Source organism: Microbacterium sp. NPDC076895, from assembly GCF_040687115.1.
Classification (GTDB): Bacteria; Actinomycetota; Actinomycetes; order Actinomycetales; family Microbacteriaceae; genus Microbacterium.
Genome location: NZ_JBFBMQ010000013.1, coordinates 1 through 97,405 on the forward strand (window position 1 = coordinate 1; position 97,405 = coordinate 97,405).

The window sequence follows — 97,405 nt, forward strand, 5'->3', positions numbered from 1 at the left end:
AGCAGCAGTTGGCGCTACTGATCCTCGGGGACCTCGACCCCTACCCGCCGAACCTCACCCGGCGAGCCTCACCCCCACCGAATGTCCGAAGAGCCGGTTTCCACCTAACCCTGAGCACTGGACATCCACTCGCCTGAGAGGATTGGGGAATGACGTGGACGGATCGGCTGGGTGAATTCGGGATCTGGCGACGCAGCACCGAGATCAACGAAACACTGGCCGTGGAGATCGAGCGGCTCGGGTACGGCACGATCTGGCTCGGCGGCTCTCCCGCCGCCGATCTCATCGAAGCGGAGCGCCTGCTCGATGCCACCGAATCGGTCGTGCTGGCCACAGGCATCGTGAACATCTGGATGTCTGATGCCGCCGAGCTTGCCGAGTCGTACCGTCGGATCGCCGCGCGGCATCCCGGCCGGCTCCTGGTCGGTATCGGCTCAGGTCACCGGGAACGCCAGCACGAACGTGCCAGGCCGCTGGAAGCGATGAGCAGCTATCTCGACGTGCTGGATGCCGCGGGCGTGCCGCAGGAAGACCGATTGCTCTCCGCCCTCGGGCCGCGGATGCTCGAACTCGCCCGCGCCCGCAGCGCGGGGACGCATCCGTACCTCACGCTGCCAGCTCAGACGGCCGAAGCCCGCGAGACTCTGGGCGACGGGATTCTTGTCGCACCGGAGCAGACCGTCGTCCTCGACACCGACCCGGTGTCAGCACGGAAGGCTGCACGGGAATTCCTGACGCCGTACCTCCGCCTGAGCAACTACAGCAACACCATGAAGCGCGGCGGATTCAGTGACGATGACGTTCAGGGATCGGGATCCGACGACCTGGTGGATCGCATCGTGATCCACGGAGACGCCACGACCCTTCTCGAGGGGCTCCGCGCGCACCTGGCTGCCGGCGCCGACCACGTCTGCGTCCAGGCCGTGCCGAGCGTCTCAGCGCTCGAGGTGTACCGCGCTCTCGCACCGACGCGGCGGTCAGTCACGGACTCGTAAGCGGGTCGGCCGCATCGTCGCGAGCTGCGGCAGCAATCTCCGCGGGCTCGAAGGGGTGCTCGCGGCTCAACCCGCGGCCGTAGGCAGTGCCGAGCAGACCTGCGGCGACAAGGGTGCCGGCGGAGGTCCCGAGGCTTGCCAGACTGGCGATGAGCATCGCGGCGATCGCGAGACCCATCATCCAGCCTGTACCCGCAGGATGGGCGAGCAGAGCGATAAGCCCGAAGATCATACCCGCAACCACCACCGCCGCAGCCGGCCCGACGGCGAGATACCAGTAGTGGAGCGAGTCGACGCCGGGCGGTGTTGACGACACATAGTCACGCGAGGCGCGCCACGTCCATCCGAGCACCCACGCGACGCTCCCAACGGCGAGAAGAGCGAGCATGAGGCGAGCCAGAAGGTCCCGAACGACCACGTGGGCGATCACAGCGCCGACGACGGCGAACACGAAGGGACCACAGATTAGGACGATCCCGGGGATCAGGTAGCTGATGCCACCCGCACAGACCCACGACCCGTTCGCCTCGACCTGAGGCACGTCAGCCTCGAAGTAGATGCTGCACTGCATGTGCAACTGGTCTTTCAGCAGGAATAGCGAGCTGGCGCCGCCGATGGGAACGAGCATCGCTGCACCCAGGGGCCAGAGGGCAATGCCGCTCGGGATATGATCCCGCCGCGCCGGCTGAGGCAAGGTCGGAGCGCGCCTTTCGGCGGCAAGAGCCAGACCGAGCGCGACGATCGCCGCGGCGGCCCCCGCGATCGCGGCGATCCACAGGACCCCACGAAGAAACATCATCCAGAGCAGCACCAGCGAGAGTATCGCCGTCACGAGGGATGCTGTCAGCGTTGCGGCGGCGACGCGAGCGTGTGGTGACGGTGATGCATAAGCGTTCGTCCCCGCGAGCACCGCCAAGCTGAGCCCGGCAGCGATCGCGGCGACCGCCGTGCCGGCAACACCGAAGGTCATCGCGACACCCCATGGTGCGGCCGAGCCCACGTTGTGCACCGCCAGCAGACCAAGCGCCGTACCCACGACAGCACCGACGATGAGCGCTGGCCACATCGCGCGCGAGTACGCCGAACGCAGCCTCTCGGCAGAAACCGTAGCCATGGCATCCCACCCCTTCTGTAGCGCCGACTTCTGTCGACCGCAATCGAGCAGCTAAGCTACTATCGTTTTTCGATAGATTGCAACCGATAAACGATAGGAAGAAGCGGATGCAGAACGTGGTGATTGTGGCAACGAAAGCCCTGATCGTGGTCTTGTTCGCCGCGATCGTGTCCTGCCAGGCGGTGCTCATCCCGATCAACGCACGTGGCTTCGCCATCGCGGCGCCCGAGTACGCCGCGCTCGAAGCGCCGGGAGTCATCATGGTCGACGCTCTCCTGCTGTGCGGCCAGGTCGCCCTGATCTGTGTGTGGGCGCTGCTCTCGCGCGTCGGGCGGGAAGAGATCTTCGACACGACGGCACTGCGGTGGATTGACGCCATCATCGGCAGCATCGTTGTCGCGGGCCTGCTCGTGATTGGCGGACTCGTTGTTCTCGGCCTAGCGAATGCGGGGAGCCCCTTCATCGCACTCATGGGCCTGATCACGGTCATCTGCGCGGCCGGTCTTGCCCTCGTGGTCGTCGTGTTGCGCGGTCTGCTTCGCCAGGCCACGCAACTGCGCCAGGACCTGTCAGAGGTGGTGTGATGCCGATCGTGATCGATCTCGACGTCCAACTCGCGAAGAAGAAGATGAGCGTTTCGGAGCTCGCCGCCGCCATTGACATCACCCCCGTCAACGTGTCGGTCCTCAAGAACGGCCGAGCCAAGGCGGTGCGCTTCTCCACACTCGACGCGATCTGCCGCGTGCTGGAGTGCCAACCCGGCGACATCCTGCGGTGGGAACCCGACGAGGCCGGCGTCAGCGGCGGCGAGTGAGCGGGTGAGCACCACCTCGGGCGTCGCTACGCGGGCGATCAAAGCGCTCGCGATCCTTACTCTCGTCGTCGGCACAATTGTGCTGTGCGGAGCCACCGTTCTGTTCGTGATGCTGAGCGGCGACGTCGGCTACGACAAACCGGTGACAGCGGCCGGGTGGCTGGAAGAGATCGCCGAAGCCGCGTCAGCCAGGAGCTCAGCGTCAGCGATCCTCAGCGTCACCCTGATCGTGGTGTGCGCCATCATCGCCATCGCCGCGTGGAGACGATCCGTTGACTGGTTGGCAGCCGGCCTGGTGTGCGGTGTGCTCCTCTCGGGCTCGCTCGTGCTCGTCGCGTGGGGAGACGACAATGTCCACAGGCTCACCGAGATGGCCGCATCCGCGATCGGCAACACTGCCGCGATCCTGCCGCCGGGAGGCACGACGCCAGCACCGGATCCCCTGACTGTCACGCAGGCGCGAGACGAGATCACGCGGATGCTTCACGCCACGATCGAGGCGAGCACGCGGCCCCTTCGGACACCGGAGGACGTCCCCGTTACAGTCCACCAAACGCCTGTCTCGGCAGTTCCCTGCGGCGAGGTCGGATCTCGACTGACCGTTGACCTGGCGTTCCGCACGGGTGACAATGCCGCCTCGGCGACCCGCATCCTGGCAGCCTGGGACCGCGCTGGGTACATGCCCGATCGCGCGATGCAGGAGGACATTCGCTACAGCACTGAGCTGCCCATCGAGCGGATGAGCATCCGTGACAGCACGTCGGTCGACGGGATGCTTCACCTCAGGCTCGAGACCGCGTGCGCCGTCGAAGCTACGCGGTGAAGCTCTTGCCGGGCCAGTAGGCCCACTCGACGAAATGCTCGACTCGCCCGTCGGGCGTGAAGTCGAGCTCCCAGAGGTCGAGGTACTCCTGCTCAGGGTCGCGATACGTGACCCGCACGCGCACGACAGCGTGAGAGCCATCAACCGTCACCGACTGGATCTCCATCTCGAACGGTTGCGGATCGTTCCAGAAATCCTCGATCGCTTCGTGCCCGACGAGCGGTTTTTCGTATGGTGACGTGAGGTAATGCGCGTCCTCGGTGAAAAGATCGCGCACCGCTGGCGCGTCGCACTCGCGCCAGGCTCTCTTATATTCCGCGACCCAGCGCTCTATGGCATCCGCATCCATGGCTCTCACCTTTGCACGCGGTCCCGACAACGTCCTGGCAAGCCACCTCGCACGCGCGCCATCGCGTCTCCCGCTTCACACGACGAGGCTCGGCGCGCCCTCACTCAAGGAGATCGTCGAAGACATTGGACGTGCTCCGCGCACGGCGCCTCGATCCGTCGTTTCACCGTCGAGGGCGCGATTCCCAATTGCCGAGCGATCGCGGCCGCGCTGACCCTGGAGTTCTCACGTAGCGCCGACAGAATGACGGAACCCCAACCGAAGGGGCGACGGCGACCCGCACCGTAATGCAACCTGCCCTGCTTACTCACACAATCCGTGCGCCGTTCAGCTCTGCTCCGCGATATGAGACGACTGGCGAACGCTATCGCGTGCCCCGCGATTTCGCACGCGGCGCCGCCGAGCGCGGCGGGTTCTGCCGCATGTGCTCGCGCACCAGGCCCAGAATTCGCGCCAACGATTCGATGTCCGAGCGGTCCAGGGGAGCGAAGAACAGATCACCGAGTACCGCGATGTGCCCGAGAAAGACCGCGGCGAGCACTTCGCGACCCGCGTCGGTGAGAGCAACCTCGACGCTGCGCTCATCATCCGCCGACGGGGACCGCGTGACAAGGCCACGCTGCTCGAGCACCTGTGCCTGATACGTCAGCCCACTACGGCTGTACACCACACCGTCCGCAAGGTCGGTCATCCGCATCGACCCATCGCCGGCATCACCGAGCGTCGCGAGCAGCTGGAACTGCACATAACTCAGGTCACCGGCATCCTTGAGCTGCTGCTCCACCGCGTGCTTGAGCAGGCTGCTCGTCTCGATCAGCGAGAAGTAGGCCCCGAGTTCGATCGCATCGAGAGACTGCCGGTCGGATGTCATAACCCCACCCTAGCGATATTTCTGATTCGAAGCACTTGCTTCTAGTTCGAAGCAGTGTTATGTTCGTCGCAGTGCTTCGAATGCGAAGCAATATCGACAGGAGAATGTCATGAAAGCAGTACGGTTCCACGAAACGGGCAGCGCAGAGGTTCTGCGCTTCGAGGATGTCGACACGCCAGTTCCCGGCCCCGGTGAGGTGCGCATCCGTGTCGCCGCGTCGGCGTACAACCCCGCTGATGGTGGAATGCGAGGCGGGTTCCTGCCGATCCCGATCTCACTTCCCCACATTCCCGGGTATGACGTGTCCGGCACGATCGATGCGCTCGGCGCAGGAGTCGATCGATTCGCCGTCGGCGATCAGGTTGTCGGATTCCTCCCGATGACCGGCGACGGCGGGGCTGCCCAGTACGTCGTCTCCCCCGCGACCGCACTTGTCACGGCGCCCGAGAGCATCCCGCTGGCCGACGCGTCCGGCCTCCCCTCGGTGGGCCTGACCGCCTGGCAAGCCCTGTTCGAAGCAGGTCGGCTCCAGTCGGGCGACCGCGTACTCATCAACGGCGCCGGCGGGCCCGTCGGCGGATACGCCGTTCAGCTCGCCAAACGAGTGGGCGCTCATGTCATCGCGACGGCAAGCCCTCGCAGCGCTGACAATCTCGCCGCCAACGGCGCCGATCAGCTCGTCGATCACACAAAAACATCGGTGCTGGACGCGGTCACCGAGCCGGTTGACCTGCTGCTCAACCTCGCCCCTATCACTCCGGAGGGGTTCGCGGCGATGGCGGCGCTCGTACGGGACGGCGGCGTCGTGGTGTCAACGACCCCTCGCGTCGAGACGCCCAGCGACGAAAGTCGAGGGGTGCGCGCCGAGACGGTCTACGTCCATCAGGATGCCGATACTCTCGCCGAATTGGTGAGGCTCATCGACGCAGGGGAACTTCGTGTGGATATCGCCCACCGCGTGCCGCTGAGCGACCTCGCTACTCTGCACGCCGACGCGGACGCGGGGACGGTTCACGGAAAAGTCATCGTCATCCCGCCCGCGCTGTGACGTCCCATCCGGTCTCGAGGGGCCTTGTCGCTGAAGGCGACGCCCCCTCGGGATCGGCTGCACCACACGATTGGTGCGCCTAAGGGAGAGGCTTGGAAAGAATTCAGGGGCGGTGGAGGTGTTGTTCCGGGCGCTCCGTACCGGTGAAGTAGGGCGAGCACTTCTCGCGGAGATACGTGCTGAAGCACACGTCGCTGGTCGTGCACGACGTCTGGACGAACGAGAAGTTCAGGAACTTGTAGCTGCGTATCAAGCAGGTGCTTCGATCGCCTCGATCGCGCGGCAGTTCCAGCTGGCACACGGCACTGTGTCCTCGCATCTCCTAGCCGCCGGAGTCGTAATGCGAAACGACGTACAGACCTACGAGCGGCATCAGATGCTAGCCCTGGCGAGCGAAGGTCATTCGCTCAACGAGATCGGACGGCGCGTGGGACGAGACCCGAAAACGGTCAAGTCCGTGCTCGAAGCTGAGAACAACCGAACCTCCAGGGCAGGGCTGCTGGGCCCAAGGATTGACAACAGCGGGCCGACCGCGAGGAGCAGAAGCTAGGTATGTAGTGGCCCGCCAACCTCAGCGGTCGATCCTAGCGTTCGCTTCAAGTGAGAAGTTCACGACCGAGCCCGGCGCCCAGTTTGTGTTGCGACTAGGGATCCACCGACTCCCACGAACATCATGCCGAGTAGCGCGACCCACGGCGCCATGTCGCTTCCGCTCGCAGCGAGTGATGAGGCGGCGCTAACAGTCAGGGGGGTGGAGACGGTAACCGACTCCGCTCGAACCACGATGCTGTGCTGTCCGGGCGTAGTTGAGGCTGGCACCGTAACCTCAAGCACGAACGCCCCGCTTGCCGAGGTAACTGTCGTTCCCAAGAGTTTCGGAGTTGAGTGCAGTTCGACTCGCACGTCAGCCTGCGCAGGAAAGCCGGTGCCAGTGAGCTCGAGTGTCTCACCGGGCGAGACAGTTAGCGCTGACAATTGCAGGAACGCTTTCACTTCTCCAGTAGACGCGGGAGAGGGGGTGGGCTCGGGGGAGGGTGTATTCGTCGCTGTCGGCTCGGGTTGTTCATTTCCGTCACTGAGTTCGGTGAGTGTCGCGAGAACTGAACTCGCAGGAGGCTCGTCGTATAGAGCTGCGGCTGCGGCGTCAGCCGCGAGCCCGTCACGCACCTCACTATCGGTGAGGTCCAGCCCGGTCAGCACCGCAGTTGCGTCATCGATACCGTCGCCTAGCGCCTCCGAATCGAGACTAATCAACAGTTCCACCTCTCCAGCGGAGAGTGCGGATGCGTCGAACACGAGTGCGGTGTCCCGTGTCGAAGCAGCGTCAACGGTCACGTCGACGGAGGGGACGCGGAGCCCGGCAACAGACCCATTGACGGTGTATGTCTGCCTAGAGGAGCCAGGGTTGATTACACGTACATTCACGACCTGCCCGGCCCTGCCTGCACCAAACACATTAGGGCCTAGGACTTCGATGGCGCCATCACCGTCGATCGCAGCGATGTCGAGCTCGTTCGCGATCTCGGGGGTGATCTCGATGTCATCTTCCGTTGCCAGGATCGGTGCAGTCTCGCCCAGATCCCCGATAGATCCGCCATCGAATCGAATGTTGGCCCAGTCATCGAAAGGGGCGCCACGAGAGTAGTCAAGCCGAGCCCCAGGCGTTAGTCCCACGAGTTGATACAGGTAGTTCATGACACTGCGGTAAGCCGAGTCATACTGATACGTGGTGTGGTCGACGCCGCCATGCTTCAGATCGAGATTGTGTCCAAGCTCATGCATGAGCGTGCCGCGCTCCTGTATTCGAGTGAACCCGCCGCTCCACGCGCCGTCGGCGACAACGAGATCGGCGCCGGGGATGCCGCGCGAGATGCCTGAACTGTCACCACCGCCGTATCGGTCGGCATATACCACGTAGTGGAAAACGTCGCTCCGAAGCGAAGCAAAGTTCGCTTCTTTGAGGGATTCGAATGCTGTCCAGTCGTAGACGCCACCAGCGGTAGACCCGAGGTTTCCAACCCAGGCGACGGGATTACCGCCGCCGAGGTTAGCACCGGGGGAATGGATACCTGCGTCCAGGTGAAGCGTGATTCCAGTGGATCCGTCCGGGTTGTCGTATGGTGCCGCCGCGAAGGCGTCTACCACGTCGCCGAGCGCGGCGCGGTCGGGCGAGAAGTTCTTGGCACCCCAGCAGAGGAAGAGCAGGCAGGTCGGTGGCTTCTCCATCCAATCGATCTCTAGAAAGATGTCAGCACGTTGGGAGTCGGCACCAAGGGCAGCCAGGTCCACTTCAACGTCGCCGTCTCCGTCGTAGTCGATGCCGTTCTCTTCCCAATCGTCCGGCAGCCCGTCGCCATCGGAGTCGGAGAGAGAAGCAACAGTTCGTTCGCAATTCTCGCCGTAGAGCCAGCGGAAATTATCCAGGAGAACGGCCGAATCATAGATCGAGTCGCCGATGTCCTGGATCGAGAAGATAGCCGTCACCCTGCCCGTGTTGATGTCTGTCTCGAGCGGGGTGACAGCTACCAAGGGGTCGGTCGTCCCGTCCATCGCCGTCCCGGTAGCGTCGTGAAAGCCGAGTACGGTGTTGATCGAAATGAAGTTGCCATCCGAGTCGTAGGCGAAATTGTTGCGCGCGATTACCTGCGAGCCCTCAAACTCGAAGTGACTCTCTCCAAGTTCAGCGGTGAAGATATCGTTGTACTCGCTCCCTACGTACTCCGGGTACTCCTCGGAAAGGAACTGGAAGTCGACGGCGAGACACGTCGCCTCGGCCGGGGGCGTCAGTTCGAGCAGCAACTGAGAGAGATCGTTTCCGTCCGCTCCGCTCGCTGCGCCCAACTCAGTCGAGAGAAACGTGTCGGGCGAGCCCCCCACGACGTCAGCCGCGTTGCCCGTAGACAAGACCACATAACTACCACCCGCACGAGGGAAGCTGGCGAAGGGCGCACTGGATACTGCGACCGCGTTGGCGGAACCTGCGGTCGTGACACTCCAGACATCACCCCCGGGTACATCCATCGCGTCGGAGAACCCGCTCGGTGCGGCGCTGGCACTCGCAGCCGGAACCATGAGGGCACCCAGAACGAGAACGGTGGATCCGACAAAAGACACGATTCTACGCACGCGACAATCCCCCCGGAAACGCGCCTGACGAACGAGTTAGCGAGACACTAGCAGAGTTCCGAGAGCCCTATTGCACACGCTATGTCTGCTAGGGAACGTCGAGGTCAACGGTCTCCAAATCGATGCCCTCCCCCAGGATCGCCCCATCGAGCCGAATGTCGACCTGCCGAGCGCGCAAGGAGCCAAAATCGATGGGCACAGCGAACTGGACCGAGCTATTCGCGGGAACAGCAACCGCATCGGATTCGAGTACGGTCTCAGCGGCTAGAAGAACGACTCTGTACACGTCGTCGACATTGCTCACGTTCTCAACCGTCAAGCGAAGCGCGCCGGCATCAATATCGGCGACCACATCACTGATTCGCCCGTCACCGCCCGCGACGGACACTCCACGTTGTTCTGCTTCTTCTTGGGTAATGCCGCCGTCTCGAGACTTCCTGGAAGTTTCGCCAGCGTCAGTATGACCGGCGCATCCCGCCAGCCCCCAGACGGCGGCGAGAAAGACGAGAACAAGCGCTGCGAGAACAAGCAAGCGAGTGCGATGATTTCGCCCGCCTGCCCGAAGCACAATTGGCTTATCAACGGAAGCTTGAGGCTCCGCATCAGTTTGCGTGTGCGCAGACGAAACGAAGTCGCTGTCACTCGCGACCTCTTTAGCCGGCGGTTCGGTCGGGCGGTTCGCTCGCATATCCGCGATTGACTATGACGTACGGTCCCCGATTATGCAACGGTTTCGGCGTTGTGGAATAGACAACAGCCGAAGTGACTTATCTACGCCAGAAGCTCCTCGTCCTGCACTCGGCAGCTCACGCGCGTCCATCATGGGTCAATCGGCATGGATGTCCCGCACACTCATGCGGATTGTCCGCGCGGATCAGGCTCCGAGAGCGTTGAAGAGCCCACGCGTGCTCCACAACCGCGTTCAGCGACACGTCCCGCCCGGCTACCCCTCATGTCTCAGCGGATACCCTGCAACGGCGGCTCAGAACCGTCCGCATCCGATGCCCATACGGAGCGCGTCATGACTAGGTTGCCACCCCAGAGCTTGAATCCATACTCTCCCGGGTGCGAATTCGATAGAAGCCAGCGCCCTTGCCCCGTGGTGGCGTCGCGAGCGAAAAGCTTCGCATCTCCGCCGTCAGCTATATACAGCGTGTTGGAAGATGCTCCGAGCGGCGCGCGCCAGGTGTCGCCCTCTGCCCGCACCGAGATGTCGTACAGGGCGGCGCCGTTCTCGGCGTCAAAGACGGTGAGATTCGCGTTGTCCTCTCCGACCGGTAGCAACAGGATCCCGGCCGCGGCTGAACCGAAGATCCCGTGCGGATCGGGCGCGATCACTCCGGTCGTCCACAGTTGGTTTCCGTCGGATGCGCGGAGCACCTGTGTCCAGCCGTTGGCCGCAGAAGATACCAAGAGCAGATCAAGATCGGGCACACCGCGAACCTCAACGTCCGCCGGAAACTCAAGGGTCCACGCCGATAGACCATCGTCCTCATTAATGAGGGAGACCTTCGACCACTCATCAACATCGACGCGACTCATCATGCGTCCGTTCAAGTCGAAGTATGTCGCCTCGGGAGACGGGAGCCAGCCGCCGCTTAGTCCGTCTTCCAGGCTCAAGACACGATCTGGAAGGAGCAGCGACGCACCTACGATCCGAGGTTGCTCGCCCTCAACAAAGCTAGTCTCCCATCGGGTCGCGCCATCATCGGGGTCGTAGCGCACCACGGTTCCGGCGGGATCGTAGAGGATAGCGTCCCCGTCAAGTGTCTCCGGCATGCCGAGAACATCCGGCCACTCGATTTCCCTCGCACTCCCGTCGGAGAGACTGACTAGGAACAATGACGAGATCGAATCCGCCATGGATGCACGCACCACGGCGTAGCGCGACCCAACGAACGTTGTGATCTGATCGATGCCGCTGATATCGGCGCCCACTTGAGTCGACCAACTCTCGTCGCCCGTTGTCGTATCAACCAGACTCAACCAGCTCGACTCGGCCCCTCCTGCGTCCCGAACCCGCCACGCAAGCAATACGCGATCCTGGGCAGTTGTCACTGAACGCTCAACCAACGCGTCCGCTCCGTCGTCGAGGACCGTAGGTCCGTCTACGGCCCAGACGCCGATGGACGGCGTCTCCGTGATGTCAGCGACGGCAATCCCGCTAGCGAAGAATCGCGGGACGATGAGAATCGCTGCGGCGGCAATCGCACCAGCCGCGAGCAGGAAGAAGAAGGTGTTGCGGGCGTAGTGGGTTTGACGTCGATCCCGAACGCGCGATGTCGGGGCTGAGTCCATGCCGGAAGGAGGCGCATCGGTAGATGTCGTCGGAGTGAATGGCACTCCGGTCGGGGGCGGCGGAGTGTCGAGCGACGCGATGCTCGGGGCACCGGGGGTAGGAGGAGGGGGAGGCGATGCCACGAGGCGGCGGGTAGCAGCAGATCGAGCTGATCGGTCACCGTGCGCGGCGATCCATTGCAGGAGTTCGGAGTACACCGCGGGGTGGGCAACAATCTCGCCGTGGAGATCCGGCTGCGAGATTGTTGCCTGCCAGAGCTCGTCCGCAGTCGCGTCCGGCCCAATGTTTGTGGTGGTGGGTTCCGTGTCGCTCACGTGACGTCTCCCCGGCTCTTTCAGGGTGCTCGAGTAGTGCGCGTACGACGGAACCTACGTGTACGTGCGGGCAAGTCGCGGCGTGGGTCGCCAATACGAGCGGGAGCTTAGCAGACGACCCGGACAAGCAAAGACCGTCCGCTGACATGCATCGCGAAGGGCCCAAAGGGCACCGCGAAGGGTACGGAAACCGCGCATGCGCCGCGTTTGTGTGGTGACGCGATGTCGTGGTAGGGATGTCTTGTTGTTGGTAATTGTGGGGATTCTCGATGGCCGGGGTTCCGCGCGAAACGTGCTCGGACATCTCGCAGGAGGGGATTCGTGTTGTTCCACTCGTGGTGACTATCGCCAGCGAGTTTGAGATCACGCTGGGGGCTCAGGTGACGGTTCACTCGTCAAGCGCGGACGATCTGTTCGGTCCCGCCACCGCTGGCCCTCGGCCTGCACCTCGTTCGGGGACAGGCGCGCCCACCGGAACATCGCTAGCCTCTCCGAGTTCGCCCCCACTGGGCGGATTCGATCTCGGGCCCGCCACCGACCCCGCATTTTCTATCGTCCATCCTCCTCTCGCCTTGCTCTACACCGCGACCCTCACTGCCGCAATCGCCATCGCACTCGTGCTAATAGCAGGCGGCACGGCGCCCGTCGCGGGCGTCGCGTGGCTTCTCGGGGGTCCAGTGACGATTGGTCTCACGGCAACATTCCAGCGAGTCGACACCAAGCGCCGCACCCAGCTCGGCTATTCGATGGGACGTGTACTACTCGCGCGCATCCTGTACGTTGGAGCGCTCACCCTCGGGATGATTGCCGTCATCGTTGCTGCGATCAATTTGGCACTCTGGGCCGGACGAGGGTTCTGATCTCATGCGCCGCCGAGGACTACGCCAGATGCCGAGCAGGCACAAGTATCGTCTGGCAGTCGCCACGTATGTCGCCGCATTCGGGATCAGCCTCGGCCTTCTCGCTGCCCCGACCGCAGCTGCCGTTGATGAAGGGAGTGCGGGTTCGCCAATCGATCGACTGGGAGGGTGTCTCGCAGGTGGTGGCTCAGGAGACGTGATACTGCTCATCGACGAGTCGTCGAGCGTGCGAGACACCGACCCGGAAGACGCGCGCGTCACAGCAGCGACGTATTTTGTGAATCAGCTCGGCACCTACTCGATCGACAACGGGGGCGAGATCAACATCCAGGTCGCCACGTTTGCGCAGAATTACACACCCGTGACCGGCTGGATCGCCCTCAACAACGAAGGTCTCGGTGAGGTACATAACGCGGTCGAGTCACTCGCCGAACGGGACGCCGGTTGGGAGACGGACTACTGGACCGCGCTCGCTGGCGCGCAATCGACCCTCTCCGATGCGGCCGCGGCCCGCGGGGAGGCCACATCATGCCAGACGATCGTGTGGTTCTCGGATGGGGAGATGTGGTTCAACCCATTCCCCCCGACACCTAACCCAAAGGGCTTCGCACCGGGACTAGCGATCGACAGTCAGGCCTCGGCAGACGACGCCTGGAATCTCGCCCACACCGACCTGTGCCGTTCGGGTGGACTTGCCGATCAGCTGCGCACTTCCGGGATCATCACTTTCGGGATCGGCCTCGACGGGGCGGACATCCCGCCCGGCGGCTTCGATCTGATGGAGTCGATTGTGACGGGATCCGCCGCCGGGGGGTCTACGAGTTGCGGCGACGCGACCGACCCCACGCCCGGTGACTTCTTCCTCGCCAGCGACATCGACAGCCTCCTCTTCGCTTTCGACCAGATGAGCACCCCGGGCCAGCGGCCCATCGTCCAACAGCGCGGGATTTGCCAGGTAACTGTGTGCACAGCGGAGGGCCACCGCATCGTTCTCGACGCCTCGACTCCGCTCGTCACGATTCTCGCTACTTCCGACCTCACGGGCGCAATAGTGTCGATGCAGGCACCCTCGGGTGAGATCGTCGAGATCCCGAGAGACTCGGGCACCACGACCGTGGGCGGAGCTGATATCTCTTACGAATGGAAATCCGACAGGTCCGTATCGATCGCGATGAATCAACGCGATGCGACCGTCTGGAGCGGCCTGTGGCAACTCGCATTCACCGATCCGAGCGGGTCCTCAGAGGGCAAGACCTCGCAATCGAACATCCGCGTGGAGGGCACACTTGTGCCGGTGTGGCCGGCCGCGGATGACACCGCCCTGCACACGGGAGAAGTTCTCGACGACATGACGGTCGGACTCCGCGCACGCGACGGCGCGCCCGCTGACCTGGATGTGATCGAGGGGTCACTGGAATATTCGGCCGTGTTCCGCGACAGCGAGGGTAACGCGGTCACCATCCTGCGGACGACGGACCCCGCCAGCCTCACTCAACCGCACCCGCTCGATTTGTCGGACGCGGCTCTCGGTGCGGCCACGATCACCCTGCAGAGCAAGATCACGACGGCACCGACGACCTTCGACGGAGAAGTTGTTCCGGGCACACCGCTAGAACCCGAGACGATCACATATCGCGTCGTCGTACTTCCCCCGCTCGAGTACCCGACCATCGGCACCTCGGTTGATTTCGGCCAAGCTGAGTCCGACGTCGTCAAGCTGTCGGCAGTCCTGCCTGTTACAGGGGAAGGGTGCGTCCGTCTCGGAGGTGAAGTTAGCGTCGCAGCTGGCCCCGCCGATATCGGAACCGTGTCGATCCGCACGAGCCACGACGGGTGCGTGCCCGGAGGTCTGGAGGGTCTCCCCCTCGAGTTGACGACCGAGAACCCAGGCAACGGCACGCTCAACGGAAGCTTCCCGGTGCTCCTAGAGCCGGCCGGTGGCGGGGATACACTCACCGCCCAGGTCACGTTCACGGCGAACCTCTTGCGTCCCATCGCTCCTCTCAACTTCTGGCTCACGCTCGTCCTCGCCCTTTTGCTTGGCCCCGGCATCCCGCTCGGCATCCTGTATCTGACGAAGTGGGCCATCTCCACGATTCCGCCCCGCCTCCTCTACGGATTCGTCGTCGACGTCGAGATCAACGAAACCGGGGTGCGGCGTGACAGCGAACCGTTCTCAATCCGCCCGACCGACACCGCGAGCCTTGTCCGCATCCCGCCGCGCGCGAGGCGGATCGAGATCGATGGGATCGCCCTTCGCACCCGGCTGGGCTGGTCGCCGTTTGGGCGTGGATGGGTGGCTGTCGACGCGGGCGAGATGAACAGTATCTCGAGCGCAACTCCCAACACCGATGTCTCGGGACTACACGCGCGGTTGCCGCTCGATATTCACAACCATTGGGTGCTCCTACGCGCACCAGGTGCGCCCACGGGTCGGGCACAGCTACTGGTTCTTCTCGGCGGCAATGACGCGAGGACGATCGCTGCCTTCGCGCAGACACTCAACGATCGTGCGCCACGAAGACTGTCGGAACTGACCGCTCGCGAAGCGGCAGCGGGTATCCCCGTGACAAGCCACGTCTCGGACCCGTTCGGCCCAAGCGCCGAAATCGCACCTACACCGAGTCCGTTCGCGGCGGCACCGGGGTCCGATGGTACCGCGGTGTCACCGACCCCGTCGACGAGCAACTGGTGGCAGTCCGTTGGAGAGGCGGATTCTTCGATCGAGAGTCCAGATGCTTTGCCCCGCGCTATCGACGCACACAATGACGAACCACCAGCCGATCAAGGGTGGACGCCATGGAAGTGACAGCGCACGGTACGCCACCCACTCGCCCGGCGCAGACCAGGAGGACGGAACGATGAGAAAAGTCTTGGTGGTCGGCTGCGGCGGCTCCGGCGGGGCAACCCTCGGATTCATGATGGACCAGCTCCGCGCGGAACTCGCCCCATACGGGATCGCCGAGCTTCCGGCGGGCTGGCAGTTCGTGCACATCGACGTTCCGAAATCCGGCGACGGCGGGAACCTAATCGCTACGGTCGCCCAGCAAGGAGGCACGTATATCTCGACCGCTCCGGCATCGGGCGCCAGCTATGCCGACGTGGATGCGAGCCTCAGCACCAAGATCGCGGGGCGCCGCGAACTCGATCAACTCGGCACGTGGCTTCCACGTGACCCCGAGGACATCCGGGTCCCGGTGACCGTCGGTGCGGGCCAGCTGCGGGCGGTAGGACGGGTACTGACCCTCGCCCAAGCGCCGACCGTCTTCGAGGGACTCAAGGCCGCCTGGGAGCGCCTCTCCTCCGGTGAAGCAGAGATGCGACGCGTGAGCGACCTTGCCGCAGACCGATTCGGCAGTTACAACCAGGCCGACGATCCGATCATCTTCGTGGTGTCGTCAATGGCGGGTGGTGCTGGCGCATCGATGGCGCTCGACGTTTGCCGCATCCTCACCGGAATTTCACGGCTCGACCCGAGGCTCATGGGCGTCTTCATGTTCAGCCCCGACACCTTCAACGAACTCGCGCCCTCGGCCCGCGGTGGAGTCCGCGCGAACGGCCTCGCGATGCTTGGCGAGATCGTCGCTAGCCAGACGGGTTCCGCCAGTGCGCACGACGCCGCCGTGCTCTCGGGCCTCGGAGTTTCAACCGACAACGCGGCAATCCCATTCGCGCGAGTCTTCCCCGTCGGCCGCACCATGGGTGTGACCGAGACCGTCTTTGGCGACGGCACAATGAAAGGCCTCTACCGCGGACTTGGACGGGGACTCGCGGGCCTGATCTCCAGCGACGCCGCGCTCAACGCCTATGTTCAGTACGATCTCGGCAACTCCAATCCGACTGATACTGATCGATCCATCTTCGGCTGGGGGGAGAGTTCCCGGGACCTGCAATGGGGTTCGTTCGGATTCGCAAGTCTCAACATGGGGCGTGATCGGTACCGCCACTACGCGGCCCAGCGCCTCGCTCGAGCATCTGTTGACCGGCTCGTCACGGGCCACAAAGAGTCGGGTGAGTCGCGGTCGGACGAGACTATTCTCAACGCACTCGTCGACACCCACTGGACCCAGATCATCGCCCGCCTACAACTCCCTGACGACGCGAACCATCAGACGACAGCGAGTTGGCTCACGACAAGTGGGCTGCGCCCCGACCGGCTGCGCACCGAGATCGCCTCGATCGTCGACCGCATCGTCCGGGTCGGGCTCCCTCCCGCAGCAGGTGCCGACGCGCAACAGTGGTTGCGTGCTGTGTCTGAGCACTTCCCCGCCCGGCGCACGGAGATCACCACCGCTGTTGGAGATGCTGTGTACCGCTGGGCGTTCGAGTGGTTCGAGGACTTGGAAACGCGCCTCGTCACGGAAATTACCCGTGCGATCGAACAGTACGGTCTGCCCTATGCGCGAGCTGTGCTCGGTCGAATTCAGGCCGTCGTTCAAAGCAGTCTCCTCCCGTCACTACAGGGGCTAGCCGGTCACCCCGTGGACGACCCGGCACGCCTGCCAGCTTCGGTCGCCACCCCGTTGTCAGGCATGAAGGGCTCGATCCTCAATCCTGACGGGGTCATCCAGTCACTATTTGAGGGCGTGGCTGCGCAGCTACGTCCCAGCATCTACGGACGCGCCGCCGACACCCTCGCTCGGGGACTGGCATCAATGGTCAGCGAGGTGTTCGAGCCGCTCCGCGCCGAGCTCAGTGAGGCGCTCAAGCTCCTGACAGGGGCCGTCGCGCAACCAGTAACCTCGGTGAAGCTTGCTGACGCCCATACGACGATCTACAGCGCGTGGCCGAGCGACGAGAATACTCGTGTGCCTGAACGTTTCGACGTGGCGCACAACGAGATCCTGCTCACCCCTGCGTCCGGATTTGCGAACCAGTACGCCGACGACGTGCGGAGTTCAGTCGGCCAAGGCCTCGGAACCGGGGTCGTCGCGTCCCAGGCCGCGCTCGTCCCATCTGTGATCTCGGGCGTATGGCCGGTCGGCGCTGGCGAAGAGCCTCCCGGCGGACTACTCGAACGGAAAGCGATCTGGCGCGCCTCCTACTTCAATACCGACCCCTTCACGGGTGAAGCGCTACGGCCGGCGCCGGCACGCTACACCCTTCACCTATCGACGGCAGAGATCCTGCACAGGGCCACGGCGTTCGTGTCGCGCCGTGGCGAACCGTTCGATCGATACTGCTCCGTGTCTCTACAGGAGTTCGCCCAGGGCGATCTGAACACGCCCGAGAGCGAAATCAGGGCACGCCACGACCTCATCGTGCAGAGATTCAGTGAGGCCCTCGGTGCAGCCCTCCCTCTGATCGGGGTGAGCGAGCAGGCAGTCCTCGCGGTTCACGCAGAGGGGGTCTCCTACCGCTTCAAGTTCTCGGAAGTCCCCCTCCGATCAGTGTCGGCGCTAATGGATCGCCTCATTGAGGTCGTGCGAACGTGGCCGAACATTGACCCGACGACCGTGCAGGATTTCGACCGTGCATTCACAGAGAACGCGCACGCCACCAAGGTCGATGTCTTCGGCTCATACAAGTGCTACTCCCCGATCGTGTTCAGCGGCCTCCTAGACCCCGTAAAGGAAGAGTGGGGAACTACGCCGAGCTTCGGTCGACACGCGTTCTGGGAGCACCGGCGCTCCCGGCCGCTGCGGGGATCCTTGCCCGCCGGTGATGCCGAGCGGCGCGCGATGATCGCGGGGTGGTATATCGGACGCGTGACGGGCCGGATCCTGGTCCCGGGCGAGCCGTACAGCGATCCCGTACAGATCTGGGATCCTGCGCGCAGTGTCTGGCTGGCGTTCGCCCATCCGATGCTCACTCCTCCGAGCCACTTCCGAGGCGGCGACTACGATTGGCTGCCCGCAGTACTCGAATCGCAGCTGCTCGCAATCGCCCACGCGAACAATCCGCCCGCGCTAAGTTCACTGCTGCCCTACCGGCGGCTCCGCGAACTGTACGACTCGTCGGATCAAGGCATGTCATCGACCGGCGTCGGCGCCCTCGCTAGTAGGCTGGCGGGTCGGGCGCACCTGGGCGAATGGCTTCGTGAAGGCGCTGTGCCTAATGGGGGCCGGAACGTCTTCGCAGGCACAACCCCGACCGAACGTGCCGAGGCAGCGTCCGCGTGGGCAAGTGCCCAGCGATCGGCAATCGCCTCGCTATTTACGTCCCCCATCACCAACCGCCAGGACGCCGCGAAAGTGCCCTTCTTCCGCGACATAGCCCCTGACGCCCAATGGGCGCTCGACGAGATCCTCCGGTTGATGCCCGATGCGCTGGACGACGCCCGCCACGGGGGCGATCCCGTCGACGACGAGATGGTAGTGCTGTGAGCACCCTCGCGCTCATCGTCGCTCCGCGCGACCTCAATGGGGTGAGGGAAGTCTTGCAGGACTGGTCAGCGATCAACCTCATCGACCCGTTCGTGTGGACCGACGGCGAGGAAGCGACGACAGTCCACACGGGCCGAGCACGCCGAGGCCTGCTCCGCAATATCCTCGGGCATGCAGACGACACGCGTGTCGTGCTGACCGTGCTCGCCACCGCGATCCCGGGTATCGAGGATGTGAGCGCTGCCACAGTGAGCAGGTGCGAGCGGCTCGTCGTCGATTCGCTGGGAAACGGTGTCGAATTGATGCGGGTACGTGCGACCATCTCCGTGAAGAGCGACTCCCCTGCGACCTCGACGATCGCGACCGCCGGCTGGCACAACGTCGTCCTCTCCGCGGAAGAGGGCGCTGTTCCCGAACGTGGACGTATCGTTCTCGACAGCACAACGTCGCCCTCCGAGTTTCACGCGCACATCGCTGCCTCCTTGGCAGGGGCACTCGGGCTATGGGCGGGCGTCCGGGCGACAATGTTCGACGGAACATCGGCTCCGCAGTCTGCATCGGCGAGCATCGCGCGCTCGTTCATGCGCAGTCTCGACTCCTCGCGGGTTGAGGCCGAACTTCGAACGGCAGTTCTCAGCACTCAAACCGGACTCCCGCTCCCCCGCATGTCAGCTGGTACGACATACATCGAGGACGTGCCCCTAGCGACCTCGACGATGGAGGAATCCTTCTGGCGGCACTTCCAGGGCATGCTGCAAGGCGGACGCGACCAACCAGCAGTGACCACGTCGGAAGGAATCAGCGCGCTCAGTGCGATCGCGATGTTCTTCAGCTTCTTGGGTGCAGCGCTGCGAAACGCCCCCACCGCGTGGGTCCGCGGCACAATCCGAAGGGTCAAAGGCGAGATCGCGAGCACCGTCCAGTCGGCAATCTTCGGCTCGTCACGCTCTGCCTACGTCGTGGTCGTGGGCGGAGTGCTCCCAGATGGTCGACCCGCTTCCTGGGGTGAGGTGGCGGAAGCGGTCGATGAGCTCACGGTAACGGCGTCAGGGACCGCGCACATAACTCACGAGGACCTCACTCTGCTATGGCAGGGATATGTAGCGGCGGCTCTCACGCTCTGCGACGCCGGCGAAAGGCACCCGGCGCTAGCGCCGGTGGAGATCGGGTCACGTCGCGGCGTGCTCCGGCGCCGCGAGGACGCCGTTCCCGCCGGGGATGCACGATTCGGCCCCGTGCCTCCGCACGTCGCGACGATCGTTGGTTCCGATCGCATCGCGCCGTACGACGTGCTGAAAGCAGATGAACTTGAGGCTCAGCTCTCCGCCCGAGCATCGCAGGCCAGTATCGGGATCTCGGCCAGCAATACACTTGACGACTTTCGACGCTGGCGCCGTCAGTTTTCATCGAGCTTTGCCGTTCGCGTCGGCCAACGCCTCGCCGAAGGCATCACGACCACGCGTAGTGAAATCGCCGCGATTCTCGAGCGCCTGAACTCCGCGGTCTCCGATGAAATCGACGACTCCATTTCGCGGGCACAGCGCAAGACTGCGCGGGCTCTATGGATCATCCTCGCGATCGCAGGCCTCCTCGCTGCCATTGTCGGCGTGCTTCTTGGTGTCGCCGTGATCGGCCTAGCAGCGGCTACCGCCGCCTTCGCGGGCGTGGCTCTTGGGTGGTTTGTGTCGTCTTTCGTCGCATTTTTCCGCGGCCAGGCGGTGCTCTTCCGAGTATTGAAGGAGTTGCGCGACCTCCAGAGCCAACGCGATGTCGATGAACGGAATCTGCAGCACGCACTGCGTGATGCGCGGCGCCTGCTGGATGCGTACACGCAATTCCTTAGGTGGTCGGAGTTGCTCGGCGCAATGCTCGCCGATCCACTCGGCGCAGACCGTACGGTCAACTTTGAGGAAGCTGACGACATCTCGGGGCTGCCTCCCTCGGTCATCGTAGGGAAAGCCCTCGCCGACGCAGCCGAGATCGAAGTCGTCGCGGCTGAGCTTCGCCGACTCGTTTACGAACCGGGGTGGCTCAACCCAGTCTTTGGCGCCCTTATCAAGAATGCACACCGCAGGCTCGGCGCAAGGGGGATCGAGTTCAGGGAAGCACCCGACCGCCTCTTTGCGCAGCTCGGCGATGGCGAGCACACGGCGCTCCCTGCGTTCAGCGCACACCTCGAAGCGCACGGCACAGATCCGGAAGCCGGCGACGCGCTCTGGGATCAGAGTCTCAGTCTCATCGTTGGCGAGGCCGGGCTGCGTGATCGCCTCCTCACTAGCGTCGAATTCAACGGGCGTGTCACGAGCTATGCAGATTTCCTGGGAGGAATTGATCGCCCTGACACCGCAGGCGATCAGCGTGTCGACGGTTCAGCGCTCCATTCCGAAGTACGCATCCAGGCAGGCAAGACGGCAGTGGCGATGAGCGAGCCTGTCACGGTTTCGCGGGGCCTTAGTCGACTGACGCTCTTGCGTCAGCGCACCGAGGAATTGCCAGCCTACGAATTCGCCGCGACCAAGGTCGCTATGACTCACGCAGAGTCTTCAGTCCCGCCCTGGCCGGGCGACACCGGCAGCCAGGTCCTTTGACACCATAGAGCCCTTCACCCGAAGAGAGAGCAGCGCATATGTCAGAGACCGCCGCTTACGGCGCCATGGACGATCCGGGCAGCCCACGTGGACGCAGATTCGGCGTGATGCGCGAACTCGCAGAGCAGCTCATAGCCGAAGAACACCCGCTAGGCGAGCTGTTTACCGTGCCCTCGCAACGCGCCGTCGCCATGTCAGACGATGTGACGGCCAAGCAGATCCGCGCGAACCCTCGTTTCGCGCCGACCGTGAAAGAACTCGCGGATGCGATCGAAGAGGCTTTTGCCGCTGCAGGGATCAGCGTCGCGTCAGAATCACCACCCGATACCATCGCCGATGCTGCAACTCCAGAGCAGGTCGTCACTCCACCATCGCCCACACCGGCGACTGGAGGCGGCGATCCTGTGGACTTAGCTGGCCTCCGCTTCGCCGTGTATGCGGGAACCGTCCCCCCGGGCGAGATTGCAGCGGTGTCGACATCGCTCACGCCCGATGGCACGCAGGTGCTCACGTGGCCCGCAGGGAACGGCGTTTACGTGGATCGGATCGTGCGCGGCGATCAGCACCCACCGTATAACCCCGACAGCGCGACCGTCGTCGCGGTTAGTGCGGGTGGCCCCGTCGAGGACCGCGAGCCGTTCCATCATGCCGTGCGGCATTATCAGGTATGGCGCCACTCGGGCCCCACACTCTCCGAGGCCGCACTACAACAACCCGTCCTCGTCGCAATGAGCGTGGTGGTCGCACCTCCGCGAGACGTTCTGATTGGCGTGGATTCAGGCGCGGTGGTCACTGCCACTTGGGACGCCGAGCCGGGCACTGCTGCCGTAGCGGTCTATCGCGTGCCTGCCGAAGAAGCTTTCACCGCCGGGCTCGGAAACCCCAGCTACCGGATCCAGGCGGACCGTCCGCTACGCGGCGGCTTCTCCGACGCCGACGCGACCCCCGGTCGACGCTACGTTTACCAGATCCTCGCCGAGGCGAACGTCAACGGTGAGACCCATACATCGACCCCGACCCTCCGCGAGGTCCATTACGAACCGCACGACCCAGTTACCGACCTCGCACTGACACTCTCAGAGGACGAAGACGGCGCATGGTTCGACCTCACGTGGACGACGCCGCCGAGCGGCCGCGTCACGATCTATCGCACGAGTAGGCCACCAGCCGCCGGCTACGACGTCAAACCCATCGCCGTCGGAGCACTAGTGACCGCGGGACTCCCCGATGAGGCGCGCCTAACGCACCCAGTGGACAGAGATCACGGCGCGTCGACAATGCACCGCGTGCCCTGGCCTCGCGAATGGTCGAAAGCCTTCTTCACGCCCGTCGTGGAGCTTAGCGACGAGGCCTATCTCGGCAACACAGTGACGGGCATCCGGGTTCCGCCCGTGCAGCGCGTGAAATTGATCGAAAGGGTAGAGCAGAAGCTTGTCACGTTCGATTTCCCCGAGGGCGCCAACGATGTACGCGTGTACGTCGGGCCTCGTGATATGCCCGTCCTCGAGGCCATCACCGGCCCGGCGGTGGCCTCGATATCCCGCAACGACTATGAAGCGCGCGGCAGCTTGCGCCTCACGCGACAGCAACTTCCCCAGCAATGCGCCCTCCATTTCGTGGCGTACTCGTCGCATGGCACAGAAACGGTCCGCAGCACCCCCGTGTCAATCGAATACACTCCCGTGCTCCTCGTGGACTACCAGCTGTCGTTCGGTCTCGGTCTGACGGCGTCCGCCCGTCGTCCAAAGATCACGATCCGGAGCGAGCGGGACCTGAGCCTCGATCCGGGTGTCGGATTCGTCCTGGCGTTCCATCCCGATCGTCTTCCGCTGACCGTAAGCGATGCCACCGCGCACATCGCTCTTGTCCGCGATGTCGAGGAGGCAGCGGACGCGGTGCAACGCATCGAGGTGGGCCGACTTTCGACGAACGGCCACGCCGAGCCGGGCTGGAAAGCCGAGCCGGCTGCATGGTCATCGGTGATCTCGGGATCGGGCTACGTGCGCCTCTTCCTCGACGATCCGCGCTACCAGCCGTACATCGCCCTGCTCGACCCACCCGTCGGTGATCTGCGCGTCGGAGGGCTCATCCGCCGATGAACGACAAAGATCGCGACCGCCCGCGGTGGGCTCAGCTGACATACGGCTCTCTTCCTGCGGACACCGCGACCGGCGCATCCGCAGGTTGGCGGGTCAAGGAGACGCGGGGTGCGCCGAACGAGGAAGAGATGCAAGAACTGATCTCCTTCGCCGTCACACGCTTCGAGAGTCACGTCCCGTTCCCAGGAGTCGGCCAACGCTCGGAAGTGTACGAGGCGCTACCTCGACGCTTCGGATACACCCACCTCAACCACGCCGGCGTCTACTGGCACGCCGCCCAGGTCGACGCGGACGGCGCGGGACGCGCCGGGAACGTCTTTTCTCACCTGATCCTTGACCGAGATCCGGACGTCGTGGCAGAGCGTCACCACCCCATCTCGCTGTGGCGCTCACCGGATCTATTGAGCCCGCACCAGTATGGGAATATCGCAGCCTCAACTCTCCCGGACGCACCTCCGGATCCCGGCGCTGAGGTCACACGACAGAACATCCTCGATTTCCTTTTCGACCCCGGGTACTGGCGCATAGGAACACTCGCAGTCCTCGTCGACGCCGCGTGCGCCGCGCTCGCGGGAGGCCCCCGCGTCGTGCTTCACCTCGATGACCAACGCGAAGTCGCCCTGTGGATCGGCGCCGTCTCTGCGCTGCTCTCGCTTGCGGACGCGCGACGACTCGGATTCAGTTTGTACGAACGGTCGGCAAGCGATCACGGCAACTCAGTGGAGCGTGCATTCGCGCGGGGAGTGCTCATCGCGGCTGTCCCCCGAAGTGATGCGGTGCAGCTGGAACGGGACGTGATCGTCCTCGACCCGCACACCGAGATCACCGTGGGCTCGCCCGGCGAGTCCCACGAGCTCCCGGGGGGATTTTCCATTCCCGCAGGTCCTGCATCGCAACTTGTCACGTTGAGCATGTTCACGAGAGATGACGCCGCCGTCCACATGGACGGGATCGACTCAATCGCGCGACGCACCGGTGACGCCACGATGCTCGATCCGATGTGGCCTCTCGCGATGAGCATCCTCCTGTTGCGCACCGATTACCCCGATGCGGCGGCGGTTGCGGAGAAGATCGTCGTGCGAGCGACGCCCGCGTCAGCGGGCGCAGATGCCGAGCTGCGGGACGCAGCAGAGGGTGCGACACAGCGGGCGCTGAGTACCGAGCCCTCCGCACTATGGCAACACCTTCGGCACACGCCGCCAGCGTCATACACATACCAGCTCATCGCAAGCACCTATCTCGCGCACTCGGTCACCAACCCCACCTGGCTCACCGCAGAAACAGTCGCACCGGTCCCCTTCCCCCCGCCCACCTCGATCGACGCCTTCCTCCCCGCAGCGCAATCAGCGTTGACCACCGCTCTGGAGCAGCCCCCCGACCTATCGCGGACTCTCGCGCGGCTGCGCCTCGTCGGCTTTGTAACCCGGGCGCTGGAGGGGCGCCCCACTGTCCCGGCTCTCGAGGAACGTCTCGCTGATCTCGCCGCACAGGAGGTCGAATTGCTCGCAAAGCTCGGCACCGGCGCCGTATCTGCCGCGGCCGCAGCGCAGCTCGATGACGCTACCCTCACGACCTATGTCATTCCCGCTCTCGACGCGCGCACGGTCATGAGCCCAGTCTCGGTCTATGCGACACCCCCCGCAGTGCTCCGTGCCCTCTTCGGCCGCTCGCCGCTGCTCCAGTTCTCCGGGGCGGCACCGCGAACACCCTTCGAGTGGGATGCTCTCGCCCTCGACGTCGAGTCGACCGGCGACCTTGCCCGTGCGCAGCTACTGACGACGCAATACCTTTCACGGTATGGAAAATGGGGAGCGGTGCCCGCGGACGGTGCTGCCGTGATGGCGATCGTCGCTTCGTCCTGGAGCGGGAGTGAACTGATCCGGGTCACAAGCGATGAACTGACAGGGGTTCCCGTCCAAGCGATCATCAATGGACTCATGCGGTCCACGTACGAGGAAGCCGCACGCATCAAGCGACTGCCGGGACTTCATCGAAACCTCGCGCATCTTGCATCCACGGTGCAGAACGCGAAGTCGATCGAGAACTTCCGTGCTCCAGTTGGCACCATCCAGCTATCTTCAACCCCAGCCACCGACGCGCACATGCTCGAAAGGCTCGTCGGGAGTCTTAGCATGGTGCTTCACGACGAGAGCCTGCCCGCGCCGACAAAAGACGCGGCGTTGCGTTCCTTGGCTCCTGCAGTCACCGCACTCACCATCGCGACGATGCAGTCCCCCGCGCTTAATGCGCCGCCCCGGCGTGACGCGCAGGTCATCCAGGCCGCCATTCGAACGGTGAAAGACAACCCCGACTTGGCGGCGCTGACACTCCCGTATCTCGACGCCCGCGCGCGGGAAGCATCGTTGCGTGCAATCACTTTTGTCAGCCTCGTAGCCGCTGTCGCCGCGAGTGCAGACGAGTTGTCGAAGCGTCCCGGCGACCCGTTGCGACCCGCGCTCACCCAGATCCTCCTGCCTGACGGCAGCAGGCTGCTCGACGTCATCGCCGAACGCGGTATCCACGGAAACGGCGATGCCGCCAAGCTGGACGCCATCGCGCTCGCGAAGCAGATCTCGTGGTACTTCCCAGACGACCGCGCGCTTCCCGAGAAGCTGGCGAAGAAGTGGATGAGGGAGCACGGACCCAAGGGCCCCGGCTTCGTCGAGAACATCGGAGGCTTCCTGCGACGCCAGAAAGGTGATGACTGATGCAGCGCACCGTCCTGAGGGAACGCGAGCAGCAGGCGAAGGTGCCCGCGACTCTTCTTGTCGTACGCGCCTACGCAACCCCCCCAACCGTGCCCGTGACGGTGAGAGCTATCGCCCGCGACGGCGCCGATGTTCCGCGTCCGCCCGTTCCGCCGCCGCCCGGCGCAATCATCGTAGGGCTGGATCACCTCGACGGCGTGACCCTTCGCGTAGACGCAGAACATGTCTTCCCACCAGCAACCACAGTTCGCCTCGTCGCCGAAGCGGGGACCACCGCAGTCGAGATCGGGCCGATTGCCACGGCCGGCCTAAGCTCCGAGGAAATCGCGACCCTACGCGTCGAGAACGGACAACTCATCGTTCGAGTCGCAGCTGGAGACGGCGAGATCGTTGCCCTCTCCGAGCTGGGTGAGCGCGCACGCGCGGAAGCGGTGGACATCATTGACGCATCCCGATTGGCTGCATCCGAACGTATCGAAACACACCTTGTCGTGGACGGATCGGCGTCCTTTCGCGCGCTCGGAAATGCTTCGGTGCGGAATATCGCCGACGTCATGGCAGGTATCTGCTCTGTCGTAGGTGACGGAGACGTGCGCGTCGTGATCTCGGGGCGCGATAACGCCCGCCCGTCGGTCTCACGCCCCGACGCTCTTTGCGAGACCGTCATTACCGCCCTCACAGCAACACCTCGATCCAGCGGCGCGGGGCTGTCCAACCGTGAACTGTACCCAGCCATCGCACGCTCAGGGGCTACGTCGTGGGTGGTCACTGATGACGTCCCTTCCGACCTCACGATGCTCGCGCAGCGGGCCAGCGGCGCCGGCCATAAGGCTCACCTCGTCATCTTCGGTGACATCTCCCTCGCCCCGGGCCCAGCGGTCGGGGGCATCCCCGCGACTTTCATTGACCTAGCGACTTGGGGAACCGAGGTGACTCCCCCCGACACAGCCGTGGCAGAGGTCGTCGCCTCCCTCCTGCGCGGCATCTCACCAGATACCGACACCCGGACCGGAAAGGCCCCCCGATGATCAAGTGCCCTCAGTGCTTCTCTACCCTGGGTGTCGAACAAAAGGCGTGGGTCTGCGATAACACATCGTGCGCGACAGACGACCAAGATCCGATTGCTACCCGCTTCCACGGAGCACACGTACCCGCGCGCCCTGTTTACCTCGACGATCGAGTAGCCCACATTCAGCGGGCGAAGCAGGCGGGTCGCCCCGCGGGAGCGTGGCCACCTCCGCAGCCGGCATGTCCTGCGTGCGCGCGTGCAATGGCAGATGCCTGTCCTGTGTGTCGGTTTGTTCTCCCCCCACAGTGGGGAGCCGCGAACGTAACATGCGTCGTCATGAGCGGCGCGCGCGCGACCGGCAAGAGCCTGTATGTCGCTATGGGAATCGACCGCCTATCGGATCTTCTTCTTACCCACGCCAACTCTCAGCTGCAGCCACTTTCTCCGGATATCGCGCGGACATTCCAGGTCAACTACCGTGACCCCCTGAACGCGAGGGGGACACTCGAGTCCACCCCACGCTCCGACCTGCAGGGCGCCTACCAGAGGAGTCCGCTCATCTTCGATCTAGGAAACGTCCGGGGCAAGCGCCAATTCCTCGTCCTGCGTGACGTCGCCGGGGAGGACATGCAGAACCTCCCAACCGAGCGCGAGCATTTCTCGTTTTTTGGCCGGGCGGATGCGGTGCTCTTTCTCTTCGATCCGTTCGCGGTGAAGGACGTGCAAGCGAACCTCGCCGGAGTGGTGCCACTTCCGCCCGAGATCGGCGATGATCCGGTGAAGGTAATGGGCAACGTGCTCACGCTCGTGAGGGAAGGGGCAACGTCGAGTACCCGACCGCCCGTAGGTGTGGTCATGTCCAAGTTCGATGCGCTCGAAGAGTTCCGCATGCTGACCGACCGCCCTCAATGGAGCGAGCTGATGGCACACCGAGGTGCCGCCTTCGCACGGGACCCCAGCGAGAACGGACTGGCCTATGACTCAGCCGACGGCGATCTCCTGAGCGCCGAGATCCGGAGTCTCATTCTCAAGCTCGGTGGGGCGGGAATCGTCGCAATGCTGGAGAATCCAGCAGACCGCAAGCCCATCGAGTGCCGATACTTCGCCGTATCCGTGCTCGGCCACGCGCCACGCGGCGAAATGCTCGATGGGCGTGGGATCACGCCGTTTCGCGCCGTCGATCCCCTCAAGTGGGCACTGAGTCTATCGGGTGCTCTCTAGGCAGACGATACAATGGGACCAGATGCTTGGGTCGCCCTATTCTGGCAGACAGCCGCTCTCGCTGTCGCGGTGTTGGTGGCCGCCGGTGCTCTTTTTGGCGGAGCAGTCGCCCGATGGGCTGGTTATCCGCTCTGGGCGGGCATCCTGCTTGGGATCTTCGCGCCGCTCTTGGGGCCAGTTGTCGCTGCACTCGTTGCCATCGGACGTAGGAGCCGCGATCCCCACCCGAAAAAGCGCCGCAGGCGGCGGCTGAGCGGACTCTGGCTTCTCGCCCCCCTATGCGCAATCGGCGCGTCCTACTTCTCACCATGGTTGTCAGCGCGGTTACCAGGGCTACCAGGAATCCAGGTCTTCGCCGCAGGGCACTTCATCGACGTTCTGCTCCTTACAACTTTTGTCATCGTCGCGGCCGCAACTGCACTCGTCACGAGTGGGGGGTATGTGCAGATGGGATCAATCCTGTTGCTCACGCCTATCGTCGCGTGGGTCGCCGTACTATGGCTCATCTCCGCCATGACCAACGTGGCCAACAGCGTGATCGGCGGCGTCAGCGCCGCCATGCCGACGACGAACGAACTATGGGGCTTGTTCGGAGTCGATCCAGGTTCCGCGCCCGCGAGTCTCCTTGAAGCAGGGCTGGGCAGCTACGACCTCTCGGAAGCCACGAAATCAGTATCAGTCGAACTCGGTCCAGGCTGGTTCTTCATGCTGGCCGCCGCCGCAGCTGCCGCAACTTGGGCTTGCTGGGCTGCGTTCGTGCCGCCCTCGTCCAGAAAAACAGTTGCTCAGCCTCGCCCCGATGATGGCGATGCGTCAGAGCGCGGCCCTCTTATCTCGGGAGCATGACTCACGAGGAGGAGGGTGGCGGGCTGGCACTACGCATGGCGCAAGACGCGATCACGCCGCAGCTCGCAGCGACTGATGAAGGAGCGCAGCCTATGAAGAGGTGCGGGAAAGGTCATGGACCCGCTCGAACTACGAAGTTCTGTGTCTGATCGCAGTCCAAACTGGCAGCGTCACTTGGACGCAACTCGGGAACTATCGCGAAGTTGATCGATCGTGATTTCACACAGTGAGTCGCGCCGCGGCTTCGCGATATCGAGCTAGACGAACTCAAGCAGCATCCCACTCCTTGTCTGCGCGCCGTGCCGCACCACGCGTATCACTGCGACGTTCCCTGGCCCTCGGTCGAGGATCTGGAACTGGCGACCCTCGGACGGGTGCACTGGCACAAGAAGCAGCGCCTCCGGGGCTACTTCGACGACGCCCCCACCCGCTGAGTTTGAAGAAGCGTTCTATCCAGTTCTCGTGCGCCGCCGACACCAGCGACGCAGGCGCTAGTAGGCAGATCCGGAACTACCCACCCTAAGCCTCCGCGAGCGGATGATGGCGCTCATCGAAATTCCCCAGAGTTGCTCATCGGAATTCCTCAGGTCGCGTGGTCAGGTTAGCGCAGGTTCGTGCCGGTCGTGACGCGGCGGAGTTCGTCTGCGGCGGTGGCGTGGTGGCGGAGCCGGTAAGAGGCTCCATCGAGGGTGATCACGACGGATCGGTGCAAGAGCCGGTCGAGCATGGCTGCGGCGACGGTGGTGTCGCCGAGGATCTCGCCCCAGGCTCCGACCGGCCGGTTCGTGGTGATCACGATGGAGGTCTTCAGGTAGCGCTGGTTGATGACCTGGAACAAGGCTGAGGCGGCCTCGCCGGGTAGTGGCAGGTAGCCAAGCTCGTCGATGATGAGCAGGGTCGGACCGGCGAAGAAACGCATCATCGTCGACCACTTGCCTTCGATCGCGGCGCGGTGGCAGCGGGCGGCGAGGTCGGCGGCGGAGGTGAAGTAGACGCGGTAGCCGGCGGTGACGGCGGCGTGGCCGAGGCCGGTGGCGATGTGGGTCTTCCCGACGCCGGGCGGGCCGATCAGGAGCACGTTGGTGGCGGTGTCGATGAACCGGCAGGTGCCGAGCTCGGCCAGCAGCGACCGGTCGATGCCGGATGCGGCGTCGTGATCGAAGTCGTCCAGGGTCTGCCCGGTGGGGAGGTTCGCGAAACGGAACCGGCCAGCCAAGCGGCGGGCGTCGGTGGCGGTGACCTCGACTCGCAGTAGGTGCTCGAGGGCCTGCGTCAGGGTCCATCCTTCGGCTTGCGCCTGGTCGAGGACGGCGGGGAGGGCGTCCGCGGCGTCGGCGAGTTTCAGGTCGGTGAGGTGGCCGCGCAGCTGTTGATAGACGCTCGCTGCCGTCGTGGTGGCTGTGGTTGTGGTCATCGGAGGGTGTTCCTGTTCTTCGCGGCCTGCTCGTAAGCGGCCAGGCTGATCACGGTCGAAGGCTGCGCTGCAGCGCTGGTGAGGGCTGCGGCAGCGCGCAGCGCGGCGCTGCCGGGTGGGATGCGTTCTTTGCGGCGGTGCGGGCGTCCTGGTGTCGCTGACGCCATCGCGATGGCCTCCAGTGCGGTGACATGGCCGCTGTCGCGGATCGTGACGCCGAGGCCGGGTTCGGCGACCTGGTGGCGGGCGACGACCGTCCCCGATGCGGTGGCGATGTCGATGATGTCCGCGCCGAGCCGCTGCCGGACCTCGACTTTCGCGGCGGCGAGTTCGGGCGGGACGGAGTAGCGATTCCCGCGCCAGTCGATCAGCGCTTGCCGGGTCGCGGTGCGCTCCTCTGTGATGATCAGCTGCTACGAGGCCTACCGACGAGCACCCGACGCGTTACGACGGGCCTACAACCAGGCGTTCTTTACACGCATCCTGATCTGCGAGGACGAAGACGCGAACGGAAAACTCACCGACCTCTTCGAACTCGTCTTCGGCGCAGCCTCAACGCCCGCGGAAGATCTCAAGGAATCAGAAGAGGCCGAAAACACAGGGTTTTCGGCCTCTCAGGGTTCTAAAGACGAACTTTTGGTGCCCCTGGAGGGACTCGAACCCCCAACCGTTTCCTTAGGACGGAACTGCTCTTCCATTGAGCTACAGAGGCTGGCGGCATCCATTCTAGGCGGCGCCGGGAGCGAGCGAGCCGCGCGGCATCTGAACATGGGAATCCCCTGGGTATGGCGCTTGTGAGGTTGCGACGGCCGCCAACTCTCGGAATCGTGGCTGGCCCAGAGACCGCAACGGAAGGAGAGCACCAATGCTCACCATGACCGACACCGCGGCTGAGGCCGTCAAGACGATCGTCGCCCGCGTGCCGCAGGCAGCTGACGGCGGTCTTCGCATTCGAGACGCTGGCGCAGAGACCGGCTTCGAGCTCAGCGTGGCACCAGCTCCCGAGCCCGACGACACCGTCGTTGTGACCGAGGGCGCACGCGTGTTCCTCGACACGGCGGCATCGCTCGCGCTCAACGATCGCGTCCTGGACGCACAGCTGGAGCAGGACGGCACCGTCCGCTTCGCGCTCGCCGCACAGGGCTGATCCCCCAGCGACAACGGCCCCCGATGACTTCGGTCGTCGGGGGCCGTTTTGGCGCGGTGGGGGCAGTCCAATCGGCGGATGCTGGCTCGCGGCACCACCACGAGACCTTGTGTTTTCGCGGATCCCGTCCCCGACCGGGCCACGCACGGCAGGGTGGCCGTGGGGTGCGGCATCCGTGACGGGGTGACATGGAGGCGGAAGGGAGCCACCGTGTCCGTCATCATCCTCGTTCTGTTCATCACGGCCATCGTCGCGAGCGCGATCGGCATCGCACGCGCCATCGCTCGCGACGGTTATGGGCGGCGCCCCGAGGTCAGTGTCTACGACTCTCGACGCCCGACTCTGTGACGATCAGTGGAAGTCTCGCGATCGGTGCTGCACCCCGACACGCAGGTCTTCGAAGCGGTCAGCGAGAACGTTCGTCACCCCCTCGGGCGAGCGTTCCAGCATCCCTCGCACGATGAGCGCAGGGGCATCGCGCGCGACGCGCCGATACCTGTTCCAGACCCCGACCGAGCAGATGACGTTGACGACGCCGTGCTCGTCCTCGAGGTTGAGAAAGGTGATGCCGGATGCCGTCGCGGGCCGCTGGCGATGCGTAACGAGTCCCGCGACCTCGATGCGGCGGCCGGTTTCGTGCGTGCGCAGTTCGCGCGAGGTCAGCACGCCGCGAGCATCGAGCGGCGCCCGGTAGTGCGTGAGCGGGTGATCGTCGGTCGAGACCCCCGTCGCCCAGAGGTCGGCGGCCAGGATGTCGTAACTCGTCGGGTCTGTGAACAGCGGCGGCTGGACCGACACGAGCGAATCGGGGAGATACTCGGCGCGATCCTGGGCCGCCGCGCCCGCGAGCCACACTCCCTCGCGGCGGGAGATCCCCAGCGACCCGAAAGCACCAGCGGTAGACAGAGCCTCGAGCTGCACCTCGGTCACTCCCGTCCGGCGGACCAGGTCACGCAGGTCGCGGAACGGCCCGTGCGAATCTCGCTCGGCGACGATGCGCTCGGCGGTCGGCTGCCCGATGCCCTTGACCCCCGCGAGACCCAACCGCACTGCGAAGTTTCCGTCGCGCCGGTGGGCCGCGGATTCGTCGGGGGCGTCACGATCGAACAGGCCCACCGGGGGCTGGGTGCGGTGCGTGCAGGCATCCATGCCCGTCGGCGTCGGCATCCGCGTGGGAGGGCATGGCGTTTCGGGAGGTTGTGACCATTCGGGAGGGTCAATATCCCCCGCAACATCCTCCCGAACGTCCTGCCCCTCCCGGATGAACGGAGGGACGGATGCCGCATCCGGCATCAACGGCTCGACCCCAGCCCACACTCCCGAGGCGTGCAGATCAGGACGGCGTACCTCCACGCCGTGGCGGCGGGCATCCGAGACGAGGGTCGCCGGCGAGTAGAACCCCATCGGCTGGGCCCGTAGCAACCCCGCCAGGAACGCGGCGGGATAGTGCAGTTTGATCCACGAGCTCGCGTAGACGAGCAGCCCGAACGACAGGGAGTGGGATTCAGCGAACCCGAAGTTCGCGAACGCCTGGATCTTCGCGTAGATCGCATCGGCGTCTTCGCCCACGAGGTTGTTGCGCGCCATCCCCTCATACAGCTTCTCGCGCAGCGACTCGATCCGCTCGAGCCCGCGTTTAGACCCCATCGCCCGGCGCAGCAGATCGGCATCCTCGGGGGTGCAGTCGCCGATCGCGACCGCCATCTGCATGAGCTGCTCCTGGAACACCGGCACACCGAGCGTTCGCTTGAGTACCGGTTCGAGCTTCGGATGCGGATAAGTGACCTTCTCGTCGCCGAGTTTGCGCCGCACGAACGGATGCACCGCACCGCCCTGGATCGGACCGGGACGGATGAGGGCGATCTCGATCACGAGGTCGTAGAACCGTCGCGGCTGCAGGCGCGGCAGCAGCCCCATCTGCGCGCGCGACTCGACCTGAAAGACCCCGATCGAATCAGCCCGGCACAGCATGTCGTACACGGCCGCTTCTTCCTTGGGTAGGGTCGACAACTCCCACTCCTCCCCCGTCGCCTCGCGGATCATGTCGAAGCAGTACTGCAGGGCCGCGAGCATCCCGAGCCCCAGCAGGTCGAACTTCACGAGGCCCATCCAGGCGGCGTCATCCTTGTCCCACTGGATGACGGTGCGGTTCTCCATGCGCGCGTGCTCGATCGGCACGACCTCGCCGACAGGCCGCTCAGTGAGCACCATCCCACCCGAATGGATGCCGAGATGCCGTGGCGCCTTCATCAGTTCCCCCGCATACGCGATGACCTGGTCGGGGATGTCGTGCTCGGGGCCGCTCTCCAGCGACGCCCCCCAACGCTCGACCTGCTTGGACCAGGCATCCTGTTGCCCCGGCGAATACCCGAGCGCCTTGGCCATGTCGCGCACCGCATTCTTGGGGCGGTACTGGATGACGTTCGCCACCTGCGCGGCGCGATCCCGCCCGTACGTGGCATAGACCCACTGGATGATCTCTTCGCGCCGGTCGGAGTCGAAATCGACGTCAATGTCGGGCTCTTCGTCACGCAAGCTCGAGAGGAACCGCTCGAATGGCAGGTCGTAGGCGATCGCGTCGACCGCGGTGATATCAAGCAGATAGCAGATGGCGCTGTTGGCCGCCGACCCGCGCCCCTGACACAGGATGCCTCGCCGCCGCGCCTCCTGCACGATGCCGTGCACGATAAGGAAGTACCCGGGGAAGTCCTTCATCTCGATGACGCCGAGTTCCCGTTCGATGCGGTCACGGTTCGCGGGCGAGAGATCCGGATACTTGCGGGGCACCGCCTCCCACACGAGATGTCGCAGCCACGTCATCGGGGTGTGCCCCTCGGGGACGGGGAGTTTCGGGAGCGCGGGTTTGGCCCGGCGCAGCGGAAAGGCCAGTTCGTCGGCAAGGGTCACGGTGTTGGCGACCGCGCCGGGATACCGGGCGAACCTCTCGGCCATCTCCGCCCCCGAGCGCAGGTGCGCGCCGGCATGGGAGGGAAGCCAGCCGTCGAGCTCGTCGAGCCCCCGGTTCGCGCGTACCGCTGCCACCGCCGCAGCAAGTTGCGCGCGCGTCGGGGCGGCATAGTGCACGTTGTTGGTCGCGAGCAGCGGCAGGCCCCTATCGGCGGCGAGCGCGGCGAGGATGTCGTTCTCACGCGTGTCTGACGGATTGCCGTGGTCAATGAGCTCGACATGCACGGCGTCCAGACCGAACAGGGCGACGAGCTCGTCGAGGGCGGCGGCTGCGGCATCCGGCCCTCCATCGGCGAGCGCACGACGGACAGCGCCCTTGCGGCATCCGGTGAGCACCGCCCATTCCGAGCGGCCGCGGGTTCCGGTGAGCCCGTCGAGGCGCTCCTCCCCTCGGGCGAAGGCCGCGAGCTGCTCGAGATCGTAGTGCGGACGCCCCTTCTCGGCGCCCTGCAGCTGGGCGCGCGTGAGCGCGGAGGCGAGACGGTGATATCCCTCCTCTCCCCGGGCGAGCACGAGCAGATGGGCGCCGACCGGGTCGGGTTCGCCGTTCTGCCGCTTCGGAAGCTCGAGGGAGAGCTCGGCGCCGAACACGGTCTGCAGGCTCAGCTGTTCGGCGGCTTCGGCAAACCTCACGATGCCGTAGAACCCGTCGTGATCGGTGATCGCTAGGGCGTGAAGCCCCAGCCGCTCGGCCTCTTCGGCGAGGTCCTCGGGTGAGGATGCTCCGTCGAGGAACGAGAACGAGGAGTGCGCGTGGAGCTCGGCGTACGGCACGGTCTGGGCGGGTCGCTCGATCGGCGGAGCGACGTATGGCCCACGCTTGTGCGACCACGCAGGGCTGTCGCCCCCGTCCCCGGGCGGCGGCTTCGGGCGGCGGCGGTCGCTGAGCAGCCGTTCCATCTCTGACCACGACACCGACGGGTTGTTGAATCCCATCAGTCGTACCGCCCCTCGGCATGCCACGCGCCCTGCTCGCACACCAGCAGCCAGGCTGTCTGGTCGGCATCCACGACCTGGAACCGGTGAGCCCGCCGCGCCCGTTTCGCATCCCAGGCGCGTTCGATCACCGGCCACGGCCCCGCCCACGCCGCCACCGCCCGCCGACGCCCGGTCTCGATCATGAGCGTCGGCGTGCCGGTGAGCTGCCCGCGTTCATCGACCGAGACGGTGACCCCGGATGCCGACACCACCTCGACCGCGACCGGATCAGCGAACACCGTGGCCGGGAGCGGATCGGGGAGGCTCCCGGGCCAAGGACGGGCGCGTTCGGCGGCGAGCGTGCGGTGGTCGCGAGGCAGCCGATCACCCCATGGCACCCACACCTGCCGCTCGGCGAGCCAGCGCCCACCACCGATAGCGGGAGTCACAACCGCCCGATGACCGAGCATCGCCTGCACCCGCGAGAGAGCGTGGTGCACCCGCTCTTCGGGACCGGAGCCGAAAATCGCTGGGGTGTGGTGGGATGCCGCATCCACCGCCTCGGGCGAGATCCGCACGAGTCCGACACCGGTCAGAAGGTCGGTTGCGTCTTCGGCGAGTTGCCAGCGCACCCGGTCCACGATCGCGGCAGCATCGAACGACCCCGGATGCAGCCACACCCGCTCGCTGCGCTCGCCGCGGTCGCCGACGAGCTCGATGCGCACCTCGGTGCACACCAGGTCGATCGCCCCGAGACCCGCGATGAAGGCATCCGCGCTCTGGCGCACCCCGAACGCGACCTGCTCGGCAAGCTCGAGCGGCGGTTCGAAAGCGATCTCACGCGCGAGCTCGGGCGGCGGCACACGGGGCTCGATCTGCCGCGAGTCGCTGCCTGCGGCCAGCGCCCGGAGTCTGACTCCTCGCTCACCCAGCCGCTCATGCACACGCTCTTCGGGCATCGCGGCGAACGCACCCAGGGTCTGGATGCCGAGGCGTGCGAGCAGGTCGACGATGCCGGGTCCCGGGTCTGCATCAGCGAGTGCGGCGACCGACAGCGGGGCGAGAAACGCGGATGCCGCTCCCTCCGGCACGACGCGGATGGGATCAGCTGCCGTGGTCGCACTGCGTGCAGCCTGCTCGGCGGTGAACGGACCGTCGGCAACCCCGATGCGTACATCGACGAGGCTGAGTTCCCGCATCCGTTCGAGGAGGACCCGCGCCGCGGCAGACTCACCACCGTAGTAGCGGGCGGGGCCGCGAGCGCGGATCGCGCACAGTCCCGGGCGAATGATCTGTACCCCCGGCGCGCGTTCTTCGAGCTGAGCGACGACGGGCGTGAATGCGCGATGATCGCGTACCGGGTCGGACGACACGATCGCAAGGGCCGGGCAGCGTGCCTGCGCATCACGCCGACGCAATCCCCGGCGTACCCCGTCACGCCGTGCCGCGGCAGAACAGGCGACAACGAGATTCTTCTCGATCACGGCGATCGGGTCGGCAGGGTCGAGCGGATGCGGTCCGTCTCGGGTCAGGGCGACGACCGGCCAGTCCGGCATCCAGACCACGAGGCTTCGCGTCGGAGCCCGCAGGGATGAGTCGGCAGGCATGTCACCCGGCTTCCCGGACAGATAGGGCTTCCCGAACTGACAAGACCTCCTGAACCGACAACGCCTCCCGCTCACTTGCGCCGCGCACTGCGGGAGAAGTCCCTCGGGCAGCGTCGACCACCCCTCCAGGAGCCGGGAGCAGCACGGGTCCTCGTCGGGGGGTCGACAGCCGCCGACTTGCCACTGTGACGGTGACCTCTCGCGCATCCAGATATCCGTGCCCGCGACCGAGCCCGCTCCAGCCCGGGTCGCTCACCGACAGCCACGCTTCGGCCTGCGGCCACGGGCCCTGCACGAGCAGCACACCATCGCGATCGCGCAGGCGTGCCGCGAATCGGGCGGCATCGGCATCCGACACCCGCCCCGGCGGGCGCACCGCAACCACGGGCAGAACCTCGGCGACCGTCGCCGCCACCGCGAGCCACCGCGAGCCCGGGTCGGGAATCATCACGAGCCGCGACAGATCCACCCCGAGCCGCTCGGCGGCCTCGGCGCCCAGGTGCGGCATCCCGACGACCCCGCACCAGGAGCCCGCCTGCGAAGGCGGCGCGAGCAGGGCGAGCAGGAGCGAGACGGATGCCGAACCCGGAGCAAGCGTGTACACCGACCCGGGTCGCAAGCCGCCACCGGGAAGGAGTCGCGACAGCGCCGGATAGGCCGGCAAGGCCGGAGCATCCAGGGATCGACCCTGCACCTGCTCGACCTTCGCGCGGAGGCGATGCACCTCGGCCAGCCGGTCACGGACGTCGGCGATGGCCTCCGCGCGCTGTGCTCCCATGATCGCCCTCACTCCCACAGGTTAGAACGCATGTTCTAATGCGTCAATGCGATGAGAGCACGATACGTGAGGCATCCGACATGGGGAGTGTCACTAGGTCACCCGACAGAACCAATAAGAATAGATACTTTGTTCGAGTAGAGGTTGAGGGTTTCCCGGCTCAGCCCGCGACGATCTCGGCGGTTGTGGCGATACGCGCAAAGCCGCCACTCTGCAGCACGAGCGCCGTGCCGGCCATGAGCTCAGCCGCCGACCGGCGCACGACACCGAGCCCCGGGATCTCTTCCTCCAGATCGAAGGTACGCGTCGCATCCAGCACGACAGTCACGTCATAGCCGAGGTTCCCACCCATTCGCGCCGTGGTCTCGACACACATGTTGGTCTGGATGCCGCACAGCACCAGCTCGCCGATCCCCCGCTCTTGCAGCCAGGCGTGGAGGTCGGGCTCGCCGTAGAACGCGGAGTTCACGTTCTTGGTCACCAGCACTGCGGCATCCACGTTCGCCACGACATCAACCAGCGCGTTGCCGGGGTTGGACGGATGCAGCGGAGATTCCGGATGCCGAGAGTCATGCCGCACGACCACGACCGACTCCCCCGCGAACGCCTCGACCAACCGGGCGACATTCGCCTCGCAGTCGGGATTTGCCGTCGGCCCCCAGAAGTCCAGGTCATCAAACCCCCGCTGCATATCGATCACCACGAGCGCGCGCGTCATGCCCCCATCCCACCACGCCGCGCCGACACGGGAGGCGGCGCATCCTGGACTGGCAGGAATCCGTCGACAACCGACACCCCCGTCTGCGCGTTCGGGAGGATCTGGTCACTCGGGAGGGTGGATGCCGCATCCACACCCTCCCAAGCATCCGTCCCCTCCCGAGGGGACGCAGCCCGCCGCGGCACGACCGCGCCCAGCACGATCCCGGTGAGCACGAGGCCAAGCCCCACAACCTGCGCGAGGCCAAACGGCTCCCCCGCGAGGAAGACACCCAGCACCACGCCGGTCACGGGGTTCAGCAGTCCGACAAGCCCGACGGTCGCGGCGGGCAGGCGCCGCAGCCCCGCGAACCAGACGGTGAACGCGAGCGCTGTCGACACGAGCGAGAGGTACGCGAAACCGAGGGCCGAGGTCGGCGTCAGCGCCGGCGGCGGACCGTCCACGATGAGGGCGACGGGCAGCAACATGAGGCCACCCATCGTCAGCTGCCACGAGGCCATCGTGAGCCCCGGGATCTCGTTGCCCCACCGCCCCGTGAGCACGAATCCGAGCGAGGACGAAAGCATCCCCGCGAACGCGGCGACGAGTCCCCATCCTTCGATGGGCTCGCCGCCGACACCGACCAGCAGCGCGACCCCGACGAGCCCGATCCCCGCGCCGATGGCCGCGAGCACGCGCGGGCGCTGACGGCGTAGCATCCAGGCCAGCAGCATCATGGCGGCAGCCGACGCCGACATCACTGTCGCCGCAACACTCGAGGGCAGGCGCTGGCCGGCGACGTAGACCAGCACGAAGAAGCCGCCGACGTTCAGGATGCCGAGCACGGCGGCACGCCACCACCACACCCCGTGCGGGAGGCGGCGCGAGATCAGCAGCAAGATGAGTCCCGCCGGCAGGGCACGAAACAGCGCACCCCACAGCGGAGCGTCGGCGGGCAGGAACTGCCGCGTCACGAAGTACGTGCTTCCCCAGGCGATCGGTGCGATCGCGGTCAGGAGGAGCCACCTCAGGGACTTGTCTTCCATGGAAACTAACAATGCCTTCCATGGAAGATTTATTCCGATACCGTGAAACCATGGATGCCGCCTCCGACCGCGTCACACAGATCCAGGCCGAATGGCATCGCGAGCGCCCCGACATCGACACGTTCCCACAGGGCATCATCGGGCGTCTGCATCGCATCGGGCTGCTCCTGGACCGTCGCCTCGACGAGGTCTACGCGAGCTTCGATCTGAGCTACGCCGAGTTCGACATCCTCGCGACCCTGCGCCGCGCCGGCGCCCCCTACCAACGTCGCGCGGGCGAGCTCGCCGACCACACGATGGTCACCAGCGGCGGCCTCACCAAACGCGTCGACCGTCTGATCGCGCGCGGACTCGTCGAACGCCGCCCCGAAGCATCCGACGCCCGCGGCAGGCTCGTCGGGCTCACGGATGCCGGACTCGCCCTCGTCGACGAAGCCTTCACCGCCCACATGGCCGGCGAGCACCGCATCATCGAGGAGCTGGGGACGGATGCCGAAACACTCGAGCCGATTCTGCGCCGCTGGCTCGGCATCCTGGAGCCGCCCGCGTAAGCGTCACGCGGCGAGCGCGAGATAGGGCTCCCACGACGGGTCGGTGCGATCAGTCCCCCGCACCGTCCACTGCGCTCCGCGCGGTGCTCCCGGCGTCAGGCGTAGTTCCCAACCCATTTCCTGCGGCGTGCGGTCGCTCTTGAGATTGTTGCACTTCAGACAGCACGCGACGAGGTTCTCCCACGAGTCAGCGCCACCCCGAGAGCGCGGCAAGATGTGGTCGATCGTGGATGCCGACCTGCCGCAGTATCCGCAGCGATGCGCATCACGGCGAAGCACTCCGCGACGAGTCACCGGGATCGTGCGTCCGCCGGGAACCCGAACGTAGCGGCTGAGCAGGATGACCGCGGGCCGATCGTGCGCGCCATCCGTACCCCAGACAGGATCCTCGGGGATGTGCTCGATGACGGTGGCTTTGTCATTCATGACGAGCACGAGCGCCCGCTTGAACGACACGACGGCCAGCGGTTCGTAGCCCGCATTCAACACCAGAGTGCGCATTGCTGTCCTCTCGAACGGCCCGAGACGGCTTCCCGGGATTCTTCGACGTTCGACGTGGTCAGAGCGCGCAAGGCATGAAAAAAGGCGCTGTCTCTACAGACAGCGCCCTGGAACCACAGCGAAGCTGCGGTGTCCGAGAACATGATGCCGAAGGACGAGGCGCCCCAGTGCAACCGTGGTTCGGCTGCGCGGTGTGCTGCCCATCGGACTCTCTCCCGTTCTCTTACACGTCGCGACCAGGCTAATGCACCTCACGACACCCGAAGGTCAACGAGGGTGAACGAAACGTGGCGTGTCGAGGAACGAAACCGGGCTCAGCCGGCGTTGGCCTGCAGCCATGCCATGGGGTCGACGAGAGCACCACCGACGCGCACCTCGAAGTGGAGGTGGGTGGTCGTGGCCGAGCCCGTCTGACCCATGAGTCCGATCATCTGTCCGGCAGATACGGTCTGGCCAGCCTCGACGGTGCGGCTTCCCCACATCATGTGCGCGTAGAGCGTCGTGACGACCTGGCCACCGATGACCGAGTCGATCACCACGGCGTTTCCGTAGCCGCCGAGGCCATCCTGCGCGGCGCGCACGACCCCATCCGCCGCCGCGAAGATCGGCGTTCCGCCCGAGTTGAGCATGTCGAGGCCGTTGTGGTTAGGACGCGTCGGGGTGCGGAATCCGTTGATCGCCCAGTCGCTGTGGAAGCTCGCGACCGGCCAGCGCACGGCACCCGAGCCCGGAGCCACCATGTTGATATTGACGGATGCCGAGCTGGAAGCAAGCGACGCTGCGGAACGAGCTGCGGCGGCCGCTGCTTCTTCGGCCTTCTTCTTCTCGATCTCTTCGGGAGTCGTCGCCGAGTAGCTCTCCCGGTTGAGGTCGGTCGTCGCAGCGTCGGATGCGATCACGATCGACTGCGCGTCGCCTTCAGCAACCTGCTGCAGGGTGACCGACTCGTCGGCCTGCTGAAAGGCGCCGTACGCCGGCAGGGCGACAGTGGCCACGAGACCACCGACGATCGCAAGGGTGACGATGTTACGCACCGGACCACGCGGGCTGGCCTTGGGGCCCTTTCGAACGGCGGGGCGGGCAACGGATGCTGCGGGTGCGGGCTTGGCTGCGGGCTTGTCCACCGAGCCGCGACGGATCCGAGCGAGACGCGAGGTTTTTCTGGTCGACGGGCCCGCGGCATCCACCGGGGTCGAATCGTTCTCTTCAGCCAACTAAGTCCTCCGGCGCCTCTGCGCCGGAGCGCCGGCTCGTCACGTTTCGGTGCGGAAGCTGCGCTCCGCTCGATCACGGGTTCACCGTTCGAATGACGAGCCGTGAGGCAATTCGATCGGGGTCCGAGGTCGTGCTGGACTCGCTCGGACTGTACGAGGCTACCCGAAGGTAACGAACATGTCACGCTGGCGGCCGGAGATAACCCGCGATTGCGCCGTGTGGAGGAACGGATGTCGTCCCTCGCGCCCCGCCGTTACGCGTGGTCGTCGACGAGGAAGATGTGACCGGCCACCTCGACGGGCAACTCAAGACCCTCGTCGGAACCGTCCATCTCAACCAGGACGTATCCCTCGTTATAGCGATAGCTCCCGTGTGCCCCGGGAAGCACACCGGCCCCCTTGAGCTGCTGGAGCAACTCGGGATCGACCTGGGCGGGTTCGGCGAGCCGACGGATCGTTCCCGTGATCGGCTCCCCCGCGGCGTCGAGCTTGCGAACGAGCCCCACCACGCCGGATTCGAACGTCAGCGCCGGGACGTCACCGAGCTGGTCGAGTCCGGGGATCGGGTTCCCGTAGGGCGACTCGGTGGGGTGATCCAGCAGCTCGACAAGCCGACGCTCGACCTGTTCGCTCATCACGTGCTCCCACCGGCAGGCCTCATCGTGGACGTACGCCCAGTCGAGTCCGATGACGTCGGAAAGCAGCCGCTCGGCGAGGCGGTGCTTTCGCATGACGTCAATGGCCTTCTGGCGCCCGAGATCGGTGAGCTCCAGGCTCCGATCCTCGGTGACGACGACCAGGCCGTCCCGCTCCATGCGTCCCACCGTCTGCGAAACCGTCGGGCCCGAGTGCCCCAGCCGCTCCGAGATCCGCGCCCGAAGCGGAGTGATGTTCTCTTCTTCGAGTTCGAGGATCGTGCGAAGGTACATCTCCGTCGTGTCGATGAGATCTGTCATGCGGGATCCTCGTGTCTGCATCCTCGTGGGGGTAAGACGAGCCTAGCCTTTTCCCCGGCCCCCGGTCCGGGCCTTCCCCGGCGCAACCATAGAATCGGGACATGGTCGAGTTGCCCCGAGAACTGCTTCCCGCTGACGGCCGATTCGGCTGCGGACCCTCGAAGGTCCGTGGCGCCCAGCTCGAGGCTCTCGTCACGCGGGGGGCCTCTCTGCTGGGAACATCGCACCGTCAGGCCCCGATCAAGAACCTCGTCGGGAGTACCCGCGAGGGGCTTGCCGAGCTGCTGCGCGCGCCCGAGGGGTACGAGATCATCCTCGGCAACGGCGGATCGACGGCATTCTGGGATGCCGCGGCGTTCGGCCTCATCGAGCGTCGCAGTCAGCACCTGGCATTCGGGGAGTTCGGTTCGAAGTTCGCCGCGGCCGCGAAAGCGCCGTGGCTCGAGGAACCGGATGTCCGCAAGACCGAGCCGGGCACCGGCGGTGTCTCCGAACCGGTCGAGGGTGTGGATGTCTACGCGTGGCCGCACAACGAGACCTCGACGGGCGTTTCTGCTCCCATCGCCCGCGTCACCGCGGACCCTGGTGCGCTGACGGTCATCGATGCCACGAGCGCCGCGGGTGGCATCGACTTCGACGCCGCCCAGGCCGACGTCTACTACTTCGCGCCGCAGAAGAACCTCGGCTCCGACGGTGGGCTCTGGTATGCCCTGGTCTCCCCGGCGGCAATCGAACGGATCGAGCGGATCGCGGCATCCGATCGGTACATCCCCGAGTTTTTGAGCCTGAAGAACGCGATCGACAACTCACGGCTGAACCAGACGCTCAACACCCCGGCGGTAGCGACCCTCCTCATGCTCGATGAGCAGGTGCGGTGGATCCTCGACAACGGCGGACTCGCCTGGGCCGGGGCCAAGACTGCAGCCACCTCGGCGACGCTGTACGCGTGGGCCGAGGCAACGGCGTACACGACGCCTTTCGTCACGAACCCCGCTGACCGCTCACCTGTCGTGGTCACGATCGACTTCGACGAGAGCGTGGATGCCGCGGCCATCGCCAAGAGCCTGCGCGAGAACGGCATCGTCGACACCGAGCCCTACCGCAAGCTCGGGCGCAATCAGTTGCGCATCGCGACGTTCGTCTCGATTGACGAGGATGACGTGCGCCGGCTCATCGGGGCGATCGAGTACACCGCCGAGCGGCTCTAGGGGCGGACTCGCGACGCGCGCGGCCCCGCCGGGCGTCCAGCAGCGCCCGATACACTGCCTCGTGCCCGAAACTCTGCTGAACCCTGGCCGCGATGCCGAGCAGTCGGCATCCATCGATCCGGTTGAACTCGAGATCGCACTGCGCGTCATCGACGCCGCTTCCTCGCTCGACCCCGAAGACCCGGCCTACATCGCCCTGCGCCGCCAGACCAGCAAGCTCTACAAGGACGTTAAGCGGCAATCGCGCAAGGAGAAGCGCAAGCGCATCGCCGAGGCCGACCGCGCGGTCGTCGCCGCCACCGCGACAGGCGCCCCCGACCGCATCGACGACGAGACGCGCGGCATCCCGCTCGCTGCCCGCACCTCGATGCCCTTCGCCGGCGAGCTGATCAAGGCACGCGCCTGCTACATCTGCAAGCAGGACTACACGCTCGTCGACGCCTTCTACCACCAGCTGTGCCCAGACTGCGCGTCGATGAGCCATGAGAAGCGCGATGCACGCACCGACCTCACCGGCAAACGAGCACTGCTCACCGGCGGCCGCGCCAAGATCGGGATGTACATCGCGCTGCGGTTGCTGCGCGATGGCGCCCACACCACGATCACGACGCGCTTCCCGCGCGACGCCGTGCGCCGCTTCTCGTCGCTGCCCGACAGCGCCGACTGGATCCACCGCCTCAAGATCGTCGGCATCGACCTGCGCGACCCCGCCCAGGTGATCGGCCTTGCCGACTCGGTGGCATCCGAGGGCCCACTCGAGATCCTCATCAACAACGCAGCCCAAACCGTGCGTCGCTCGCCGGGGGCCTACAGGCCCCTGGTGGAGGCCGAGCTTGCCCCGCTCCCCGATGGACCTCTGCCTGAGCTCGTCACCTTCGGGCACACCAACGACGCCCATCCCCTCGCGCTCGCGCAGTCGGTATCCTCACACCCGATCCTCGCTCCAGCCGCGCGCACGGCCGATGAACTCACCGCGGAGGCGATGGCGGCCGGCTCCGCGTCGATCGAACGCCTGAAAACCGGCACCGCGATCGACGCAGGCGGACTCATCCCCGACGAGGACCGCATCAACAGTTGGACCCAGCACGTCGACCAAGTCGAACCCCTCGAGATGCTTGAGGTGCAGCTGGCCAACATGACCGCGCCGTTCCTGCTCGTGAGCCGCCTGCGCTCGGCGATGGCTGCATCGAGCGCGAACCGGAAGTACATCGTCAACGTATCGGCGATGGAGGGCGTGTTCGGCCGCGGCTACAAGGGCCCCGGCCACCCGCACACCAACATGGCCAAGGCCGCGCTGAACATGCTCACCCGCACGAGCGCTCGCGAGATGTTCGAGACCGACGGCATCCTGATGACCGCGGTCGACACCGGCTGGATCACTGACGAGCGGCCGCACTTCACCAAGGTGCGCCTTGCCGAGGAGGGTTTCCATGCCCCGCTCGACCTCGTCGACGGGGCGGCGCGCGTGTATGACCCGATCGTGCGCGGCGAGGCCGGCGAAGACCTGTTCGGCATCTTCCTGAAGGACTACCGCAAGGGCTCCTGGTAGTCAGGCGGGCAGAAAGTACTCGCGGGCGAGAGGGGCAATCTCGATCCCGGATGCCGTGCCGGCGGTGACCCAGCGCAGCTCGGCGATCTCGGCAGCCGGTTCGGGCCGTTGATCGCCGATGTCGACGCGGAAAACGTCGGCGACGACCTCGAAGCCCGGTTCGTTGGCCGCACTCGCCGCGAAGCTGCCAAGCGCCTCCAGGGCGTCGGAGTCTACCCGGAGGCCGACCTCTTCGGCGAGCTCGCGCATGAGCGTCTCGGCCGGGGTCTCATTCGGCTCTGGCTTGCCACCGGGCTGCATGAACGCCGTCGTCCCGGCCTTTCGCACGAGCAGCAGCCGCCCTTCGGCGTCAGTGATCACCGCGGCCGAGACATGAATGCGGCGCGGGGCAATGGCATCCGAAGTCATCCCCGCAGGTTAGTCCTCGTCACCGTTGTCGAGGTCGCCGCTGTCGAGGTCGCCGCTGTCGAGATCGTCGTTCGAGTCGTCATCGAGCTCATCGATATCGACACCGTCGACGTCTCCGCTGTGCAGGAGCCGCGACCCGTCCTCGTCGAAGTCGTCGGCATCAAGATCATCGACATCATCGAGGTCGTCGTCCTCGTCGTCGGTGTCCTCGTCCTCGTCGGCCTCGTCGGAGTCGTCATCCTCATCACCGGATGCCGTCTCGGCAGCAAGCGCCGCCTGAGCAGCCTGGTAATCAGCCAGGCGCACCGCCCACGGCACCCATTCCGGTGCGAGCAGCGCCTCGTCGCCGGGCAGCAGCTCAGCCTCAAGAACGGTGGGTTCTTCTTCGTCGACCCGCGCGACGCTCACCGTCCAGAACCACCCCGGGTAGCCTCGCAGCGTCGTCTCGAACCGGAGCGATACGACGCCGTCGGGCTCGACGGTGTAGCCGGCTGCGGGGCCGACGGTGGCCGCCGGAGTGATCTCGTGCAGCGCCGCCAGGGCGAGGTCGTGTGCGGCAACCAGCGTCGGGTCAGGCGTCGAGCTCATCGGCCACCTTGCGCAGCACGGCGGCGACCTTCGCACCGTGTGCACCGCTCGGGTAGCGACCGCGTCGCAGGTCCCCGCCCACACCGTCGAGCAGCTTCACGAGATCCTCGATGATGATCGCCATGTCGTCGGCGGGCTTGCGGGAGCGCTTGGCGAGGCTGGCGGGCGCTTCGAGCACCCGCACTGACAGCGCCTGCGGGCCGCGCTTTCCGTCGGCGATACCGAATTCGAGGCGCGTGCCCGCCTTCACCGTCGCCCCAGCGGGCAGCGCGGTGGCATGAAGGAAGACATCCTGTCCTTCGTCGGAGGAGATGAAGCCGAAGCCCTTTTCCTCGTCATAGAACCTGACCTTGCCGGTGGGCATGGGAAACCTCGTTCTGAACGGCGCCGCAGCGGGGCGGCAGGAGTGACGCAGGGACCGATCGATCCCGCGGTTAAGCCTAGAGCACCGCGACGGAGTAGTCTGGGGCGGATGAGCACGCGTAGCCCTGGCAGCGACCTTCCGGTTCGCACGATCGACCGCGTGCTCGCGTCGATGTCTCTCGGACTGCTCGCGCTCTCGGTTCTGTCGTTCTTCGCGATTCTCATCGGCTCCGCGTCGCACGCCGATTTCAGCACCGGCCTGTGGCCCGCTGTCGGCATCATCGTCTACATCGCCCCGATCCTCGCGTTCGCGATGCTGCTGACGGTGCTGATCATGACGTTCGTGCGAAGGGCGCGGGCGAACCGGAGCGAATAGATGGCGGGCGACGAGCGAACCCTCGCCACCTGGCTGGCATCGCTCGATGACAACGCCCTCGCAGACCTGTTCACCCGGCGTGGCGTCTCACCCGCGGCATCCTGGCGCGACTTCTTCGATGCCGCCGAAGCGCTCCTCGATTCAGCGTCGATAGACCGGGCGCTGGCACGGCTCGATCGTCGCGAACTGGCCGCGCTCATTGCCGCCGGCGCCGGGGATGTCGCCACCGAGACCATCGTGGCCTGGGGACTGGCGCGCCCTGGCGGCGAGGTCTACTCTCCGGTGCAGGAACGAATCGCTACGCTCTCGAGCACCTCCGGTTTCGCGGATCCGCCCGCCGACGTTGCCGAGACCGCGAGCGGGTTCCCCGGGCCCGCCCCGGCTTCGGCAGCCGAGACCGCGAGCGCCGCAGAGCGGATCTTCACGGCATCGGCGTCGCTGGCCGACGTACTGTTGGCGGCCCTGCACGTTCCGCTGACCCTCACTGGCGCAGGCGCAGTCAGCGCCGCAGACCGCAAGCGCCTCACCGAGTCGGGCGCGATCGGCGCGCCCGAGGACCTCGACGATCTGATTGCCGCAGGCCTGGCAGCAGGGCTGCTCACGCCGATCGGGCGAGAGCTCGTGGTCACCGCCACGGGCGAGCAGTGGCTGGATGGCGGCACCGTCGCCCGGTGGACTGCAATCGCCGATGGCTATCGCCGCAGTCTCCCAGCAGGCCTTCGCACCGCGCAGGGTGGAGTCCTCGACCCTGCGGGCTGGGCGGGCATGTACCCGCTGAGCCCTGAATGGCCGGCGCGGGCGGCAGCGCTGCGGCAGACGGCGCGGCGGTGGGGCATTCTCACGCCAGACGGGGCGGTTCCACCGTGGTCGCGTGGCCTCGTCGAGGGCACAGCTCTCGACACTGATGCTTTGCGCGATGCCCTTCCGGCCGAAATCGACCGGATCTACCTGCAAGCGGATCTGACAGCTGTCGCTCCCGGCCCTCTTGCCCCGCGGCATGACCTGCGCCTACGCAGGATCGCGCGGCGCGAGTCCCGCGCGCAGGCATCGACATACCGCTTCACGGCGGAGTCGATCGGGGCTGGCCTCACCGACGGAGAGAGCGCCGAGTCGATCCGCAACTTTCTGCGCGAGCTGTCGCTCACGGGGATTCCCCAGCCGCTGGACTACGTCATCGAAACGACGGCAGCCCGACACGGATCGGTCACGGTCCGCTCGGATGCCGGGAGCCCCAACACGATCGTAGAAAGCAGCGACCCGCACCTCCTCGATCTCGTCGTCATCGACCAGGCCCTGCGCCCCGTCGGGCTGGTGCGGCACGGGGATGTGCTCGTGAGCCGGGTCGGTCGTGATCACCTGTTCTGGGCGCTGGCCGATGCCCGCTACCCCGTTGTCGCGCTCGACGAGCACGGAGCGCCCGAGTCACTCCGGCGCCGAACGGCTGCGCAGACTGCGTCAGCAGAACCGGCGGGCGATGTCTACGCGCGCCTGATCGGGTCGCTGCGCGCCTCGGGCGGCGACGGCGACGCGGCCTGGCTGGAGCGCGAACTCGAGCAGGCGGTGCGCACGAAGTCGATCATCGTGGTCACGGCACAGATCAGCGCCGCCGAGACCCGCACCTTCACGCTGGAGGCTACGGGGCTCGGCGGTGGCCGGCTCCGCGGCAGAGACCGGGGCGCGGATGTCGAGCGCACCCTCCCGATCTCGACCATCGTGAGCGTCTCCCCGGCCTGACAGCAGTCCGCACCGCTACCCCGCAGGTAGACTGGACCGCTATGGCTGACGGCCCCCTCATCGTTCAAAGCGACCGGACAGTGCTGCTGGAAGTGGCACATCCGGATGCCGAATCCGCGCGCCACGAACTCGCGATCTTCGCCGAACTCGAGCGCGCTCCCGAGCACATCCACACCTACCGCATCACACGGCTCGGCCTGTGGAACGCGCGGGCAGCCGGGCACACCGCCGAAGACATGCTGGGCACGCTCGACCGGTGGACACGCTTCCCGGTGCCACCGTCAGTCGCGATCGACATCCGCGAGACCGTCGGGCGCTACGGACGCCTTGTGATCGAGCGTGACACGGTCGCGGGATCCGACGAGCCCGCGCTTGTGCTCCGGTCGACGGATGCCGCGGTGCTGGCCGAGGTCACGAAGAACAAGCGCATCCAGCCACTGCTGGTTGGGCATCCCTCCCCCGACACGTACGTCATCGATGCCTGGGCGCGCGGGCAGATCAAGCAGGAGCTGCTGAAGATCGGCTGGCCCGCCGAAGACTTCGCGGGGTACACACCCGGCACGCCGCATCCGATCGACCTCGCCGAGCAGGACTGGCACCTGCGCCCGTACCAACGGCAGGCCGTCGACGCGTTCACCGACGGCGGCTCGGGAGTGGTCGTGCTCCCCTGTGGGGCCGGAAAGACGCTCGTGGGAGCCGGGGCGATGGCCGACACGAAGACGACGACGCTGATCCTGGTCACCAACACGGTCAGCGCACGGCAGTGGCGCGACGAGCTGCTCAAGCGCACGAGCCTCACTCCCGAAGAGATCGGCGAGTACTCGGGGCAGGCCAAAGAGGTCAAGCCCGTCACGATCGCGACCTACCAGATCCTCACGGCCAAGCGGAAGGGACAGTACGCGCATCTGGCGCTGCTCGATGCCCTGGACTGGGGTCTCATCGTCTACGACGAGGTGCATCTGCTGCCCGCCCCCGTGTTCAAGCTGACCGCCGACCTGCAGGCTCGTCGAAGACTGGGGCTCACGGCGACGCTCGTGCGCGAAGACGGCCGCGAGGGCGATGTGTTCAGCCTCATCGGCCCCAAGCGGTTCGACGCCCCGTGGAAGGAGATCGAGTCGCAGGGCTTCATCTCCCCCGCCGCCTGCTACGAAGTGCGCGTCGACCTGCCGGCCGGCGAGCGGCTCGAGTACGCGGCGGCGGCGGATGACGAACGCTACCGGCTCGCAGCCACCGCCCCCGCGAAGATCGGCGTGGTGAAGGATCTCGTAGCCCGGCACGCCGGCGAACAGACCCTCGTGATCGGACAGTACCTCGACCAGATCGACGAGATCGCGCGGGCGCTGGGCGCCCCGCAGATCACGGGTGCCACCCCCGTCGATGAGCGCGAGGAGCTTTACCGCGGCTTCCGGGAGGGGCAGATCCCCGTGCTGGTGGTGTCGAAGGTCGCGAACTTCTCGGTGGACCTGCCCGAGGCATCCGTCGCCATTCAGGTGTCGGGGTCGTTCGGGTCACGGCAGGAGGAGGCGCAGCGCCTCGGTCGGCTTCTCCGTCCGAAGCAGTCGGGGAACACTGCAAGCTTCTACACGCTCATCGCGCGCGACACGGTCGACCAGGATTTCGCGCAGAATCGGCAGCGGTTCCTCGCTGAACAGGGCTACAGCTACACGATCCTGGATGCCGACAAACTCGCCGCGTGACCCGGGGAAACCGCCGATCCGCGCGATATCCAGCATCCACACCAGCGGAATCACGATAATGGGGGCATGAGCGCACCCCGCATCCTCGTCGTCGACGACGAGCCGAACATCCGAGACCTGCTGATGACGAGCCTGAAGTTCGCCGGCTATCAGGTCAAGGCAGTCGCCAACGGCGCCTCGACGATCTCGGCAGTTCTCGAAGAGGAACCCGACCTCATCCTGCTCGACGTCATGCTCCCCGACATGAACGGCTTCAGCGTCACCAAGCGCCTGCGCGGCGCTGGGTACACCGCCCCGATCCTGTTCCTGACAGCCAAGGACGAGACCGAAGACAAGATCACGGGTCTGAACGCCGGCGGAGACGACTACGTCACCAAGCCCTTCAGTCTCGATGAAATCGTCGCACGCATCCAGGCCATCCTGCGTCGCACGATGCAGACCGACGAAGAGTCGGTCATCCGCGCCGGAGAGCTGACGATGGATCAGGACACGCACGATGTCTCGGTCGGGGATGTCTCGATCGACCTGAGTCCGACAGAGTTCAAGCTGCTGCGCTACCTGATGCTCAACCCGAACCGTGTGCTCTCGAAGTCGCAGATCCTCGACCACGTCTGGGAGTACGACTTCAACGGGGATGCCGGCATCGTCGAGAGCTACATCTCGTACCTGCGGCGCAAGATCGACCCGTACTCATCCGAGCCGCTCATCCAGACCAAACGTGGATTCGGCTACATGCTGAAGGCTGGCAAGTCGGCGTGAGGCACCCGTCAGAGTCGGTGTGAGCACTACGTCCGACAAGACCGACGCCGTCACCGGGTGGTGGCGCAGCCTCAGCCTGCGCGCGAAAGTGACAGGCGTTGCCGTGTCGATCCTGGCGCTCGGGCTGATCGCGACCGGCATCGGCACGACGGTGTTCCTGCGCAGCCAACTCTTGGCGAGCGTCGACACGCAGGTGTCGCAGCTCGCAGGCGCGGGCGTGAGTGCACTATTCGATATCGACCTTCTCGCTGATCCAGCCTTCGTTCCGAAGGCCGAGTCTGTTCCGACCGACTATTTCGTCGCCATCTACAACCAGGATGGCGACTTCATCGCGAGCGCCGGCGGCGGACGCCAGATCAATGAACCTGACTTTCCCGCGGAATACCTGCCGACCGAGACCTCGGTAACCCAGCAGCAGGAACCGTTCACGATCCCCGGCACGATCCCCGGCACAGAATTCCGCGCGGCATCCGCTCTCATCGAGGTCAAGGGCACCACGGTCTTCTACACGCAGATGATCGCGGTTCCGCTCACAACGGTGACTCAGACCCTCGCGACCTATCTCGGCATCTACAGCATCCTCTCCGTCATCACCGTCGTGCTCGGCGCCATCGCCATCCGGCTGCTCGTCACGCTCGCGTTCCGGAGCCTCACCCAGGTCGAGAACACGGCGATGGAGATCGCGGCCGGCGATTTCGGTCAGCGCATGACAGACATCGCCCCCGGCACCGAGGTCGGCAGACTCAAGACCGCGATCAACGCCATGCTCGGGCGCATCGACGCAGCGCTGGCCCAGCGAGATGCCACGGTGCGCCAGATGCGCCGGTTCGTCGGCGACGCGTCGCACGAGTTGCGGACGCCCCTGGTCACGGTTCGCGGCTACGCCGAGCTGTACCGGATGGGAGCCATCCGCACCGACCACGACGTCGCCCAGTCGATGGAGCGGATCGAGAAAGAGGCCATGCGCATGGGCCTGCTCGTGGAAGACCTCCTCGCCCTCGCCCGGCTCGATGAGCGCCGAGACATCGAGTTCGCCCCGGTCGACCTGCGACCGCTCGCGCGGGATGCCGCGCTCGATGTTCGCGCCGCCTCTCCCCAAAGACCTGTGGCTGTGATCGATACGACCATCGTCGAACCGACTGAGCCGCGTCCGCCGCAGACCGAAACCGACACCCTCGAGACACCCAAACGGCCACGGTCCGCCTTCAGCCGCGCGGGCTCCATCCTGCTGCGTCGCCGCCCGAGGGACGCGCGCGGCACGGCGCCGACCACCGAGCAGATCGTCATCGGACCCCTGGACCTCGGGCCATCGTCGTCGGCACCGGTTGCGCTCCCCCCGATCGTGCTCGGCGAAGAGAACCGCATCCGTCAGGTGATCACGAACCTCATCGGCAACGCTCGCCGGTTCACCGCTGAGGACTCCCCTATCGAGCTGCGCATCGGAGTGGATGCCGCGGCGCAGTCGGGCTGGATCGAGATCGTGGACCACGGTGAGGGAGTGCCGGATCAGATCAAGGACAAGATCTTCCAACGATTCTGGCGCGCCGATACGTCACGCACGCGAGAGACCGGCGGGTCCGGGCTCGGGTTGTCGATCGTCGCCTCGATCGTGGAATCGCTGCATGGCTCGGTACGGGTGATGGACACCCCCGGTGGCGGCGCGACCTTCCGTGTCGGATTCCCGCTCGCCAGACACCTCGACCCGGCCGATCACGCCTTCCTCGAAACGCAGCCGCTTGACCGCCTGCCGTCTGACCTGCGGAGCGACCCCCCGGCCTAAGCCCCGCCCACCTCGAAGGGCTCCTCCCCAGGACACGTACATCGGTGGCATGTACGAGTACGCGTGTTCCCCGGCGATTCAGTCCGAGCCGCGACCGTAGCGTGTCACCCACACTCACGACACCGGGAGGTTCTTGTGGCCGTCTATTCCGTCGACAGCGACGCGGTTTTCGCCGCAACGGCAGGTGTGCGGGCCACCGCAGACCGCGTTCGCGCCGAGACGCATACCATGCTCGCCCAGCTCACCGGCCTGCAATCACAGTGGACCGGCGCGGCATCGCTTGCCTTCGCCGGCGTCATCGACCAGTGGCGCGCAGCCAACGCACAGGTCGAAGAAGCCCTGGCCACGATCGGGGTCGCCCTTGAGACCGCAGGACACCAGTACGCGGATGCCGAACAGATGACCCTCGGCCTGTTCCGCTGATCGCACGAGAAACGACCGAAGGCCCCTCCGCATGGGAGGGGCCTTCGGCGTGAAATGCAGCAGGACTCAGAAGTCCATGCCGCCCGACGGGTCGGCGGGCATGGCCGGAGCCTTCTCGGGCTTGTCGGCGACGACGGCCTCGGTCGTGAGGAACAGCGCGGCAATCGACGCGGCGTTCTGCAGAGCCGAGCGGGTCACCTTGGCCGGGTCGATGATGCCCTGTGCGAACAGGTCACCGTACTCACCGGTCGCAGCGTTGAGGCCGAATCCGGGCTCGAGCTCGGAGACCTTGTTGGCCACAACACCGGGCTCCATGCCTGCGTTGAGGGCGATCTGCTTCAGCGGCGCCTCGATGGCAACGCGGACGATGTTCGCGCCCGTTGCCTCGTCACCGGTGAGCTCGAGAGTCTCGAACGCCTTCTTGCCGGCCTGGATGAGAGCGACGCCACCACCGGGGACGATGCCCTCCTCGACGGCTGCCTTCGCGTTGCGAACGGCGTCCTCGATGCGGTGCTTGCGCTCCTTGAGCTCGACCTCGGTAGCAGCTCCGGCCTTGATGACGGCAACGCCACCGGCGAGCTTCGCCAGGCGCTCCTGCAGCTTCTCGCGGTCGTAGTCGCTGTCGGTGTTGTCGATCTCACGACGGATCTGGGTCACGCGACCCTCGATGAGCGCGGCGTCGCCGGCACCCTCGACGATCGTGGTCTCGTCCTTCGTGATGATGACCTTGCGGGCGCGGCCGAGGAGGTCCAGCGTCGCGTTCTCGAGCTTGAGGCCCACCTCTTCGGTGATGACCTGGCCACCCGTGAGGATCGCGATGTCCTGCAGCTGAGCCTTGCGGCGGTCGCCGAAGCCGGGAGCCTTGACGGCAGCCGACTTGAAGATGCCGCGGATCTTGTTCAGCACGAGAGTCGCGAGAGCTTCGCCCTCGACGTCCTCAGCGATGATGAGGAGCTCCTTGCCGTCCTGGATCACCTTGTCGACGATCGGCAGCAGATCCTTGATGTTCGAGATCTTCTGGTTCGCGATCAGGATGTAGGGGTCTTCGAAGACCGCTTCCTGACGCTCGGGGTCGGTCACGAAGTAGGGGTTCAGGTAGCCCTTGTCGAAGCGCATACCCTCGGTCAGCTCGAGCTCGGTGCCGAACGTGTTCGACTCCTCGACCGTGACAACGCCTTCCTTGCCCACCTTGTCGATGGCCTCGGCGATCAGGGCGCCGATCTCGGGGTCAGCTGCAGAGATCGACGCGGTAGCGGCGATCTGCTCCTTGGACTCGACTTCCTTCGCACCAGCGAGCAGCTCATCGGTGACGGCCTTGACGGCCTTCTCGATGCCCTTCTTGAGCGAAATCGGGTCGGCGCCGGCCGCGACGTTGCGCAGGCCCTCGCGCACGAGCGCCTGAGCGAGCACGGTTGCGGTCGTGGTGCCGTCACCGGCGACGTCGTCGGTCTTCTTGGCGACTTCCTTGACGAGTTCCGCGCCGATCTTCTCGTACGGGTCGTCGAGCTCGATCTCCTTGGCGATCGAAACGCCGTCGTTCGTGATGGTGGGGGCTCCCCACTTCTTCTCGAGCACGACGTTGCGGCCGCGGGGGCCGAGCGTCACCTTGACGGCGTCGGCGAGGGTGTTCAGGCCGCGCTCGAGGCCGCGACGGGCCTCCTCGTCGAAAGCGATCATCTTTGCCATGTGTGTCGTCCCTCCCGGACGGGGCTAGGTCTTAGCACTCACCGATCTGGAGTGCTAACCCATTCTGGCACTCGCCCATGGGGAGTGCAAGCCGCGCGCGACGAAGACGACGAAGAGACGGATGCCGCGGCATCCGTCTCTTCGGAAACTCAGTCGACGCGGTCTCTAGACCACGCGGACCGACTCCGCCTGCGGGCCCTTCTGGCCCGTCCCGACGGTGAATTCGACCTTCTGTCCCTCTTCGAGAACACGGAAACCGGTCATGTCGATGTTCGAGTAATGGACGAACACGTCTTGACCGTCATCGACGGTGATGAAGCCGTATCCCTTCTCGGCGTTGAACCACTTCACGGTGCCTTGGGCCATGGGTACTCCTGATGCTGGTAGGACACCGTCATCGTATGCACCGGAATCGACCCGAAACGATCGCCGGGCGAAGTATTGACACGCGCGTCTTCACCTTGTTACGGCCCGGAAACACGCGGGCCGCGCCGGTCAGTTCGTCGGCTCGGGAGTGGGGACACCGGCCGCGGTTCGGTCGAGGCCGATGACGATCGTGAGTTGCTTCGTGGCGCCTTCGTCGGCCTCGGTCGCGGGGTCGTCGGTCGGCTGATAAATGGTGCTTTGCGCAACCGCGGCCCCGCCGATGACGTTCGCGAGCCCCAAGGCTGCCGCGTAGTCGGCGTCCGTCGCGTAGTAGACCGTCGTCTCGGGGAAGTCGTCGGTTCCGGCCTGCCCGGCCAGAACGGTCTCGGGGACCCACCCGGCTGCGATGAGCTGGTCTTTCAGCTGCGTGGCAAGCCCGGTCTCGGGCGTCGCGTTGAGAATCAGGATCGAATAGGACGTGTCGACGACGGGGTCCACCGTGACCGTCGGGGTCGGTTCGGGAGCGGGTTCAGGAAACAGCACGATGCGCCCCGAAACCACGAACATTGCGAAGATACCGACAGCGATCAGGATGACGGTGGCCAGCGCCGCCCAGAAGAAGACGACTCCGCCGCGCATGTGTGGCTGCTCCGCGCGGTGCGCACCGACCCGACCGACGTCCTCGGGCAGGTCGTCGAATCGATCGCGCGGGAACTCGGAGGTCGGCATCAGACGATCGTACCGATGCCGCCTACCGAAACCGTGCGTGTCCGCCCGGCAGAGTCCCCGCTCGCTGGACCGGAGCGCTTGCTTCCCCGGGCGCTCTCCCGGAGCCTGCGCAGTCGTCCCATGAGCAGCGGGTCGTATGCCTGCGCATCGACCGAATCCAGCATCCGCACCAGCAACTGGTAGTAGCGGGCCGGCGACATACCTAACGTCTGGCGGATCTGCTCTTCTTTTGCCCATCCGCGAAGCCGACACGACGACTCGAAGTCGAGGATCGCGCGCTCACGCTCGTTCAGGGGCACGGTGAGAGGTTATCGGCGAGCGCCGACATCCGGTGCGCGCCACTCCACCCACGCGCCGAGTGGGTCGACGACGGCGAGCGCGCGCTCGTCCATACCCAAGACGAAGCCGGGCCAACTCGCAGCATCCGCACCCCAGCGGTCGTGGAGCCCAGGCGGATCGATCGAGAGCCAGTGCGTGCCGGGGCGGGCGGAGCGAACTGCGTCTATGTGGTTGCAGAGCTGTATGCGTCCGGCCCGGGCGATGTGGGGCAGCACCCCGGGCGTGGTCACGACCAGCGCGGCGTCGCCGGGTGCTTCGGCTGCAAGCTCCGCGAGGATGCCGTCGGCGGTGGCGTCTCCTGACATGAGCGTCGGGGGTTCCCCACGCACGACGTCGAGCGCCGCGACGATCCGCTCGCGTCGCCCCTGCTCCCCCGGCCAGACGAGCGAGGTCAGAAACCGTCGGTCGATGTCGGATGCCGCGTCCAGTGGCGCCAGGTCGATACCGGCACGCCACACGACCTCCGGCAGACGCAGACGTGGCAGGCCCCGGGCGCCGCTACGAAGCACAACGGGCGATGGGCCACCGGCCGGGTCGAGGTCCTGTCCGTTCTCGTACCGGTACGAGTAGCGATCGGGGTAGAGACACAGGCCTGCGCTCGCACCGACCTCGAGGAGTGCGATCGGGCCGTCGATGAGGCTCAGCGCGGGCAGGAGAGCCGCGCATCGCAGCGGTTCGTTGGTCTGCAGCCCGCGCGCGACGCACTCGGCCGCGACCTCGTCGATGTTGGCCGCCAGCCACTGCGCCCACGCCGCGTAGCCGCCCTCCGCCGCTCCCAGCATCCTGGTCACCGCGAACACGAGCGGAGGCTGTCGCCGATCGGCGGGGATACGCGCGAGCAGCAGCTGCGTGTCAGTATCGGCCGCCACGCCTGAGGCCCATTCCTCATACAGATCAGAGCGGCCCGGCGCTTCCTCGGCCGCGAAACGGCGGTATCGCTCAGCGACGCGGCCGGCCTCGGCATCCGGGGATGACACCATGCCCCCATTCTGGAACAGGCCGCATCCGGTCGGTGCCGCATCCCGGGTCACCTCCCTCCTCCTATCCCTCGTCGCAACGGCGAACGACACGCACGACACGCCGGCAGCGGATGCCACGAGCCGGGGTGTCGCACGGATGCTGCGCCGTTGCGACCGAGGCTGGCGCGCCGGATTCACGGCCAATCTGCGACGTCGAGCGGAACAGTCCGTCACGACTTCGTGTTGACTTGGGTAAGGAGGAACAATGTCCTATCGCACCGAGAAGTCCGAGTCCGAGTGGCGCGCAGAGCTCAGCGCCGATCAGTACGCGGTGTTGCGCGAAGCAGCAACCGAGCGTCCCTGGACCGGTGAGCTGCTCGACGAGAGTCGCGCCGGCCTGTACGCCTGCGCCGCCTGCGGAAACGAGCTGTTCAAGAGTGGCACGAAGTTCGACTCGCACTGCGGGTGGCCGAGCTTCTACGAGTCGGTTCGCCCCGAAGCTGTCGAACTCATCGAAGACCGCACCCACGGCATGGTGCGCACCGAGGTGCGGTGTGCCCAGTGCGGCTCCCACCTCGGGCACGTCTTCCCCGACGGGTTCGGCACGCCCACGGGCGACCGCTACTGCATGAACTCGATTGCGCTGAGCTTCACACCCGAAGAGTCCTGACGGCCCGCCGGCCTCACGCTCGCGCCCCGGGCCGCGCGTGAGGCCACGGCACGACCACGATGGCAACCGATACGACGGCGACGAGAGCCACCAACACCTCGTGTCCCAGGCCGGGGCTCGCCGGCGCCGGCCAGATCGCATCCAGAACAAGAGCCGTCGCGAGCTGCCCGACCACCGAGCCGAGCACGAGCAACAGGACGCCCGTCCGGCGCACAAGAGCAGAAGATAGCAGGATGTAGCCGACTCCCAGCGCTCCGCCCGTGTAGGGCCACGGATCGCTCGGCCACCGCTCAGGCAACCCGACGACCGCAACGTGAACGGCAGCGATCAGCACGAGTGCGATCGTTCCGCCGACGAAGTTGACCGCCGTCGCAGCTATCGCTGAGCCGGTCGCGCCGCGAAGCCGACCGTTCGTGGCCTGCTGCCAGGCAACGCCGCCCCCGGCGAGGAACGGCAAGAGCAGCATCCACCAGGGAACGCCGGTGAGGTTTCCGCCGGTCACCGATATCCCCACGGCGAGAAGGGCGACGGCGCCGCCGACGACGCGCCGAATCGTGACCGGCACCACGCCGGACGGACCGTAACCGATGCGGTCGATCACGACGCCGAAGACGATCTGACCTGCCACGAATCCGACCGTGAACAGGGACACACCGATGATGCCCGCGGTGATGCTCTGGCTGGACACTGTGAAGGCTCCCGCAAGGCCGCCCGCCAGCATCCACCATCGGATGCCGCCACCGCGGATGCCATCACGCAGCGCGCCGAGCCCGCGGCGGCCCGCGGGCGTGAGTGCGGCGATGACGGCGATGAGCACGAGGCCGGAACCGAACGAGAACGCCGCTGCGAGAGTGCTGTCGTCAATGCGGTGACCGAGTTGCCCGTTCGCCCGAACCTGGAGCGCCGTGAGCGCACCGACGAGGGCAGTACCGAGGAGCCCGAGGGCCGTCGCTGCTCTGCCGGACGTCACCGGTTCATTCTGCCGGACGGGGCGGGTGTGGAGCCGACGACGGGACGTGAACCCGTAACCGCCCGATGACAACGTCGAGTCGGCATCCGATCGCGACGCCCGCTAGATGTCGAAGTGTGTGGAGCCGACGACGGGACTTGAACCCGTAACCGCCCGATTACAAGTCGGGTGCGCTACCAATTGCGCCACGTCGGCAGAGCGCCCAGTCTATCGGGGCGCCGAGGTGCTCCCCGTCTCAGGGGGTGGGCGTCGGTGTCGGCGACGGGGTCTGGTAGTACGCGTCGGAATCGATCGTCAGCACGAACTGGGCAAACTCTTTCGGGTTGTCGAGCGCACCCACGTAGACGGATCCGTTGACGAGCACGAGCGGTGTGCCGGTGAGCTGCACGCCGTCGGTGTCGGGGATCGCCTCGACCGCTCGTTCCGTTGCCTTCTTGGCCCACGAAAGGAAGTCGCCGTTTTCGATGCACGCCCGCACGACCTTAGGGCTTGAAACACCGGATGCCTGCGCAATGTCGGCAAGTTCGGTGTCGGAGTATCCGTCCGCGTCGACATCCGGCTGCTGCTCGAGCAACGCATTGTTGAACTTGAAGAACGCTTCGGGGGCGTGGGTGGCAACGCACGCGGACGCCGCCGCGGCGCGCAGTGAGTACTTCGTGCCGTTGGACTTCGCTGTGAGCATCGCCACCGGGTAGTAGGTCAGGCTGACCGCGCCCTCGTTGACCCACGTCGACAGCTGCGCCGCGTTGGCAAGCTGGAACTCGGCTGAGCCGGTCGAGAGGTAGTCGACGTAAACCCGGACCTCGATCTCGGGAGCCTCGGTGGCGACAGGTGTCGGTTCGGGCGTCGCACTGGTGGTCGCGCCGGCCTCCGTAGATGTGCTGTCATCGACGCCCTCCTGCGCGACGACCGCACCGCCGACGTCGGTCACCGCGAAACCGTCGGCCTTGGCCGCAGCGGGACTGAGCGCACTCGTCGAGGTGGTCGAGGTGACTGCCCACGTGACCGACACAGCAACGACGGCGACCACGGCGACGATTCCGACGCCGATGATGCCGGCACGGATGCGGCGCGCTCGCGTCTGCTTCGCGTGAACCATCTGCGCCTTCTCGCGGACCGCTTCGCGACGGTCGCGAGCCTCGGGCGCCGTGGGCTGTTCGCCGCTGGGCGTCTGATCGCTCGACATGAAACCTCTTCACACAACAAGGGGTCGGGCGTACCCGACAGGGGGCCGTGGCGTCGGCCGGGGGGTGTCGCTCAGGTGACGACCACCGCCCACGATGCTAGCCAGAGAGCCTGGGAAAAGCCCAGACATGGCAGCGCTTCGGGTGTGACTTCGCCTGGAGAACCAGCACCGCTCGAGGTGAATCTACTCGTCGGCTTCTTCCTGTTTGCCGCGCATCACCAGAAGGGGATCGGGAGTCCCCACGACGTCGAGATCCTTGTCGTCGTAGTCGAACTGCCCGAGGAAGAACTTCATCGCGTTGACCCGCGCGCGTTTCTTGTCGTTGGAACGGATGATCGTCCACGGCGCATACTTCTTGTCGGTGCGGCGGAACATCTCCTCCTTCGCGACCGTGTACTCGGTCCACTTGTTCAGCGAGGCGATGTCCATCGGCGAGAGCTTCCAGCGCCGCACCGGATCGAGCTGACGCAGCGCGAACCGCGTGCGCTGTTCGGTACGTGAGACCGAGAACCAGAACTTCGTCAGATGGATGCCGGACTCCACCAGCATCCGTTCGAACGACGGGGTCTGTTCCATGAAGGTCTCGTACTCGGCATCCGAGCAGAACCCCATCACCCGCTCGACGCCCGCTCGGTTGTACCAGGATCTGTCGAACATGACGATCTCGCCGGCGGTCGGGAAGTGCTGGATGTAACGCTGGTAGTACCACTGTCCGTGCTCGCGATCGCTGGGCTTTGCCAGCGCAACGACGCGCGCAGACCGCGGGTTGAGGTGTTCGGTGAACCGCTTGATCGTGCCGCCCTTACCCGCGGCATCCCGACCCTCGAACAGGATGATGGCCCGGCCACCGGTGTCTTCGAGCCAGTACTGGAACTTCAGCAGTTCGACCTGCAGACGATACTTCTCGAGTTCGTAGTCGTCCCGGGTCATCCGGTCCGCATACGGATACCCCTCCTGCCACGTGTAGACGGGGTTGCCCTGGGGGTCGATCAGGTCGGGGTCTGGGGTGTGCCCGTCGCGCACGGTGTAGCCGTTCTCGCGCAGGTACTCGATGTAGGCCCGCATATCGCCGGCGGGGACGTTCTCGAACATGGCAGCCTCCGACGGCGCGGTTCGCATCGTCCGCGCCGTGTTCGCATTCTCACCCACGAGAGGGCGAAGCACGAGCCGTGGCGCCACGTCGGGGTGAACATCAGGTGACGATCGCACCCGCCGCCCCGGCGACCTGCCGTGTAAGGCTGGGGTCATGAGAATCGTGGTGACCGGCTCGACCGGAAAGCTCGGAAGTGTCGTCGTTCGAGAACTGAGCGCGGCGGGGCACGAGGTGATCGGCTTCGACATCTCGGGCCGCCCCCAGCCGGGCTTCCTGCAGGTCGACCTCACCGATTACGGGCAGGTGATCGACGCCCTCGCGGGCCTCGGCGATCGCGACGAGCGGGGGCTGGATGCCGTCGTTCACCTCGCCGCTATCCCGGCACCCGGCATCCGTTCGGAGGTCGCGGTCTTCCACAACAACATGGCGGCGACGTTCAACGTCTTCTGGGCCAGCGTCAGGCTCGGCATCCGTCGCCTCGTCTACGCCTCCAGCGAGACCGTTCTGGGCCTGCCCTTCGACGTGCCGCCGCCGTACGTTCCGGTCGACGAGGAGTACGAGCCGCGCCCCGAGAGCGTGTATTCGCTCGTGAAGACCCTCGAAGAGCGGATGGCCCGGGAGCTCGTGCGGTGGCATCCGGATCTGTCGATCACGGCGCTGCGGTTCTCGAACGTTATGGTTCCGGAGGATTACGCCGCCTTCCCCGGCTTCGACGAAGACGCACGGGCCCGCAAATGGAATCTGTGGGGCTACATCGATGCGCGCGACGGGTCGCAGGCCATCGCGCGTGCACTCACGGTCGCACCCGTCGGGTTCGAGCAGTACATCATCGCCGCGGCCGACACCGTGATGTCGCGTCCGAACGCTGAGCTTCTGGCCGAGGTCTTCCCCGATGTGCCGGTCGCCCGCGAGGTCGGCCCGAACGAGACACTGCTGTCGATCGAGAAGGCCAGACGGATGCTGGGCTACGCGCCACAGCACTCCTGGCGCGACGGCCACTGACGGCGGGGCCCGCTCGGTGGCCGCTCCCAGGTGGGAGTGGCATACTGAGCGATGCGCCCGATGACGGGCGTGCGGGCCAAGCCCCCGCTCATCCTCACAACGGATCGTCCGGCACGTACCTGCCGGTGAAGGAGAAGAAGAAATGGCGTCAGTCACCTTTGACAACGCAACCCGCCTCTACCCTGGCGGAACCCGCCCGGCAGTCGACAAGCTCAACCTCGAAGTGGGCGACGGCGAGTTCCTCGTTCTGGTCGGCCCCTCGGGTTGCGGTAAGTCCACCTCGCTGCGCATGCTCGCCGGCCTCGAAGAGGTCAACTCGGGCCACATCCGCATCGGCGAGCGCGACGTCACCGACGTTCCGCCGAAGGACCGCGACATCGCGATGGTGTTCCAGAACTACGCGCTGTACCCCCACATGACGGTCGCCGAGAACATGGGCTTCGCCCTGAAGATCGCCGGCGTCAACAAGGATGAGCGCGCCTCGCGCGTTCTCGAGGCAGCCAAGCTCCTCGACCTCGAGCAGTACCTCGACCGTAAGCCCAAGGCGCTCTCGGGTGGTCAGCGTCAGCGTGTCGCCATGGGCCGCGCCATCGTGCGTCAGCCCCAGGTATTCCTCATGGACGAGCCGCTGTCGAACCTCGACGCGAAGCTGCGTGTGCAGACCCGTACGCAGATCGCGTCGCTGCAGCGACGCCTCGGCGTCACGACCGTCTACGTGACCCACGACCAGACCGAAGCCCTCACGATGGGTGACCGGATCGCGGTCCTCAAGGACGGCATCCTGCAGCAGGTCGGCAGCCCGCGTGACCTGTACGAGGCCCCGAAGAACGTGTTCGTCGCCGGCTTCATCGGCTCCCCCGCCATGAACCTCTTCCCGGTCGACGTCGTCGAGGGCGGTGTCAACTTCGGCACACACCTGGTCCCTGTCGAGCGCGATGTGCTCGCCAAGGCCACCGGTAAGGAGCTGACGATCGGCGTCCGCCCCGAGGACATCGACGTGTCCCCTGCCGATGGCAAGGGCCTCTCGGTGGTCGTGGACCTCGTGGAAGAGCTCGGCGCCGACGGCTACCTGTATGGCCACTCGGAGATCGACGGCAAGCGGACGGACATCGTCGCTCGCGTCGACGGCCGTAACCACCCGAACGCGGGCGAGACCGTCGTGTTGGCGCCGATTCTCGACCACGTTCACCTGTTCGACATCGAGTCGGGCGAGCGCTTGTCCGAGAAGGCCGTCGCCTCGGCCTGATCACCAGTACCTCGTGACGGCGCGGATGTCTCAGACGTCCGCGCCGTCACGCACGTAAGCCCCGGATGCGGAGAAACGGATGTCGTCCACGCAGCTCTCGATCACCGCGAGCACCGTCGACCCTGGCCTTCTGACCCTGCCGTGGTCGGTGCCGCTCGTGGAGTGGCCGTCCGAGACGATCGTGTCGCTCCCGAAGGGCATCTCACGACACACCGTGCGGTTTGCGAGTCTGTCGGGCCGTGTGGTGGCCATCAAGGAGACCACCGAGGAGATGGCGCGGCGTGAATATGACATGCTCGGCAACCTCGACCGGCTGGATGCGCCGTGCGTCGACCGTGTTGCCGTGATCGCCGGGCGCCGTGACGAGAACGGCGAACCGTTGCCGGCTGCCCTGGTGACCTCTCATCTGAAGTTCTCCCTCCCCTACCGGGCGCTGTTCACGCAGGTCCTGCGACCGACAACGGCAACCCGCCTCGTCGACGCCCTCGCGGTGCTCCTGGTCCGCCTCCACAATGTCGGATTCTTCTGGGGCGACGTGTCGCTGTCGAACACACTCTTCCGCCGCGATGCTGGAGCCTTCGCGGCGTACCTCGTTGATGCCGAGACCGGTGAGCTGCACGAGAGCGGGCTCACGGCAGGGCAGCGCGAGCATGACCTTGACGTGGCGCGCACCAACATCGCCGGCGAGATCATGGATCTGGAGGCCGGGGGGCGTCTTGAGGGCGGGGTGGATGCCGTTGAGATCGCCGACGGCATCATGAGCGCTTACCGGTCGCTGTGGCGCGAGCTCACCGAGATCGAGACGTTCGAAGCGCGCGAAGCCTGGCGCATCACCGAGCGCGTCGAACGACTCAACGAGCTCGGCTTCGATATCGGCGAGATGTCGATGCAGACGACAGCCGACGGTACCCGAGTGTCCATCCAGCCGAAGGTCGTGGATGCCGGACACCACCAGCGTCGCCTCATCCGTCTCACCGGGCTCGACGTCGAGGAGAACCAGGCTCGGCGACTGCTCAACGACCTCGACGAGTTCCAGGCGCGCGGCTCACGCGCGGGCGATGACGAAGAGATGGTCGCCCACGAGTGGCTCACCCGGGTCTTCGAGCCCGTCATCCGGGCAATCCCCTTCGACCTGCGCTCCAAGCTCGAACCGGCTGAGGTGTACCACCAGTTCCTCGAGCACCGGTGGTACATGTCGCAGGCCCGCGGGCAGTCGGTCCCCGTTGCCGAGGCCGTCACCAGCTACATCGACGATGTGCTGAGATTCCGCCGCGACGAAGCAACGGTGATGGGCCCGCCCACCGACACCCTCGCCATCCCGATCGTGACGGATGCCATCCCGATCAGTTCCAGCCCGTCAACCGGTCCGACCGACTGGCGCGACCTAGTTTGAGATGCGTCGGCTCAGTAGCCGACGGTGAAGCGGCCGCGCACGTGCTGCGGGTTCTCGATCTCATCGAGCACCGCGACGGCGAGGTCTGCTCCCGAGATGAAGGATTCGCCGTCGGCATCCGTGACGATGACGTCACCGCCGGTGCGGTAGGTCCCCGTGCGCTCCCCCGGGTTCCACGCGCCGAAGCCACCGGCCGGGTGGATGAAGAACCAGTCACGACCAGAGGTGTCGGCCTGCAGATCCTCCAGGATGTCGATGGCCTCCTGCGCTTCGGGTTTGAACTCTTCGGGGAAGCCGCTGTCGATCACACGCGGCCCACCGGGAGCGACGAGGCTCCCGCCGGCACCACCGATGATGCCGATGCGCACGTCGCCGGGGAGCACCGACAGCAACTGCTGGATCGCAGGGCGCACCTTGCCGAGCATGTCTCCGCGACCGGGGATCGCGTTGACGATGACATCGACGCCTGCGAGCTCCGCAACAAGACCCGGGATATCGAGCAGGGTCCCCTCGATGTACGTGGCACCGTGGACCCGCTCTGCCGGCGCGACCCGCGCGACGGAAACAACAGTGTGACCGCGATCAACCGCTTCCTTCACGATGTGTGATCCGGCGTAGCCGGTTCCTCCGAGTACTGCGATGCGGGCCATGGTGATCCTTCCGTCGATGGAGCGGCAGAGGGCCGCCCGGGGAACCAACCCCGGGCGCTGCTCGCCGTACTCCATCTTCGCGCGGATGCAAGTCCCGCGCGAAGCAGCACTCAGATGAGGATCGAGACCGGGTTCTCGATCCGGCGCTGGAAAGCGGCAAGCCATTGCGCCGCCAGAGCACCGTCGAGCACCCGGTGATCGGCCGAGAGCGTCACGGTCATCATCGTCGCGACCTCGATGGTGTCATCAGCACCCACGACCGGCCGTTTCTCCGCCACACCGACAGCGAGGATGCCTGCCTGGGGTGGGTTCAGGATCGCGGAGAACTCGCTGATCCCGTACATCCCGAGGTTCGACACCGAGAACGAGCCGCCCTCGAGTTCGTGCTGCTTGATCCGCCCGGCACGGGCACGGTCGGCGAGGTCACGGACCGTGGCGCTCAGTTCGCTCAGCGGCATCCGATCGACTCCGCGCACGACGGGTGTGAGAAGACCCCCGTCGACCGATACTGCTACCGCGATGTCCACCGAAGAGAACCGCCGCGTCGCATCGGGTGTCCAGATCGCGTTGGCTTCGGGGACCTCACGCAGGGCGGCGACAGCTTTCACGACCAGATCGTTGACCGACACCTTGCCGACGTCTGCCACGTTGATCTGGCGACGCAGCTCGAGCAGCGCGTCCACCCGGCAGTGCGCGACGAGGTAGAAGTGCGGCACCGTCGTCTTGCTTTCGGTCAGTCGACGCGCGATGGCGCGCCGCATACCGGTGTGTGGGATGTCGGTGAACGGCGCGTCTATGGACGCCACGACAGGTGCCGCGGCGGGCTCGGCTGCCACGGAGACGGCGGGTGCGCCGTCGAGGTCGCGCCGCACGATGCGCCCGTTGGGCCCCGTGCCCTCGATCGTGGCGAGGTCGATGTCTCGCTCGCGCGCGAGGCGCCGAACCAGGGGCGTTGCGAAGATCCGCGCTTGCGAGGATCGGGCACCGGCCGATCCATCGCCGGGCTCGAGGTCGACAGATGCGGCCACTCCCGTCTGCGTACCTGCCTGAGCAGCATCCGCGGAGCGTGTCTGCTGCGGCGGCGCGGCCTCGGGCGTCGTTTCGTCGGGCGCTCCGTCGACCGGCCGTGACCGCGCGTTCAAGGCTCCCGCGGCAGCGATCGCCTCATCTGCCGATTCACCGGGCGCCCCGAGAACCGCGATCGACGAACCAACACTCGTGGACTCGCCCTCGGCGATGAGAAGAGCGGCAACGACGCCGGCTTCCTCGGCCTCGTATTCGACGACGGCCTTCTCGGTCTCGATCTCGGCGATGGGCTGCCCCTTGGCTACCTCATCGCCGACGGCGACCAGCCACGTTTGCACGGCGGCGACTCCTGTACCGGTGGCGATCTCGGGCATGCGGATGATCGTCGCCATCATCGGCCTCCCCACGCGGCACGGACCCGGTCGAGCCCGGCGATGACCTCCTCGGTCCGCGCGATGGCGGCGCGCTCGAGCACCCGGGAGATGCTGGGGCTCGCTTCGCCTCCCGTCACTCGCTCGACGGGCTGGTCGAGCCAGTCGAACAAGCGGCGCTGGATCTCGTCGGCAAGCCACGCACCGTAGGAGGTGCCGCGAGCGCCCTGTTCGACGATGAGGACGGCGTTCGTCTTGCGCACACTCTCTTCGATGGTCGTCCAGTCCAGCGAGGCTCGGTCGAGCCATCGTAGGTCGATGACCTCCGCGTCGATGCCGGTCTGCTCGACGGCCTCGAGCGTGTGCCCGACCATCGAGAGGTAGCTGAGGATCGTGACGTCCGACCCTTCGCGGCGCACCGCAGCATGACCGGGGGGCAGAATGCCGTCGAGCTCACCCTCGGGCACGGCGGATGCTGTGTTGTACAGATCGACGTGTTCGATCACGAGCACCGGGTCATCCAGCGCGAGCGCCGCGTTCATGAGACCGACGTAGTCCGCCGCGGTCGAGGGCGCAACGATCCGCCATCCGGGTGCGGTCGCGAACAGACCAGCCGGATCCATCAGGTGTTGCGAGCCGTATCCCGACCCCATCGCGACCTTGGTTCGCAACACGAGCGGAACAGGGTTGTCCCCGCCGAACATGTGCCGCGCCTTGCCGACCTGATTGAAGACCTGGTCAGCCGCCACCCACATGAAGTCGGGATACATGAACTCCACGACCGGTCGGAACCGCCCGTCCAGCGCCAGTCCACCAGCGAGCCCGAAGAAGCCGTTCTCACTGATCGGTGTACCCACGACCCGATCCGGGAATCGATCCGCCAATCCCTTCGTCGCGCCGTTCGTCCCGCCCTTGAGTCGGTGGACATCCTCGCCGAGCACCACGATCCGCTCATCGGTTTCCATCCGTCGGGCCATGACCTCCGCAACGGCGTCGACGAACGTGATCTCGCGTGTCGCCGGCGCGTCGAGGATGGGCAGATCCGCCAACTCACTGGCATCCCCGCGGATGCCGACATCGACGAAGCTCGGATCCGGCCACAGCTCGGGACGGATGCGGCGCCGCCCCTCCCGCTCCGGGTCGGTCTCAACGAGCGCGGCCACTGCTGCTTCCATCGCCGCCTGCGATCGTGCGCGCAGCTGCGCCACGTCGTCGTCGGTGATCTGACCGAGCTTGTGCATCTCGGCAGCAACCCGGGTCAGCGGATCGCGATCACGCCACTGGGCTTCTTCCTGCTTGGTGCGGTAGCCGAACGCGCTTCCTGGGTAGGGGCCGTTCTGATGGAAGTAGCGATAGACCTCGGCCTCGATGATGGTGGCGCCCCCACCGGCGCGCATGCGCTCGGCAGCCTCGGCCATCGCGAGGTGGACAGCGAGCGGATCCATCCCGTCCACCCGCCAGCCGGGGATAGAGAAGCCCTGCCCCCGCACCGAGAGGCGCGTGTCAGCGGTGATCTCATCAACGTGGGTTGACACCGCGTACATGTTGTTCTCGATGAAGAAGCAAACCGGCAGCTTCCAGGCAGACCCGAGATTCATCGATTCCAGCACGGAGCCGATCTGGCTCGCTCCGTCACCGAAGTAGTTGACGGTCAGGTCAGTGGTGCCGGCGTGCTTTTGGGCCCACGCGTTACCCGTGGCCATCGGTGCGCCTCCTCCCACGATCGCGTTGGTACCGAGAGCTCCCGCTTCAAACCACTGCAGGTGCATCGATCCCCCGCGCCCACGGCAGTAGCCCTGCGCCAGACCCAGAATCTCGGCGAGTGTTCGCTGCAGAACCGTCTGAATCGCGGGCGTGACAGGATCGCGGGGGTCGATCCTGGCCCCCGTGACGTGCGTCAACGCTTTGGCGAGGAACTGGTGATGGCCTCGGTGTGATCCGTTCACAGCATCCGTCGAGCGCAGGCCGACGATCGAACCAACAGCCCCGCCCTCCTGACCGATGCTCGAGTGGGCAGGCCCGTGGACGAGACCCTCGGCCGCGAGCGCAAGGACCGTCTCTTCGAAGGCCCTGATGAGGTGCAGTTCCGCGAGCATCGTCCCGAGCAGAGCCGGGTCGACGGCCTTCCAGTCGGCGGCGGTCGTCGTCAGCTGAATCCAGTCGGTGCCGGTTTCCAGTCGTCTGCGTCGCGGCATTTCGCCCATCCTCGCGTCGTTGCGTGTTCAGACCGTTTGTCTGCTGAGACTGTACGGCTGATTGCATCCAATCTCAAGCCTGAGCGATATGAATCGGGCCCCTCATTGAGCATTCGCCGGGTATCTGGATACAATCGGGCGACGGCGCCTGTGAGCAAGGAGGTTCTCATGGCCCTCCCCGGAGTTCGCGGGCTCGACCACATCGGGTTCACCGTTCCCGACCTCGATGAGGCCCACGCCTTTCTCGTCGATGTCCTCGGCGCGATCCACGTGTACACCCTGGACGCCAAGCGGTCGGACGACGACTGGATGGCTGTCCACCTCGGCGTACACCCGCGCACCGAGATTCGCGAGATCCGCTTCTATCGCCTCGGTTTCGGAACCAACCTTGAGGTGTTCCAGTACGACAGCGCTGACGGACAGGCCCCGCAGCCGCGCAACAGCGACATCGGAGGTCACCACCTCGCGCTCTACGTCGACGACATGGATGCCGCGGTGAGCTACCTGCGCGAGCATGGCATCGAGATCATGGGCGATCCGGTCGCCAGCGCCGGAGCATCGGCCGGTCAACGGTGGGTGTACTTCCGCAGCCCCTGGGGCATGCAGTTCGAACTCGTGAGCTTCCCGACAGGCAAGGCCTACGAGGCCACGGCGGCGACCCTCCTGTGGCACCCGAAAGACCCCAGCCGATGACCACTGCCCCACCGACCCTCGACGGGCCACGCAGCCGCGACGGCGACGCTCACGCGCGCATCGCCGACGGCATCCGTCGCGGGATCATCGACGGCACGCGTCCTCCCGGCAGCCGCATCCTTCAGGAGGATCTGGCTGCACGATATGGTGCGAGTCGGGTGCCGGTGCGGGAGGCGATCCGGCAGCTCGAGTACGAAGGGTTGCTGACGGTGGTCCCTAACGCGGGAGCCTGGGTGTCGACGATGACCCTCGCCGAGTGTGAAGAGATCTATCGGATGCGGGAGCGCCTCGAGCCGCTGCTGTTGTCGTATAGCGCCCCTCGCCTCACCGACGACGAGATCGGCGCGCTTGCCGAACTCGCGGATCGGATCAGTGACACCGGTGACGACACCGACGCCTTCCTTGACCTCGACGCTGCGTTCCATCACGCCAGCTATGCCGCAGCCGAGACGACTCACCTCACCGACCTCGTGGTGCGCCTGTGGAATCTCACCGCACCGTATCGGCGCAGCTATGTCTCTTCGTGGACTCCCGACGCCCGCCGTATCGCTCACGAAGAGCATCACCTCATCGTCGCCGCCCTACGCGATCGTGACACCGAGGAAGCCGAACGAGTCCTCGGTGGACACATCCGCCGCACCCGCCGCCAGCTCGCCCGGACGCCGGAGATCTTCTCGCTCAGCGCCGGCTAGACCTCGCCGCGCCGCGACGAGTCGGCGGCAGCATTACTGATCGAGCGCTTCGCGCATCGTCGCCAGGTGCGACAGGTCTGGCGAGAGCTCCCCCGCCTCGATCCGATGCGCCAGCGCGACCACCTGGGCGTTGACGGGGGTACGGATGCCGTGAGCAGCCCCGCGCGCCACGACATGCCCATTGAGGTCATCAACCTCGCTCCGACGCCCCTTGCGCCAGTCCTGCAGCACCGTCGTGGTCGCTCCCGGCACGACGAAGCTCGCGAACAGCTTGTCTGTCATGATGTCGACGACCCGGTCTGGATCACGGATGTCATCCGCGGCCAGACCGAAGATAGGCAGAACAGGGTGGCCATCCGCCACGCCAACACGTAGCGCTTCGTTGCCTGCGGAGATCATGACGTCCCGGTAGCCCGGCGTTCGCAGCGCATCGAGCATCGGCAGCCCCAGGATCGCGGACGTGACCAACAGAGTGCTGTTGCTCACGAGCTTCATCCACTTCGCCGCGAGGATGTCGTCGAAGACCTCTACGGTGCCCGACAACCCGAGGATGCGGGCAAGTTCCGGGATGCGATGAGCTGGCCCTCGCTCATCAACGGTGCCGACGGCGAACCACGACCGGGAGGCGGGAGTGTGTCGATGCACGACGCCCGGGTCAGTCATCGTCGCGGAGCACTCGATGACGCAGCCGAGCGTGCGCTCGGCGCCAACAGCCTCGGCGATGACGCTGGCTGTCATCCCGTTCTGGACGCCGACCAGGACGCCGTCCTCGGCGAGGTATGGCTCGATGAGTCTGCTCACCCACGGCGCGTCGTAGGCCTTGACGAGCATCAGGACGACATCGAACCGACCACGAAGTTCGGCAACCTGGCAGAAGTGACGCACGTCAGGCTGGACATGAACCTCACACTCGGGGCTGATGATCTGCAAACCGTCGACCCGCATCTTCTCGACATGAGCGGGCCATTGCTCGATGAGCGTGACGTCCTCGCCCGCACGGATCAGGTCAGCACCGATCGATGACCCATTGGCGCCAGCGCCTACAACCGCGATTCTTGTCATCACTGACCTTCCCGTCACCCGCGCTGGAACACTCGCACGATACAGCAGCGGCGTACATATGCGCCCTGGAGGCCTCGAAGACGCCCCCATAGACTGCTAGTGTTCACTATTACTGGACACTATCAGCGTAGAGAGCGGACAGCATGATCCTCCACCTCGCATCCTTCCGGTGGGTCGACAGCGTCACCGACGACGATGTCGACCGGCTGACGGCGGCCCTGACCGCGATGGCGGCACAGATCCCCGAGCTTCGGTCGTATGTCGCAGGGCCGAATCTCCATCTGCGCCCCGGCGGAATGGACTATGCCGTCGCCGCGGTCGTGGATGACGAGGCGGGTCTGCATGCGTACCTCGACCATCCCGCTCATGCTCAGGTCTATGCCGACCTCATGGGCCACATGCTCGCCGACCGCGCGGCCGCGCAGCTTCCACTGACCGAGGGCAGCCTGGCATGAATGCCATGCGCGCTGCAGTCCTGCACGATGTGCATGATCTTCGCATCGACGATGTTGCCGTCCCCTCCCCGGGCCCCGGCGAGGTGCTCATCCGAGTTGGGGTGTGCGGTGTCTGCGGGTCGGATGCCACCGAGTTCGGTCGGGGACTCGTCCTCGCCCAGCCGCCGGTCACCCTCGGTCATGAGTTCGCCGGCACCATCGAGCAGGTCGGTCCGGGAGTATCCGAGCTGACGGTCGGCGCAACGGTCGTGTGCGGCGCCGGACTCTCGTGCGGCGAGTGCAAAATGTGTCGTGCGGGGCGCACGAACCTGTGCACGTCGTATACGACCTTGGGTTTCCACCACAACGGGGGCCTCGCCGGATACGTCGTCTGCCCCGCCGAGATCGTGTGGGATGCCTCAGCCAGCGGGCTGACGCTCGACACGCTCGGCCTCGCACAGCCGATGGCCATCGCGGTTCACGCGGTTCGGCGATCCGGCTTGCAACCGGGCCAGGATGCCGTTGTCGTCGGCGTGGGTGGCATCGGTGCCTTCATCACGCACGCTGCGGCGGCGACGGGCGCGCGGGTGCTGGTGACAGACCTCAACGCACCGCGACTAGAACTGGCGCGGGCACTCGGCGCTGCCGACACCGTACAGGCTGGCGACCAGAGCCTGCGCGACACCCTCAGCGAACGCGGGATCGTGCCCGATGTCTTCTTCGAGGTGTCCGGGTCTGCGCCGGGACTCGCGTCGGTCCTCGACGCTGCCAGCCCTGGCGCGACGATCGTCCCGGTCGGTATCCAGCGCGGTGAGCCTGCACTGCCGCTCGGCTCGTGGACCCTGCGGGAGTACACGATCGTCGGCACGGTGGCTCACGTGTACCGGGATGACATTCCCGAGGCCGTTCGGCTGCTGGCTGCGCGCGGCGATTGGTCGGATGTCGCCGCTGACGTCCTTCCGCTGGATGAGGTTGTCGACGGGGCTCTTCAGCCGTTGCTCAGCGGCGCGCCGGGCCAGGTCAAGACACTGATCGACCCATGGACCGAGGGGCGCAGGGACGCCGTTCACGGCCGCTCACACGCCTGACGCGGGCGACCCGCCCAACAGTAGTCCGCGTCAGGGCAGCCGTTCCATTGCCCGCAGCACGTCGACGGCGGACGCCGGTGCGGCGGGCTGGGATACCGCCCCCGGAGCTACCGGCAGCGCCTCATTCTGCGGCCTCCGACCGAACACGAACCACACCCCGCGCGCAATGCTGTCCGAGTGGTTCACAAACAGGTGCGGCCGCATCGAGTCGAAACTCAGGGAATCGCCCGGGTGCAGGACGTACGTATCGAAATCCAGCTGCAGGGTGAGCTCACCCTCGAGGAGGTACGCGTACTCGACTCCCGCGTGGCGCATCAGCCGGTCCTCCACGGAACTGCTGGCGCCGGGCTGGTACGTCACCAGCAGCGCATCGGCAGGGCCTCCGGGAACACTGGCGAGCTTCTCCCAGCGAACGCCGTTCTCCATCTCGATCACCGGGTACTCGGCAGCGCGCCGGACAGTTGACGCATCCGGTGGTGTGGGAACTGGGGCAACGGGCGACGGACTCGCCGTGGGAACGTTGCCGACCAGCTCGTCCAACGACACTCCGAGGTGGTTGGCCATGGCGAACAGAGTCGAGACCGACGGCTGCGTCTTTCCGATCTCCACCTGCGAGATCAACGACGCGGAGACGCCAAGAGCCTGCGCCAGCGAGCGAAGGCTCATGCCCTTCGCAGTGCGCACCTCGCGGAGCTTGGCTCCCAGGCCCTCGGTCATGATCTCCCACCAGCGCAGCCACTGGTCAGCCGCGAACGTCCGCTCATTCTAGGGCAGGACCTGTGCACAGCCGTGGACCGCCGCGTCCTACATCAGCACGGTTCCGCGGTCGACCGGCAGGTTCACTGCCGAGACGCCTCGGTTGCGCAACAGGAATTGGGTGGCATCGACCACATCGGCCATCGTCGCGAGTTTGCCACCCGGAGTGTGTCGTTCGTACTGCTCCAAGACGCCCTCGGGCTTGGATGCCCAGAACGGGCTGTCGCCGATGATCCCCGGGTGGATCGCGTTGACACGGATCGGCGCGAGTTCGAGCGCGAGAGTGTTGATCAGGCCCGTGACGCCGCCGTTGATGGACGAGACGGTGGTCGACCCCGGGTATGGCAGATCCTTCGCGCGTCCGCCGAACAGCACGATCCCCGTATCGACAGTCGGTGCCATCCGGTCCAGGAGCGCTCGAACGGTGGCCGAGTACCCGACGAGTTTGAGCGTGACCAGGCGGACCGCACGATCGATGTCGTAGTCGCGGATCGAATTGGCGTCCCGTTCGATAGCCGCAAGGACGAGCCCGTCTACCCGTTCGATGTCGGCGAGTTGGTGCGCGATGCTGTGCGGCTCAGAGATGTCCAGGGCCACACCGCTCGCACCCTCACCGAGACCGCGCGCGATCTCGGTGGTGCGGCCGAGATCGCGGCCCGTGATGACGACCTTCTCTCCCCGCGCGAGACAGTCCTTGGCAATCTCGAGTCCAATACCGGATGTTCCGCCGACAACGACGATGGTCCGTTCGCTCACGGTCTTTCCTCACGCTCTCTTCGCGCCGACGAAGTACAACTGGACATCAGTGTCCAGTAGGGCTTTACTTGAGTGAACTCGACCCACGGGTCGATGTCAAGCACGCCGCTGACGGAGGGAGCCTCGATGAAGAGCACGGGAACGACGGGTACCGCCGCTGTCGATTGGGAGCAGCGCGTCGACTTCGAACGGCTTCGCGATGCGCGCCTAGCGCGCTTGCACGCGGAGCTTGAACGCTCCGACCTCGGAGCGGTGCTCGCTTTCGACTTCTCCAACATCCGCTACATGAGCGGGACGCACATCGGCACGTGGGCGATGGACAAGCTCATCCGATTCGCCTTGCTCACGCGCAAGACCGACCCGATCGTGTGGGACTTCGGCTCGGCGGCGAAGCACCACGCGCTTTACAACCCCTGGCTCGACGTCACGTCGGCAGAGGCAGACGCCGATCCCCATTCGCCGCACGAAGGAGCCAAGCGGCCCCGGCTCGAAAGCGGTGCTCGCGCCGGCATCTCGACCCTGCGCGGAGCCTTTCCCCCGGACGCTGACCTGGCCGGGGACGTCGCGCGAAAAGTGAAGCGCGAACTCGAGAAGTTCGGCCTCGCAAACGAACCGCTCGGAGTCGACGTCATCGAGATGCCCGTCCTGATCGCTCTTCAACGAGAGGGGATCGAGGTCGTGGACGGTCAGCAGGTGTTCATGGAGGCCAGGCGCATCAAGACCTCCGACGAGATCCGACTGCTCACGCAGGCCGCGAGCATGGTGGATGCAGCCTACGAGGAGCTCTACCGGTTCCTGCGTCCCGGCGTGCGCGAGAACGAGGCAGTCGGGGTCGTCGCCAAAACGCTCTACGACCTCGGCTCCGAGTACGTCGAAGGTGTCAACGCCATCTCCGGGGAGCGCTGTTCGCCGCATCCGCATGTGTTCAGCGACCGGCTGATCCGCCCCGGCGACCCCGCGTTCTTCGACATCCTGCACAGCTTCAACGGCTACCGCACGTGCTACTACCGCACGTTCGCCGTCGGATCGGCCAGCCAGGCGCAGAAGGATGCGTACACCCGTGCGCGCGAGTACATGGACCGTGCGATCGCTCTCGTCCGCCCGGGCGCGACGACCGCCGACATCGCCGCCGTCTGGCCCCGCGCTGAGGAATTCGGCTTCCCTGACGAGATGGCGGCATTCGCGCTGCAGTACGGCCACGGCGTGGGACTGTCGATCTGGGAGAAGCCGATCTTCTCGCGACTCACGTCGTTCGATCACCCCGAAGTCCTGGAGGAAGGTATGGTCTTCGCACTGGAGACGTACTGGCCCGCCGCAGACGGCTGGGGGGCAGCGCGCATCGAGGAGGAGGTCGTCGTGACTGCCGACGGATGCGAGGTCATCACGAAGTTCCCCGCGGAGGAACTCATCGTCGCCGGGCGCCGCTACTACACGATCGACGGGCCACTGAACCTCAACCGGGACTCGCAGTCGCATCGCAATACCGTCTGGGGACGCGGCGAAGCGTGAGTACCATCGGCTTCCTCGGGCTGGGCTCCATGGGATCGGCCATGGCGGGCCGTCTCATCGACGCCGGGCATGAGGTTCGCGTCTGGAACCGGTCGCCCGACGCCGTCGCGGCTGCGGTGTCTCGCGGAGCCGTGCGGGTCGACGCTCCCGAGGAAGCACTCGCATGCGCGATCTCGTTCTCGATGCTCGCCAACGACGAGGCGATGCAGGCCGTGATGACGCAGAACCGCATCGCGGTTCTGCGTGGGCGGATCCATGTCGCCATGGCATCGATCAGCCCCGACCTGGCAGCGAGCCTGGCCGATCAGGTGACGGCGGCGGGAGGGACGTACATCGCTGCGCCCGTTCTCGGACGTCCGTCTGTTGCCGCGGAGGGCGAACTCAATATCCTCGTCGCCGGCAGCCCGAGCGCCGTCGGCGAGATCCGGCCCTATCTGGATGCCATGGGAAAGCGCGTGTGGATCCTCGGCGAGCGGCCGTCGGTGGCCAATGCGGTCAAGGCAGCCGTGAACTACAACATCATCCATGCGATGCAGGCGATCGGCGAGTCGGTTGCCATGACCGAACGACTCGGAGTTCCCGCAGAAACCTTCACGGAGTTGCTCTCGAGCACCCTGTTCGGCGGGGTCGCATACAGCGGCTATGGCGACATCATCGCGGCACAGCGGTATTCCCCGCCCGGTTTCCATATCGCGCTCGGGCGAAAAGACCTCGATCTCGCGGAGCAGGTTGCACGCTCGGTGGGCGTGAGCCCCGCCACACTTCCCGCGCTCACCGCCGTCTTCGAGGCAGCCCTTGCCCACGACGACCTGAAGGACCTGGACTGGAGCGCGATCGCAGAAGTGAGCCGGCGAGATGTCCCGATCCTCGGGGAGACAGCCGCTGAATAGTGATACTGGACAAGGGTGTCCAGTAGTGCTTTATTGGGAGCACCGACCGCAAATCAAGGAGGATGAGCGTCAATGCCCGAGAGCCCGCTGCCCCAACCCGGACAGCCTGTCGTGTTCCGGCGGGGCATCGTCGTCACGATGGACGATGCCCATACAGTCCTGCCGCACGGTGACGTCCTCGTCGTCGACGGCAAGATCGCCGAGGTGGGAGAGAACCTCGCCGTTCCCGATGGCACGTTCGAGATCGATGCGAAAGGTGGCATCGTCATGCCAGGGATGGTGGACACCCACCGTCACATGTGGCAGACCGCGATGCGCGCCTACGGCGCCGACTGGACTCTGACCCAGTACTTCGTGTGGTACTACCTGCAGCACGGCATGAAGTTCCGCCCTCAGGACATCGCGGCAGGCAACCTGATCTCGGCGCTCGACGCCGTCGAATCCGGCGTGACGACCAGCGTCGACTGGTCGCACGGACTGCGCACGATCGAGCATGGCGAAGCCGCGTACGAAGCGCTGGCAACCTCACCGGGTCGCTTCGTCTTCGCCTACGGCAACCTCGCCGGCTCGCCCTGGGAGTGGACGGCTGACCCCGCGATCCAGGATCTTCTGGTTCGCTCACGGGATGACTCCCGCATGTTCGGCACGCAGATCGCCTTCGACGTACCGAACCAGGACGACGCGTTCCCTGAGCTTGCCGCGTACCGCGTTGCCGAAGAGCTCGGGCTGCCCGTGACGACGCACGCCGGCGTGTGGGGTGCAACCAACGATTGGGGCATCCGCAATGCATACGACGCCGGTGTGATGAAGGAGGGCTACACATACGTTCACGCGGCATCCTTGTCGGCGGAGTCCTACCAGAAGATCGCTGCGACGGGCGGAAACGTCTCTCTCGCGACGGAATCCGAGGACACGTGCGGCCAGGGCTATCCACCGGTTCATCAGCTGCGGCGTTACGGCATCCCGGCATCGCTCTCGGTGGACACCAGCGTGTGGTTCAGCGCCGACCTGTTCTCGGCGATGCGCGCCACCGTGAACGCGGACCGTGCCCTGGAGCACTACCACGCCCACCAGCTCGAGCCCGCGGAGACCGTGACTCATGTGAAGCTTCGCGCCGAGGAAGTCGTTCACATGGCCACCCGCGGTGGAGCCGCAGCGATCGGCAAGGACCACCTCATCGGGTCGCTCGAGAAGGGCAAGCTCGGCGACGTCGTGCTGCTCAAGAACGACGCGTCGGCCACCTGGGCGCCGCTGATCAACCCCTGGGGCCAGATCGTCTACCAGGCACAGCGCGGTGACGTGCACACGGTGCTGGTCGGCGGTGAAATCGTCAAGTCCGAGGGCGCCCTCGTGGCCGGTGACTTGCCGGGGGTGAAGGCCAAGCTCGAAGACACCGTCTCGTACCTGGAACGCGAGGTCGGTGACGACTGGATCGCCGGGCAGTTCCCCGAGATCCCCGAGGCCGAGGTTCTGTACAACCCGTATCAGTACAAGAAGGACTGATACGGCCCAGCATTCAGTCTGCTCAGCGGCGGCGTCGATCTCGGCGCCGCCGCTGAGTTCGTTCGGCCCTGCCTATTCGGCCCGCAGGGTCGATACCTGGTACAGCGCGACGGATGCCGCGATTCCAGCGTTCAGGGACTCGGTAGCTGCCGAGATCGGGATCGAGACGATCTGGTCGCACGTCTCGGTCACGAGTCGCGAGAGCCCCTTGCCTTCCGAGCCGACGACGATCACGACGGGACGATCGGCGAGCTCGAGCGCGGGAAGAGACACGTCGCCGTCGCCATCGAGGCCGAGCACGAATACGCCCTGCTTCTTGAACTCCTTGAGCGTTGTCGTGAGGTTCGGGGCGATGGCCACCGGAATACGGGCTGCAGCTCCCGCCGAGGTCTTCCACGCCGCCGAGTTGACCCCGGCCGAGCGGCGCTGCGGGATGATGACACCCTGACCGCCGAAAGCTGCGGTCGAACGGATGATGGCGCCGAGGTTTCGCGGATCGGTGACGCCGTCCAGCGCGACCAGCAGCGGCACCTGGCCCGTGCCGATCACCTTCTCCAGCAGGTCCTGCGGGTGCGCGTACTCGTAGGGCGGCACCTTGAGGGCCACCCCCTGGTGCACGCCGTCAAAGCCCGCCATTCGATCGAGCTCGGGCCTCGTGACCTCGAGCACGGGAATCTCTCGGTGCGCCGCGATCGAGAGCATCTCTTTGACGCGGTCATCCATCTCCACACGCTGGGCGATGTAGAACGCGGTAGCGGGGATGCGAGCGCGCAGCGCCTCGAGGACGGAGTTGCGACCGGTCACGGTCTCGGTGTCGTCGTTCTGCTTTGGCCGACCACCGCGGTTCGGGTTCGAGCCCGCGGCCCGCGCTCCGGGTCGCCCCGTGCCCCCGGCAGCGGCGTAGCGCTCCTGCGCAGCCTTCCGCTTGCCGGCAACGTGCCAGCTGCGGTCCTCGGCTTTGGGAGTCGGACCCTTGCCCTCGAGCGACTTGCGGCCCAGCCCACCGGTGCCTTTGGTTGCACCCTTCTTGGTGGACTTGCGCGCGCCGGGGCGCCCTGGCTTGCTCATGCGATACTCCAATGCGTTCCGTCGGGCCCGTCTTCGAGGGTGACCCCGGCAGCCGCGATCGCGTCGCGGATGCGGTCAGCCGCGGCCCAGTCTTTCTCTGCGCGCGCGCGAGCGCGCTGCTCGATGAGTTCTTGCAGCAGAGCGTCCAGCGCAGGCGCCTCCGCACCCGAACTCGATGCCCACTGCGGGTCAAGAGGGTTGAGTCCGAGGATGCCGGTCAGAGTGGCAACCTCTCCCGCCAGCGCTCGTGCCGTTTCGGTGTCGCCGGCGTCGAGGGCGGTGTTGCCCTCGCGGACTCGCTCGTGGACGACGGCAAGGGCCTGCGGAACGCCGAGGTCGTCATCCATCGCCGCCGCGAACGCGTCGTTACCGTACGAGAACCGGCCATAGTCACCGTGCCGCCCCACCCGCTCAAGGAAGGTACGGATGCGGTCAAGAGCCGCCTCGGCCTCGTCGAAGGACTTGGGCGAGAGATCGAGGTTCGAGCGATAGTGGGCGGCAGCCAGGGCGTAGCGCACGACGAGGGGATCGTGCTCGTCCAAGACATCCCGCGCCAGCACGAAATTCCCCAGCGACTTGGACATCTTCTGACCCTCGACCGTGACCAGTCCGTTGTGCACCCAGTAGCGGGCGAATCCGTCGCCTGCTGCGCTGGACTGGGCGAGTTCGTTCTCGTGGTGCGGGAAGCGCAGGTCAAGGCCACCGCCATGGATGTCGAACTGGTCGCCGAGGTAGCGGCGCGCCATGGCCGAGCACTCGATGTGCCAGCCCGGACGACCTCTCCCCCACGGGGAGTCCCACGTCGCATCCCCGGGTTCGTCCGGCTTCGCGCCCTTCCACAGCGCGAAGTCGCGCACGTCGCGCTTACCCCGTGGGTCGGCATCGACAGCCGGCGCCATGTCATCGATCGACTGGCGCGTCAGCTCTCCATACGCAGTCCACGAGCGCACATCGAAGTACACGTCTCCAGCAGCATCAGATCCGGGCTCAGCCGCGTAGGCGTGACCCGCACTGATCAGCTGGTCGATGAGCGCGATCATCTGCGGGATGGATCCAGTGGCCCGCGGCTCGTACGTCGGCGGGAGGATGCCGATCGCAGCGTAAGCGGCGGCGAACTCCCGCTCGACCCGGTAGGCGAGCGCCCACCACGGTTCGGAGTCGGTAGCGTTGGCCAGCACCTTGTCGTCGATGTCGGTGACGTTGCGCACGAAGGTCACGCGGCCGTGGCGCTGGGTCAGCCAGCGCCGCAGGATGTCGAAGGCGAGTGCGCCGCGAAGGTGGCCGATGTGCGGCCCGGACTGCACGGTGGGCCCGCACACGTAGACCGTGACGTTGCCCGGATCCAGCGGCGTGAAAACGCGGAGCTGCTGGGCGCGGGTGTCGTAGAGCTGCAGGGCACCCCGCCCCTCAGCCGTCACCGCATCCGTCATCCCTTCAGCCTACCGGCGAGGCCCTCGGAAACCGCCCCGGTGGCCTCCCGGTGACCTCCCGCTGACCGCAGCCACCACGCCGGACAGGCTGTGATCTGAGGTAGAACTGTGGACGTGACTTCCTCCCGCGCAGCGCTCGAGATCCGCCTCGATGACCTCAGCGGCGAGCCGACCCGGGCGTTGATCGCAGCTCACCTGTCGGACATGCGCTCGATCTCTCCCGAAGAGAGTTGCCACGCTCTGGATCTCAGCGGGCTACAGCAGCCCTCCGTCCAGGTGTGGTCAGCGTGGGTCGACGGCGAACTTGCCGGCGTCGGCGCCCTTGCGCAGCTCGACGCAACCAATGGCGAGCTCAAGTCGATGCGTGTCGCAGACAGCCACCGGGGCGAGGGTATTGGGCGCGCGATGCTGGAGCACCTGATCGGCCGGGCGCGCCAGGTCGGAATGTCGTCGCTGTGGCTCGAGACGGGCTCGACACCGGAGTTTCTTGCGGCCCAGCGCCTGTATGAATCTGCGGGCTTCGTTCGCTGCGAGCCGTTCGGCAGCTATGTGCTCGATCCCTACTCCGTCTTCATGACGAAGAAGCTGTAGCGACGGATGGCGTCGGTCTAGCGCGCCGGAACCACCAGTGCCACGGCGAACGCCGCCACGCCCTCGCCGGTCCCGGTGAAGCCGAGCCCGTCAGTGGTTGTGGCCGAGACCGACACTGGCGCACCGCCGAGAGCTCGGGAGAGCACAGCCTCAGCCTCGGCACGCCGCCCGGCAAACCGGGGCCTGCGCGCCTGAACCTGCACCGAGACGTTACCGACCCGGTACCCCGCCTCGCCGAGCAGTGCGAGCGTCCGGCCCAGGAAGGCTTCAGCGTGGGCTCCGTCGTATTCCGGACGGTCGGTGCCGAAGTGGGTGCCGATGTCGCCGAGCCCGGCCGCCGCCAGCAGCGCATCGACGATCGCGTGAGCCACCGCGTCTCCGTCTGAGTGCCCTGACAAGGCCTGCTCTCCCGGCCACTCCAGCCCGGCGAGCCACAGGGATCCGTCACCGCCGACGGCGTGGACATCGGTTCCGATGCCCACGCGCGGAAGCGGCAGATTGCCCAACGGTGACGAAGCGCGTGGCAGGGGCGACACGAGGGCTCGCGCACGGTCAAGGTCGGCGGGGGTCGTGATCTTGAACGCGATAGCGTCCCCGGGAACCGTCGTGATCGCGTGCCCGGCCGCGGCCACAACCGCCGCGTCATCCGTGTACTCGCGGTCGGCAGCGGTGTAGGCGCTCTCAAGAATGCTGCGCGCAAACCCCTGCGGCGTCTGCGCGGCAGTGAGGCTCGACCTGTCGACGACGCCGACGATGGCGTCCCCATCCATCTGCCGGATCGTGTCGACGACGGGCATGACCGGGACGACTCCGGCAGCGCCGGCCTCAAGTGCACCGATCACCCGCTCGAAGACGTCGGGTGGTGTGAGAGCCCGCGCAGCGTCGTGCACGAGGACATACTCGATGTCTCCCCAGAGCGCAGCAAGGCCAGCAGCCACGGATGCCTGCCTGGTGGCGCCGCCGGCAACGACGGTCAGGAGGTCTCGCCGTTCTCCAGCGGCTTCCTCGGCATCCGTCAGCGCATCGCCCTCGCGACCGCTGGGCGCGACAACGATGACCTGCATCGGTGGCGCCGCGAAGATGCCGCGCAGACAATGGCGCAGGATCGTGTGGTCGTCGAGCCCAACGAAGGCCTTGGGCACGCCGGCGTCGAGCCGGGTACCCGATCCGGCAGCGACGACGATGACGGCGACGCGGGGAACCGGGATGATGCTCACGGATGCCACGCTACAACGCGGCACCACACGCTCAGGAGGCGAGAACCTCGTCGAGCAGGACGCTTGCCTTCTCTTCGTCGGTCTTCTCAGCCAGAGCCAGCTCGGAGATCAGGATCTGCTTGGCCTTGGCCAGCATGCGCTTCTCACCGGCCGAAAGCCCGCGGTCCTGATCACGGCGCCACAGGTCGCGCACGACCTCGCTCACCTTGATGACATCACCCGACGCAAGCTTCTCGAGGTTCGCCTTGTAGCGGCGCGACCAGTTCGTGGGCTCCTCGGTGAACGGGGCGCGCAAAACATCGAAGACGCGCTCGAGACCGTCCTTGCCGATCACATCACGGACGCCGACCAGGTCGACGTTCTCCGCCGGGACCTCGATGATCAGATCGCCTTGAGTGACGTTGAGTTTCAAGTACTTCTTGGTCTCGCCTTTGATGACGCGTTCCTTGACCTCGATGATTGTTGCGGCCCCGTGGTGCGGGTAGACAACCGTCTCGCCAACCTCAAAAAGCATGGAGTTATGTTCCTTTCGGCAAACTCCAGAATACCACAGGGCGCATACGCTAGAGTTCGCCACCCACTCTCCCGCGCGGGCCTTCCGTAGCTTCAGCGAGGCGTAAGCCGAGGGGTCGCAACCCCGTAGAATGCATCGTGAAGCCGTCATCCGCTCAAGGAGGATCCGTGAAATCGCGCCTCATCGCGTCGCTCGTTGTGGGCACCGCCCTCGTCCTCGGAACCTCGGGATGCAGCCTGATCTCCGCACACGCGACGACGATCGAGTATTCGGCAGCCGAAGGAACCAACGTCCCCGACGAGTCGGGTCCCGTGCAGATTCGCAACACGGTGATCGTTGCCAACGACGAAGGCACCGAAGGTAACTTCCTCGCCGCATTCATCAACAACACTGACGAGACCTACGTCGTGCACATCGACTTCGCCGATGGCGTCACCGAGCAGGTCATCGTCCCGGCAGGATCCGTCAAGAGCCTCGGCGAGGATGCTGACCCCATCCTGGTCCGCGAGCTGAACACTCCCCCGGGAGCCACACTCTCGGCATCCTTCCAGTCCGGCGACGGTGTCACGTCCGTTGTCTCGGTGCCGGTTCTGGGCGGCGAACTCGAGTACCTCGCGCCTTTCGTTCCCTGAGTCTTCCCGAACGACACACGTCGGCCCCACCTCTGTTCGAGAGCGGGGCCGACGTTATTGCTGACGCCGGCGCGAGTCAGGACTCGAAGCGATAGCCGAGCCCGCGGACGGTCACGAGCATGGTCGGGTCGCTCGGATTCTTCTCGATGCGTGAGCGGATGCGCTTGATGTGAACATCCAGGGTCTTCGTGTCACCGAAATAGTCGGTTCCCCACACGCGGTCGATGAGCTGACCGCGTGTGAGCACCCGGCCCGCGTTGCGCATGAGCACCTCAAGGAGCTCGAATTCCTTCAACGGCATGCTGATCTCACTGCCGTCAACGGCAACGGTGTGACGGTCGATGTCGAGCGTGACGCGGCCGCCTTCGAGGAGGCGATCGTCCAGGTCAGCCTCCGCGGTGGCCAGCCGACGCAGCACGGCTCGCATCCGAGCCAAGAGTTCGCGGGCCGAATAAGGCTTGGTCACGTAGTCGTCTGCGCCGAGTTCGAGCCCCACGACAATGTCGACCTCGGAGTCCTTTGCGGTGAGCATGATGATCGGAACGGACGACGACGCACGAAGCTGCCGACACACCTCGGTCCCGGGCATCCCGGGAAGCATGAGATCGAGCAGCACGATGTCCGCCCCCAGCTCGCGAAACGAGGCCAGGGCCGTGGGACCGTCTTCAGCGATCTCGACCTCATATCCCTCACGGCGCAGCAGATAAGCGAGCGGGTCGGCGAGGTCTGGCTCGTCCTCCACCAGTAGCACGCGAGTCATGCGGTTTCTCCATTTCCTTCTCGGACCGCGGCGGTGTTTGTCTCCGCCGCGGCCGTTCCGTTCAGCACAGCGGTGGCGCCGCTCGTGGTCAGTACGGCATCAGAAGCCAGCAGCTTCTTCTGCTTCTTCTTGACCTTCTTCTCCTTGCGGGCGCGCTTGCGCGGTGGCCCGTCGAGCGGCGAATCGATCAGGGGAAGCCGAATCGTGAAGGTCGAGCCGCGGCCCTCGCGTGACCAGAGGCGAACGTCGCCGCCGTGGCGCTGCACGGCGTGCTTGACGATCGCCAGACCCAGGCCCGTTCCTCCGGTGCGGCGCGAACGCGCCTGATCTGCGCGGTAGAACCGTTCGAAGACACGGTCCTGGTCTTCTTCGGAGATTCCGATACCCCGGTCAGTGACCGCGATCTCGACCACGCCGTCGGCGGCTTTGACCCCGATCCCGACGCTCGATCCCTTGGGCGAGTAGGCGATCGCGTTGGCGATCAGGTTGCCGACGGCTTCGCTCAGGACCTGTGCATCGCCGCGGACGAACAGTCCCCGCGTGCCCCCGCGGACGAGTTGCACTCCTGCGGAATCGGCCTGGATCGCGTGGGCTTCCACGGCAGAAGCGATGATCTCATCGATCGAGGCATCCCGTTCATCGTTGAGCTCATCTGCTGCCTGCAAGCGTGACAGGTTCATGATGCGAGATGTGAGAGTGGCCAGTCGCGTCGCCTCGGCAGAGAGCCGGGAGGCGAACACCCGCACCTGCGCGGGGTCGTCGGATGCCGATTCGATAGCCTCGGCCAGCAAGCTCACTGCCCCCACCGGAGTCTTGAGCTCGTGACTCGTGTTGGAGACGAAGTCGCGCCGCATCTGCTCAACGCGCTCTTTCTCGGTGATATCGCGCAGGACGAGCAGCATCAGCCGGGAAGTGAGGGGCGTTGCCCGCACGGTGACCAGGCGCAACTCTCCCGGCCCGGTGCCCCGGCGAATGCGGAATGTTGCATGGGAAGCGGCGTCAGCATCGCTGACTCGGCGTGCGACTCCGCGCAGCTCGGGGGTCGGCAGGAGGCGCCCCTCGGTCAGCTCGAAGGGCGCCGCGGACGCCGACGCCGCAATGATCACGCCCGCCGAATCCAGGACGACCGCTGGATCGTCAAGTCCCTGCAGAACCATCCGCGCTCCCTGGGGAACGTCCATGTCGGCACCGTACTCGGCGCGCTCCCGAGCCCGTAGCGCCAACAGGATGACGGTTGCCAGACCTGCACCGATCAGCAGCCCCACCAGGAGGCCAAGAAGGGCGATCTGCGCAGGTTGCATGGAAACAGCGTACGGGCGGCCCGGACGGCGCCATCGCGAGCGGTGGTCGTGCCCACCCCGGGCGCGTCACTATTCACCGGGACGGCACTGTCCGTTAACCTTCGGTGGCGAGAATCACTGGGTCGTCTGGCATCTGCCGGCCGACAACACACGAAAGGGATCGGAATGCGCGAAGTCTTCCACCAGTCGCTCGAAGATGTGCAGAACCGTCTCGTCGAGATCTCCGGGATGGTCACCACTGCGATCGAGAAGGCGACAACGGCGTTCAAGACCAGCGATGTCGCCCTTGCCGAAGAAGTGATCGCGGCCGACGCCGAGATCGACGACAAGGCCCACGAGCTTGACGAGATCGCCATCGAGATCATGGCCCGCCAGCAGCCCGTGGCCCGTGACCTGCGGATCGTCGTGATGGCTCTGCGGGTGAGCGCCTCGCTCGAGCGCATGGGCGACATTGCCGAGCACATCGCTCAGCTGACGCGCCTGCGTTTCCCCGAGCGCGCCATCCCCTCAGGTCTGAAGTCGACGTTCCAGAAGATGGGCGAACTCGACGTCGAAGCTGCCCGCAAGCTGACGCAGCTCCTCGACACCGAGGATCTGGCCCTCGCCGACCAGATCCGCGACATCGACGACCAGGTCGACGATCTGCACGTCAGTGTGTTCGAGAAGGTCCTCAGTGACAGCTGGTCGGGCGAGCCCGCACAGACGGTGGATGCCACCCTCGCGAGCCGCTATCACGAACGTTTCGTCGACCACGCCGTCTCGGTAGCCAAGAAGGTGCAGTACCTGGCTGAAGGTGGCGAGTTCTACGCCGGCGACGGGGCCAGCGCTGGAGAGTAACTCCCCGCCGCACGAACGAGAAGAGCGGATGCCTCACGCGAGGCATCCGCTCTTCTCGTTTCCAACGACAGTCGGTTACTTCTTGCCCTGGGCGGCGACGGCAGCCGCACCGGCAGCCGCGGCCTCGGGGTCCAGGTACTCGCCAGGACCGAGGGGGACGAGGTTCTCGTCGAGCTTGTAGACCAGCGGAATGCCGGTCGGAATGTTGAGCTCGGCGATGTCAGCGTCGCTGATGCCGTCGAGGTGCTTGACGAGGCCCCGCAGCGAATTGCCGTGGGCGGTCACGAGCACCGTCTTGCCGGCACGCAGGTCGGCGGCGATGTCGCTCTCCCAGTAGGGCATCATGCGATCGATGACGAGCTTGAGGGACTCCGTGCGGGGCACCTCACCATCGATTCCGGCATAGCGCGGATCGTGGACCTGGCTGAACTCGCTGTCATCGGCCAGCGGCGGCGGCGGCACATCGAACGAGCGGCGCCACAGCATGAACTGCTCGGGTCCGAACTCCTCGAGGGTCTGCGCCTTGTCCTTGCCCTGCAGCGCGCCGTAGTGACGCTCATTGAGGCGCCAGGTGCGCTTCACGGGAATCCACAGGCGGTCGGCGGCATCCAGCGCGATGTTGGCGGTTTGGATGGCGCGGCTCAGCAGCGACGTGTGCAGCACGTCGGGGAGGATGCCCTGCGCGGCCATCAACTCGCCACCCCGGCGAGCCTCGGCCTGCCCCTGTTCAGTGAGCCGCACATCGACCCATCCAGTGAAGAGATTCAGCTCATTCCACTCGCTCTGGCCGTGTCGGAGAAGGATCAACGTGTATGGCTCGGTCATGGCCCTCATGATATCGGGGCGCGGTGTCGCGGCGGTTGCGAGGTAGGCCGTGAAAGCTCCCCTCGCTGCACACCGGGATCGCTCGCAGCGCTGGCATCATGGGGGCGTGCCCTCTCCTCGCTCCGCGCCGACCGGGCGCCCGACGCGGGGGACAACGGGCACGAATCGGCTGCGTCGCGTCGACCGGTGGATTGCGCGGCATCCGGTGCTCCGTGTCGCATCCGACCCACTGGTCGTCGATCTCGGGTACGGCGCGACCGGCACCACGACGCTGGAGCTGGCGGCACGCCTGTCGCCGGTCAGGCCCGACATCGATGTCTTGGGGTTGGAGATCGACCCGGAGCGCGTCGAGCGGGCACGCGAACAACTGCGGGCGGTCCGCGCGGGTCTCACAAGTTTTGACCCTGACACCCGGGTCTCGTTCGCTCGAGGAGGTTTCGAGATCCCCGCACCCCGGCGTCCGATCGTCATCCGCGCCCTGAACGTCCTGCGCCAGTACGACGAGTCCGAGGTCGCGGCGGCGTGGTCCCACATGGCCGGTCGCCTGGCGCCAAACGGACTGCTCGTTGAAGGGACCTGTGATGAGATCGGGCGAGTCATGACCTGGGTTGTCGTCGGGCCGGATGCCGCACCTCGCTCCCTCACGGTGTCGCTGCGCCTAGCGGGGCTCGACTCACCGGCGGTCGCCGCCGAGCGGCTCCCGAAGGCCCTCATCCACCGGAACGTCCCCGGTGAGCGGATCCACACTTTCCTCGGAGATCTCACGCGCGAGTGGGACCGCGCCGCGCCGCTGTCGACGTTCTCGCCCGTCCAACGGTGGCGCGCAAGCCTGCAGGCGATGTTCGACGCGGGCTGGCCGCTTACCGGACGCCATCGGTGGCGGCTCGGCGAAGTCACCGTCCCGTGGGCCTCGGTCGCACCGCGCTGAGCCCACCCGGCGAATCAGATGCGTGGGACGGCGTGCGCGGCATCCTCGCCCGACATGCCCGCAGCGGTGAGCAGATCCACGGCAAGGGGCCGAAGCGCTGCGATGAGGTTCTGATCACCGAGCGTCGAATCGGGAAGGACAGTGGCAGGATCCAGCCGCACCGCGACAGCGCGAAGTGCCTCACGGGCGACCGGTTCCAGCGAAATGTCACGCATCGACTGAGCGATGAGGTCTGCCCCGCGGCCGAGGTCAGCGAGCAGATCGGCAGCGACGGGGCGGGGCTGCCGATCATCGACGAGGTACACCGTTCGGCGAGCGATCACCCGAAGGTTGCGGCAGGCAAAGTCCATCGCCTGCCAGATGCGCTGGTGGCGCGCGATCTCATGCCGCTGCGAGCGCAGGAACGGCGAGATGCGAGCAATCCCCATTCCCGATTCGAGCGTCAGCTTCCAGTCGTCGATGTCGGCCTGGAGGGCCCGCGCCTTCTCGAGGCCTCGCTGCGCGCGAACGCGATCTCCGCGGCGCAGGGCACGGATGATTGTTTCGGTGGCGCTCTGGAAGCGGGTAAAGAGCACCTCGCCGGAGGCGACCTCCGTGCGCTGCGGGCTGCGCGGGATGAGCGCTGTCACCAACAGTGCCGCAATTCCGCCGACCACTCCATCGATCAGCCGCAGCATCGGCGAACTGGTCGGGACGATCATGACGATGAGCGACTGAAGAGCAGCAGCTATCGCAAACCCCGGCTGGGGCGAGAGCAAGCGCGCGACGGCAAGGGTTGCGGCAAGTGCGAGGCCCAGCTGCCACCATCCGCTGCCGGCAACGAGGAGCAGCACCTCGGCTACGAGGATGCCGATGATCATGCCGATGACGGTCTCGAGGACGCGACGCGGCCGCGCATCGCGCACAAGCCCGAGGCTCGAGACTGTCACGGTCGCGGCAAGCAGCGGCGCGGGGTGTCCGAGCACATACACCGCGAAGGCATACGCGCCCGTTGCCGCGACCACGATCTGGACGATGGCGATGGATGACGCACGCAGCCGCATCCATCCCGGTCGCGGGCTGAACCTACTCCACCAGCGCACGCGAACCGGGAGCGTCAACGGCGCCGTCTCGTCGGGCGCCGCCGACCGTGACGGGCCCGGGTCTTGCCCGGCGTTCACGACCCGGACGGCGCTGCGGCGCTCGCGCGCCGGGAGAGCCGAGGCAGCCGGGGCACGGATGCTGCAGCACCGGCCTCGGGTGGGACGATCGTCTCGAGCCGGGCGGAGACGGCACCCTCCGCCGTCTCGACAGTCGCGTCGCCGTCGGGGGTCGTACGCCTCACGAGAGCCAATCCGATGGGTCCGTCATCCATATGAAGAGCCACGGAGGTGAGGACACCCACCTCGCCACCCGCGACGCGAACCTCGGACCCCGGCGGCGGCAGGATGCTGTCGGCACCGTCGAGGTGGACCGCCACAAGGCGTCGGGGAGGGTGACCGAGGTTGTGGACCTTGGCGACGGTCTCTTGCCCGCGATAGCACCCCTTGCTCAGGTGCACGGATGTTCGCAGCCAGTCCAGTTCGTGAGGCAGGGATCGCTCGTCGACCTCGCGTCCCCAGCTCGGACGCCACGCGGCGATGCGCAGGGCCTCGACGGCGAGCACGCCGGCCAGCGCCACATCGCCAGCCGCCGCAGCTTCCGCGATGCGGTCGCGCTCGGAAGCCTCGACGACGATCTCTGCCCACTCCCGCGCCTGCCCCGGATGCTCACCGACCGCGTACCCATATCCGCCTGCTGTGACTCCCGGCCACGGGTCACGCCAGACCAGAGGGACCCCCGCGGGCGCGAACGGCGTGAGCCCGGCAGCGTCGGGCGAGACCGCACCGATAACGGATACCTCATCGACGAGTCGGATCTCGACCCGCATCCGGAACCGCATCTTCGTCAGCCAGGCCACCAGCGGTTCGGCATCCGCGGTGTCTACCAGGAGCCAGGCGGTCTCGCCGTCGTCGACGATTCCGGCGGCGTGCTCGATGTGGCCGTTCGGATCCAGAATGAGCAGCTCGCTGCTTTCTCCCGGCGCGAGCCCGGCGACAGCCTGCGAAGTGATCGAGTCGAGCCACGCGAGCCGGTCGGGTCCGGCGACGCTGACGACTGAGCGGTTCTCGAGCGGAGCGACAGCCTCGCCCCTTACGAGTCGGCGCTGCTCGACGAGGGGGTTACCGACGTGCATCAGGATGCCGTCCTCGACCACAGCACCGGGTACCCGCTCGAATGCGGATGCCATCAGTCGACCTTCGCGAGTCGCGCCGAGGCGTGGGAAGCGAGCGCTTCCCCGAGTGCCGCAATATCCCACGCCCAGAGCAGGTGAGCATCGACCAGCCCGTACATGCGGGTCGCCGCGGAGTACGGCTTCGCCGATGCGGTGCGGATGACGGCATCCGTGGCGATGTCGATGCGGGGACCGCGGATCTGCCCGAGATAGAGCTCGCACACGCCATCGGAGTGCACGAGCGAGACCTCGATCTCGAACCCTCCCTCGGGGGTTCGGAGGGCCTCGACATCGTCGACCGTCAGCGGCGAGCCGCCGGCGGCGGCGGGAAGCAGGCCGGGCCCGGGCATGGCGTCGGTCGCGGGGATCGCCAACCGCCAGTATCCGGTTTCGCTCACGAGCGCTGTCCGTGGCCCGGCAGGATCCTCGGCATCCAGCAGCCAAGCCTGAGCCGAGTAGTTGAGATGGTCGCCGCCGTCGTGGCTGAAACTCACCCGGTGATGAAACTCACCGGTGAAGTGCGTGCCGTCGGTGTCGTAGTCGATGACACCGGTGCCCTCCCATACGCCCACCAGCCACGACAGTGGCGCAAGCTCGGCGGGGAGGTCGGTGGGAAGATCGATCACGGCGCGTCAGCGCTGGCCGCGGTACAGATTCTTCACGACGACACCCGAGACGAACACGATCGCGAGCGACGCGAGCGCAAGAAGGCCCACGAAGAAGAGTTCGAGCGCTACCAGGTCCATAGGCCCACTCTATCCCGGATTCGCCGCGATCACCCGGCTCAGGATCATTGCGGGACGATCGAGGCGAGCCCGAAGCCGAGGCTGATCACGCCGAGCACGACCGCCGCCCCCAGAGTGCTCAGCGCGACGCGCTCGACGAAGGCCTGAGACCGCCCATAGGCCAGCTGCACCGCGAAGGCCAGCACGACACACAACCCGAGAGCTACGCCGAGCCAGGCGATTCGCCACTCGGCAGGCACAAAGAAGCCGATGATGGTGCCGGCGACCGCAGCGGCCACCCACACAGTGACGATCCCGCCGAAGGCACGGCGTGGAGCAAGCGGTGGCAGGTCCATCGCCCCATTGTCTCCTATGTGCGGAGGACACCCTAAACTGAGGGGCGCGGTGCGCCTCCGGCACCGGGAGGATGTCAGCGTGGCACAGCTATTGGTTCTGAGTTCCGCCCCAGGCGGAGGAGCAGCCCTGCCCGCGCTCGAGCTGCTGAGTCATCGCACGCGGCAGATTCCCGCCGAACCCGCCCAACTGGTGAATGCGCCCAGCGCCGACATCGTCTTCGTGGATGCCCGCACCGACCTCGTGGGGGCCAAGTCACTGTGCAAGATCCTGGGCACGACGGGGCTGGATGTCCCACTCATCCTCATCGTGACCGAGGGTGGCCTCACGGCGGTTTCGCCGGATTGGGGCGTCGATGACGTCATCCTGGTCACCGCGGGTCCGGCCGAAGTCGATGCGCGGGTACGCCTGGCGATCGGCCGGATGGCCAAAGAACAGGTCTCCACGCGTATCCAGACCTCGGGCATCACGATCGACGAGTCGTCATACTCGGCCAAGGTTCACGGGCGCCCGCTCGACCTGACTTACAAGGAGTTCCAGCTCCTCCACTTCTTCGCCACCCACCCGTCGCGGGTCTTCACCCGCGAACAGCTGCTCAGCGAGGTGTGGGGATACGACTACTTCGGGGGCACCCGAACCGTCGATGTGCACGTCAGACGGCTCCGGGCCAAGCTCGGCGACCTCGAGCAACTCATCGGCACCGTGCGCAACGTCGGATACCGCTTCAACGTCTACGAGGATGACGCGCCGCCGCCGCCGCGCGAGCGCACCGACGCCTGACGACGAAAACTGTTCACGCGCGAGTCACGTAGCGCTGACAGGATGGAACCATGATCGACCACGAGGTTCTCGACACCGGGCTCGGCGACGAAGATGACGACGACTTCGACTCAGCGGCAGCCGCCGATGATCTCCTGCCCATTGACCGCTTCCTGGATCGTGAGCTGAGCTGGCTCGCGTTCAATCAGCGTGTCCTTGAGCTGGCAGAGGATCCGGGTCTGCCGCCGCTGGAGCGAGCGAACTTCCTCGCGATCTTCGCGAGCAACCTCGACGAGTTCTTCATGGTCCGCGTCGCGGGGCTCAAGCGCCGCATTGTGACCGGACTTGCGGTGCCCACCAACATCGGCACCTCCCCCGAAGACGCCCTCGCCGACATCTCGGAAGAGGCACACCGGCTACAGCTGCGCCACGCTGACGCCTGGAGCCGCCTGGTCGCACCGGCGCTCGCGGAGGCCGGGGTCGAGTTCGTCTCGTTCGCGTCACTCGGTGACGATGAGCGGTCCCGCCTCTCCGAGTACTTCCACGACCAGGTCTTTCCCGTTCTCATGCCGCTGGCCGTGGACCCGGCCCACCCCTTCCCATACATCTCGGGCCTCTCGCTGAACCTGGCGATCCGCATCCGCAACGCGCGGACGGGGCGTCAGGAGTTCGCGCGTCTCAAGGTGCCGCCGATGCTGCCCCGGTTCGTCGAGATCTCACGCGAGGGCGAGCGCGTGCGCTACCTCGCGCTCGAAGACCTCATCGCCAACCACCTCGGCGATCTGTTCCCGGGGATGGAGGTCCTCGACCACCACGCGTTCCGCCTCACCCGCAACGAAGACATGGTCATCGAAGAGGACGAGACCGAGAACCTCATCCAAGCCCTCGAAGCAGAACTCATGCGCCGCCGGTTCGGCCCTCCGATCCGCCTCGAGGTGACCGAGGACATGGACGAGCTGACCCTGAAGCTGCTGATCAGCGAGCTCGATATCACCGAGCAAGAGGTGTACCGGATTCCGGCGCCATTGGACCTGCGGGGGCTGTTCGGGCTGAGCCGCCTGAACCGGCCCGAGCTCAAGTACAAGCCGCACCTTCCCACGACGGCCATCGCGTTCCAGCCCGGCGATAACAACGAGCGCTCCGACATCTTCAGCGCCATCCGCAGCGGAGATGTCCTGGTCCACCACCCGTACGAGTCCTTCGCGACGAGCGTCCAAGCCTTCCTCGATCAGGCGGCCAAGGATCCCCAGGTCCTGGCGATCAAACAGACGCTCTATCGCACGTCGGGCGACAGTCCCATCATCCAGTCACTCATCGACGCCGCCGAAGCCGGCAAGCAGGTTCTCGCCCTCGTCGAGGTGAAGGCCCGCTTCGATGAAGCCGCGAACATCGTGTGGGCGCGCAAGCTCGAGAAGGCCGGCGTCCACGTCGTGTACGGCCTGGTCGGCCTCAAGACCCATTGCAAGCTGGCCCTGGTCATCCGCGAGGAGGAGGGGACGCTCCGCAGCTACTGCCACATCGGCACCGGCAACTACAACCCCAAGACCAGCCGGATCTACGAGGACTATGCGCTGTTCACGGCCGATGAGCAGGTCGGGCGAGACCTCACGCGCCTGTTCAACGAGCTCTCTGGCTATGCGATCGAGAAGAAGTTCAAGCGCCTGCTGGTCGCGCCGCTGCACCTGCGCAAGGGGCTGCTGCGCCTCATCGAGACCGAGCGTCGCAATGCTGTTGAGGGCAAGCCCGCCCGCATCCGGATCAAGGTCAACTCGATGGTCGACGAGCAGATCATCGACGCGCTCTACCGCGCAAGTCAGGCTGGCGTTCCCGTGGAGATCTGGGTGCGCGGTATCTGCTCGATCAGGCCGGGCGTGCCGGGGCTGAGCGAGAACATCACGGTGCGCAGCATCCTCGGCAGGTACCTCGAGCACTCGCGGATCTTCGCGTTCCATAACGGCGGCGATGAGCAGATCTACATCGGCAGTGCCGACATGATGCACCGAAACCTTGACCGCCGGGTCGAGGCGCTCGTGCGGGTGACCGACCCGACCCACCTCAGCCAGCTGATGACGTTCTTCGATCTCGCGATGAGCGACGCCACCAGCTCCTGGTGGCTCGACCAGACGGGCACGTGGGTGCGCCACCACCTCGACGAACACGGCAACCAGCTTGCCGACCTGCAAGACCTGACCATGACCGATGTGCAGAGCCGGCGACGGGCGCGAGCCACACGATGACCGATACTCTCACCGTTCCGGACCCCACCATGTCAGAGAACATCGTTTACGCAGCCGGTGGCGTGCTGTGGCGCCTCGTCGAGGGCAAGCTTCGCATCCTGCTGATCCACCGAACCCAGTACCGCGACGTCACCCTGCCCAAGGGCAAAGTCGATCCCGGCGAGACCCTCGCCGAGACCGCGGTCCGCGAGATCCACGAAGAGACCGGTATCCGCGTCTCATTGGGGGTCCCCGTGGGTGTGTCGACGTACCACATGCCCTCCAAGCGCAACAAGGTCGTGCACTACTGGGCGGCAGAGGCCACGGATGCCGCCATCAAGGCCTCGTCGTTCGTCCCGAACAAAGAGATCGCCGCGCTCGAATGGGTCTCCGCGAAGAAGGCCCGCGCGAAGCTCAGCTATCCGGTCGATGTCGAGATCCTGGACAAGTTCCTCGAGATCCGCGACAAGGATGTGCTGCGCACCTTCCCGATCATCGCGCTGCGCCACGCCAAGGCCGTGCCGGCCGACGAGTGGGACGGATCGGATGCGTCGCGCCCGCTGGCTCTTCGCGGACGCAAGCAAGCCAACGCCCTCGTCGGGCCACTTCTCGCGTTCGGCGCGCGCCGGATCGTGTCGAGCCCCGCGGTTCGGTGCGCCAAGACCGTCGGGCCGCTTTCTGCCGCGCTCGGGCGCCGTGTCGACTATTCGCCGCTGATCAGTCAGGACGCATGGGAGGAGGGCGCGACAGACGCCCGTACGGTCGTCGGAGCGCGGGTCCGCTCCCGCAAGCCCGCGGTGCTCTGCAGCCACGGGCCCGTGCTTCCCGAGATCATCCAGGAACTCGCGATGGCAACCGGGTCGTTGATGGGTTCGCACCTGGGCAACGCGTCAGGGCTGTCACCGGGCGGATTCTCGGTCGTGCACCTGTCGACCGACAATCCGGGTTCAGGGATCGTGGCGATCGAGACGCACCAGCCCTCCGTGTGAGCGGACCGATCCGGCTCGGTTGGGCAATGGCCCCGGACCGTCGCTTGCGCCGCGAGGTCGCGTGGCAGCTCGTGCGAGAACTGATCGGTCAGCCCGGCATCCGGATCTCGAACCGATGCCCGCGGTGCGGCGCTGACCACGGTCCCCTCGAGGTCGAGGGCGCGGCGGTGACCGCGAGCGTGTCCTACGCCGCAGCATGGGCGGTGGTGGCGCTGGCGCCCGCTGCCGCCGGGACCGTGGGTGTGGATGCCGAACCCGAGGTCGACCCCCGGCGCGACCGGACGGGCCTGACCGGTGTGCTCGGTGCTCGCCCCGCCACGACGCGCGACTGGGTGCGCGTAGAGGCCGCGCTGAAGGCCGATCGGCGGGGGCTGCGCGTCGAACCGGGGCTCGTGCGGGTGACCGGCACCGACAGCACTGACGGCACTGGCGATGAGACCGGCGCGCCGTGGCGTGCCCGCGTCCCGGGGCGCACTCGCGCGATCTTCGGCTGGGACCTCGACGGACCCCCGGGGGTTCTCGTCAGTGCCGCGCTCGCCGACCTTGAACCTGCCGACAGCTGATATGTGACTGATCCTTGTCAAGTGGCAGGGGAAAGAGCACCCGGAGTGATCGAGCTCCGGGTGCTCTTTCGTTGGGTCGGCGGTGTC

The 97,405-nt window shown here is 66.1% G+C and carries 89 protein-coding genes and 2 tRNA genes; 45 read left to right on the top strand and 46 right to left on the bottom strand.

The window, feature by feature from the left end:
- Window positions 1–149 precede the first annotated feature (149 nt).
- Complete coding sequence (locus AB0O89_RS11400) at window positions 150–995, top strand: LLM class F420-dependent oxidoreductase (protein ID WP_363497573.1); 846 nt, start codon at window positions 150–152, stop codon at window positions 993–995.
- Here AB0O89_RS11400 and AB0O89_RS11405 read toward each other — a convergent pair.
- On the bottom strand, window positions 982–2,109 hold the full coding sequence (locus AB0O89_RS11405) for a hypothetical protein (RefSeq protein ID WP_363497576.1): 1,128 nt from the start codon (window positions 2,107–2,109) through the stop codon (window positions 982–984). The two genes, AB0O89_RS11400 and AB0O89_RS11405, sit on opposite strands and share 14 nt — an antisense overlap.
- A 107-nt stretch (window positions 2,110–2,216) precedes the next feature.
- On the opposite strand from AB0O89_RS11405, the gene AB0O89_RS11410 reads away from it, so the two are divergent.
- The 3 genes from AB0O89_RS11410 to AB0O89_RS11420 are packed head-to-tail and all read left to right on the top strand — an operon-like array spanning window position 2,217 to window position 3,746.
- Window positions 2,217–2,693: a DUF2975 domain-containing protein gene (locus AB0O89_RS11410; protein WP_363497579.1), complete on the top strand. Its 477-nt coding sequence runs from the start codon at window positions 2,217–2,219 to the stop codon at window positions 2,691–2,693.
- Complete coding sequence (locus tag AB0O89_RS11415; RefSeq protein ID WP_363497582.1) at window positions 2,693–2,923, top strand: helix-turn-helix transcriptional regulator; 231 nt, start codon at window positions 2,693–2,695, stop codon at window positions 2,921–2,923. The genes AB0O89_RS11410 and AB0O89_RS11415 overlap by 1 nt, the downstream gene beginning before the upstream one ends.
- 4 nt (window positions 2,924–2,927) lie before the next feature.
- Window positions 2,928–3,746 (top strand): hypothetical protein, encoded by an 819-nt coding sequence (locus tag AB0O89_RS11420; protein WP_363497585.1) that lies wholly within the window; start codon window positions 2,928–2,930, stop codon window positions 3,744–3,746.
- On the opposite strand, the gene AB0O89_RS11425 is transcribed toward AB0O89_RS11420, so the two are convergent.
- The 3 genes from AB0O89_RS11425 to AB0O89_RS11435 form a co-directional block, all read right to left on the bottom strand.
- Window positions 3,736–4,095 carry a nuclear transport factor 2 family protein gene (locus AB0O89_RS11425; protein WP_363497588.1) on the bottom strand — a complete coding sequence of 120 codons (360 nt, stop codon included), beginning with the start codon at window positions 4,093–4,095 and terminating at the stop codon, window positions 3,736–3,738. The genes AB0O89_RS11420 and AB0O89_RS11425 overlap by 11 nt on opposite strands.
- Before the next feature lie 104 nt (window positions 4,096–4,199).
- Entirely contained in the window at window positions 4,200–4,406 is a 207-nt protein-coding gene (locus AB0O89_RS11430; RefSeq protein ID WP_363497591.1) for an AsnC family transcriptional regulator, read from the bottom strand.
- Window positions 4,407–4,459: 53 nt separating this feature from the next.
- Window positions 4,460–4,966, bottom strand: coding sequence for a MarR family transcriptional regulator (locus AB0O89_RS11435; protein WP_363497594.1), 507 nt, complete (start codon window positions 4,964–4,966; stop codon window positions 4,460–4,462).
- A 109-nt stretch (window positions 4,967–5,075) separates the two neighbouring features.
- On the opposite strand from AB0O89_RS11435, the gene AB0O89_RS11440 reads away from it, so the two are divergent.
- Window positions 5,076–6,014 carry an NADP-dependent oxidoreductase gene (locus AB0O89_RS11440; RefSeq protein WP_363497597.1) on the top strand — a complete coding sequence of 313 codons (939 nt, stop codon included), beginning with the start codon at window positions 5,076–5,078 and terminating at the stop codon, window positions 6,012–6,014.
- A 609-nt stretch (window positions 6,015–6,623) separates the two neighbouring features.
- On the opposite strand, the gene AB0O89_RS11445 is transcribed toward AB0O89_RS11440, so the two are convergent.
- The 3 genes from AB0O89_RS11445 to AB0O89_RS11455 form a co-directional block, all read right to left on the bottom strand.
- Entirely contained in the window at window positions 6,624–9,086 is a 2,463-nt protein-coding gene (locus AB0O89_RS11445) for a choice-of-anchor L domain-containing protein (RefSeq protein WP_363497600.1), read from the bottom strand.
- Between the two features lie 142 nt (window positions 9,087–9,228).
- Window positions 9,229–9,672, bottom strand: a complete 444-nt coding sequence (locus tag AB0O89_RS11450) for a hypothetical protein (protein ID WP_363497603.1) — start codon at window positions 9,670–9,672, stop codon at window positions 9,229–9,231.
- Between the two features lie 425 nt (window positions 9,673–10,097).
- A complete protein-coding gene (locus tag AB0O89_RS11455; RefSeq protein ID WP_363497606.1) occupies window positions 10,098–11,438 on the bottom strand; it encodes a PQQ-binding-like beta-propeller repeat protein in 1,341 nt (446 codons plus the stop codon).
- Window positions 11,439–12,325: 887 nt separating this feature from the next.
- Here AB0O89_RS11455 and AB0O89_RS11460 point away from each other — a divergent pair.
- The 10 genes from AB0O89_RS11460 to AB0O89_RS11505 all read left to right on the top strand — a co-directional run bounded on the left by AB0O89_RS11460 (window position 12,326) and on the right by AB0O89_RS11505 (window position 29,844).
- Complete coding sequence (locus AB0O89_RS11460) at window positions 12,326–12,613, top strand: hypothetical protein (protein WP_363497608.1); 288 nt, start codon at window positions 12,326–12,328, stop codon at window positions 12,611–12,613.
- Window positions 12,614–12,809: 196 nt separating this feature from the next.
- A complete protein-coding gene (locus AB0O89_RS11465; protein WP_363497610.1) occupies window positions 12,810–15,422 on the top strand; it encodes a VWA domain-containing protein in 2,613 nt (870 codons plus the stop codon).
- A 52-nt stretch (window positions 15,423–15,474) separates the two neighbouring features.
- Window positions 15,475–18,939: a tubulin-like doman-containing protein gene (locus tag AB0O89_RS11470; protein WP_363497612.1), complete on the top strand. Its 3,465-nt coding sequence runs from the start codon at window positions 15,475–15,477 to the stop codon at window positions 18,937–18,939.
- Entirely contained in the window at window positions 18,936–21,527 is a 2,592-nt protein-coding gene (locus AB0O89_RS11475) for a hypothetical protein (protein WP_363497615.1), read from the top strand. The genes AB0O89_RS11470 and AB0O89_RS11475 overlap by 4 nt, the downstream gene beginning before the upstream one ends.
- 38 nt (window positions 21,528–21,565) lie before the next feature.
- Entirely contained in the window at window positions 21,566–23,626 is a 2,061-nt protein-coding gene (locus tag AB0O89_RS11480) for a hypothetical protein (RefSeq protein WP_363497618.1), read from the top strand.
- Window positions 23,623–26,334, top strand: coding sequence for a hypothetical protein (locus AB0O89_RS11485; RefSeq protein ID WP_363497621.1), 2,712 nt, complete (start codon window positions 23,623–23,625; stop codon window positions 26,332–26,334). Before AB0O89_RS11480 ends, AB0O89_RS11485 begins: the two co-directional genes overlap by 4 nt.
- Window positions 26,334–27,362 carry a hypothetical protein gene (locus tag AB0O89_RS11490; protein WP_363497624.1) on the top strand — a complete coding sequence of 343 codons (1,029 nt, stop codon included), beginning with the start codon at window positions 26,334–26,336 and terminating at the stop codon, window positions 27,360–27,362. The genes AB0O89_RS11485 and AB0O89_RS11490 overlap by 1 nt, the downstream gene beginning before the upstream one ends.
- 317 nt (window positions 27,363–27,679) lie before the next feature.
- Window positions 27,680–28,564, top strand: a complete 885-nt coding sequence (locus AB0O89_RS11495; protein ID WP_363497627.1) for a hypothetical protein — start codon at window positions 27,680–27,682, stop codon at window positions 28,562–28,564.
- Window positions 28,565–29,077: 513 nt separating this feature from the next.
- Entirely contained in the window at window positions 29,078–29,410 is a 333-nt protein-coding gene (locus AB0O89_RS11500; RefSeq protein ID WP_363497630.1) for a hypothetical protein, read from the top strand.
- 299 nt (window positions 29,411–29,709) lie between these two features.
- Window positions 29,710–29,844, top strand: a complete 135-nt coding sequence (locus AB0O89_RS11505) for a hypothetical protein (protein WP_363497775.1) — start codon at window positions 29,710–29,712, stop codon at window positions 29,842–29,844.
- Between the two features lie 167 nt (window positions 29,845–30,011).
- Here AB0O89_RS11505 and istB read toward each other — a convergent pair whose 3' ends face one another.
- Window positions 30,012–30,824: an IS21-like element helper ATPase IstB gene (gene istB, locus AB0O89_RS11510; protein ID WP_068476904.1), complete on the bottom strand. Its 813-nt coding sequence runs from the start codon at window positions 30,822–30,824 to the stop codon at window positions 30,012–30,014.
- Window positions 30,825–31,461: 637 nt separating this feature from the next.
- Window positions 31,462–31,536, bottom strand: a tRNA-Arg gene (locus AB0O89_RS11515).
- A 153-nt stretch (window positions 31,537–31,689) separates the two neighbouring features.
- Between AB0O89_RS11515 and AB0O89_RS11520 the strand changes: the two genes are divergently transcribed.
- Entirely contained in the window at window positions 31,690–31,971 is a 282-nt protein-coding gene (locus AB0O89_RS11520) for a Fe-S cluster assembly protein HesB (RefSeq protein WP_195692006.1), read from the top strand.
- A 210-nt stretch (window positions 31,972–32,181) separates the two neighbouring features.
- The gene (locus tag AB0O89_RS11525; protein ID WP_363497634.1) at window positions 32,182–32,319 is read left to right on the top strand and encodes a hypothetical protein; all 138 of its coding nucleotides are present in this window, start codon (window positions 32,182–32,184) and stop codon (window positions 32,317–32,319) included.
- Window positions 32,320–32,322: 3 nt separating this feature from the next.
- On the opposite strand, the gene AB0O89_RS11530 is transcribed toward AB0O89_RS11525, so the two are convergent.
- The 5 genes from AB0O89_RS11530 to AB0O89_RS11550 form a co-directional block, all read right to left on the bottom strand.
- Window positions 32,323–35,874, bottom strand: a complete 3,552-nt coding sequence (locus AB0O89_RS11530; protein ID WP_363497766.1) for an error-prone DNA polymerase — start codon at window positions 35,872–35,874, stop codon at window positions 32,323–32,325.
- Complete coding sequence (locus AB0O89_RS11535) at window positions 35,874–37,463, bottom strand: DNA polymerase Y family protein (RefSeq protein WP_363497637.1); 1,590 nt, start codon at window positions 37,461–37,463, stop codon at window positions 35,874–35,876. The genes AB0O89_RS11530 and AB0O89_RS11535 overlap by 1 nt, the downstream gene beginning before the upstream one ends.
- Window position 37,464: 1 nt before the next feature.
- Complete coding sequence (locus AB0O89_RS11540; RefSeq protein WP_363497769.1) at window positions 37,465–38,241, bottom strand: hypothetical protein; 777 nt, start codon at window positions 38,239–38,241, stop codon at window positions 37,465–37,467.
- Between the two features lie 160 nt (window positions 38,242–38,401).
- On the bottom strand, window positions 38,402–38,959 hold the full coding sequence (locus AB0O89_RS11545) for a cysteine hydrolase family protein (protein ID WP_363497640.1): 558 nt from the start codon (window positions 38,957–38,959) through the stop codon (window positions 38,402–38,404).
- A complete protein-coding gene (locus AB0O89_RS11550; RefSeq protein WP_363497643.1) occupies window positions 38,956–39,984 on the bottom strand; it encodes an EamA family transporter in 1,029 nt (342 codons plus the stop codon). The genes AB0O89_RS11545 and AB0O89_RS11550 overlap by 4 nt, the downstream gene beginning before the upstream one ends.
- Before the next feature lie 20 nt (window positions 39,985–40,004).
- On the opposite strand from AB0O89_RS11550, the gene AB0O89_RS11555 reads away from it, so the two are divergent.
- Window positions 40,005–40,535 carry a MarR family transcriptional regulator gene (locus AB0O89_RS11555; RefSeq protein WP_363497646.1) on the top strand — a complete coding sequence of 177 codons (531 nt, stop codon included), beginning with the start codon at window positions 40,005–40,007 and terminating at the stop codon, window positions 40,533–40,535.
- 3 nt (window positions 40,536–40,538) lie between these two features.
- Here the strand turns inward: AB0O89_RS11555 and AB0O89_RS11560 are convergent, their stop codons facing one another.
- From AB0O89_RS11560 to AB0O89_RS11570, 3 genes are all read right to left on the bottom strand, one after another.
- Window positions 40,539–41,036 (bottom strand): HNH endonuclease, encoded by a 498-nt coding sequence (locus AB0O89_RS11560; RefSeq protein WP_228176872.1) that lies wholly within the window; start codon window positions 41,034–41,036, stop codon window positions 40,539–40,541.
- Window positions 41,037–41,350: 314 nt separating this feature from the next.
- Complete coding sequence (locus AB0O89_RS11565; RefSeq protein WP_363497650.1) at window positions 41,351–42,250, bottom strand: M23 family metallopeptidase; 900 nt, start codon at window positions 42,248–42,250, stop codon at window positions 41,351–41,353.
- Window positions 42,251–42,504: 254 nt separating this feature from the next.
- Entirely contained in the window at window positions 42,505–43,206 is a 702-nt protein-coding gene (locus AB0O89_RS11570) for a metal-dependent transcriptional regulator (RefSeq protein WP_341579309.1), read from the bottom strand.
- Window positions 43,207–43,307: 101 nt separating this feature from the next.
- Between AB0O89_RS11570 and serC the strand changes: the two genes are divergently transcribed.
- Together serC and AB0O89_RS11580 are read left to right on the top strand one after the other, a co-directional pair.
- Window positions 43,308–44,414, top strand: coding sequence for a phosphoserine transaminase (gene serC, locus AB0O89_RS11575; protein WP_363497653.1), 1,107 nt, complete (start codon window positions 43,308–43,310; stop codon window positions 44,412–44,414).
- 61 nt (window positions 44,415–44,475) lie between these two features.
- A complete protein-coding gene (locus AB0O89_RS11580; protein WP_363497656.1) occupies window positions 44,476–45,963 on the top strand; it encodes an SDR family NAD(P)-dependent oxidoreductase in 1,488 nt (495 codons plus the stop codon).
- Here AB0O89_RS11580 and AB0O89_RS11585 read toward each other — a convergent pair whose 3' ends face one another.
- Genes AB0O89_RS11585 through AB0O89_RS11595 form a run of 3 tightly spaced genes read right to left on the bottom strand, consistent with a single transcriptional unit; the run spans window position 45,964 to window position 47,323 of the window.
- Entirely contained in the window at window positions 45,964–46,371 is a 408-nt protein-coding gene (locus AB0O89_RS11585) for an NUDIX domain-containing protein (protein WP_341579306.1), read from the bottom strand.
- Window positions 46,372–46,380: 9 nt separating this feature from the next.
- A complete protein-coding gene (locus AB0O89_RS11590) occupies window positions 46,381–46,959 on the bottom strand; it encodes a DUF3027 domain-containing protein (RefSeq protein WP_341579305.1) in 579 nt (192 codons plus the stop codon).
- On the bottom strand, window positions 46,943–47,323 hold the full coding sequence (locus AB0O89_RS11595) for a cold shock domain-containing protein (RefSeq protein WP_341579304.1): 381 nt from the start codon (window positions 47,321–47,323) through the stop codon (window positions 46,943–46,945). The genes AB0O89_RS11590 and AB0O89_RS11595 overlap by 17 nt, the downstream gene beginning before the upstream one ends.
- 108 nt (window positions 47,324–47,431) lie before the next feature.
- On the opposite strand from AB0O89_RS11595, the gene AB0O89_RS11600 reads away from it, so the two are divergent.
- From AB0O89_RS11600 to AB0O89_RS11625, 6 genes are all read left to right on the top strand, one after another.
- On the top strand, window positions 47,432–47,698 hold the full coding sequence (locus AB0O89_RS11600; RefSeq protein ID WP_341579303.1) for a multidrug ABC transporter ATPase: 267 nt from the start codon (window positions 47,432–47,434) through the stop codon (window positions 47,696–47,698).
- Complete coding sequence (locus AB0O89_RS11605) at window positions 47,699–49,432, top strand: helicase-associated domain-containing protein (RefSeq protein WP_363497661.1); 1,734 nt, start codon at window positions 47,699–47,701, stop codon at window positions 49,430–49,432.
- 41 nt (window positions 49,433–49,473) lie between these two features.
- Window positions 49,474–51,129: a DNA repair helicase XPB gene (locus AB0O89_RS11610; protein WP_363497664.1), complete on the top strand. Its 1,656-nt coding sequence runs from the start codon at window positions 49,474–49,476 to the stop codon at window positions 51,127–51,129.
- A 66-nt stretch (window positions 51,130–51,195) separates the two neighbouring features.
- Complete coding sequence (locus AB0O89_RS11615) at window positions 51,196–51,888, top strand: response regulator transcription factor (RefSeq protein WP_228176863.1); 693 nt, start codon at window positions 51,196–51,198, stop codon at window positions 51,886–51,888.
- Between the two features lie 19 nt (window positions 51,889–51,907).
- On the top strand, window positions 51,908–53,668 hold the full coding sequence (locus AB0O89_RS11620) for a HAMP domain-containing sensor histidine kinase (RefSeq protein WP_363497668.1): 1,761 nt from the start codon (window positions 51,908–51,910) through the stop codon (window positions 53,666–53,668).
- Between the two features lie 135 nt (window positions 53,669–53,803).
- Entirely contained in the window at window positions 53,804–54,091 is a 288-nt protein-coding gene (locus tag AB0O89_RS11625; RefSeq protein ID WP_300591404.1) for a WXG100 family type VII secretion target, read from the top strand.
- A gap of 66 nt (window positions 54,092–54,157) precedes the next feature.
- Here AB0O89_RS11625 and groL read toward each other — a convergent pair whose 3' ends face one another.
- The 5 genes from groL to AB0O89_RS11650 all read right to left on the bottom strand — a co-directional run bounded on the left by groL (window position 54,158) and on the right by AB0O89_RS11650 (window position 58,191).
- Entirely contained in the window at window positions 54,158–55,777 is a 1,620-nt protein-coding gene (gene groL / locus AB0O89_RS11630; RefSeq protein ID WP_341579297.1) for a chaperonin GroEL, read from the bottom strand.
- Between the two features lie 165 nt (window positions 55,778–55,942).
- Window positions 55,943–56,143, bottom strand: coding sequence for a cold-shock protein (locus tag AB0O89_RS11635; protein ID WP_228176859.1), 201 nt, complete (start codon window positions 56,141–56,143; stop codon window positions 55,943–55,945).
- A gap of 129 nt (window positions 56,144–56,272) precedes the next feature.
- On the bottom strand, window positions 56,273–56,872 hold the full coding sequence (locus AB0O89_RS11640) for a LytR C-terminal domain-containing protein (RefSeq protein ID WP_331791636.1): 600 nt from the start codon (window positions 56,870–56,872) through the stop codon (window positions 56,273–56,275).
- Entirely contained in the window at window positions 56,872–57,171 is a 300-nt protein-coding gene (locus AB0O89_RS11645; protein ID WP_300591406.1) for a DUF3263 domain-containing protein, read from the bottom strand. Before AB0O89_RS11645 ends, AB0O89_RS11640 begins: the two co-directional genes overlap by 1 nt.
- 9 nt (window positions 57,172–57,180) lie before the next feature.
- The gene (locus tag AB0O89_RS11650; RefSeq protein WP_300591407.1) at window positions 57,181–58,191 is read right to left on the bottom strand and encodes a DUF2332 domain-containing protein; all 1,011 of its coding nucleotides are present in this window, start codon (window positions 58,189–58,191) and stop codon (window positions 57,181–57,183) included.
- A gap of 244 nt (window positions 58,192–58,435) precedes the next feature.
- On the opposite strand from AB0O89_RS11650, the gene msrB reads away from it, so the two are divergent.
- Window positions 58,436–58,840 (top strand): peptide-methionine (R)-S-oxide reductase MsrB, encoded by a 405-nt coding sequence (msrB, locus tag AB0O89_RS11655; RefSeq protein WP_363497675.1) that lies wholly within the window; start codon window positions 58,436–58,438, stop codon window positions 58,838–58,840.
- A 13-nt stretch (window positions 58,841–58,853) separates the two neighbouring features.
- On the opposite strand, the gene AB0O89_RS11660 is transcribed toward msrB, so the two are convergent.
- The 4 genes from AB0O89_RS11660 to ppk2 all read right to left on the bottom strand — a co-directional run bounded on the left by AB0O89_RS11660 (window position 58,854) and on the right by ppk2 (window position 62,088).
- Window positions 58,854–59,810 carry a DMT family transporter gene (locus AB0O89_RS11660; protein WP_363497678.1) on the bottom strand — a complete coding sequence of 319 codons (957 nt, stop codon included), beginning with the start codon at window positions 59,808–59,810 and terminating at the stop codon, window positions 58,854–58,856.
- A gap of 119 nt (window positions 59,811–59,929) precedes the next feature.
- Window positions 59,930–60,005: transfer RNA gene (locus AB0O89_RS11665), tRNA-Thr, on the bottom strand.
- Between the two features lie 40 nt (window positions 60,006–60,045).
- Window positions 60,046–60,996 (bottom strand): thioredoxin domain-containing protein, encoded by a 951-nt coding sequence (locus AB0O89_RS11670; protein WP_363497681.1) that lies wholly within the window; start codon window positions 60,994–60,996, stop codon window positions 60,046–60,048.
- 183 nt (window positions 60,997–61,179) lie between these two features.
- Window positions 61,180–62,088, bottom strand: a complete 909-nt coding sequence (ppk2, locus tag AB0O89_RS11675; RefSeq protein ID WP_363497684.1) for a polyphosphate kinase 2 — start codon at window positions 62,086–62,088, stop codon at window positions 61,180–61,182.
- Window positions 62,089–62,242: 154 nt separating this feature from the next.
- Between ppk2 and AB0O89_RS11680 the strand changes: the two genes are divergently transcribed.
- The 3 genes from AB0O89_RS11680 (at window position 62,243) to AB0O89_RS11690 (ending at window position 65,730) form a co-directional block, all read left to right on the top strand.
- Window positions 62,243–63,091, top strand: coding sequence for an NAD(P)-dependent oxidoreductase (locus tag AB0O89_RS11680; RefSeq protein WP_300591240.1), 849 nt, complete (start codon window positions 62,243–62,245; stop codon window positions 63,089–63,091).
- Between the two features lie 142 nt (window positions 63,092–63,233).
- The gene (gene ugpC / locus AB0O89_RS11685) at window positions 63,234–64,337 is read left to right on the top strand and encodes a sn-glycerol-3-phosphate ABC transporter ATP-binding protein UgpC (RefSeq protein WP_292709123.1); all 1,104 of its coding nucleotides are present in this window, start codon (window positions 63,234–63,236) and stop codon (window positions 64,335–64,337) included.
- A gap of 79 nt (window positions 64,338–64,416) precedes the next feature.
- Entirely contained in the window at window positions 64,417–65,730 is a 1,314-nt protein-coding gene (locus tag AB0O89_RS11690; RefSeq protein WP_292709125.1) for a DUF4032 domain-containing protein, read from the top strand.
- Between the two features lie 11 nt (window positions 65,731–65,741).
- On the opposite strand, the gene AB0O89_RS11695 is transcribed toward AB0O89_RS11690, so the two are convergent.
- The 3 genes from AB0O89_RS11695 to AB0O89_RS11705 form a co-directional block, all read right to left on the bottom strand.
- A complete protein-coding gene (locus AB0O89_RS11695; protein ID WP_363497689.1) occupies window positions 65,742–66,380 on the bottom strand; it encodes an NAD(P)H-binding protein in 639 nt (212 codons plus the stop codon).
- A 110-nt stretch (window positions 66,381–66,490) separates the two neighbouring features.
- Entirely contained in the window at window positions 66,491–67,798 is a 1,308-nt protein-coding gene (locus AB0O89_RS11700; RefSeq protein ID WP_363497692.1) for a dihydrolipoamide acetyltransferase family protein, read from the bottom strand.
- Window positions 67,798–69,972, bottom strand: a complete 2,175-nt coding sequence (locus AB0O89_RS11705) for a thiamine pyrophosphate-dependent enzyme (protein WP_363497695.1) — start codon at window positions 69,970–69,972, stop codon at window positions 67,798–67,800. The genes AB0O89_RS11700 and AB0O89_RS11705 overlap by 1 nt, the downstream gene beginning before the upstream one ends.
- A 168-nt stretch (window positions 69,973–70,140) precedes the next feature.
- Between AB0O89_RS11705 and AB0O89_RS11710 the strand changes: the two genes are divergently transcribed.
- Complete coding sequence (locus AB0O89_RS11710; protein ID WP_363497698.1) at window positions 70,141–70,665, top strand: VOC family protein; 525 nt, start codon at window positions 70,141–70,143, stop codon at window positions 70,663–70,665.
- Window positions 70,662–71,357 carry a GntR family transcriptional regulator gene (locus tag AB0O89_RS11715; protein WP_363497701.1) on the top strand — a complete coding sequence of 232 codons (696 nt, stop codon included), beginning with the start codon at window positions 70,662–70,664 and terminating at the stop codon, window positions 71,355–71,357. The genes AB0O89_RS11710 and AB0O89_RS11715 overlap by 4 nt, the downstream gene beginning before the upstream one ends.
- Before the next feature lie 33 nt (window positions 71,358–71,390).
- Here the strand turns inward: AB0O89_RS11715 and AB0O89_RS11720 are convergent, their stop codons facing one another.
- Window positions 71,391–72,419, bottom strand: a complete 1,029-nt coding sequence (locus AB0O89_RS11720) for a 2-dehydropantoate 2-reductase (protein WP_363497704.1) — start codon at window positions 72,417–72,419, stop codon at window positions 71,391–71,393.
- A 143-nt stretch (window positions 72,420–72,562) separates the two neighbouring features.
- Here AB0O89_RS11720 and AB0O89_RS11725 point away from each other — a divergent pair, with 143 nt between their 5' ends.
- A complete protein-coding gene (locus AB0O89_RS11725; protein ID WP_363497707.1) occupies window positions 72,563–72,874 on the top strand; it encodes a Dabb family protein in 312 nt (103 codons plus the stop codon).
- Window positions 72,871–73,941 (top strand): alcohol dehydrogenase catalytic domain-containing protein, encoded by a 1,071-nt coding sequence (locus tag AB0O89_RS11730; RefSeq protein WP_363497710.1) that lies wholly within the window; start codon window positions 72,871–72,873, stop codon window positions 73,939–73,941. The genes AB0O89_RS11725 and AB0O89_RS11730 overlap by 4 nt, the downstream gene beginning before the upstream one ends.
- A gap of 30 nt (window positions 73,942–73,971) precedes the next feature.
- Here the strand turns inward: AB0O89_RS11730 and AB0O89_RS11735 are convergent, their stop codons facing one another.
- A complete protein-coding gene (locus tag AB0O89_RS11735; protein WP_363497713.1) occupies window positions 73,972–74,658 on the bottom strand; it encodes a helix-turn-helix domain-containing protein in 687 nt (228 codons plus the stop codon).
- Window positions 74,659–74,745: 87 nt separating this feature from the next.
- Window positions 74,746–75,453: an SDR family oxidoreductase gene (locus AB0O89_RS11740; RefSeq protein ID WP_363497716.1), complete on the bottom strand. Its 708-nt coding sequence runs from the start codon at window positions 75,451–75,453 to the stop codon at window positions 74,746–74,748.
- Window positions 75,454–75,579: 126 nt separating this feature from the next.
- On the opposite strand from AB0O89_RS11740, the gene AB0O89_RS11745 reads away from it, so the two are divergent.
- The 3 genes from AB0O89_RS11745 (at window position 75,580) to AB0O89_RS11755 (ending at window position 79,355) form a co-directional block, all read left to right on the top strand.
- A complete protein-coding gene (locus AB0O89_RS11745) occupies window positions 75,580–76,962 on the top strand; it encodes a Xaa-Pro peptidase family protein (protein ID WP_300594340.1) in 1,383 nt (460 codons plus the stop codon).
- Window positions 76,959–77,852: an NAD(P)-dependent oxidoreductase gene (locus AB0O89_RS11750; protein ID WP_300594337.1), complete on the top strand. Its 894-nt coding sequence runs from the start codon at window positions 76,959–76,961 to the stop codon at window positions 77,850–77,852. Before AB0O89_RS11745 ends, AB0O89_RS11750 begins: the two co-directional genes overlap by 4 nt.
- 72 nt (window positions 77,853–77,924) lie before the next feature.
- Window positions 77,925–79,355, top strand: coding sequence for an amidohydrolase family protein (locus AB0O89_RS11755; RefSeq protein WP_300594334.1), 1,431 nt, complete (start codon window positions 77,925–77,927; stop codon window positions 79,353–79,355).
- Between the two features lie 72 nt (window positions 79,356–79,427).
- Here AB0O89_RS11755 and rlmB read toward each other — a convergent pair whose 3' ends face one another.
- Window positions 79,428–80,423 (bottom strand): 23S rRNA (guanosine(2251)-2'-O)-methyltransferase RlmB, encoded by a 996-nt coding sequence (gene rlmB, locus AB0O89_RS11760; protein WP_363497721.1) that lies wholly within the window; start codon window positions 80,421–80,423, stop codon window positions 79,428–79,430.
- Entirely contained in the window at window positions 80,420–81,853 is a 1,434-nt protein-coding gene (cysS, locus tag AB0O89_RS11765) for a cysteine--tRNA ligase (RefSeq protein WP_363497724.1), read from the bottom strand. Before cysS ends, rlmB begins: the two co-directional genes overlap by 4 nt.
- A 114-nt stretch (window positions 81,854–81,967) precedes the next feature.
- Here cysS and AB0O89_RS11770 point away from each other — a divergent pair, with 114 nt between their 5' ends.
- Window positions 81,968–82,444, top strand: a complete 477-nt coding sequence (locus AB0O89_RS11770) for a GNAT family N-acetyltransferase (RefSeq protein ID WP_363497727.1) — start codon at window positions 81,968–81,970, stop codon at window positions 82,442–82,444.
- A 17-nt stretch (window positions 82,445–82,461) separates the two neighbouring features.
- Here AB0O89_RS11770 and ispD read toward each other — a convergent pair whose 3' ends face one another.
- Both ispD and AB0O89_RS11780 read right to left on the bottom strand, forming a co-directional pair.
- Window positions 82,462–83,661, bottom strand: a complete 1,200-nt coding sequence (ispD, locus tag AB0O89_RS11775) for a 2-C-methyl-D-erythritol 4-phosphate cytidylyltransferase (protein ID WP_363497730.1) — start codon at window positions 83,659–83,661, stop codon at window positions 82,462–82,464.
- Between the two features lie 31 nt (window positions 83,662–83,692).
- On the bottom strand, window positions 83,693–84,175 hold the full coding sequence (locus AB0O89_RS11780) for a CarD family transcriptional regulator (protein WP_195692045.1): 483 nt from the start codon (window positions 84,173–84,175) through the stop codon (window positions 83,693–83,695).
- 167 nt (window positions 84,176–84,342) lie between these two features.
- On the opposite strand from AB0O89_RS11780, the gene AB0O89_RS11785 reads away from it, so the two are divergent.
- The gene (locus tag AB0O89_RS11785; RefSeq protein WP_363497734.1) at window positions 84,343–84,807 is read left to right on the top strand and encodes a DNA modification methylase; all 465 of its coding nucleotides are present in this window, start codon (window positions 84,343–84,345) and stop codon (window positions 84,805–84,807) included.
- Window positions 84,808–84,883: 76 nt separating this feature from the next.
- On the opposite strand, the gene AB0O89_RS11790 is transcribed toward AB0O89_RS11785, so the two are convergent.
- Entirely contained in the window at window positions 84,884–85,567 is a 684-nt protein-coding gene (locus AB0O89_RS11790) for a response regulator transcription factor (protein ID WP_341579274.1), read from the bottom strand.
- On the bottom strand, window positions 85,564–86,868 hold the full coding sequence (locus AB0O89_RS11795) for an ATP-binding protein (RefSeq protein WP_363497738.1): 1,305 nt from the start codon (window positions 86,866–86,868) through the stop codon (window positions 85,564–85,566). Before AB0O89_RS11795 ends, AB0O89_RS11790 begins: the two co-directional genes overlap by 4 nt.
- A 165-nt stretch (window positions 86,869–87,033) precedes the next feature.
- Between AB0O89_RS11795 and phoU the strand changes: the two genes are divergently transcribed.
- Window positions 87,034–87,705, top strand: coding sequence for a phosphate signaling complex protein PhoU (phoU, locus tag AB0O89_RS11800; protein WP_363497741.1), 672 nt, complete (start codon window positions 87,034–87,036; stop codon window positions 87,703–87,705).
- Window positions 87,706–87,780: 75 nt separating this feature from the next.
- Here phoU and AB0O89_RS11805 read toward each other — a convergent pair whose 3' ends face one another.
- Window positions 87,781–88,530: a phosphoglyceromutase gene (locus tag AB0O89_RS11805; RefSeq protein ID WP_363497744.1), complete on the bottom strand. Its 750-nt coding sequence runs from the start codon at window positions 88,528–88,530 to the stop codon at window positions 87,781–87,783.
- 106 nt (window positions 88,531–88,636) lie between these two features.
- On the opposite strand from AB0O89_RS11805, the gene AB0O89_RS11810 reads away from it, so the two are divergent.
- Window positions 88,637–89,458 carry a class I SAM-dependent methyltransferase gene (locus tag AB0O89_RS11810; protein ID WP_363497747.1) on the top strand — a complete coding sequence of 274 codons (822 nt, stop codon included), beginning with the start codon at window positions 88,637–88,639 and terminating at the stop codon, window positions 89,456–89,458.
- Between the two features lie 14 nt (window positions 89,459–89,472).
- Here AB0O89_RS11810 and AB0O89_RS11815 read toward each other — a convergent pair whose 3' ends face one another.
- The 4 genes from AB0O89_RS11815 to AB0O89_RS11830 all read right to left on the bottom strand — a co-directional run bounded on the left by AB0O89_RS11815 (window position 89,473) and on the right by AB0O89_RS11830 (window position 92,793).
- Window positions 89,473–90,618, bottom strand: coding sequence for an FUSC family protein (locus AB0O89_RS11815; protein ID WP_363497750.1), 1,146 nt, complete (start codon window positions 90,616–90,618; stop codon window positions 89,473–89,475).
- The gene (locus AB0O89_RS11820) at window positions 90,615–91,727 is read right to left on the bottom strand and encodes a folate-binding protein (protein ID WP_363497753.1); all 1,113 of its coding nucleotides are present in this window, start codon (window positions 91,725–91,727) and stop codon (window positions 90,615–90,617) included. Before AB0O89_RS11820 ends, AB0O89_RS11815 begins: the two co-directional genes overlap by 4 nt.
- Window positions 91,727–92,338: an FABP family protein gene (locus AB0O89_RS11825; protein WP_363497756.1), complete on the bottom strand. Its 612-nt coding sequence runs from the start codon at window positions 92,336–92,338 to the stop codon at window positions 91,727–91,729. Before AB0O89_RS11825 ends, AB0O89_RS11820 begins: the two co-directional genes overlap by 1 nt.
- A gap of 164 nt (window positions 92,339–92,502) precedes the next feature.
- A complete protein-coding gene (locus AB0O89_RS11830; protein ID WP_300590447.1) occupies window positions 92,503–92,793 on the bottom strand; it encodes a hypothetical protein in 291 nt (96 codons plus the stop codon).
- Window positions 92,794–92,872: 79 nt separating this feature from the next.
- Here AB0O89_RS11830 and AB0O89_RS11835 point away from each other — a divergent pair, with 79 nt between their 5' ends.
- The 4 genes from AB0O89_RS11835 to AB0O89_RS11850 are packed head-to-tail and all read left to right on the top strand — an operon-like array spanning window position 92,873 to window position 97,318.
- Complete coding sequence (locus tag AB0O89_RS11835; RefSeq protein ID WP_341579265.1) at window positions 92,873–93,571, top strand: response regulator transcription factor; 699 nt, start codon at window positions 92,873–92,875, stop codon at window positions 93,569–93,571.
- Between the two features lie 50 nt (window positions 93,572–93,621).
- Window positions 93,622–95,787: an RNA degradosome polyphosphate kinase gene (locus tag AB0O89_RS11840; RefSeq protein WP_363497760.1), complete on the top strand. Its 2,166-nt coding sequence runs from the start codon at window positions 93,622–93,624 to the stop codon at window positions 95,785–95,787.
- 29 nt (window positions 95,788–95,816) lie between these two features.
- Window positions 95,817–96,755 carry an NUDIX domain-containing protein gene (locus AB0O89_RS11845; protein WP_363497772.1) on the top strand — a complete coding sequence of 313 codons (939 nt, stop codon included), beginning with the start codon at window positions 95,817–95,819 and terminating at the stop codon, window positions 96,753–96,755.
- Window positions 96,752–97,318, top strand: coding sequence for a chemotaxis protein CheY (locus tag AB0O89_RS11850; protein WP_363497763.1), 567 nt, complete (start codon window positions 96,752–96,754; stop codon window positions 97,316–97,318). Before AB0O89_RS11845 ends, AB0O89_RS11850 begins: the two co-directional genes overlap by 4 nt.
- Window positions 97,319–97,405: the final 87 nt, after the last annotated feature.

Coding starts and splice junctions, on each gene's coding strand:
- AB0O89_RS11705 (WP_363497695.1), bottom strand. CDS start 69,972: ATGCCGCGACGCAGACGACTGGAAACCGGCACCGACTGGATTCAGCTG.
- AB0O89_RS11495 (WP_363497627.1), top strand. CDS start 27,680: ATGAGCGGCGCGCGCGCGACCGGCAAGAGCCTGTATGTCGCTATGGGA.
- AB0O89_RS11440 (WP_363497597.1), top strand. CDS start 5,076: ATGAAAGCAGTACGGTTCCACGAAACGGGCAGCGCAGAGGTTCTGCGC.
- AB0O89_RS11445 (WP_363497600.1), bottom strand. CDS start 9,086: ATGGTTCCGGCTGCGAGTGCCAGCGCCGCACCGAGCGGGTTCTCCGAC.
- AB0O89_RS11640 (WP_331791636.1), bottom strand. CDS start 56,872: ATGCCGACCTCCGAGTTCCCGCGCGATCGATTCGACGACCTGCCCGAG.
- AB0O89_RS11730 (WP_363497710.1), top strand. CDS start 72,871: ATGAATGCCATGCGCGCTGCAGTCCTGCACGATGTGCATGATCTTCGC.
- AB0O89_RS11480 (WP_363497618.1), top strand. CDS start 21,566: ATGTCAGAGACCGCCGCTTACGGCGCCATGGACGATCCGGGCAGCCCA.
- cysS (WP_363497724.1), bottom strand. CDS start 81,853: ATGACGGATGCGGTGACGGCTGAGGGGCGGGGTGCCCTGCAGCTCTAC.
- AB0O89_RS11715 (WP_363497701.1), top strand. CDS start 70,662: ATGACCACTGCCCCACCGACCCTCGACGGGCCACGCAGCCGCGACGGC.
- AB0O89_RS11710 (WP_363497698.1), top strand. CDS start 70,141: ATGGCCCTCCCCGGAGTTCGCGGGCTCGACCACATCGGGTTCACCGTT.
- AB0O89_RS11585 (WP_341579306.1), bottom strand. CDS start 46,371: ATGACTTCGGATGCCATTGCCCCGCGCCGCATTCATGTCTCGGCCGCG.
- AB0O89_RS11485 (WP_363497621.1), top strand. CDS start 23,623: ATGAACGACAAAGATCGCGACCGCCCGCGGTGGGCTCAGCTGACATAC.
- phoU (WP_363497741.1), top strand. CDS start 87,034: ATGCGCGAAGTCTTCCACCAGTCGCTCGAAGATGTGCAGAACCGTCTC.
- AB0O89_RS11670 (WP_363497681.1), bottom strand. CDS start 60,996: ATGTCGAGCGATCAGACGCCCAGCGGCGAACAGCCCACGGCGCCCGAG.
- AB0O89_RS11455 (WP_363497606.1), bottom strand. CDS start 11,438: ATGGACTCAGCCCCGACATCGCGCGTTCGGGATCGACGTCAAACCCAC.
- AB0O89_RS11610 (WP_363497664.1), top strand. CDS start 49,474: ATGGCTGACGGCCCCCTCATCGTTCAAAGCGACCGGACAGTGCTGCTG.
- AB0O89_RS11590 (WP_341579305.1), bottom strand. CDS start 46,959: ATGAGCTCGACGCCTGACCCGACGCTGGTTGCCGCACACGACCTCGCC.
- AB0O89_RS11680 (WP_300591240.1), top strand. CDS start 62,243: ATGAGAATCGTGGTGACCGGCTCGACCGGAAAGCTCGGAAGTGTCGTC.
- serC (WP_363497653.1), top strand. CDS start 43,308: ATGGTCGAGTTGCCCCGAGAACTGCTTCCCGCTGACGGCCGATTCGGC.
- AB0O89_RS11615 (WP_228176863.1), top strand. CDS start 51,196: ATGAGCGCACCCCGCATCCTCGTCGTCGACGACGAGCCGAACATCCGA.
- AB0O89_RS11840 (WP_363497760.1), top strand. CDS start 93,622: ATGATCGACCACGAGGTTCTCGACACCGGGCTCGGCGACGAAGATGAC.
- AB0O89_RS11820 (WP_363497753.1), bottom strand. CDS start 91,727: ATGGCATCCGCATTCGAGCGGGTACCCGGTGCTGTGGTCGAGGACGGC.
- AB0O89_RS11745 (WP_300594340.1), top strand. CDS start 75,580: ATGAAGAGCACGGGAACGACGGGTACCGCCGCTGTCGATTGGGAGCAG.
- istB (WP_068476904.1), bottom strand. CDS start 30,824: ATGACCACAACCACAGCCACCACGACGGCAGCGAGCGTCTATCAACAG.
- msrB (WP_363497675.1), top strand. CDS start 58,436: ATGTCCTATCGCACCGAGAAGTCCGAGTCCGAGTGGCGCGCAGAGCTC.
- AB0O89_RS11560 (WP_228176872.1), bottom strand. CDS start 41,036: ATGCGCACTCTGGTGTTGAATGCGGGCTACGAACCGCTGGCCGTCGTG.
- rlmB (WP_363497721.1), bottom strand. CDS start 80,423: ATGAGCAAGCCAGGGCGCCCCGGCGCGCGCAAGTCCACCAAGAAGGGT.
- AB0O89_RS11735 (WP_363497713.1), bottom strand. CDS start 74,658: ATGACCGAGGGCCTGGGAGCCAAGCTCCGCGAGGTGCGCACTGCGAAG.
- AB0O89_RS11595 (WP_341579304.1), bottom strand. CDS start 47,323: ATGCCCACCGGCAAGGTCAGGTTCTATGACGAGGAAAAGGGCTTCGGC.
- AB0O89_RS11720 (WP_363497704.1), bottom strand. CDS start 72,419: ATGACAAGAATCGCGGTTGTAGGCGCTGGCGCCAATGGGTCATCGATC.
- AB0O89_RS11795 (WP_363497738.1), bottom strand. CDS start 86,868: ATGCAACCTGCGCAGATCGCCCTTCTTGGCCTCCTGGTGGGGCTGCTG.
- AB0O89_RS11845 (WP_363497772.1), top strand. CDS start 95,817: ATGTCAGAGAACATCGTTTACGCAGCCGGTGGCGTGCTGTGGCGCCTC.
- AB0O89_RS11410 (WP_363497579.1), top strand. CDS start 2,217: ATGCAGAACGTGGTGATTGTGGCAACGAAAGCCCTGATCGTGGTCTTG.
- AB0O89_RS11500 (WP_363497630.1), top strand. CDS start 29,078: ATGACCAACGTGGCCAACAGCGTGATCGGCGGCGTCAGCGCCGCCATG.
- ppk2 (WP_363497684.1), bottom strand. CDS start 62,088: ATGTTCGAGAACGTCCCCGCCGGCGATATGCGGGCCTACATCGAGTAC.
- AB0O89_RS11600 (WP_341579303.1), top strand. CDS start 47,432: ATGAGCACGCGTAGCCCTGGCAGCGACCTTCCGGTTCGCACGATCGAC.
- AB0O89_RS11755 (WP_300594334.1), top strand. CDS start 77,925: ATGCCCGAGAGCCCGCTGCCCCAACCCGGACAGCCTGTCGTGTTCCGG.
- AB0O89_RS11570 (WP_341579309.1), bottom strand. CDS start 43,206: ATGACAGATCTCATCGACACGACGGAGATGTACCTTCGCACGATCCTC.
- AB0O89_RS11545 (WP_363497640.1), bottom strand. CDS start 38,959: ATGACGCGCGCGCTCGTGGTGATCGATATGCAGCGGGGGTTTGATGAC.
- AB0O89_RS11695 (WP_363497689.1), bottom strand. CDS start 66,380: ATGGCCCGCATCGCAGTACTCGGAGGAACCGGCTACGCCGGATCACAC.
- ugpC (WP_292709123.1), top strand. CDS start 63,234: ATGGCGTCAGTCACCTTTGACAACGCAACCCGCCTCTACCCTGGCGGA.
- AB0O89_RS11550 (WP_363497643.1), bottom strand. CDS start 39,984: ATGGAAGACAAGTCCCTGAGGTGGCTCCTCCTGACCGCGATCGCACCG.
- AB0O89_RS11690 (WP_292709125.1), top strand. CDS start 64,417: ATGTCGTCCACGCAGCTCTCGATCACCGCGAGCACCGTCGACCCTGGC.
- AB0O89_RS11725 (WP_363497707.1), top strand. CDS start 72,563: ATGATCCTCCACCTCGCATCCTTCCGGTGGGTCGACAGCGTCACCGAC.
- AB0O89_RS11700 (WP_363497692.1), bottom strand. CDS start 67,798: ATGGCGACGATCATCCGCATGCCCGAGATCGCCACCGGTACAGGAGTC.
- AB0O89_RS11530 (WP_363497766.1), bottom strand. CDS start 35,874: ATGGGATTCAACAACCCGTCGGTGTCGTGGTCAGAGATGGAACGGCTG.
- AB0O89_RS11415 (WP_363497582.1), top strand. CDS start 2,693: ATGCCGATCGTGATCGATCTCGACGTCCAACTCGCGAAGAAGAAGATG.
- AB0O89_RS11425 (WP_363497588.1), bottom strand. CDS start 4,095: ATGGATGCGGATGCCATAGAGCGCTGGGTCGCGGAATATAAGAGAGCC.
- AB0O89_RS11605 (WP_363497661.1), top strand. CDS start 47,699: ATGGCGGGCGACGAGCGAACCCTCGCCACCTGGCTGGCATCGCTCGAT.
- AB0O89_RS11555 (WP_363497646.1), top strand. CDS start 40,005: ATGGAAGATTTATTCCGATACCGTGAAACCATGGATGCCGCCTCCGAC.
- AB0O89_RS11780 (WP_195692045.1), bottom strand. CDS start 84,175: ATGCTTTTTGAGGTTGGCGAGACGGTTGTCTACCCGCACCACGGGGCC.
- groL (WP_341579297.1), bottom strand. CDS start 55,777: ATGGCAAAGATGATCGCTTTCGACGAGGAGGCCCGTCGCGGCCTCGAG.
- AB0O89_RS11470 (WP_363497612.1), top strand. CDS start 15,475: ATGAGAAAAGTCTTGGTGGTCGGCTGCGGCGGCTCCGGCGGGGCAACC.
- AB0O89_RS11405 (WP_363497576.1), bottom strand. CDS start 2,109: ATGGCTACGGTTTCTGCCGAGAGGCTGCGTTCGGCGTACTCGCGCGCG.
- AB0O89_RS11435 (WP_363497594.1), bottom strand. CDS start 4,966: ATGACATCCGACCGGCAGTCTCTCGATGCGATCGAACTCGGGGCCTAC.
- AB0O89_RS11535 (WP_363497637.1), bottom strand. CDS start 37,463: ATGCCTGCCGACTCATCCCTGCGGGCTCCGACGCGAAGCCTCGTGGTC.
- AB0O89_RS11650 (WP_300591407.1), bottom strand. CDS start 58,191: ATGGTGTCATCCCCGGATGCCGAGGCCGGCCGCGTCGCTGAGCGATAC.
- AB0O89_RS11790 (WP_341579274.1), bottom strand. CDS start 85,567: ATGACTCGCGTGCTACTGGTGGAGGACGAGCCAGACCTCGCCGACCCG.
- AB0O89_RS11540 (WP_363497769.1), bottom strand. CDS start 38,241: ATGGGAGCACAGCGCGCGGAGGCCATCGCCGACGTCCGTGACCGGCTG.
- AB0O89_RS11635 (WP_228176859.1), bottom strand. CDS start 56,143: ATGGCCCAAGGCACCGTGAAGTGGTTCAACGCCGAGAAGGGATACGGC.
- AB0O89_RS11805 (WP_363497744.1), bottom strand. CDS start 88,530: ATGACCGAGCCATACACGTTGATCCTTCTCCGACACGGCCAGAGCGAG.
- AB0O89_RS11400 (WP_363497573.1), top strand. CDS start 150: ATGACGTGGACGGATCGGCTGGGTGAATTCGGGATCTGGCGACGCAGC.
- AB0O89_RS11830 (WP_300590447.1), bottom strand. CDS start 92,793: ATGGACCTGCCACCGCTTGCTCCACGCCGTGCCTTCGGCGGGATCGTC.
- AB0O89_RS11490 (WP_363497624.1), top strand. CDS start 26,334: ATGCAGCGCACCGTCCTGAGGGAACGCGAGCAGCAGGCGAAGGTGCCC.
- AB0O89_RS11520 (WP_195692006.1), top strand. CDS start 31,690: ATGCTCACCATGACCGACACCGCGGCTGAGGCCGTCAAGACGATCGTC.